Origin of the sequence: Streptococcus infantis ATCC 700779 (assembly GCF_000187465.1) — a bacterium.
In the GTDB taxonomy this organism is placed as follows: Bacteria; Bacillota; Bacilli; order Lactobacillales; family Streptococcaceae; genus Streptococcus; species Streptococcus infantis.
Genome location: NZ_GL732439.1, coordinates 1,192,861 through 1,308,203 on the forward strand (window position 1 = coordinate 1,192,861; position 115,343 = coordinate 1,308,203).

111 protein-coding genes, 1 pseudogene and 2 other annotated features (2 of these 114 only partly in view) are annotated in these 115,343 nt (G+C 40.9%); of the genes and pseudogenes, 19 read left to right on the forward strand and 93 right to left on the reverse strand.

Annotated features, from left to right (window positions below; genetic code table 11):
• A protein-coding gene (locus HMPREF9423_RS08305; RefSeq protein WP_006148877.1) for a sensor histidine kinase crosses the window boundary here: on the forward strand, positions 1–778 show its 3' portion. 206 nt of this gene lie to the left of the window's left edge; the window shows 778 of its 984 coding nt (coding positions 207–984); its start codon lies off the left edge, out of view; it ends in the stop codon at positions 776–778.
• 256 nt (positions 779–1,034) lie between these two features.
• Positions 1,035–1,244 carry a hypothetical protein gene (locus tag HMPREF9423_RS08310; protein WP_006148878.1) on the forward strand — a complete coding sequence of 70 codons (210 nt, stop codon included), beginning with the start codon at positions 1,035–1,037 and terminating at the stop codon, positions 1,242–1,244.
• 136 nt (positions 1,245–1,380) lie between these two features.
• Here HMPREF9423_RS08310 and HMPREF9423_RS08315 read toward each other — a convergent pair whose 3' ends face one another.
• The 7 genes from HMPREF9423_RS08315 to rpsO all read right to left on the reverse strand — a co-directional run bounded on the left by HMPREF9423_RS08315 (position 1,381) and on the right by rpsO (position 8,905).
• Positions 1,381–2,760, reverse strand: coding sequence for a VWA domain-containing protein (locus HMPREF9423_RS08315; RefSeq protein WP_006148879.1), 1,380 nt, complete (start codon positions 2,758–2,760; stop codon positions 1,381–1,383).
• A gap of 242 nt (positions 2,761–3,002) precedes the next feature.
• Positions 3,003–4,346, reverse strand: a complete 1,344-nt coding sequence (locus tag HMPREF9423_RS08320; RefSeq protein ID WP_006148880.1) for a DEAD/DEAH box helicase — start codon at positions 4,344–4,346, stop codon at positions 3,003–3,005.
• Between the two features lie 152 nt (positions 4,347–4,498).
• Complete coding sequence (locus HMPREF9423_RS08325) at positions 4,499–5,194, reverse strand: alpha/beta hydrolase-fold protein (protein ID WP_006148881.1); 696 nt, start codon at positions 5,192–5,194, stop codon at positions 4,499–4,501.
• Entirely contained in the window at positions 5,175–6,185 is a 1,011-nt protein-coding gene (locus HMPREF9423_RS08330) for an ABC transporter substrate-binding protein (RefSeq protein ID WP_006148882.1), read from the reverse strand. Before HMPREF9423_RS08330 ends, HMPREF9423_RS08325 begins: the two co-directional genes overlap by 20 nt.
• A 23-nt stretch (positions 6,186–6,208) precedes the next feature.
• Positions 6,209–6,964 (reverse strand): ABC transporter ATP-binding protein, encoded by a 756-nt coding sequence (locus HMPREF9423_RS08335; protein ID WP_006148883.1) that lies wholly within the window; start codon positions 6,962–6,964, stop codon positions 6,209–6,211.
• A gap of 1 nt (position 6,965) precedes the next feature.
• Positions 6,966–8,012 carry a FecCD family ABC transporter permease gene (locus HMPREF9423_RS08340; RefSeq protein ID WP_006148884.1) on the reverse strand — a complete coding sequence of 349 codons (1,047 nt, stop codon included), beginning with the start codon at positions 8,010–8,012 and terminating at the stop codon, positions 6,966–6,968.
• A gap of 623 nt (positions 8,013–8,635) precedes the next feature.
• Positions 8,636–8,905: a 30S ribosomal protein S15 gene (gene rpsO, locus HMPREF9423_RS08345; protein ID WP_001018251.1), complete on the reverse strand. Its 270-nt coding sequence runs from the start codon at positions 8,903–8,905 to the stop codon at positions 8,636–8,638.
• 205 nt (positions 8,906–9,110) lie between these two features.
• Here rpsO and HMPREF9423_RS08350 point away from each other — a divergent pair, with 205 nt between their 5' ends.
• The 3 genes from HMPREF9423_RS08350 to thrS all read left to right on the forward strand — a co-directional run bounded on the left by HMPREF9423_RS08350 (position 9,111) and on the right by thrS (position 12,060).
• Entirely contained in the window at positions 9,111–9,485 is a 375-nt protein-coding gene (locus HMPREF9423_RS08350; protein ID WP_006148885.1) for a hypothetical protein, read from the forward strand.
• A 257-nt stretch (positions 9,486–9,742) separates the two neighbouring features.
• Positions 9,743–10,066: a MazG-like protein gene (locus tag HMPREF9423_RS08355; protein ID WP_004251229.1), complete on the forward strand. Its 324-nt coding sequence runs from the start codon at positions 9,743–9,745 to the stop codon at positions 10,064–10,066.
• Positions 10,067–10,116: 50 nt separating this feature from the next.
• Positions 10,117–12,060 (forward strand): threonine--tRNA ligase, encoded by a 1,944-nt coding sequence (gene thrS, locus HMPREF9423_RS08360; protein WP_006148886.1) that lies wholly within the window; start codon positions 10,117–10,119, stop codon positions 12,058–12,060.
• A 211-nt stretch (positions 12,061–12,271) separates the two neighbouring features.
• Here thrS and HMPREF9423_RS08365 read toward each other — a convergent pair whose 3' ends face one another.
• The 5 genes from HMPREF9423_RS08365 to HMPREF9423_RS08385 form a co-directional block, all read right to left on the reverse strand.
• Positions 12,272–13,321 (reverse strand): TIGR00341 family protein, encoded by a 1,050-nt coding sequence (locus HMPREF9423_RS08365; protein WP_006148887.1) that lies wholly within the window; start codon positions 13,319–13,321, stop codon positions 12,272–12,274.
• 685 nt (positions 13,322–14,006) lie between these two features.
• Positions 14,007–15,998 (reverse strand): ABC transporter permease, encoded by a 1,992-nt coding sequence (locus tag HMPREF9423_RS08370; RefSeq protein ID WP_004251233.1) that lies wholly within the window; start codon positions 15,996–15,998, stop codon positions 14,007–14,009.
• A 1-nt stretch (position 15,999) separates the two neighbouring features.
• Positions 16,000–16,758 carry an ABC transporter ATP-binding protein gene (locus HMPREF9423_RS08375; RefSeq protein WP_000173366.1) on the reverse strand — a complete coding sequence of 253 codons (759 nt, stop codon included), beginning with the start codon at positions 16,756–16,758 and terminating at the stop codon, positions 16,000–16,002.
• Between the two features lie 326 nt (positions 16,759–17,084).
• Positions 17,085–18,059, reverse strand: coding sequence for a sensor histidine kinase (locus tag HMPREF9423_RS08380; protein ID WP_006148888.1), 975 nt, complete (start codon positions 18,057–18,059; stop codon positions 17,085–17,087).
• The gene (locus HMPREF9423_RS08385) at positions 18,052–18,729 is read right to left on the reverse strand and encodes a response regulator transcription factor (RefSeq protein ID WP_000548968.1); all 678 of its coding nucleotides are present in this window, start codon (positions 18,727–18,729) and stop codon (positions 18,052–18,054) included. The genes HMPREF9423_RS08380 and HMPREF9423_RS08385 overlap by 8 nt, the downstream gene beginning before the upstream one ends.
• A 95-nt stretch (positions 18,730–18,824) precedes the next feature.
• Here HMPREF9423_RS08385 and HMPREF9423_RS08390 point away from each other — a divergent pair, with 95 nt between their 5' ends.
• Positions 18,825–19,901: a DUF2974 domain-containing protein gene (locus tag HMPREF9423_RS08390; protein ID WP_006155856.1), complete on the forward strand. Its 1,077-nt coding sequence runs from the start codon at positions 18,825–18,827 to the stop codon at positions 19,899–19,901.
• A 105-nt stretch (positions 19,902–20,006) separates the two neighbouring features.
• Positions 20,007–20,636, forward strand: coding sequence for an MBL fold metallo-hydrolase (locus HMPREF9423_RS08395; RefSeq protein WP_006148890.1), 630 nt, complete (start codon positions 20,007–20,009; stop codon positions 20,634–20,636).
• Positions 20,637–20,674: 38 nt separating this feature from the next.
• Here the strand turns inward: HMPREF9423_RS08395 and HMPREF9423_RS08400 are convergent, their stop codons facing one another.
• A complete protein-coding gene (locus HMPREF9423_RS08400) occupies positions 20,675–22,567 on the reverse strand; it encodes a M13 family metallopeptidase (protein ID WP_006148891.1) in 1,893 nt (630 codons plus the stop codon).
• 180 nt (positions 22,568–22,747) lie between these two features.
• On the opposite strand from HMPREF9423_RS08400, the gene HMPREF9423_RS08405 reads away from it, so the two are divergent.
• The 5 genes from HMPREF9423_RS08405 to HMPREF9423_RS08425 all read left to right on the forward strand — a co-directional run bounded on the left by HMPREF9423_RS08405 (position 22,748) and on the right by HMPREF9423_RS08425 (position 26,632).
• Complete coding sequence (locus HMPREF9423_RS08405) at positions 22,748–23,470, forward strand: metal ABC transporter ATP-binding protein (RefSeq protein WP_006148892.1); 723 nt, start codon at positions 22,748–22,750, stop codon at positions 23,468–23,470.
• Complete coding sequence (locus tag HMPREF9423_RS08410) at positions 23,467–24,315, forward strand: metal ABC transporter permease (protein ID WP_006148893.1); 849 nt, start codon at positions 23,467–23,469, stop codon at positions 24,313–24,315. Before HMPREF9423_RS08405 ends, HMPREF9423_RS08410 begins: the two co-directional genes overlap by 4 nt.
• A 31-nt stretch (positions 24,316–24,346) precedes the next feature.
• Positions 24,347–25,276 carry a metal ABC transporter substrate-binding protein gene (locus HMPREF9423_RS08415; RefSeq protein ID WP_006148894.1) on the forward strand — a complete coding sequence of 310 codons (930 nt, stop codon included), beginning with the start codon at positions 24,347–24,349 and terminating at the stop codon, positions 25,274–25,276.
• A gap of 121 nt (positions 25,277–25,397) precedes the next feature.
• Positions 25,398–25,892 (forward strand): thiol peroxidase, encoded by a 495-nt coding sequence (gene tpx, locus HMPREF9423_RS08420; protein ID WP_006148895.1) that lies wholly within the window; start codon positions 25,398–25,400, stop codon positions 25,890–25,892.
• An 89-nt stretch (positions 25,893–25,981) separates the two neighbouring features.
• Positions 25,982–26,632: a metal-dependent transcriptional regulator gene (locus tag HMPREF9423_RS08425; protein ID WP_025170199.1), complete on the forward strand. Its 651-nt coding sequence runs from the start codon at positions 25,982–25,984 to the stop codon at positions 26,630–26,632.
• 43 nt (positions 26,633–26,675) lie between these two features.
• Here HMPREF9423_RS08425 and dtd read toward each other — a convergent pair whose 3' ends face one another.
• From dtd to HMPREF9423_RS08530, 21 genes and pseudogenes are all read right to left on the reverse strand, one after another.
• A complete protein-coding gene (gene dtd / locus HMPREF9423_RS08430; protein ID WP_006148897.1) occupies positions 26,676–27,119 on the reverse strand; it encodes a D-aminoacyl-tRNA deacylase in 444 nt (147 codons plus the stop codon).
• Positions 27,120–27,149: 30 nt separating this feature from the next.
• Positions 27,150–29,366, reverse strand: coding sequence for a RelA/SpoT family protein (locus HMPREF9423_RS08435; protein ID WP_006148898.1), 2,217 nt, complete (start codon positions 29,364–29,366; stop codon positions 27,150–27,152).
• Between the two features lie 145 nt (positions 29,367–29,511).
• The gene (locus tag HMPREF9423_RS08440) at positions 29,512–30,642 is read right to left on the reverse strand and encodes an ABC transporter ATP-binding protein (RefSeq protein WP_004251267.1); all 1,131 of its coding nucleotides are present in this window, start codon (positions 30,640–30,642) and stop codon (positions 29,512–29,514) included.
• Positions 30,643–30,754: 112 nt separating this feature from the next.
• Positions 30,755–31,624: a helix-turn-helix domain-containing protein gene (locus HMPREF9423_RS08445; RefSeq protein ID WP_006148899.1), complete on the reverse strand. Its 870-nt coding sequence runs from the start codon at positions 31,622–31,624 to the stop codon at positions 30,755–30,757.
• Between the two features lie 2 nt (positions 31,625–31,626).
• Positions 31,627–32,013, reverse strand: a complete 387-nt coding sequence (locus tag HMPREF9423_RS08450) for a Mini-ribonuclease 3 (RefSeq protein WP_006148900.1) — start codon at positions 32,011–32,013, stop codon at positions 31,627–31,629.
• On the reverse strand, positions 32,006–33,349 hold the full coding sequence (cysS, locus tag HMPREF9423_RS08455; protein ID WP_006148901.1) for a cysteine--tRNA ligase: 1,344 nt from the start codon (positions 33,347–33,349) through the stop codon (positions 32,006–32,008). Before cysS ends, HMPREF9423_RS08450 begins: the two co-directional genes overlap by 8 nt.
• 43 nt (positions 33,350–33,392) lie before the next feature.
• A complete protein-coding gene (locus HMPREF9423_RS08460) occupies positions 33,393–34,154 on the reverse strand; it encodes a nucleoside phosphorylase (RefSeq protein WP_006148902.1) in 762 nt (253 codons plus the stop codon).
• Between the two features lie 34 nt (positions 34,155–34,188).
• Positions 34,189–34,806: a serine O-acetyltransferase gene (cysE, locus tag HMPREF9423_RS08465; RefSeq protein WP_004251281.1), complete on the reverse strand. Its 618-nt coding sequence runs from the start codon at positions 34,804–34,806 to the stop codon at positions 34,189–34,191.
• 14 nt (positions 34,807–34,820) lie between these two features.
• Entirely contained in the window at positions 34,821–37,043 is a 2,223-nt protein-coding gene (gene pnp / locus HMPREF9423_RS08470) for a polyribonucleotide nucleotidyltransferase (protein WP_006155897.1), read from the reverse strand.
• A gap of 334 nt (positions 37,044–37,377) precedes the next feature.
• Positions 37,378–38,244, reverse strand: coding sequence for a methylenetetrahydrofolate reductase [NAD(P)H] (gene metF / locus HMPREF9423_RS08475; RefSeq protein ID WP_006148904.1), 867 nt, complete (start codon positions 38,242–38,244; stop codon positions 37,378–37,380).
• Positions 38,245–38,306: 62 nt separating this feature from the next.
• Entirely contained in the window at positions 38,307–40,556 is a 2,250-nt protein-coding gene (gene metE / locus HMPREF9423_RS08480) for a 5-methyltetrahydropteroyltriglutamate--homocysteine S-methyltransferase (protein WP_006155898.1), read from the reverse strand.
• A gap of 243 nt (positions 40,557–40,799) precedes the next feature.
• The gene (locus HMPREF9423_RS08485) at positions 40,800–41,162 is read right to left on the reverse strand and encodes a TIGR02328 family protein (protein ID WP_006148906.1); all 363 of its coding nucleotides are present in this window, start codon (positions 41,160–41,162) and stop codon (positions 40,800–40,802) included.
• Positions 41,146–41,550, reverse strand: a complete 405-nt coding sequence (locus HMPREF9423_RS08490; protein WP_006148907.1) for a YbgA family protein — start codon at positions 41,548–41,550, stop codon at positions 41,146–41,148. The genes HMPREF9423_RS08485 and HMPREF9423_RS08490 overlap by 17 nt, the downstream gene beginning before the upstream one ends.
• 81 nt (positions 41,551–41,631) lie before the next feature.
• Positions 41,632–43,233 carry a type I restriction-modification system subunit M gene (locus tag HMPREF9423_RS08495; protein ID WP_006148908.1) on the reverse strand — a complete coding sequence of 534 codons (1,602 nt, stop codon included), beginning with the start codon at positions 43,231–43,233 and terminating at the stop codon, positions 41,632–41,634.
• Positions 43,234–43,276: 43 nt separating this feature from the next.
• Complete coding sequence (locus HMPREF9423_RS08500; protein ID WP_006148909.1) at positions 43,277–44,032, reverse strand: hypothetical protein; 756 nt, start codon at positions 44,030–44,032, stop codon at positions 43,277–43,279.
• Between the two features lie 115 nt (positions 44,033–44,147).
• Positions 44,148–45,023 (reverse strand): annotated as a pseudogene (locus HMPREF9423_RS08505) (HAD family hydrolase); the annotation flags it as partial.
• A gap of 16 nt (positions 45,024–45,039) precedes the next feature.
• Complete coding sequence (locus HMPREF9423_RS08510; protein ID WP_006148911.1) at positions 45,040–46,284, reverse strand: restriction endonuclease subunit S; 1,245 nt, start codon at positions 46,282–46,284, stop codon at positions 45,040–45,042.
• Entirely contained in the window at positions 46,281–47,072 is a 792-nt protein-coding gene (locus tag HMPREF9423_RS08515) for a DUF4393 domain-containing protein (protein WP_006148912.1), read from the reverse strand. Before HMPREF9423_RS08515 ends, HMPREF9423_RS08510 begins: the two co-directional genes overlap by 4 nt.
• Positions 47,073–47,107: 35 nt before the next feature.
• The gene (locus tag HMPREF9423_RS08520; protein WP_006148913.1) at positions 47,108–48,106 is read right to left on the reverse strand and encodes a type II TA system antitoxin MqsA family protein; all 999 of its coding nucleotides are present in this window, start codon (positions 48,104–48,106) and stop codon (positions 47,108–47,110) included.
• A gap of 47 nt (positions 48,107–48,153) precedes the next feature.
• Positions 48,154–48,552: a hypothetical protein gene (locus HMPREF9423_RS08525; protein WP_006148914.1), complete on the reverse strand. Its 399-nt coding sequence runs from the start codon at positions 48,550–48,552 to the stop codon at positions 48,154–48,156.
• Between the two features lie 120 nt (positions 48,553–48,672).
• A complete protein-coding gene (locus HMPREF9423_RS08530) occupies positions 48,673–51,663 on the reverse strand; it encodes a type I restriction endonuclease subunit R (protein ID WP_006148915.1) in 2,991 nt (996 codons plus the stop codon).
• A 155-nt stretch (positions 51,664–51,818) separates the two neighbouring features.
• On the opposite strand from HMPREF9423_RS08530, the gene HMPREF9423_RS08535 reads away from it, so the two are divergent.
• Positions 51,819–52,439 carry a TVP38/TMEM64 family protein gene (locus tag HMPREF9423_RS08535; RefSeq protein WP_006148916.1) on the forward strand — a complete coding sequence of 207 codons (621 nt, stop codon included), beginning with the start codon at positions 51,819–51,821 and terminating at the stop codon, positions 52,437–52,439.
• Positions 52,440–52,480: 41 nt separating this feature from the next.
• On the opposite strand, the gene HMPREF9423_RS08540 is transcribed toward HMPREF9423_RS08535, so the two are convergent.
• The 12 genes from HMPREF9423_RS08540 to HMPREF9423_RS08595 all read right to left on the reverse strand — a co-directional run bounded on the left by HMPREF9423_RS08540 (position 52,481) and on the right by HMPREF9423_RS08595 (position 65,945).
• Positions 52,481–53,635, reverse strand: a complete 1,155-nt coding sequence (locus HMPREF9423_RS08540) for an MFS transporter (protein WP_025170200.1) — start codon at positions 53,633–53,635, stop codon at positions 52,481–52,483.
• 179 nt (positions 53,636–53,814) lie between these two features.
• The gene (gene ftsX, locus HMPREF9423_RS08545; protein ID WP_004251331.1) at positions 53,815–54,741 is read right to left on the reverse strand and encodes a permease-like cell division protein FtsX; all 927 of its coding nucleotides are present in this window, start codon (positions 54,739–54,741) and stop codon (positions 53,815–53,817) included.
• A complete protein-coding gene (gene ftsE, locus HMPREF9423_RS08550; RefSeq protein ID WP_004251332.1) occupies positions 54,734–55,426 on the reverse strand; it encodes a cell division ATP-binding protein FtsE in 693 nt (230 codons plus the stop codon). Before ftsE ends, ftsX begins: the two co-directional genes overlap by 8 nt.
• Positions 55,427–55,441: 15 nt before the next feature.
• A protein-coding gene (gene prfB, locus HMPREF9423_RS08555) for a peptide chain release factor 2 (protein WP_115253954.1) occupies positions 55,442–56,537 on the reverse strand; the annotation gives its coding sequence in 2 pieces (ribosomal slippage) (positions 55,442–56,464 and positions 56,466–56,537; 1,095 coding nt in all).
• Between the two features lie 178 nt (positions 56,538–56,715).
• Positions 56,716–57,975, reverse strand: coding sequence for a TRZ/ATZ family protein (locus HMPREF9423_RS08560; protein WP_006148920.1), 1,260 nt, complete (start codon positions 57,973–57,975; stop codon positions 56,716–56,718).
• Between the two features lie 177 nt (positions 57,976–58,152).
• On the reverse strand, positions 58,153–59,091 hold the full coding sequence (gene msrB, locus HMPREF9423_RS08565) for a peptide-methionine (R)-S-oxide reductase MsrB (RefSeq protein ID WP_006148921.1): 939 nt from the start codon (positions 59,089–59,091) through the stop codon (positions 58,153–58,155).
• A gap of 124 nt (positions 59,092–59,215) precedes the next feature.
• On the reverse strand, positions 59,216–60,085 hold the full coding sequence (thrB, locus tag HMPREF9423_RS08570; RefSeq protein ID WP_006148922.1) for a homoserine kinase: 870 nt from the start codon (positions 60,083–60,085) through the stop codon (positions 59,216–59,218).
• A 1-nt stretch (position 60,086) separates the two neighbouring features.
• Entirely contained in the window at positions 60,087–61,373 is a 1,287-nt protein-coding gene (locus HMPREF9423_RS08575; protein ID WP_006148923.1) for a homoserine dehydrogenase, read from the reverse strand.
• 287 nt (positions 61,374–61,660) lie between these two features.
• Entirely contained in the window at positions 61,661–62,383 is a 723-nt protein-coding gene (yaaA, locus tag HMPREF9423_RS08580) for a peroxide stress protein YaaA (RefSeq protein ID WP_006148924.1), read from the reverse strand.
• Between the two features lie 79 nt (positions 62,384–62,462).
• Positions 62,463–62,627 carry a hypothetical protein gene (locus HMPREF9423_RS12060; protein WP_006155852.1) on the reverse strand — a complete coding sequence of 55 codons (165 nt, stop codon included), beginning with the start codon at positions 62,625–62,627 and terminating at the stop codon, positions 62,463–62,465.
• Positions 62,628–62,746: 119 nt separating this feature from the next.
• On the reverse strand, positions 62,747–63,157 hold the full coding sequence (locus HMPREF9423_RS08590; protein ID WP_006148926.1) for a peptide deformylase: 411 nt from the start codon (positions 63,155–63,157) through the stop codon (positions 62,747–62,749).
• Positions 63,158–63,260: 103 nt separating this feature from the next.
• Positions 63,261–65,945, reverse strand: a complete 2,685-nt coding sequence (locus HMPREF9423_RS08595) for a cation-translocating P-type ATPase (RefSeq protein ID WP_006148927.1) — start codon at positions 65,943–65,945, stop codon at positions 63,261–63,263.
• A gap of 270 nt (positions 65,946–66,215) precedes the next feature.
• On the opposite strand from HMPREF9423_RS08595, the gene HMPREF9423_RS08600 reads away from it, so the two are divergent.
• On the forward strand, positions 66,216–67,406 hold the full coding sequence (locus tag HMPREF9423_RS08600; RefSeq protein WP_006148928.1) for a cation diffusion facilitator family transporter: 1,191 nt from the start codon (positions 66,216–66,218) through the stop codon (positions 67,404–67,406).
• A gap of 42 nt (positions 67,407–67,448) precedes the next feature.
• On the opposite strand, the gene scrK is transcribed toward HMPREF9423_RS08600, so the two are convergent.
• Positions 67,449–68,336, reverse strand: a complete 888-nt coding sequence (scrK, locus tag HMPREF9423_RS08605) for a fructokinase ScrK (RefSeq protein ID WP_006148929.1) — start codon at positions 68,334–68,336, stop codon at positions 67,449–67,451.
• Between the two features lie 139 nt (positions 68,337–68,475).
• On the reverse strand, positions 68,476–70,368 hold the full coding sequence (locus HMPREF9423_RS08610) for a sucrose-specific PTS transporter subunit IIBC (RefSeq protein WP_006148930.1): 1,893 nt from the start codon (positions 70,366–70,368) through the stop codon (positions 68,476–68,478).
• A gap of 364 nt (positions 70,369–70,732) precedes the next feature.
• On the opposite strand from HMPREF9423_RS08610, the gene HMPREF9423_RS08615 reads away from it, so the two are divergent.
• Both HMPREF9423_RS08615 and HMPREF9423_RS08620 read left to right on the forward strand, forming a co-directional pair.
• A complete protein-coding gene (locus HMPREF9423_RS08615; RefSeq protein WP_006148932.1) occupies positions 70,733–72,187 on the forward strand; it encodes a sucrose-6-phosphate hydrolase in 1,455 nt (484 codons plus the stop codon).
• Positions 72,168–73,133, forward strand: coding sequence for a LacI family DNA-binding transcriptional regulator (locus HMPREF9423_RS08620; protein WP_006148933.1), 966 nt, complete (start codon positions 72,168–72,170; stop codon positions 73,131–73,133). The genes HMPREF9423_RS08615 and HMPREF9423_RS08620 overlap by 20 nt, the downstream gene beginning before the upstream one ends.
• 40 nt (positions 73,134–73,173) lie before the next feature.
• Here HMPREF9423_RS08620 and HMPREF9423_RS08625 read toward each other — a convergent pair whose 3' ends face one another.
• The 24 genes from HMPREF9423_RS08625 to HMPREF9423_RS08740 all read right to left on the reverse strand — a co-directional run bounded on the left by HMPREF9423_RS08625 (position 73,174) and on the right by HMPREF9423_RS08740 (position 95,489).
• Positions 73,174–74,448, reverse strand: a complete 1,275-nt coding sequence (locus HMPREF9423_RS08625; RefSeq protein ID WP_006148934.1) for a hydroxymethylglutaryl-CoA reductase, degradative — start codon at positions 74,446–74,448, stop codon at positions 73,174–73,176.
• Positions 74,448–75,620, reverse strand: coding sequence for a hydroxymethylglutaryl-CoA synthase (locus HMPREF9423_RS08630; RefSeq protein WP_006155513.1), 1,173 nt, complete (start codon positions 75,618–75,620; stop codon positions 74,448–74,450). The genes HMPREF9423_RS08625 and HMPREF9423_RS08630 overlap by 1 nt, the downstream gene beginning before the upstream one ends.
• Positions 75,621–75,782: 162 nt before the next feature.
• Positions 75,783–76,232 (reverse strand): threonine/serine exporter family protein, encoded by a 450-nt coding sequence (locus tag HMPREF9423_RS08635; RefSeq protein ID WP_006148936.1) that lies wholly within the window; start codon positions 76,230–76,232, stop codon positions 75,783–75,785.
• Between the two features lies 1 nt (position 76,233).
• Positions 76,234–76,992 (reverse strand): threonine/serine exporter family protein, encoded by a 759-nt coding sequence (locus HMPREF9423_RS08640; RefSeq protein ID WP_006148937.1) that lies wholly within the window; start codon positions 76,990–76,992, stop codon positions 76,234–76,236.
• Positions 76,993–77,078: 86 nt separating this feature from the next.
• Positions 77,079–78,965, reverse strand: coding sequence for a Stk1 family PASTA domain-containing Ser/Thr kinase (gene pknB / locus HMPREF9423_RS08645; protein ID WP_006148938.1), 1,887 nt, complete (start codon positions 78,963–78,965; stop codon positions 77,079–77,081).
• Positions 78,962–79,699, reverse strand: coding sequence for a Stp1/IreP family PP2C-type Ser/Thr phosphatase (locus tag HMPREF9423_RS08650; protein WP_006148939.1), 738 nt, complete (start codon positions 79,697–79,699; stop codon positions 78,962–78,964). Before HMPREF9423_RS08650 ends, pknB begins: the two co-directional genes overlap by 4 nt.
• A 15-nt stretch (positions 79,700–79,714) precedes the next feature.
• Positions 79,715–81,028 (reverse strand): 16S rRNA (cytosine(967)-C(5))-methyltransferase RsmB, encoded by a 1,314-nt coding sequence (gene rsmB / locus HMPREF9423_RS08655; protein WP_006148940.1) that lies wholly within the window; start codon positions 81,026–81,028, stop codon positions 79,715–79,717.
• A complete protein-coding gene (gene fmt, locus HMPREF9423_RS08660; RefSeq protein ID WP_006148941.1) occupies positions 81,021–81,956 on the reverse strand; it encodes a methionyl-tRNA formyltransferase in 936 nt (311 codons plus the stop codon). Before fmt ends, rsmB begins: the two co-directional genes overlap by 8 nt.
• A gap of 11 nt (positions 81,957–81,967) precedes the next feature.
• A complete protein-coding gene (locus tag HMPREF9423_RS08665; RefSeq protein WP_006148942.1) occupies positions 81,968–84,358 on the reverse strand; it encodes a primosomal protein N' in 2,391 nt (796 codons plus the stop codon).
• Positions 84,359–84,442: 84 nt separating this feature from the next.
• A complete protein-coding gene (rpoZ, locus tag HMPREF9423_RS08670; protein ID WP_006148943.1) occupies positions 84,443–84,757 on the reverse strand; it encodes a DNA-directed RNA polymerase subunit omega in 315 nt (104 codons plus the stop codon).
• Between the two features lie 24 nt (positions 84,758–84,781).
• Entirely contained in the window at positions 84,782–85,408 is a 627-nt protein-coding gene (gene gmk / locus HMPREF9423_RS08675) for a guanylate kinase (RefSeq protein WP_000775049.1), read from the reverse strand.
• 136 nt (positions 85,409–85,544) lie between these two features.
• Complete coding sequence (locus tag HMPREF9423_RS08680) at positions 85,545–87,158, reverse strand: ribonuclease Y (RefSeq protein ID WP_006148944.1); 1,614 nt, start codon at positions 87,156–87,158, stop codon at positions 85,545–85,547.
• Positions 87,159–87,374: 216 nt separating this feature from the next.
• A complete protein-coding gene (locus HMPREF9423_RS08685; protein WP_006148945.1) occupies positions 87,375–88,472 on the reverse strand; it encodes a nucleotidyltransferase in 1,098 nt (365 codons plus the stop codon).
• A gap of 14 nt (positions 88,473–88,486) precedes the next feature.
• On the reverse strand, positions 88,487–88,879 hold the full coding sequence (locus HMPREF9423_RS08690; protein ID WP_006153606.1) for a hypothetical protein: 393 nt from the start codon (positions 88,877–88,879) through the stop codon (positions 88,487–88,489).
• Between the two features lie 9 nt (positions 88,880–88,888).
• Positions 88,889–89,629, reverse strand: coding sequence for a class I SAM-dependent DNA methyltransferase (locus HMPREF9423_RS08695; RefSeq protein ID WP_006148947.1), 741 nt, complete (start codon positions 89,627–89,629; stop codon positions 88,889–88,891).
• A 6-nt stretch (positions 89,630–89,635) separates the two neighbouring features.
• Positions 89,636–90,070, reverse strand: a complete 435-nt coding sequence (locus HMPREF9423_RS08700; protein WP_006148948.1) for a hypothetical protein — start codon at positions 90,068–90,070, stop codon at positions 89,636–89,638.
• A 95-nt stretch (positions 90,071–90,165) separates the two neighbouring features.
• Entirely contained in the window at positions 90,166–90,519 is a 354-nt protein-coding gene (gene rsfS, locus HMPREF9423_RS08705) for a ribosome silencing factor (protein WP_006148949.1), read from the reverse strand.
• On the reverse strand, positions 90,520–91,113 hold the full coding sequence (gene yqeK, locus HMPREF9423_RS08710) for a bis(5'-nucleosyl)-tetraphosphatase (symmetrical) YqeK (protein ID WP_006148950.1): 594 nt from the start codon (positions 91,111–91,113) through the stop codon (positions 90,520–90,522). It abuts the gene before it with no gap.
• Positions 91,113–91,742, reverse strand: coding sequence for a nicotinate-nucleotide adenylyltransferase (locus tag HMPREF9423_RS08715; protein WP_004251404.1), 630 nt, complete (start codon positions 91,740–91,742; stop codon positions 91,113–91,115). The genes yqeK and HMPREF9423_RS08715 overlap by 1 nt, the downstream gene beginning before the upstream one ends.
• Before the next feature lie 49 nt (positions 91,743–91,791).
• Positions 91,792–92,103: a ribosome assembly RNA-binding protein YhbY gene (gene yhbY, locus HMPREF9423_RS08720; RefSeq protein ID WP_000060171.1), complete on the reverse strand. Its 312-nt coding sequence runs from the start codon at positions 92,101–92,103 to the stop codon at positions 91,792–91,794.
• Between the two features lie 209 nt (positions 92,104–92,312).
• Positions 92,313–93,419 (reverse strand): ribosome biogenesis GTPase YqeH, encoded by a 1,107-nt coding sequence (gene yqeH / locus HMPREF9423_RS08725; protein ID WP_006148951.1) that lies wholly within the window; start codon positions 93,417–93,419, stop codon positions 92,313–92,315.
• Between the two features lie 2 nt (positions 93,420–93,421).
• Positions 93,422–93,949 carry a YqeG family HAD IIIA-type phosphatase gene (locus tag HMPREF9423_RS08730; protein WP_006148952.1) on the reverse strand — a complete coding sequence of 176 codons (528 nt, stop codon included), beginning with the start codon at positions 93,947–93,949 and terminating at the stop codon, positions 93,422–93,424.
• A 16-nt stretch (positions 93,950–93,965) separates the two neighbouring features.
• Complete coding sequence (locus tag HMPREF9423_RS08735) at positions 93,966–94,871, reverse strand: magnesium transporter CorA family protein (protein WP_006148953.1); 906 nt, start codon at positions 94,869–94,871, stop codon at positions 93,966–93,968.
• Between the two features lie 51 nt (positions 94,872–94,922).
• The gene (locus tag HMPREF9423_RS08740) at positions 94,923–95,489 is read right to left on the reverse strand and encodes a mechanosensitive ion channel family protein (RefSeq protein WP_006155512.1); all 567 of its coding nucleotides are present in this window, start codon (positions 95,487–95,489) and stop codon (positions 94,923–94,925) included.
• A gap of 230 nt (positions 95,490–95,719) precedes the next feature.
• Here HMPREF9423_RS08740 and HMPREF9423_RS08745 point away from each other — a divergent pair, with 230 nt between their 5' ends.
• On the forward strand, positions 95,720–96,688 hold the full coding sequence (locus tag HMPREF9423_RS08745) for an aromatic acid exporter family protein (protein WP_006148955.1): 969 nt from the start codon (positions 95,720–95,722) through the stop codon (positions 96,686–96,688).
• Between the two features lie 54 nt (positions 96,689–96,742).
• Here HMPREF9423_RS08745 and HMPREF9423_RS08750 read toward each other — a convergent pair whose 3' ends face one another.
• Positions 96,743–96,997: a DUF3165 family protein gene (locus HMPREF9423_RS08750; protein ID WP_006148956.1), complete on the reverse strand. Its 255-nt coding sequence runs from the start codon at positions 96,995–96,997 to the stop codon at positions 96,743–96,745.
• Positions 96,998–97,016: 19 nt separating this feature from the next.
• Positions 97,017–98,858, reverse strand: coding sequence for a translational GTPase TypA (gene typA, locus HMPREF9423_RS08755; protein ID WP_006148957.1), 1,842 nt, complete (start codon positions 98,856–98,858; stop codon positions 97,017–97,019).
• A gap of 161 nt (positions 98,859–99,019) precedes the next feature.
• On the opposite strand from typA, the gene HMPREF9423_RS08760 reads away from it, so the two are divergent.
• Positions 99,020–99,745 (forward strand): pseudouridine synthase, encoded by a 726-nt coding sequence (locus tag HMPREF9423_RS08760; protein WP_006148958.1) that lies wholly within the window; start codon positions 99,020–99,022, stop codon positions 99,743–99,745.
• Positions 99,746–99,784: 39 nt separating this feature from the next.
• Here HMPREF9423_RS08760 and HMPREF9423_RS08765 read toward each other — a convergent pair whose 3' ends face one another.
• From HMPREF9423_RS08765 to HMPREF9423_RS08800, 8 genes are all read right to left on the reverse strand, one after another.
• Positions 99,785–100,012: a hypothetical protein gene (locus HMPREF9423_RS08765; RefSeq protein WP_004251438.1), complete on the reverse strand. Its 228-nt coding sequence runs from the start codon at positions 100,010–100,012 to the stop codon at positions 99,785–99,787.
• A 201-nt stretch (positions 100,013–100,213) separates the two neighbouring features.
• Positions 100,214–100,441, reverse strand: a complete 228-nt coding sequence (locus HMPREF9423_RS08770) for a hypothetical protein (protein ID WP_004251438.1) — start codon at positions 100,439–100,441, stop codon at positions 100,214–100,216.
• An 85-nt stretch (positions 100,442–100,526) separates the two neighbouring features.
• Positions 100,527–100,907 (reverse strand): rhodanese-like domain-containing protein, encoded by a 381-nt coding sequence (locus HMPREF9423_RS08775; protein ID WP_006148959.1) that lies wholly within the window; start codon positions 100,905–100,907, stop codon positions 100,527–100,529.
• A gap of 5 nt (positions 100,908–100,912) precedes the next feature.
• Complete coding sequence (locus HMPREF9423_RS08780; protein WP_006148960.1) at positions 100,913–101,137, reverse strand: YqgQ family protein; 225 nt, start codon at positions 101,135–101,137, stop codon at positions 100,913–100,915.
• 58 nt (positions 101,138–101,195) lie between these two features.
• Complete coding sequence (locus HMPREF9423_RS08785; protein WP_006148961.1) at positions 101,196–101,657, reverse strand: ECF transporter S component; 462 nt, start codon at positions 101,655–101,657, stop codon at positions 101,196–101,198.
• On the reverse strand, positions 101,635–102,408 hold the full coding sequence (locus HMPREF9423_RS08790) for a bifunctional hydroxymethylpyrimidine kinase/phosphomethylpyrimidine kinase (RefSeq protein ID WP_006148962.1): 774 nt from the start codon (positions 102,406–102,408) through the stop codon (positions 101,635–101,637). The genes HMPREF9423_RS08785 and HMPREF9423_RS08790 overlap by 23 nt, the downstream gene beginning before the upstream one ends.
• Positions 102,398–103,147, reverse strand: coding sequence for a tRNA pseudouridine(38-40) synthase TruA (gene truA / locus HMPREF9423_RS08795; protein ID WP_006148963.1), 750 nt, complete (start codon positions 103,145–103,147; stop codon positions 102,398–102,400). The genes HMPREF9423_RS08790 and truA overlap by 11 nt, the downstream gene beginning before the upstream one ends.
• Before the next feature lie 85 nt (positions 103,148–103,232).
• Positions 103,233–103,688, reverse strand: a complete 456-nt coding sequence (locus tag HMPREF9423_RS08800; RefSeq protein ID WP_025170201.1) for a GNAT family N-acetyltransferase — start codon at positions 103,686–103,688, stop codon at positions 103,233–103,235.
• A gap of 70 nt (positions 103,689–103,758) precedes the next feature.
• On the opposite strand from HMPREF9423_RS08800, the gene HMPREF9423_RS08805 reads away from it, so the two are divergent.
• On the forward strand, positions 103,759–104,421 hold the full coding sequence (locus HMPREF9423_RS08805) for a prepilin peptidase (RefSeq protein ID WP_006148965.1): 663 nt from the start codon (positions 103,759–103,761) through the stop codon (positions 104,419–104,421).
• On the opposite strand, the gene trpA is transcribed toward HMPREF9423_RS08805, so the two are convergent.
• The 11 genes from trpA to HMPREF9423_RS08860 all read right to left on the reverse strand — a co-directional run.
• Positions 104,390–105,172, reverse strand: a complete 783-nt coding sequence (gene trpA / locus HMPREF9423_RS08810; RefSeq protein WP_006148966.1) for a tryptophan synthase subunit alpha — start codon at positions 105,170–105,172, stop codon at positions 104,390–104,392. The two genes, HMPREF9423_RS08805 and trpA, sit on opposite strands and share 32 nt — an antisense overlap.
• Positions 105,165–106,388, reverse strand: coding sequence for a tryptophan synthase subunit beta (trpB, locus tag HMPREF9423_RS08815; RefSeq protein WP_006148967.1), 1,224 nt, complete (start codon positions 106,386–106,388; stop codon positions 105,165–105,167). Before trpB (HMPREF9423_RS08815) ends, trpA begins: the two co-directional genes overlap by 8 nt.
• Entirely contained in the window at positions 106,366–106,965 is a 600-nt protein-coding gene (locus HMPREF9423_RS08820) for a phosphoribosylanthranilate isomerase (RefSeq protein ID WP_006148968.1), read from the reverse strand. The genes trpB (HMPREF9423_RS08815) and HMPREF9423_RS08820 overlap by 23 nt, the downstream gene beginning before the upstream one ends.
• The gene (trpC, locus tag HMPREF9423_RS08825; RefSeq protein ID WP_006148969.1) at positions 106,952–107,719 is read right to left on the reverse strand and encodes an indole-3-glycerol phosphate synthase TrpC; all 768 of its coding nucleotides are present in this window, start codon (positions 107,717–107,719) and stop codon (positions 106,952–106,954) included. The genes HMPREF9423_RS08820 and trpC overlap by 14 nt, the downstream gene beginning before the upstream one ends.
• Positions 107,716–108,720 (reverse strand): anthranilate phosphoribosyltransferase, encoded by a 1,005-nt coding sequence (trpD, locus tag HMPREF9423_RS08830; protein WP_006148970.1) that lies wholly within the window; start codon positions 108,718–108,720, stop codon positions 107,716–107,718. The genes trpC and trpD overlap by 4 nt, the downstream gene beginning before the upstream one ends.
• Before the next feature lie 10 nt (positions 108,721–108,730).
• Positions 108,731–109,297, reverse strand: coding sequence for an aminodeoxychorismate/anthranilate synthase component II (locus HMPREF9423_RS08835; RefSeq protein WP_006148971.1), 567 nt, complete (start codon positions 109,295–109,297; stop codon positions 108,731–108,733).
• A complete protein-coding gene (gene trpE, locus HMPREF9423_RS08840) occupies positions 109,294–110,655 on the reverse strand; it encodes an anthranilate synthase component I (RefSeq protein WP_006148972.1) in 1,362 nt (453 codons plus the stop codon). Before trpE ends, HMPREF9423_RS08835 begins: the two co-directional genes overlap by 4 nt.
• 393 nt (positions 110,656–111,048) lie before the next feature.
• Positions 111,049–111,274: a binding site (T-box leader), on the reverse strand.
• Positions 111,271–112,449, reverse strand: a complete 1,179-nt coding sequence (trpB, locus tag HMPREF9423_RS08845) for a tryptophan synthase subunit beta (RefSeq protein ID WP_025170202.1) — start codon at positions 112,447–112,449, stop codon at positions 111,271–111,273. (Overlaps the previous feature by 4 nt.)
• Positions 112,450–112,609: 160 nt before the next feature.
• Positions 112,610–112,841, reverse strand: a binding site (T-box leader).
• Positions 112,842–112,901: 60 nt separating this feature from the next.
• Positions 112,902–114,128, reverse strand: a complete 1,227-nt coding sequence (locus HMPREF9423_RS08850; protein ID WP_006148974.1) for a DegT/DnrJ/EryC1/StrS family aminotransferase — start codon at positions 114,126–114,128, stop codon at positions 112,902–112,904.
• A gap of 39 nt (positions 114,129–114,167) precedes the next feature.
• Entirely contained in the window at positions 114,168–114,860 is a 693-nt protein-coding gene (locus tag HMPREF9423_RS08855) for a sugar transferase (protein WP_006155519.1), read from the reverse strand.
• Positions 114,861–114,966: 106 nt separating this feature from the next.
• Positions 114,967–115,343: the 3' end of an ABC transporter ATP-binding protein gene (locus tag HMPREF9423_RS08860; protein WP_006148977.1), read on the reverse strand. It continues 1,366 nt past the right edge of the window; 377 of the gene's 1,743 nt are visible here — the last part of the coding sequence; its start codon lies beyond the right edge, outside the window; the stop codon is at positions 114,967–114,969.

The following is a 115,343-nucleotide window of genomic DNA, read 5'->3' on the forward strand; positions in this document are numbered from 1 at the left end:
CTATAAATCCTTCATAGCCAATCCTAAGATCGATACTGAGCTTGAATTATTGAATCTATCAAGTGCCTCAGAGAAAGAAAGCATTGAAAAAATAGCAGATACACTTTATCAAAAGCAGGCTCAAATAGGAAAACTCAACTCATTACTAGCCGAGTACGAGGACTATGTTGAAAAATGGGCGCATGAGATTAAACTTCCTTTATCGCTTCTTTCCCTCCTTTTAGACAATCAAAGTGACCAACTACCTGAGGATACTGCTTTTAAATTGGACTATGTGAAAAATCAAATCCAAGGAAATGTATCACAGATCTTATTCTACTACAGGGTGAAAAGTGAGAAAAATGATTTTCTATTTGAAGACCTTGACCTAGAAGAGTGTATCCAAGATCTTTTGGAGAACTTTGATCCCTTGCTCAAAGAAAAGAATTTTACGATTAAGTTAGAAAACATACAAGGAATCTGCTATACCGATCAACGCAGTTTTGGATTTATCCTGTCTCAAATACTAGCCAACGCCCTTAAATATAGCTCTGACAAACCAGAACTCAAGATTTCTATGTCAAGTGACAAGGGGCGCAAAACCCTGATTATTAGGGATAATGGGTGTGGAGTTAAAGCTTGCGACCTCCCTCATATCTTTGAAAAAGGATTTACAGGTGATTCAGGAGAGACAAGGAAAAAATCAACAGGCATGGGTCTCTATCTTGTCAAACAATTAGCAGATGCTTTAAAAATCGACATCGTCGTAAAATCCGAATGGATGCATGCATGGATTTGAAATCTCTCTTTCTATTTCGTGATTTTTCGATTAAGACAATTGCCTAGTCATAGAAAGCACATATTTTATACCAAAAATGAAATCAGCGTTTTTGTTTTCTTGTTAGCATCAAAATTCTTAATTTATGAATCAAAAAACACCTGATAAAAGCCTATACAGCTCTAATTCAGGTGTTTTGTTTTTATTGATTTATCTTTTGTTCTTTTCTTTTATTTATAGTATACTGATATTAAAAGTATATTGTAGGAGAATTTAAATGAAAGATTTTTTTGCAGGATTTGGTGAATTAAACCTTGTTACTTATCTGATATACGTGTGCATTGGCCTCGCTCCTCTCTTTCATATCTTTATTATCGGATCAGAAGTGAGTCCTGGAAAATTTGTTTTAACCATCTTGGGTATCGTTTACGTTATCGTTTTAACGATTGCTAAAATTTATAGGAAATTTTTCTGGAAATCATCGTAAAGAAACATAAAAATCCCATCAGAATATTTGAACCACACCTACTTTAGTCTAATTCTAATAGCTCTCATATTATAATAAAAAAACACTTGAGCGGAAAGCATATAGCCCACATCAAGTGTTTTTTTATTACTTTATACTACTGTTCTTTTGATTTTCTGTTTCCTAGGGCTAATCCAAGTCCAGCGAACAATAGACCAAGTCCCATGAGGCTTTGATTTCTTGTATCATTGCTTCCAGTTTCAGGAAGTTTAGCTGGTTCTGGTTTGTAAGCAGTAGGTTCTGGTTTAGGAGTTGCTTTCTGCTCCAAAACTGGCACAGTTGTACGACGTTCCAAGTAGAATTGGTAGCTGTCTTTTGTTACCTTGTACTGACGTCCCTCACTGACTGTTTCCACAATCCATGAAGCTGCATCCTTAGTTAAAGAATCAGCCAAGTTACGATCAATATCCATTAAACGTCCCTCAGACACAAAATCTTTATAGTTTCGTTGATTATAAAAGGTTGTCGCTACGATTCTATCAATACCAGCTTTTTTCAGAGTTGTTAAAGTCTCATCGATAGATGGAATTGACGGATCTTCTTTCATCCTAGCATCTGTTAACAACACCACAAACTTTTTATTTTTTGGTGACTTAGACCAGTCGTAAGTAGAAACAATCTTTGTGAGAGCAGGAGTTGCTGTTTCAGGAGAATCTCCCCCATGTGCAATCTTAATTTTTTCTAAAGCTTTTTCAAGTTCAACTGGATCTGTTGTAAAATAAGTCTCACCAAATTTCGTTAGAATTGTATCTTCGTCAGTTTTTCCTAATCGACGTCCGTATACTTCATCACTATATGTAGCTAATCCAAAACGTGCCGCTACTCCATCTTTGGCAAGATTTCTTGCAAACTCATTGACATTTTTACGAACAGTATTAATGGTTCCACCCATAGAGCCTGAACGGTCAACCACGAAAACAATATCAGCTGCTCCTGCTTTTTTAACAGTTGGTGGTGTTTTAGTTATTTCCACAGTTGTTGTCTTGTCTACTCGTTCGTACTGAGTAAATGTATTTCCTTTTTCATCCTTGCCAGTTACTGTACCTTCAGTAGTCGTCGTTGCTGGTGCCGGAATTGTCTCATCTTTAGATGCAATCACTTCTGTTTTTGAAACTTCTGCAGTCGCTGTTTCTACATAGACTTTTTGATTACCTTCTTGACTTTCTTTGACATCAATAGGTGATAGTTTGGTAGAAACATCAATTAAATCGCCTGGTTTTGCTTCTGATTCTTTTACAACAGCTTTTTCACTTTCTGCTGCAATTTCTTTAGTTGCAACTTCAATAGGTGATTTGACTTCTTCAACTACTTTTGGTGCCTCAGTTACCTTAGTAATTTCACTTGACGAAACTTTACTAGTTTCATCAGCCGAAACTTGTCCAAGTTGTGCAAAAGCAAAGAGGATAGCCACAGATGCCAATCCAACTTTCATTTTACGAAACGAAAAACGTTCTTGCTTAAACATTCCTTTTGCCATAATGACCTCTTTTCTTTAACAGATTTAATATTTTTTTAAAATCTGTTTTTTTTAGAATAACATAATTTAAGAATGTTTTCAAATATTTTCTGGAATCAAAGTATTGATTAAAAATCCTATAGCATCAGTCTCTATGACGATTTCTTGTTTGCTGTCCAAATTAATTAACGTTTTTTTCTTATACTATCTTCGACTTTAAGAGTCAAAAAACAGTAAAACCACTTGGTTCTACTGTTTTATTTTTAAAATGTTTGGCGTTTAGCTTTACGTTCTGCACGTCCACGGGCACGACTTTCTGCGCGTTTGGTTTTACGGCGTTTTTCATCAACTGCCCACTGAATTTTCTTCTTATAGCCTGGTTTGACTTTTTTCTTTTTCTTTTTAACCAAGCCAATCATTTCGATATCCAGTTTTTCCTGTTTCTTCTCACGATTGGCACGACGGTCACGGTCATAAGTGTCTTGGAACTCTCCATCTTTAACAACCTTAGGTACAAACTTAATTCCTAATTTCTCTAACTCACGAATATCAGAGTCATCGCTTGGCTGATAAAGGGTAATGGCTGTACCAGGTAGACCATTACGTCCAGTTCGTCCAACACGGTGGACAAAGAAGGACAAGTCTTGTGGAATAGCATCGTTGATAACGTGGCTGACACCCTCAATATCAATCCCACGCGCAGCCAAGTCAGTTGCTACGATATACTCAAAATCAAGATTTTTCACCTGATTCATGATCCGTTTGCGTTCACGAGGTGCAATATCCCCATGAATCTTAGCCACCTTTAATCCTTGAGCTGTTAGGTAGCTGTGCAATTCATCCGCACGAGTTTTTGTATTGACAAAAATCATGGCGAGATACGGCTGCATGACTTGAGTCAACTCATAAATCTGAGCGTTCTTGTCACGACCCTTTGTCGAAATCAACCAGTTGTCAATGGTATCAGAGATAACTGTCTTGGTCTTGATCTTTTCCATGACAGGATTTGACAAGTACTTTTTCAAGAATGGTTGTAATTTTTGTGGGATAGTCGCTGAAAAGACCATAAACTGCAAGTCTTTCGGAAGACTTCCTGCAATCTTATCAACTGTTTCCAAGAATCCCATATCCAAGGTCATGTCAGCTTCATCGACTACAAAGGTCTTAGCCTTGTGAATAGCAAGGTCACCAGACTTGACCAAATCATAGATACGACCTGGTGTTCCGATTACGATATGTGGTTGATTACTTGCTAGTTTGTCAATCTGACGGGCCTTGTCTGTACCACCAACATAGTTCACAACACGAATCTCAACATCTGAATGTGATGCGATCTGACGAGCCGCTTGGTAAATCTGAGTCGCTAATTCACGACTTGGAGCTGTGATAACTGCCTGCACGCTATCGCTCTCTTCATCCAACTGTTGGAAAATCGGTAACAAGAAAGTATGAGTCTTCCCTGAACCTGTTTTTGATTCACCAACCAAGTCACGACCTGCCAGGACAATAGGAATCAACTTTTCCTGCACCTCGGTAGGAGTCGTAAATTTCAACTCCTCCAAGGCTTCTTCTATATATTTTTTAAATTTAAATTGTGTAAATGACATAATTTCCTCGATTCTATCTATCTACTCATTATACCATAATTTAGTCTATTACAGGGGTTGGATTTCCGTCAAGAATAATACCATGAACATTTTAACAACCAAGTATACATAAGAAACACTCCTAGTTACGATGAACAAGGAGTGTTATAGGGTTACTTAAGTTTCCATTCGTCTCTCAGCCAATCACAAAAATGATGATAACGTTCCTTAAGAGCTTCATGATGCCCATAAGCATCAAATGTGCAATAAGTCGAAGGCACTTTCTCTGAAATCAGATCATGAATGTCTCTGGCATAAATAGGAGCCTTAGACAGACGATTGGAATGATTGGCACCTTCTGTCTGACCATTTTGCAGATAAATCAGACTTTGGCTCTGTATAAAATCATGTTCCCTGCAAAATTCTGTAAAATCAGGATACCAGAAGGAACCACAGATAGAAAAGATACAGGTCACAGGTAGATGACTACTATAGAGACTATAGACAGCAGCAAGACCACCCAGTGAATAGCCACCATAAGCAATTCTACTTTCATCAAGCAAATAGTCTTTTTTTAGACTTGCTATAATTCCTTGAAATAGCTTCTGATGGTATCGGTCTACCTTTCCACCAAAATCTGGTGCCCCTTCTTTCAAAGCATCAGCCTTCCAAGGTGTAAAGTCATCCAGACGATTTTCTGGAATCAAACCCACCAAAATCACTGATTGAGATAGGTCTGACAAATAGTCCAATTGTCCATCATTTAAAAGCACAAGTGGATAGGCTTGTTGAGGATCATAGTTTGAAGGAAGACTGATCCTAACTCGAATCCCTTCCCAGTTAAACTCCTTATTTCTTGATAAAGTCATTGATTTTTTCAAGGGAATCAATCACTGCAGGACCGTAATCCATCAACTCATCGTAAGAGATGGTCATGATTTTTTGATTCTTGATTGCTGGTACATTTTCCAAAACAGCATTTGCCTTCATCAAATCCACTGCTTTTTCATCTAATTTTTGATTGCGGTCACTAGTTACATAGATAATCAACTCAGGATCCATTGATACTAGATTTTCCAAGGTCAAGCCAGAAGTTCCTGTTGCAACATTGGTATAACCAAGTTGGTTAAGCAAGCTTTCCTGAAGGGCTGACTTGTAGGCACCAAAGGTTTCGTCATTGTAGGCCACCATAATCAAAGCCTTTTTCTTTTCACCCTGTGTTTCTGGATTTGCTTTCTTAACCGCATCGATTTTAGCTTGTAATTGCTCTGCGTATTGATTCGCCTTGTCTTGGACATTGAAAATGGTACCAAGATTCTTCACATCTTCTACGATATTTCCCAAATCCTGTTGGATAGTTGAAAGTGAAGCTTTTTGCGTATAAACAGGGATTTTGTTTTCATTCCAAGCACTAATGGTTCCCATTGACTTTTCAGAAAACATCATGTTGCGTCCCATCAAGGCATCTGGTTCATAAGAAAGAACTGTTTCTTGTGAGACAGATTTTTTATCACCAATGTGAGGGATGGCTTCAATAGCATCCTTGTATTTACCAGTTACCGCATTATCAGGATTGAGCATGCCAGCAATTTTATCTTGCAAACCGAGTTCAAGTAGGATTTCAGTTGTTGAGAGGTTGTTGGTGATGACCTTTTCAGGTGCCTTTTCAAAGACTTGTTCGACTTCATTTCCTTTAGCATCATAAGTTTTGATAGTCACAGGATAGCTGGTTTCTGTATTAGCTTTTTGACTAGCTTCTGTTATAGCTGGTGCCGTTGCTGTTTCTTTAGATGCGTTACCACAAGCTGCCAAAGATAAGGTAGCTACTGTTACGAGCAAAATACTGAGTGTTTTTTTCATGTTTTTATTTTCCTTTTTAATTTTTATAAATAGTGAATCATGGCTTGCTGATCTTCTGTCCAAGTTACCTTACTTTGAACGCCATAGACAGCCTGCAATGACTCGGGTGTGATGGTCTCTTTTGGAGTACCTTGGTAAACAATCTCCCCTTCTTTCATTAGGTAGAGATAGTCTGAATAGCGACAAGCTAGCTGAATATCATGCAAGACAGCTAGCACATTGATCTGAAGATTTTTGACAATGGTCAATAAGTCTAGCTGATACTTGATATCCAAATGATTGGTCGGTTCATCTAAGAGCAAGAGGGTCGGCTCTTGTGCCAAGGCGCGTGCTAACAGAACCCGCTGCTTCTCTCCTCCTGACAAAGAAGAGTAGAGTCGATTTCTCTTTTCGAGCAGATCTACCTTGATCAAAGCATCCTCAACCAAAGCAAAATCTCTGTCTTTTTCCTTTTGCAAGAAAGAGAGATGGGGCGTTCTACCCAGCATGACAATCTCCTCAACCGTACAATCAAACTGAAGTTGATTAAACTGCGTGATAACTGCCATCTGCTTTGCCGTTTCTTTGACGCTCATTTGGTCTAGAGGCTTCCCATCTAAAGAAATCAAGCCCTGATTCGGCTTTTCCTGTCGATAAAAGAGTTTCAGCAAGCTGGTCTTTCCACTTCCATTTGGTCCCAAAATAGTATGAAATTGGTTTCCCTCAAGTTTAAGTGAGACTCCTTTGAGAATCTTTTTTTCTCCGATTCCAAAGTGAATATCCTGGCACATTAAGTCCATATCAGACTCTCACCTCCCTTCGTCTACTTGCAACCATGTAGATAAAGAAAGGTGCACCTACTAGGGCCGTGAAAATACCAATCGGAAGTTCAGCATTTTGAATCAGAACGCGAGCAAAGACATCTGCCCAGACGACAAAGAGGGCGCCTAGTAAGGTTGCTATCGGAAAAAGCCTTTTGTAATTTGTCCCTACCAAACTTCGGGCCAGATGAGGTGTTATCAGACCTACAAAACCGATGATCCCACAAGTCGAAACTAAGATTGCCGTCATCACAGCTACAATCGTCACATAAAGATACCAGTAAAAACGCAAGGGAATTCCCAAAGTCAAAGCCGCCTCATCTCCCATCATCATGGCATTGAAAACACGGTATTGGGAAGAGAAAAATAAAAAGGCGATTCCCACGATTATAGTTGGCAAGGTTAAGTGAGCCCAGGATGTCCCTGCTAAAGAACCCATGGTCCAAAACTTGATGGTCATAACGCTATCAGCATTGGCCCCAATAGAGATAATAAAGTTTGAAAAAGCCAAAAATAGGGCATTCACAACTGTCCCTGATAAAATGAGGCTAGAAGTTGTCATTCTACCTTGCATGGATGCGATGAGTAGAACCGCAACTGTTGCTAAAATCGCTCCGAGGAAAGAACCTAGACCAATCATAACTTTAAATCCAAGAATAATACTCAAAGTTGCTCCAAAGGTTGCCCCGGCTGAAATTCCTAATACATAGGGCTCTGCGATTGGATTATTGACCGTTGACTGCATAACGCTACCACACATAGAAAGGCCAGCACCAACTATCAAAGCAAGAAAAACCCGTGGTAACCTCATATTCCAAACAATAGCAAGCGTAGACTTTGAAATGTCTCCTATCTCAAAAGGAGCCCCTAACTGACTCAAAATTATCCGATAGGTATCACTTAAGCTAATTTGAACAGACCCCATAGAAACTGCCAGAAACAGAGAAATCCCCAAAGCTCCTAACAAGATAGCTAGTAAAAAACAATATCTCAGGTTTTGATGGCTTCCAGAAAATTTGGAAAGCATGAAACCCTCCTTTAACAAAGATTAAAAATTTAGACAATTTTCATAATTAGTATACCACATTTCTAAATCAGGGACAAGACTAGAAAAAAGCACACAAAAAAGCCCTCTGAAGTCAGAGAGCTAATTTGAGCTCGGGCTAAAATCCTAGTGAAAAAGATGAAACTCCTTGTGTTCATCGAACACTGTGTCCTTTCCCTATTTTCATACGGATTTTTAACGCCCTTAGCTTCATGATTCTTGCTTGATAAAACGTTTATAGACTAGGCGACAAGCCGAAGATTGTACAAAAATGTTAGTGAAACAAAAAATCTCCCCGAAGGGAGATCATTCTGGTTTATTTTACCTTACAGTGCTAGGAACCGTAACCGAAGATTATACTTGAGTATATCGAGGTAAGGTGACAAAAATAAAAAAAAAGCTACTCAACTAGAGTGGCCTTATTTTCAAGTTATGTTCAATTGAACACGGTCTAAGCACTTGGCAAAAAGTAAAAAGCTCTCTGAAGTCAGAGAGCTTGATTCTTGCTGGATAAAACGTTTGTAGACTAGGCGGCAAGCCGAAGATTGTACTGATGGTACATCGAGGCGAAGCCAACGAAGTATAGAAACGTTTTAGACGCAAGATTAGCGACGAAGTCCAAGAGAGTTGATCAACTCACGGTAACGGTTAACGTCGTTTTTACGCAAGTATGCAAGCAAGTTACGACGGCGACCGATTTTCTTCATCAATCCACGGTAAGTAGCGTGGTCTTTTTTGTGTTGTTTGATGTGTTCGTTAAGGTGGTTGATTTCCCAAGTAAGGACAGCAACTTGAACCTCTACTGAACCTGTATCACCTTCGTGACGTGCATATTGTGCAATGATTTCATTTTTTTTCTCTTTTGAGATTGCCATGATGTTTCTCCTTTTTATTTGGCTTCATCCGAGTGACAGGTTGGCATGCCTGTAACCAAGAAGAAGTTATTTGTCTTTACGACATTTCTTATTTTACCAAGAACTAAGTTCTTTGTCAACTGATTTACTATTCTTACCGCAAAAGTGCTATAATAGTTATAGGAAGGATATCTAAGTTGACATCTTGAAAAGAGAGGTGATTACCATGCGTAAATTCTCGCAATATCTCCCCTACTATCTGGTCATATTTTTCTTTTATTGGCCACTTTATGAGCTGTTATTATGGACTATTACTAAAAACTATATCTTGAAGGAGCTCACCATCGGCAACGTTATTATCTTCTCTCCACTGGTGACTTTCATAGTATCACTATTCTACTCTTATCGTTTCAAGTTCTCAGTTTGGTGGTTAATTGGAGTTGGCTTGCTCTTTTGCTTTACTATCATTACTTTCGGAGAATTTATCCTTCTCTACTTCCTAGCCTATGAAATCTTTACCCTCGCGGGTATGGCTGTCGGTGTAGCTATTAAGAATCTAGTGCAAAAACTGAAAAGGAAAAAACTTTCACAAAATCCTTGAAAAATCTCACAATCATGCTATAATAATGCATAGAGACAAGTCACTTAGCCCCTTTCTACCAGAGAGTGCGTGGTTGCTGAGAACGCATAGGAAGCCTAAACTGATACTACTCTACTGACTTTTATGCAAACATAAAACGGTGGCCACGTTAGAGCCAATCAGAGGTGTCCCTCTTTTTTGAGGAACATAAATGAAGGTGGAACCACGTTGCGACGTCCTTTTTAGGATGTCGCAATTTTTTTATGAGGAGACTAACCATGGAGTTGCAAGAATTAGTGGAACGCAGTTGGGCAATCCGACAAGCTTATCATGATCTGGAAGTTAAGCATCATGATTCCAAGTGGACGGTAGAAGAAGACCTCTTGGCTTTATCGAATGATATTGGAAATTTCCAACGATTAGTGATGACCAAGCAAGGACGCTACTATGATGAAACACCCTACACACTGGAACATAAACTTTCAGAAAATATCTGGTGGCTAGTAGAACTTTCTCAACGTTTGGATATAGACATCCTGACGGAAATGGAAAACTTCCTCTCTGATAAAGAAAAGCAGTTGAACATTAAAACTAGGAAGTAGGCTGCTAATAAAAAGTCAATGCATAGAAACTATGGAAAAAGGAGAATACCATGATCAAAATTACATTCCCAGATGGCGCTGTTCGTGAATTCGAATCTGGCGTTACAACTTTTGAAATTGCTCAATCAATTAGCAATTCTCTAGCTAAAAAAGCTCTTGCTGGTAAATTCAACGGCAAACTCATCGACACTACTCGTGCGATTACTGAAGACGGAAGCATCGAAATCGTGACACCAGATCACGAAGATGCATTGGATATCTTGCGTCACTCAGCAGCCCACTTGTTCGCTCAAGCAGCTCGTCGCCTCTTCCCAGACATTCACTTGGGTGTCGGTCCAGCTATCGAAGATGGTTTCTACTACGATACAGATAACCAAGCTGGTCAAATCTCTAACGAAGATCTTCCTCGTATCGAAGAAGAAATGCAAAAAATCGTTAAAGAAAACTTCCCATCTATTCGCGAAGAAGTAACTAAAGATGAAGCCCGTGAAATCTTCAAGAACGACCCATATAAATTGGAATTGATCGAAGAGCACTCAGAAGACGAGGGTGGCTTGACCATCTACCGTCAAGGTGAGTATGTAGACCTTTGCCGTGGTCCTCATGTCCCATCAACAGGCCGTATCCAAATCTTCCACCTTCTCCATGTAGCTGGTGCTTACTGGCGCGGAAATAGCGACAACGCTATGATGCAACGGATCTATGGTACAGCTTGGTTCGACAAGAAAGACTTGAAAAACTACCTTCAAATGCGTGAAGAGGCCAAAGAACGTGACCACCGTAAACTTGGTAAAGAGCTTGATTTATTCATGATTTCTCAAGAAGTTGGTCAAGGTCTTCCATTCTGGTTGCCAAATGGGGCGACTATCCGTCGTGAGTTAGAACGCTACATCGTCGACAAGGAGTTAGCTTCTGGCTATCAACACGTTTACACTCCACCACTTGCTTCTGTAGAGCTTTACAAGACTTCTGGTCACTGGGATCACTACCAAGAGGACATGTTCCCAACTATGGATATGGGAGATGGGGAAGAATTTGTCCTTCGCCCAATGAACTGTCCACACCACATCCAAGTCTTTAAACACCATGTTCACTCATACCGTGAATTGCCAATCCGTATCGCTGAAATCGGGATGATGCACCGCTATGAAAAATCTGGTGCCCTCACTGGTCTTCAACGTGTGCGTGAAATGTCTCTCAACGACGGTCACCTCTTTGTGACTCCAGAACAAATCCAAGAAGAATTCCAACGTGCCCTTCAGTTGATTATCGATGTTTATGAAGATTTCAACTTGAATGAATACCGTTTCCGCCTCTCTCTTCGTGACCCTCAAGATACTCACAAGTACTTTGATAACGATGAAATGTGGGAAAATGCCCAAACCATGCTTCGTGCTGCCCTTGATGAAATGGGTGTTGACTACTTTGAAGCTGAAGGGGAAGCAGCCTTCTACGGACCAAAATTGGATATCCAGGTTAAGACTGCCCTTGGAAAAGAAGAAACCCTTTCTACGATCCAGCTTGACTTCTTGCTCCCAGAACGTTTCGACCTTAAATACATCGGAGCTGATGGTGAAGAACACCGTCCAGTTATGATTCACCGTGGTGTTATCTCAACGATGGAGCGCTTCACAGCTATCTTGATTGAAAACTACAAGGGTGCCTTCCCAACATGGCTTGCACCTCACCAAGTAACCCTTATCCCAGTTTCTAACGAAAAACACGTAGACTATGCTTGGGAAGTGGCTAAGAAACTTCGTGACCGTGGTGTCCGTGCTGATGTGGATGAACGCAATGAAAAAATGCAGTTCAAGATTCGTGCTTCTCAAACTCAAAAAATTCCTTACCAATTGATCGTTGGTGACAAGGAAATGGAAGATGGAACTGTCAACGTTCGTCGCTATGGACAAAAAGAAACAAACACTGTATCAGTAGATGAATTTGTAGCAACTATCCTAGCTGATATCGCTAACAAATCTCGTGTTGAGAAATAAAACGATCACAGTCTGAGAAACATTTTTCAGTAAGAAAAAGCAACAACTATTTCAGTTGTTGCTTTTTATATTTTATTTAACCTGAGCTAGTAGTGATTGGTCAAACCACCACAAATGATATTCTCATCAACAATCCTTTCTATCCATTAACTTTTGGATATAGGATATCCTCCCAAGATTTGCTTCCATGAGTTAGATAAGTTGACTATCCTTAGTCCTTGTCTGCCTCAATTTCTTTTACGATGTCATCTTGTGAATCTTTTTCAGAGAGTTTTTGATCGATATACTTGTCAATGTTTTCGTAAAATTCCTTAATCGTCTCACTATCTAATTTTGCCGAATTATGGAATTGCTTGACTTTCAATTGAACAGATTGAATACCGTAAGAGGCTTGTTTTTGGCGAATGGTTTCTAATTCTTCTTCTGAAATCGGATCTCCAACAACCGTCAAGACCAATTCATTATTACTTGACTTGTAGACTTGATTAATGACCGTATGATTGGCGAACACATTTTCTACAAACTGTTTGATCCCTTCTTTTCGCGCTTGATCCATCGTCAGAGTGACTGCTGAATAGCTGGCTGGAAGGATCAATAATACAATCAAGGATATCAACCCAATTTTCATTTTAATGCTTAGCTCATTAAATGAACTTAAGGGAGATTTTCTCATAAAAATTCTTGTTCCAACAATGTTGATTAGCATGATAAAGACACAGTTGATCAAGAAAAGATAAAGGGCCCCGAATAAAAATCGTACATTTCCATTAGCTAAACCATAGCCTGCAGTGCAGATAGGTGGCATCAGAGCTGTTGCGATGGCTACTCCTGGTACGATATTGTTTGCTTCTTTTTTCCTTGAACCAATGAAACCTGCTATCCCACCAGCAATAGCAATGAGAACATCCCAAATGGTTGGAGAGGTTCGTGCAATCAACTCGCTACTTGCATAAGATAAGGGAGACATCCAGAAATACAAAGTCGAGACAAGCAAACTGACCAATACTTGAGTAAGTAAAACCTGTAGAGATTGCTTGATTAAACGTGTATCAAAAATAGCTAAACCGAATCCCAGTCCAACAATCGGTGTCATAAGAGGGGAAATCAGCATGGCTCCAATAACAACTGCTGTTGAATTCATATTTAGACCTATAGAGGCAATAAAAATCGAACACATCAAAATCACTGTATCTCTTAATCGAACATGAAGGTCATCATATAGTTTCTCGCGGAATTCACGTGTTGAATAGTTTCCAGTCATTGATTACTCCTTTTATTTCATATAATCTTGTTTCTGCATGGATGATGGTAGAGAGACTTCTGTCCAATCTTACATATTTTTAATTCTCACCTGTCATTCTTTTGAAAATTATCCTTTATACTCAATGAAAATCAAAGAGCAAACTAGGAAGCTAGCCGCAGGCTGTACTTCAGTACGGTAAGGCGACGCTGACGTGGTTTGAATTTGATTTTCGAAGAGTATTAAATATCCATCAGTCCATCCTTGATATTATATCAAAAATTTTACAGTCTTTCTCTGAAGAAATCAATTAATTTAAAAGATAAAGAAAGGAAGAAATTTTTGTATCCTTATCCGTTGAAGAAGAAAAACGATATCTCCTCTGAAAGTAGATACCGTTTTAATGTTTAAACATGATGAGTTTGTAGCAGCAATCCTAGCTGATATCGCCAACAAATCACGTGTTGTGAAATAAGAGATAAAACCTTGTACAAAATCCCAGCTCTAGAAAAGAGGCTGGGACAAAAGTCCTAGCCTCTCAATTGTCTTTGGATTGTCGAGCAAGACGCAGTGGTTGAGTGGGCTCTACTACGCTGATTTCATCAGCTTTTACAGCCCTACTCAACTGTGCGGAGGTGGGACGACGAAATCGAATTCTAACGAATTAACGATTTCTGTCCCACTCTCTTTTTTGATGTTTCTGTTTTTACATTTGAACAATTTTGCGATAGCTTCTTGAAGTAATCATAAAGATTAGGACATAGACTAAAGCAAAGATACCACAAATGGAAAGAGTTACGCTTAACATCATGGCTGAATCAACAACACCAACGACCTTGAGAATCAGGCTCAACATGTGATAAGCAAAAGCCAGATGAAGGAAGGCAAAGGCCAGAGGTAGGAAGAAAACAGTCAAGACCTGCTTGTTAATGGTTTGCTTGATTTGTTTTTGATCCAAACCAACCTTTTGCAGAATGACAAAGCGTTCACGGTCTTCATAACCTTCTGAAATTTGTTTATAGTAGATAACGAGTACAGTACCTACCATAAAGATGATAGAGAGAAAAATACCGATAAAGAGGACTCCACCAAAGAGAGCGTTCATTTCGACAGTTGACTCACTCGCAATGTTTGCACCGTAAACCATACCATTCTCGTTCTTGAGATTGTGACTGAAATTATTCACATACGCATCGAAATCATCAGATAGCTTTAACTGTTCCTCTTTACTTGCTGTCACATCCATTCCACCATATAGCTGAGTGTATATAGCAGAATCCTGGTATTTATCTAAAAAGTCCTGCAAATTTGAGACAACAAGGTAGTTATAATCTGAGATCAAAAGTACATACTGGTTAGCAACATGGTCTCTGAGGAAATCTTGCTGGATTGCTTCCTTGATAGTATAGTTCTGATTGTTAAGACTGAATGCTTTTTGACCTTTAAGGCCATCGTTCTTAGCGAATAGTCCCACCTCATTATTCGTAAGGTTCAGCTTTTGTCCAGTCATTTTTTCATAATCTTTTTGATCAAAAACCAGGAAGACTGTCTTAGGCATGACATTGTTTTGCCCTTTTTCAAAGGCGGTTAATTTTGTCCCGTCTTGACTAGAAAGGCCGAAACTTGCATAGCTAAGAACATCCTTAGTGCTGATTGTTAGGTTCTTTTCCTTGGCATACTGAGTTAAAAGTTGGTCTAAATCCTCAACTTCTACATTTTGTCCTGAAATTGACATATCGTGAGGATACAGGAGTTTTTTAATATTTTCAGAACCATTGTAGATACTGGTTGCTGCCGACATGGTGACCAAAACCATGGTGGAAAGGATGGCGATAGTCGCTAAACCAACCGCATTTTTCTTCATACGGAAAATGAGGTTAGAAACAGAGATGAGATTGTTAGGTTTGTAGTAATATTTCTTGTTTTTCTTGAGCATTTTCAAGAAAACTGTAATCCCAGCATTGAACAAGAGATAGGTTCCTAAAATGACCAGTATTACAGCTAAAAAGAAGGTAGAAATAGCTAATAGAGCATTTGTTACGCTTTGAGCTAGATAATAGCCACTACCTAAAGAGAGTAGTCCCAAGATTGTCTGAAACACTAGGAAACGGCCCTTCTTCTCACCTTTTGCTTTCTCACGAGATAGTTGGAGAGCATCCATACGGATAATGCGGATAGCATTTAGGAAGACAATGACTAAAAAGATAAAACCAAATACCAGAAGGATGGAAAGGACTACGGACCATTGGAAGGTTGCGACTAGCTCCACCTTCATCTTTGAAAGTTTAAGTAGTAAAGCGAAAATCAGATTATCAAAGAGGGCACCAATTCCAATACCAGCAGTGACTGTTACTAACCCAAATATCAAGAGTTCCTTAAAGGTCATACTAATCAGATGACGCTTCTCCAAGCCCAACATACCATATATACCCAGTTCTTTGGAACGATTTTTCATGACAAAACTGTTGGCATAAAGGACGATAATGGCAGATGCAAGTGTTACTACGATGAGACCTAGTTGTAGGGTAAATTGAATAGAAGATCCACCCCGCATTTCTACCATTTTAGGATTAAAAGTTAATGAATAAAATAGGTAGCTGATAGTAACTGCAAGGAGAACTGCTAGTGCAAAAGGATAATAGAGTTTGCGGTTTTTGATTAAGTTGGAAATGGCCAACTTATTGGTTAATCGAAACATACTAGTTCACCTCACTTGCCATAACAGTCAAGGTGTCAGAGATTTCTTGGAACATCTGACGATCCGTCTTTTCACCACGGTAGATTTGATTATAGAGAATACCGTCCTTGATGAAAAGAACACGTTTTGCACGGCTAGCCGCAGCTGTCGAGTGGGTTACCATGAGAATGGTTTGTCCTTGTTCATTGATTTGATCAAAGATATCAAGGAGGGCTGCAGACGATTTAGAATCTAGAGCACCTGTTGGCTCGTCCGCAAGAAGAATTTCTGGTTCTGTGATGATAGCCCGTGCAACTGCTACCCTTTGTTTTTGCCCTCCAGAGATTTCATAAGGGTACTTCTCCTGCAATTGATTGATGCCAAGATTTTCAGCCGTTACGACCAATTTTTTCATCATTTCTGTAATAGGCTTTCTAGACAATACCAAAGGGAGTAAGATATTGTCTTTAACAGAAAGCGTATCTAACAAATTGAAGTCTTGGAAGACAAAGCCTAACTTTTCACGACGGAAGCTTGATGCTTCAGAATTTTTAATGGTAGCTGTGTCAGTTCCATTTAGGTAGACCTGCCCACGCGTTGGCTTGTCAAGCATAGCAAGAATATTCAGTAGAGTCGATTTACCAGATCCAGACTCACCCATGATAGCAACGTAGTCGCCTTTTTCAACGGTAAAGTGAATATCTTTCAGGGCCTCTACTTGGTTGCCTTGAAAGCGAGTTTTATAAATCTTTTGAACGTGTTTTACATCTAATAGTGTCATTTTAACTTCTCCTTTTTAATATCCCATTAATTGAAACTGAGCTTGCATCATTTCGATGCCGATTTGAACTCGCTCGATATCCTTTGGACTCGGCTTACTTGTATGTTTCTTTTGTAAAATTGTTTTCATGGTTCCTCTCCTTTTTCTTTATGCTCTAAGTTTACTCCAAAAAAAGAGGACTTGCCATAACATAACCTTACAAAAGAGGCCTTTAATCTTACATTTTTGTAAGATTACATTTTTTATCTAATTGAAGCCTTTTTCTCACTATATCAAGGTCTAAAGAAGAGCTTGAAAGGTTTCTTCCAAGCTCTTCACAATTCTTTTCATTCAATCAGTAAATTCACTTCAGAGAACTTAATCCTCACAGTTGTTCCTTGCCCAAGTTCGGATTCTATTTGAATCTGATGTCCTAATTCTTGGCTGATTTTCTGGGTTAGATAGAGTCCAAGTCCAGATGACTGCTGGGTCATTCGACCATTATATCCTGAAAATCCACGTTCAAAGACTCGCAACCGATCACTGTTTTTGATACCAATACCAGTATCTTTGATGCAAAGGTCTGAACCTTCCATGTAGATTTCAACCCCACCTTCATTTGTGTACTTGAGGCTATTTGACAGGATTTGTTCAATGACTACCAACAGCCATTTTTTATCCGTCACAATCCTTCTATCCAAGTCATGCAGATCGACACTTAGACCTTTCTGGATAAAGAAAATGGCATATTTGCGAATGACTTCCTTGACCAGATCTTCTATATTTTCTTTCTTCAAAACCAAATCATCATGGAAGCTTTCTAAGCGTAGATATTGGAGTACGAGATTGGTATAGGAATCAATCTTAAAAATTTCCTGCTCCAACTGTTGTTTCAGTTGGCGATCCGCCACCTCACTTACAAGGAGTTTACTGGCTGCGATTGGTGTTTTTATCTGATGAACCCAGAGTGTATAGTAGTCCACCAAATCATTATAGCGGTTTTCAGCATCTGATTTCTTTTGATAGAGTTCAGATTCGCTTTTCTCTAATTTTTCAGTTAGAAGGACTTCCATTGGTGACTTAGCTTTTCTTTCGCCATAGAGCAATTCCTTACGATAACGTTGCAATTCTATCAAGAAATCAAATACCAAAAACAAAAATGTCAAAAATGTAGATAGAAAGAAGAAATAGTTAAAGTAGGGCCCTTGCTTATCAAACAAGATTTCAAAGAGAAAAAGCAAACCTGTAAGCGATAGAATAAAAGCAAAAAAACGGCTACGCGAACGGATATAAGCTAGAAAAAAACTTTTAAGTTCAAGCATGTTTCAATCCATACCCTATCCCTTTCTTCGTTTCAATAAAACCAATCAAACCTTCTTCCTCCAGTTTCTTGCGCAAGCGAGCGACATTAACAGATAAGGTATTGTCATCGATAAAAAAGTCACTGTTCCAGAGTTCCCGCATCAAATCATCACGCGCTACGATATTTCCTGCATGCTCAAATAAAACTCGTAAAATCTGAAATTCATTCTTGGTTAGGCTGATAGCTTTTCCATTGACATGCACATCCATAGACTTGGTATTGAGGATAACTCCTGCATATTCTAAAAGACTCTCATCCCTTCCAAATTCATAAGAGCGGCGCAACAAACCCTGTACCTTAGCTAAAAGGACCTGCTGGTCAAAAGGCTTGGTCACAAAATCGTCTGCTCCCATATTAATAGCCATCACGATGTCCATAGCTTGGTCTCTTGAAGACAAAAACATAATAGGAACTTTGGAAATCTTGCGAATTTCCTGACACCAATGATAACCATTAAAGAGAGGCAATCCAATATCCATGAGAACAAGATGAGGCTCAGACTGAACAAATAGCGTCAGAACTTCCATAAAGTCTTCTACCATGACTACTTCAAAACCCCATTCGGAGAGCATTTTCCCAACTTGCTGACGGATTACTGGATCATCTTCTACTAGTAAAATCTTATGCATCTGCTCCTCCTTTTTTTATATTATAGCAAAATTCTTCTGACTACTAGCGAAATTGATGCAAATCTGATATGATAAAAGTTAAGAAAGGAATTCCCATGGCCAATATTTTTGACTATCTAACTGATGTTCAATACGATTCTTTTTATGATCTTCCCTTAAATGAACTGGATGTACTTGCTTTGACAGAGCTGACTTATCTTCCTTTTGATAACCTATTGGACCAGCCTGTCAATCGTTTAAGCGATGTCGCAACAGGTGTTCCGCGAGAAAGCACCATGTTGACCAATAAAGAACGTCTGCAACTTTTGGACCAGCTTGCCCAACACAAACGTTTTAGAAATTGCAAGCTATCAAACTTTATTAACGAGATTGACACTGAGCAACAGAAACAGTTCGCTGCTATGACCTATCGTCTGAACCTAGATACCTATCTCATTGTCTTTCGTGGCACAGACGACAGTATTATTGGCTGGAAGGAAGATTTCCATCTGACCTATATGAAGGAAATCCCTGCCCAAAAGCATGCTCTTGAATACTTGGAAGATTTCTTTAAACAACATCCAAAACAAAAAGTGATTATAGCTGGGCATTCTAAAGGTGGGAATCTAGCCGTCTTTGCTGCTAGTCAAATCCAGCCTGAATTGCAGGAAAAGATATCAGCAGTTTATACCTACGATGCTCCTGGTTTGCAGGCTCATCTGACAGAAACGACTGGTTATCAAGATGTTATCCCTAAATTTCACCGTTATGTCCCACAAGGTTCTGTCATCGGCATGATGCTAGAAGTTCCTGATACTCCTACCGTCGTCAAATCTACGGCTCTCGGTGGAATCGCTCAACACAATACTTTCAGCTGGCTAACTGAAGGACACCACTTTGTCCAACTAGAGGAAATTAGTAGCGAAAGTCTCCAAATCAAAGACGCTCTTAAAGAATGGGTGGACAGTGTGCCCGATGAAGAACTCGAACTCTATTTTGATCTCTTCTTTGGAACCATCCTAGAATCTGGAATCACTTCCATCAACGATTTATCTTCTAGAAATGCTATTGAACACATTCAACAACTTGTTTCTCAAGCCCAGACACTGGAGCCCGAGCAAGTTGAAATCTTAAAAAATCTGACACAACTCCTACTGGATGCACGCTTCCAAGCCTGGAAAAATCATTTTTAATGTCTAAAAAAGTCCCTTCCTTTATAGAGGGACTTTCTTGTTGATTCCTTATTTTATTCTTCTGTGTTATACTAGAAACTGTAAATCTTTGAAAGAGGAAATCCTATGAAAATCCATAAAACTGTGAATCCTATCGCCTATGAAAATACTTATTATCTCGAAGGGGAGCAACACCTGATTGTAGTTGATCCTGGTAGCCATTGGGAAGCCATTCGCAAGACTATCGAAACCATCAATAAACCGGTCTGTGCCATTCTTCTGACCCACACTCACTACGACCATATTATGAGTATTGACCTAGTTAGAGATACTTTTGGAAATCCTCCAGTCTATGTAGCAGAAAGTGAAGCTTCTTGGCTCTATACTCCTGTTGACAACCTTTCAGGACTCCCTCGACACGATGATATGGCGGATGTCATCTGCAAACCAGCTGAACACACTTATGTCTTTCATGAAGAATACCAGATTGAAGAATTCCGCTTTACAGTCTTACCAACGCCAGGCCACTCTATCGGTGGAGTTTCATTGGTTTTCCCAGATGGACACTTGGTCTTAACGGGAGATGCCCTTTTCCGAGAAACCATTGGTCGGACAGATTTGCCAACTGGTAGTATGGAACAACTCCTTCATAGTGTCCAAACCCAGCTCTTCACCCTTCCAAACTACGATGTCTATCCAGGACATGGTCCGGCTACGACTATCGCGCACGAAAAAACCTTCAATCCATTTTTCTAAAATATAAAAACCAAGGACAATCATCCTTGGTTTTTTGATTACCAAATAATCACACGGTCTTCTGGTGAACGCCACATGCCGTCGCCTTCTTTGACATCATAGGTCGTAAAGAAGTCATCGAAGTTTGGCACTTGGACGTTAACACGGAGTTTAGCTGGGGCGTGCACATCAACGCTGGCCATGAGTTTCATCAACTCTGGGCGACCTTTCATACGCCAGATACGAGCAAAGTTATGGAAGAACTCTTCAGCTGAGAAGTCTGGTTCTCTCTTAGCAGCTTCAAGGGCAGCAGCGATTCCTCCAAGGTCGGCAACGTTTTCGGATACAGTTAGTTTCCCATTGATTTTTGCACCGTAAGATTCTTGACCATCAAACTGGTCGATAACCTTCTGCGTTTTCTCTTTAAAGGCAGCATAGTCGCTCTCAGTCCACCAATCCTTGAGACTTCCATTTTCATCAAAGGAAGCTCCATTAGTATCAAAGGCGTGAGAAATTTCATGGGCAATAACCGCACCGATACCACCATAGTTGGCAGAAGATGACTGATGCAAATCATAGAATGGAGCCTGTAGGATAGCGGCAGGGAAGACAATCAAGTTCTTTTGTGGATTGTAGTAGGCATTGACCATATGAGCAGGCATTCCCCACTCCTTGTAGTCAACCGGCTGATTCCACTTGCTCCAACTGTGCTTGATTTCTACACGCGCAAAGGCTAGGGCATTCTCAAAGAGGCTAGCAGATTCATCCACTACCTTGTCCTTATAGCGAGCTGGCAGTTCTTCTGGATAGCCGATATAAGGCTTGATGACATTGAGTTTGACGATGGCTTTTTCTCGAGTTTCAGGAGTCAGCCAGTCATTTTTAGCCAAACGTTCCTTATAAACGTCAATCATGGTCGCCACTTTTTTCTCTACGTCCGCCTTAGCTTCTGGAGAGAATTTTTCGTGGGCATACCAAAGACCGAGGGCTTGTTTAAATGGTCCTTGAGCTAAATGGTAAGCTGCCTTGCGTTTGTCTTGAGCCTCTGGAACTCCTGAAAGAGCTCGTCCGTAGGCACCTGACAAGATACGAATCTCATCTGTCAGATAACTAGTCGAAAGATTAACCACACTCAAGATCAAGCTTGCCTTAAGTAAAGGCCAAGCTTCTTCACTATAGAATTGCTCTGCTGCTTGCCAGAAACGTTCTTCATCTACAATGACCTTATCAGGAACTTGACCAAGAATCGCTTGGAAAAAGTCATCCAATGGAAGGGCAGGCGCAAACTTTTTGAAATCTTCATAAGAATACGGATGGTAAAGTTTGGCGTATTCTGAACTCTCTTCGTTTGAAAGGACGACAGCTGCGATGCGACGATCCAATTCCAATCGTTTCTCTAGCAGATCTTCGATTTCTTCATCTGAGAAGTTATAGGCTTTGAGGAGATTAGAAGTACTTTCTTTCCAAAGGTTCAATAATTCCTCACGCTGAGGATGGTCTTCCGCATAGTAGGTTGTATCAGGCAAGATAGTTCCTGGAGCACTAGCCCAGAGAACATTGGTTCTAGCATCCATAAAGTCTGGTGATACTCCAAATGGAAGGAAGTTTGGTTTACCAGCTAATTCAAATGCTGCTAGTTTACTTGCGAAATCTGCAAAACTTTCTAAATTCTGGTATTCCTTCAATAAAGGAAGAACTGGCTCAATTCCATCAGCTTCTCGCTTATCGAAATCTCTGACCATACTATGGTACTTGACAAAATTTGCTAAGATGGCATCTTCTGGCACATCTTCTCCTGCCAACCACTTGTCTGTCGTCGTTAGCATCAACTCTTCAATTTCTTCGTCAAGGTCGATAAAACCACCTGTTCTCGATTTATCTGCTGGAATAACAGCAGTCTTTTCCCACTCACCATTTATGGCATCATAAAAATCATCTTGATAACGTGTCATCTTGTTCTCGCTTTCCTATTTTCACTTATTCTTAGCTTAGCAAAAATCCCTGGGGAATGCAATTAAAAATGCCGTCTCCTCCTATTTGATTTCATCATTAATATTTTAAATTTTTACCAAAATTAACTTGACTTAAAAATAAAATTAAGGTATATTAAAAATTAGGAGGAATACAACTGTATGATACGTATTGAAAACCTCAGTGTCTCCTACAAAGAAACGTTGGCACTAAAGGATATTTCACTAGTGCTCCAAGGACCAACGATTACCGGAATCATCGGTCCAAACGGCGCTGGGAAATCAACATTATTAAAAGGTATGCTGGGAATTATCCCACATCAAGGTCAGGCATTTCTCGATGACAAGGAAGTTAAAAAATCCTTACATCGAGTTGCCTATGTCGAGCAAAAAATTCATATTGACTACAACTTTCCCATCAAGGTCAAGGAATGCGTCTCGTTAGGACTATTTCCCTCTATTCCTCTCTTTCGAAGTTTAAATGCTAAACATTGGAAGAAAGTGCAAGAGGCCCTTGAAATCGTCGACCTAGCTGACTACGCTGAACGTCAAATCAGTCAACTGTCTGGAGGTCAGTTCCAGCGGGTCTTGATTGCCAGATGTTTGGTGCAGGAAGCCGACTATATCCTCTTAGATGAACCCTTTGTTGGGATTGACTCAGTCAGTGAGGAAATCATCATGAATACGCTGAGAGATCTGAAAAAAGCTGGGAAGACGGTTCTCATCGTCCACCACGACCTCAGCAAGGTTCCCAACTACTTCGATCAAGTCTTGCTTGTCAATCGAGAAGTGATTGCTTTTGGTCCGACCAAAGAAACCTTTACCCAAGCCAATCTCAAAGAAGCTTACGGTAATCGACTCTTTTTCAATGGAGGTGACCTATGATTGCAGAATTTATCGATGGATTGCAAAAATTCCATTTCTTACAAAATGCCTTGATAACAGCTATTGTTATCGGGGTCGTAGCTGGAGCTGTAGGATGTTTCATCATTCTACGTGGGATGTCACTCATGGGAGATGCCATTTCACATGCTGTCTTACCAGGTGTAGCCCTCTCCTTCATCTTGGGCATTGACTTCTTTATCGGAGCCATTGTCTTTGGACTGCTAGCTGCTATCATCATTACCTACATCAAGGGAAACTCGATTGTCAAAAGCGATACCGCCATCGGCATTACCTTTTCTTCTTTCTTAGCCCTCGGTATCATCTTGATTAGTGTCGCTAAAAGTTCAACTGACCTTTTCCATATCCTTTTTGGTAATATTCTTGCTGTTCAAGATACAGATATGTTTATTACTATGGGTGTAGGGGCAGCCATTCTCTTGTTAATCTGGATTTTCTTCAAGCAACTCTTGATAACGTCCTTTGATGAACTCTTGGCTAAAGCCATGGGAATGCCTGTCAATTTCTATCACTACTTACTCATGGTACTCCTAACTCTCGTGTCTGTGACAGCCATGCAAAGTGTCGGAACTATCCTGATTGTAGCCATGCTGATTACCCCAGCTGCAACTGCTTATCTGTATGCTAATAGCCTGAAAAGTATGATTTTCCTTTCCTCAACCTTTGGAGCTACAGCTTCAGTTTTGGGACTCTTTATCGGCTATAGCTTTAACGTTGCGGCAGGTTCTAGTATCGTGCTTACAGCTGCTAGTTTCTTTCTCATTAGCTTCTTTATCGCTCCAAAACAACGATATTTGAAACTGAAAAATAAACATTTGTTAAAATAAGGGGCAAAGCCCCAATAAATTGGAGGATCTAATGAAAAAATTAGGTACATTACTCGTTCTCTTTCTTTCCGTCATTGCTCTTGTAGCATGTGCTAGTGGAAAAAAAGATGCAGCTTCTGGTCAAAAACTAAAAGTTGTTGCCACAAACTCAATCATCGCTGATATTACTAAAAATATTGCTGGTGACAAGATTGATCTTCACAGTATCGTTCCTGTTGGTCAAGACCCACACGAATACGAACCACTACCTGAAGACGTCAAGAAAACTTCTCAAGCTGATTTGATTTTCTATAACGGTATCAACCTTGAAACAGGTGGAAATGCTTGGTTTACAAAATTGGTAGAAAATGCCAAGAAAACTGAAAACAAAGACTACTTTGCAGTCAGCGAAGGCGTTGATGTTATCTACCTTGAAGGTCAAAACGAAAAAGGCAAAGAAGACCCACACGCTTGGCTCAACCTTGAAAATGGGATCATCTTTGCTAAAAACATCGCAAAACAATTGAGCGCTAAAGACCCTAGCAACAAAGAATTTTACGAAAAAAATCTCAAAGAATATACTGATAAGCTAGACAAACTTGACAAGGAAGCTAAAGCTAAATTCGACAATATTCCTGCTGAGAAAAAACTCATCGTAACCAGTGAAGGATGCTTCAAATACTTCTCTAAAGCCTACGGTGTCCCAAGTGCCTATATTTGGGAAATCAATACTGAAGAAGAAGGAACTCCTGACCAAATCAAGACCTTGGTTGAAAAACTTCGCCAAATGAAAGTCCCATCACTATTTGTTGAGTCCAGTGTCGATGATCGTCCAATGAAGACTGTTTCAAAAGACACAAACATCCCAATCTATGCTCAAATCTTTACGGACTCAATCGCTGAAGAAGGTAAAGAAGGCGATAGCTACTACAACATGATGAAATACAATCTTGACAAGATTTCTGAAGGTTTAGCTAAATAATCATTTTAAAAACGTCAGTCACCATGAATTGGCGTTTTTAAAATGATTCAAAATCCGGTCAAATTATTGGAAAACTCTGAACATTTAATGTAGAATGAAAGAAAAAAGATTGGAGTAGCTTATGACTACATTCCTTGGAAACCCTGTTACGTTTACAGGAAAACAACTACAAGTAGGAGACAAGGCACTTGATTTCTCTCTCACAACGACTGACCTCTCTAAAAAAACACTGTCTGATTTTGAATGCAAGAAAAAGATTTTGAGTGTCATTCCTTCTATCGACACTGGTATCTGCTCACTTCAGACTCGTCGCTTTAACCAAGAATTGGCTAGCTTAGACAACACTGTTGTCTTAACGGTGTCTATGGACCTCCCCTTCGCTCAAAAGCGCTGGTGTGGTGCTGAAGGAATTGAGAATGCCATCATGCTCTCAGACTACTTCGACCACTCCTTTGGACGCGATTATGCCCTCTTAATCAATGAATGGCATCTGCTTGCTCGAGCCGTATTTGTTCTCGATGCTGACAATATTATCCGTTATGTTGAGTATGTGGACAATATCAACAGCGAACCAAACTTTGAAGCAGCCATTGAAGCAGCAAAGTCGCTTGACTAAAAGAAAGCCCACTTGTAACAAGACAGAAAGCTAGAGAAATCTAGCTTTTTTTGGTATACTAGATGGAGATAATAAACAAGGAAATGCAAATGACACCAAATAAAGAAGATTACTTAAAATGTATTTATGAGATTGGCATGGATGTTCCTAAGATTACCAATAAGGAAATTGCTGCTCGAATGCAGGTATCTCCTCCAGCTGTAACTGAAATGATTAAGCGCATGCAGTCTGAAAATCTCATCTTAAAAGATAAGAAAAAAGGATACTTGCTAACCAATATTGGGCTAACACTTGTATCAGAACTTTATCGTAAACATCGTCTGATTGAGGTTTTTCTGGTCCACCATCTAGACTATACCAGTGACCAAATTCATGAGGAAGCTGAAGTATTAGAACATACCGTTTCAGACTTTTTTGTAGAGAGATTAGAAAGTATGCTAGGTTTCCCAAAAACTTGCCCTCACGGAGGAACCATTCCTGCTAAGGGTGAGCTTCTAGTTGAGGTTAATAACCTGCCACTTTCTGATATCAAAGAAGTAGGAAACTACCTTCTGACAAGAGTTCATGACAGCTTTGAAATCCTCCAATATTTGGATAAACATGCCATCCATATTGGAGACCAACTCCAAGTCAAGCAGTTCGATGGCTTCTCTAATACCTTTACCCTGATTCACAACAATGAAGAACTTCAAGTCAGCCTCGAAATTGCCAAACAACTCTATGTTGAAAAAATGAACTAAAGTCTTTATCAGCAAAAAACCAAGCCCGCTAGCTTGGTTTTTCTTATCTATTTTTGGTGTCAAGAATGATTGTTACCGGTCCATCATTGACCAGTTCCACCTGCATATCTGCTCCGAAAATACCTATTTTCACAGGAACTTCCTTGGCTAGTTCTCGGTTAAAATCTTGATAGAAAGCCTCTGCAACATCAGGCTTAGCAGCACCTGTAAAAGCTGGGCGATTCCCTTTTTTAGTATCTGCAAAAAGAGTGAATTGAGAGATGGAGAGTATTTCTCCTTGGATATCCTTAACAGATAGGTTCATCTTGCCTTCATCATCCGAAAAGATCCGCATATTGACCAGTTTTCTGACTGCATACTCCAAATCCTCTTGCTGATCCTCAGGTCCAATACCCACTAAGAGCAAGAGTCCTTGTTTGATTTGACCATGAATTTGTCCCTCAATAGAAACCTGAGCTTGCTTGACTCGCTGAGCGATGATTTTCATAGAAATCCTTTCTGACTGTATCGAGCATACTTAACCATTGGTCCGTTTGACTGAGTAGACTTCTGGTACACTCTTAATCTTATCAACTACCGTTGTCAACATTGAAAGGTTAGAAATTCCAAAGGATACATGGATATTGGCAAATTTCATATCCTTGGTCGGTTGGGCATTAACTGACGAGATATTCTTAGTTGTGTTTGATAGGACTTGCAAGATATCATTCAAAAGACCAGAACGGTTGAGTCCATAGATATCGATATGAGCCATATATTCCTTGCTTGAGAATTGGTCTTCCCACTCAACATCAAGAAGACGTTGCTCGTAGTTTTCCTGTGAACGAAGGTTCATACAGTCCACGCGATGGATAGCAACACCACGACCTTTGGTAATATAACCAACGATATCATCACCTGGAACAGGATTACAACATTTGGCAATCCGGATCAAGAGACCAGAAGCTCCCTGAATGACAACACCACCCTCATGCTTAACCTTAAGTGTGTCCTTGTTCTCTACCTTGACTTCGCCACCCTTAACCAACTCTTCTGCTTCTGCCTTGGCTTTGGCACGTTCTTCTTCACGACGTTCCTTCTCCGTCAAACGGTTAAAGACAGTGATAGCTCCAATTTCTCCAAAACCAATCGCAGCAAAGAGAGCTTCTTCAGTCTTGTAGCTAGTTTTTTGAAGTACTTCATCCATGTGACGCTTGTCCATAAATTTATTGGCCACATAGCCGTTTTCTTGAAGCTGACTAATCAGCAATTCACGACCTTTATTGATGGACAATTCTTTATCTTGGTTTTTAAAGAACTGACGAATTTTGTTACGGGCCTTGCTGGTTTTAACCATGTTGAGCCAGTCACGGCTTGGTCCAAATGAATTTGGATTGGTGATGATTTCAACCTGGTCACCCGTTTTCAGCTTGGTAGTCAGAGGAACCATACGGCCATTGACCTTGGCACCAGTCGCTTTTTCCCCAATCTTGGTATGAATCTCATAGGCAAAGTCAATCGGCCCCGAATCTTTTGGAAGAGAACGAACCGCTCCGTCTGGAGTAAAGACATAAATCTCTTCTGCCAGATAGTTTTCTTTGACAGTATCTACAAATTCCTTGGCATCATCCGCCTGGTCTTGGAGTTCCATCATCTCCTTGATCCAGTTCATCCCAATGGCGGATTCTTTACTATTAACTTGGCCTTTCATTCCTTTTTTGTAGGCCCAGTGAGCCGCAACCCCGTACTCAGCAACCTCGTGCATTTCCTTGGTACGGATCTGGAACTCAATCGGTCCTTTTGGTCCATAAACAGTCGTATGGATAGACTGGTAACCATTGGCCTTACGATTGGCAATATAATCTTTAAAACGTCCCGGCATTGGTTTCCAAAGCTCATGAACGTAGCCCAACATCGCATAGACATCACTCTGAGTGTCTAGGATACAACGAATGGCAATCAGGTCATAGATCTCCTCAAAGCGTTTTTTCTTGTCCTGCATCTTGCGATAGATAGAGTAGATATGCTTTGGACGACCATAGATTTTTCCTGTAAGATTACGCTCAGATGAATACTCCTCGAGTTTCGTCACAACTTCATCGACCAAGGCTTCACGTTCTTGACGTTTCTCCTTCATCATATGAGTTATCTTGTAAAACTCTGTCGGATTGAGGTAACGGAAGGAAAGATCCTCTAGTTCCCACTTAACACTTGAAATCCCCAAACGGTGAGCAAGTGGTGCATAGATTTCCATGGTTTCTCTGGAAATACGCTCTTGCTTATCCTTACGAAGATGCGTGAGGGTACGCATATTGTGCAGGCGGTCAGAGAGTTTGACCAAGATAACGCGGATATCCTCTGACATGGCCATAAGCATCTTGCGGTGATTCTCAGCTAACTGCTCTTCTATAGACTTGTATTCGACCTTACCAAGCTTGGTAACACCGTCTACAATCACTCGAACATCATGACCAAACTCGCGCTCTAAGTCATCCAAAGTAGCATCTGTGTCTTCTACCACGTCATGCAAAAAACCACAGGCAACAGTGACGGCGTCCAACTTGAGCTTAGCCAAGATACCTGCTACCTGGATAGGGTGGATAATGTAGGGCTCGCCTGATTTACGATATTGGCCACTGTGGCACTCTACAGCATAAACCAAGGCCTTATGGACAAAAGCCACATCTTCTTTCGATAAATATTTTTGCGTTAAAGCGACGACTTCATCGCCAGAATAAATTACTTCTTTTGGCATGCATACTCTCCAGTTCTTCCTACCATTTTAACACTTTTTAGTCAATAAGAAAACTAGTAAAGTCTCCTTCTATCCGAGTTTCTAAACTTTATAAAAAAACACTACTAGAAAAACTCTAGTAGTGTTATTTTAATTCAAATCTATCTTAGTAAACTGTCTTTTCAGTTTCTACATCGAAGAAGTGAGCTTTATTCAAGTCAAATCCAAGTTCCACAGTTGCACCAGCTTGCAAGTAGTCACGTGCGTCAACCTTAGCAACGAATTCATCTTTACCAACTTGGCAGTATAGGTGAGATTCTGAACCAAGCAATTCTGATACAGAGATAGTTGCTTTCACAACTGATTCTGGGAATGTTTCAAGGAAAGCAGGTTCTGCGTTCACGTCTTCTGGACGGATACCGAAGATCAATTCTTTACCTTCGTAACCTTTATCGCGAAGAACTTTCAAAGCACCTTCTGGAACTTTCAAGTTAAAGGCATCACCAACGATGTGGTCACCGATCAATTTTACGTTGATGAAGTTCATAGCTGGGCTTCCGATGAATCCTGCTACAAATTTGTTAACTGGGTTTTTGTAAACTTCTTGAGGAGTACCGATTTGTTCAACACGTCCGATAGTACCAGTACCAGCAGGGTTTTTAGTAGCTGACATGATAACGATACGGTCTGCAAGTGTCATCGCTTCTGTTTGGTCGTGAGTTACGTAGATAGTTGTAGCTCCGATACGACGGTGGATTTTAGCGATTTCAGCACGCATAGATACACGAAGTTTTGCATCCAAGTTTGACAAAGGTTCGTCCATCAAGAATACCTTAGCGTCACGGACGATCGCACGACCCATGGCAACACGTTGACGTTGACCACCTGAAAGGTCAGCTGGTTTACGATCCAAGAATTCTTTCAAACCAAGAATTTCAGCTGCTTCTTGTACACGTTTGTCGATGTCTTCTTTGCTGTATTTACGCAATTTCAAACCGAAAGCCATGTTATCGTATACAGTCATGTGTGGGTAAAGAGCGTAGTTTTGGAATACCATGGCGATGTCACGGTCTTTTGGAGCTACGTCATTGACAACCACGCCGTCGATAGATGCAGTACCTTCTGTGATGTCTTCAAGACCTGCAATCATACGGAGAGTAGTTGATTTACCACATCCTGAAGGTCCTACGAAAACGATAAATTCTTTGTCTTTGATATCCAAGTTGAAGTCTTCAACTGAGTAGTGTTCGCTATTTGGATATTTTTTGTAAATATTTTTAAGATTTAATTCTACCATTGTGGAGAACTCCTTTAATTTTTGATAGTTTTATTATAAATGAAAACGCTTTACATTTCTATGGCAAGGTGACCAAAAAAATAAAAAAGTTCTGTGCAACTTGCACAAAACTTTAAATAATATCTGGTAAAATCAATTGATAACACAAGGTCAAATCAGTCAATTCTTTCAACTGAAGCCCTGTCAATTCTTCCCATTTATCAATCTTGTATTGGAGAGAATTGCGGTGTAGATAGAGCTGTTGTGCTGTTTTAGTTAGGACTGCACTATTTTCCCATAAGGAGAGGATGATTTCCTGAATTTGATCCTGATCCAAAATCATCTGGTGGAGATATTCTTTGATAAGACCCAATTCCACCATTTTTTCACCCATACTCCAAAGGTAAAGTTGAGAAAAAGTATGGAATCCTTGATGACCTTGACGCCACCAGTTTTTAAACAAGTCACGTTCTGCTTTGATGAGATCTGTCAAACTCTGATTTCCTGTTTGCGACCAGACCTGACCAAGCATGATGGACAAACGCACCCCAAAGTCGTATTCTACGGCTTCCAAGGTATCCATCAAGATTGAGCGAATCGAGGTATACTTGTCCTGCTGGAGAACAAAAAGGTAATCCTGAGCGCCAACCTGAAGCACTGTCTCGCAATTAGGAAAGAGGGTTTTCATCATATCCAACCAAGAAATTAAGTTTTCCTGTTGGTAGTAAGAAAGGTGACAATAAACAATCTGTAGCTTTTTAAAGCTCTGCGGGGCTTGTCCCTTGCCCTCAATCAAATAGCTATACCATGGATTGAGAGAGATGGTTTGTTCCTGCTGGGTTAAGAGAGCCACCAACTGTTTTTCACGTTCACTAAGTCCAGCTTCCTCTAGTAAAACCCACTGTTGAGAAGACAAAGGAAGCGTCAACCAACCTTCCTTATCGACTGGCTGGTCTACGATTTGAGCTTGTGGAAACCAATCTAGTAATTCTTTTGCAATCATACCTAGCCCTCCACTTTTTGGATACACCAAGAAATCAAGGTTTCTAGGCGCTCCACATTTTCGGTCATATGAAGGTAGCCCATGACCGCTTCAAATCCCGTAGACATGCGATAGGTCACCACATCCGCATTCTTAGCCTTAGTGTGACTATTGGTATTGCGACCCCGTTTGTAGATTTCTTCCTCTTTTTCCGTTAGGACTTCTTCTTCCAACATGAGGGAAATCAAGCGAGCCTGAGCCCTGGCCGATACATACTTGGTTGCCTCTTGGTGGAGTTTATTGGGCTTGGTCATGCCTTTTAGGATGAGGTGACGGCGAATATACATAGAATACACCGCATCTCCTTCAAAAGCTAGAGCAATCCCGTTAATGAGATTGACATCAATCACGTGTCCACCTCACTCCATCCTTGGTATCCAGTAGCTTAATCCCTTGAGCAGCTAATTGGTCACGAATTTGGTCAGCTGTCGCAAAATCACGATTGGCACGCGCTTCTTGACGTTTTTGAATCAAAACTTCGATTTCTTCATCCAAAACTTCCTCGACAAAAACAATACCAAAGACCTCTAACATAGCCGTAAGAGCTTCCTTAACCGTTGCATCATAGTTGCCTGAATTGATCCACTTGGCCATTTCAAAGACAACTGTGATTCCATTAGCCGTATTGAAATCCTCATCCATAGCAGCTACAAACTTATCTTTAAAAGCCTGTAACTCCCCCGAATCTACAGTTCCAGTAAATGGTTGCTCATAGGTATTTTTCAAATACTTGAGATTAGTCTCCGCATCACGCACAGCCTTTTCCGTAAAGTTGATAGGTTTGCGGTAATGCTGAGTCGCAAAGAAGAAACGCAATACTTGACCGTCGATCGTTTCGAGGGCATCGTGTACCGTAATAAAGTTACCCAATGACTTGGACATCTTGACATTGTCGATATTGACAAATCCATTGTGCATCCAGTAGTTAGCAAAGGTCTTACCTGTCTTGGCTTCTGACTGGGCAATTTCGTTGGTGTGGTGTGGAAACTCAAGGTCAGCTCCACCACCGTGAATATCGATAGTATCACCCAAAATCTCCGTTGACATGACTGAACACTCGATATGCCAGCCTGGACGACCAGGACCCCAAGGGCTGTCCCAAGAAATCTCACCTGGTTTGGCTGCTTTCCATAGGGCAAAGTCCACAGGATTTTCCTTACGAGCCGTCTCTTCATCTGTTCGACCTGAAGCACCTAGTTCCAAGTCTTCCAAGGTTTTATTAGCCAATTTAGCATAGTTGTGGGATTTTTCCACACGGAAGTAAACATCCCCTTGACTCTCGTAGGCATAGCCTTTTTCAATCAGGTCAGAGACAAAGCGGATGATATCAGCCATAAACTCGACTACACGAGGATGACGAGTCGCAGGCTTCACACCCAAGGCTGTCACATCCTCACGAAAGGCAGCGATATACTTGTTCGCTACTTCCTGAGGTGTGATACCTTCTTCCTTGGCACGGTTAATAATCTTATCATCCACATCTGTGAAGTTAGAAATGTAGGCAACTTCATAGCCACGGTATTCAAAGTAGCGACGAATGGTATCGAAGGCTACTGTCGAACGGGCATTCCCTACGTGAATGTAGTTGTATACAGTTGGCCCACAGACATACATCTTAACCTTGCCGTCCTCGATTGGGACAAAATCTCGCAAATCACGAGACATGGTGTCATAGATTTTAATCACTCACTGACTCCTTTCTGTGTCTTGTTTATCGTAAAGAGTCGTTTCAATCCAACTCTCTAGCAATTACTAATGCTATCTCAAAGAAAGTCATAGCATCTGCTTTTCTTTCTTCGTATCTTGCATCCCACTCATGATTATGATGGTCAACATAATCAGCTGTATAAAAAAATTGATAAACTTTTGCTTGTCGAAATTGTGCCCAAGCCATGATTGCTGAGGCTTCCATATCTACAACAGTCGCACCTGCTGCTAGTCTACGTTTGACCTTATCAGCTGTTTCACGATAGAAAGCATCTGTGGTCCAAGCCTTTGTTCGAATGTGCTCAATATCAGATTTTTTTAAAGCTTCTTCTATGGTTAAGAGTAGAGTTTCATCATAAGCTATTTCATCACTTGCAGGAGCGTAATGGTAACTTGTACCTTCATCACGTAGAGCTGAACTTGGTAGGATAATCTTATCTGCCTGAATAGACTTATCTAGAACTCCGCAAGAACCCAAAACAATAAAGTTCTTAAATCCTCTTGCTTTGAGTTCTTCTAAGAGTCCAACAACCATCGGGGCTCCAATCGTAGCTATAGCAACTGCTACCTTAGTCCCATCTTTTTCATAGATATACCATGGAAATCTACCATTTAGATTAGTTAGATAGCCACCTTCGTAAACATCTTCAAACTGCTTTACTCGTTCAACGATTTCTCCATTAAAAGATAAAATAATCGTATCACAGATTTCTCCACCACTAAGGAGGCTTCGATCAGTTGGCTCGATAACAGCAGGTACATTTTCAAATTCTTCTAATAGCATCGGCCTAACCTCCTAATTAAAGAGTCACTTCTCATTACAAACCAGACGACCTGTGACTGGCTTCTCTAGCATGCTCAAGTTTATTGACGTAGTATTCACGTTTTTCTTCGACTTCGTGAATGGTTGGTTCATCCTTTTGCCCGTGAACTCGAACAATCTTAGCAGGAATGCCGACAACCGTCACATCACTAGGAACATCTGCCACAACGACAGCAGCGGCACCGACTTTGGCATTTTCACCGATTTCTACAGGGCCGATGACTTGGGCATGAGCAGAGATAAGAGCTCCTTTGCGAACAGTCGGATGGCGTTTACCACTATCCTTACCTGTCCCACCAAGAGTAACCCCATGGTAGAGAAGAACACCTTTTTCAACGATAGCTGTCTCCCCAATCACAAGTCCTGCCCCATGGTCAATAAAGACACCCGATTCGATCTGAGCACCAGGGTGAATCTCTATCTGCGTCCAAAAACGCCAAAACTGGCTGTGCATACGAGCTAAAAGCTTAAAGCCATGTTTCCAGAGAAAATGAGAGAGACGGTGAGCAGCCAAGGCCTTGACACCCGGATAAGTCAGCAAGACTTCCAAGGTAGTGCGAGCCGCTGGATCATTTTCTTTTACGATATCAATGGTTTCACGCCACCATCCCATACATTTCTCCTTTCTTATTCTGAGTCTTTTGGTGTTTCTGTAGTTTCTTTCTTAGGTTTGTGGTCCTTGTGGTGGTGACGAGGACGATCGCCATGACGATGACCTTTTTCCCCTTTTTCTTCTGAACGTTCAGGTTTTGGCGGACGTGGCAAGAGTGCCTTCATAGAAGCATCTACACGACCTTTTTCATCAATCTTAATAACCTTCACATCTACAAAATCACCAATTTGAACTAAATCTTCTACATTGTTAGTACGAGTCCAAGCCATTTCAGAGATGTGTACGAGGGCATCTGTCTTGTCAAAGAGGTTGACAAAGGCACCAAATTTCTCGATACGAACAACTTTGGCATGGTAGACTTCGTCCACTTTAGCTTCACGAACCAAACCAGCAATGATCTCTTTAGCACGGTTGATGGCATCTTGGTCGCTAGAGTAGATAGATACGTTACCTTCTTCGTCGATATCAATCTTAACGCCTGTTTCAGCGATGATCTTATCGATGGTTTCTCCACCCTTACCGATGACAATCTTGATCTTGTCCACATCAATCTTGATGGTATCAATTTTCGGAGCTGTTGGAGCCAATTCTGGACGAACTTCTGGAATAGTAGCTTCAATCACATCAAGGATTTCAAAACGAGCTTTCTTGGCTTGAGCAAGAGCTTCCGTCAAGATTTCTGCAGTAATCCCTTGGATCTTGATATCCATCTGAAGGGCTGTAATCCCGTCGCGAGTACCTGCAACCTTGAAGTCCATATCTCCAAAGTGGTCTTCCAAACCTTGGATATCTGTCAATACTGTATAGTTGTTACCATCTGAGATGAGACCCATAGCAATACCTGCTACTGGTGCCTTGATTGGCACACCACCAGCCATAAGGGCAAGAGTTCCGGCACAGATAGAGGCTTGAGATGAAGAACCGTTTGATTCCAAGACTTCTGCTACTAGGCGGATAGCGTATGGGAATTCTTCCAAGCTTGGCAATACTTGAGCAAGAGCACGCTCCCCAAGAGCACCGTGACCAATTTCACGACGACCTGGTGCACCGTAACGTCCAGTTTCCCCTACAGAGTATTGTGGGAAGTTATAGTGGTGCATAAAGCGTTTCTTGTACTCTGGATCCAAACCATCGATGATTTGCGTTTCACCCATTGGCGCCAAAGTCAAGATAGAAAGAGCCTGAGTTTGTCCACGAGTAAAGAGACCTGAACCGTGCACACGGGGAACAAAGTCAACAACCGCATCCAAAGGACGGATTTCATCGACCTTACGACCATCAGGACGAACCTTGTCTTCTGTAATCAAACGGCGCACTTCTGCGTGTTCCATTTGTTCCAAAATTTCAGCCACATCACGCATGATACGGTCAAATTCTTCGTGGTTCGCATATTTTTCTTGGTAAACCGCAGTTACTTGGTCTTTGACTGCTTGAGTTGCAGCTTCACGAGCTAATTTTTCTTCTACTTGGACCGCTTTTTGAAGGTCGCTATTGTAGACCGCAATGATTTCGGCTTGCAATTCCTCATCTACATGAAGCAATTCAACTACTGCTTTTTCTTTACCTACCGCCGCAACGATCTCTTCTTGGAAGGCAATCAATTCTTTGACAGCTTCGTGTCCTTTAAGAAGAGCTTGTAGCATGATTTCTTCTGACAATTCTTTGGCCCCAGACTCTACCATGTTGATAGCGTGTTTGGTACCAGCTACTGTCAATTCAAGAAGCGAGCTCTCTGCTTGTTCTTGAGTTGGGTTGATGATGATTTCACCATCGACATAACCTACTTGTACCCCAGCGATTGGTCCGTCAAATGGAATATCTGAGATAGACAAGGCCAATGATGAACCAAACATAGCTGCCATTGGTGCAGATGCATTTTCATCGTAAGAAAGAACTGTATTGATCACTTGTACTTCATTACGGAAACCTTCCGCAAACATGGGACGGATTGGACGGTCAATCAAACGCGCTGTCAAAGTCGCATCAGTTGAAGGACGTCCTTCACGCTTCATAAAGCCACCAGGAAACTTCCCAGCTGCGTACATTTTTTCTTCGTAGTTAACTTGGAGTGGGAAGAAATCCCCAGTTGCCATTTTCTTAGACATAACGGCTGCAGTCAAGACAGTTGACTCACCGTAACGAACGACAACAGCGCCATTTGCTTGCTTAGCAACCTGACCAGTCTCTACGATCAACTCACGACCCGCAAAAGTCGTTTGAAACACATGTTTTGTCATTTTAATCCCCTTTGGATTGATAAAATTATACGCCTTGCCTACAAAAATCAAGATACTAAGCCGTTAAGCAACTCAAAGGAAAATAGGAAATCGAACGACGGAGCGAATGCTCCTAGGTAGATTTATCTTTTTCCACAGAGTTGTAGGCGTGTTCAATTACTCATGAAATTTTGAACATTTAGAGTTGAGTTTTTGCAACCTTAATAACTTAAATACCCTCATCTTTGTATCAAGTACGTACAGAGTCTATTTTATCATATTTTTCTTAAAAAGTGCGGTCTTTTCTATCAAAAAAGAACCATTCTTCTCACCAGAAAAGAATGGTCTGCTTGTTTTATTTTACAGGCTGATGGTTAAACAAGGCATGGGTTGCTTGATGAATATATTGGGCAGTTTCTGCATTGTTCATAGTGTAGAGATGCACACCTGCAACGTCTTGCGTTACCAAGTCCACGATTTGGTCTACGGCATAGGCAAGTCCTGCTGCTCTGAGTGACTCAGGGTCATTCTCATACTTGTCCAAGATAGCCTTAAACTTACGTGGGAGATGGATATTCTCACAAGTCTTCAAGAGACGAAGAGCTTGGTTACGGTTAAGGATTGGCATGATCCCTGCATGAATGGGAACATCAATCCCTGCCAAGGTACACTTGTCTTGGAAATCGTAGAAACGCTCATTGTCAAAGAAAAGTTGCGTTACTAGACTAGAGCATCCTGCATCCACTTTTTTCTTGAGATTTTGAATATCTGAGATTTGATTTGGCGAATCTGGATGTCCTTCAGGATAACAAGCACCAATGATATCAAAGTGTGGGGCCTGCTCCTTGATGAACTCAATCAAGTCTGTCGCATAACGGAAATCCTTCTGTGGTTCAACACCTGGAATGATATCTCCACGAAGAGCCAAGATTTTCTGAACACCAACTTTATCCAAATCTGCAATAGTCTCAGCCACCTTATCCTTAGTTAGATAAATAGCTGGCAAGTGAGCAATGGTCGGAATCTCCAAGTCATTTTGGATATAGTCTGCCAAACGAACCGTCGTCTCTTTGATATTAAATTTATTATTGCTGGCAGTCACACTGATGAAGTGTGGTGCCAAGCCCTGCATGTCTTTCAGGGCTGCAATAATTTTGTCATTGCCTACTGCTGGGTTTGGAGGGAAAACTTCAAATGAGAGTGATGGTGTTTGACGTGACATATGTATGAACCTTTTCTAGTTGATTTCTTACTGATCAACCGTGTAGAGAGAACTGTCTTTTCTTACAATTTCTCACGCGCAGCTTTGGCAGCTTCTACAAGGCGGATCAAGCTTTCTTTCGTTTCTGGAATACCACGTGTTTTCAAACCACAGTCAGGGTTGATCCAAACTTTCTTGCTTGGTACTTTCGCAAGGATAGCTTCGATTGTGTGGTCGATTTCGCCTTCATTAGGCACACGAGGTGAGTGGATATCGTAAACCCCAGGTCCAACTTCTGTTTGGAAGTTTTTCGCTTTGAGTTCGTCCAAGATTTCAAGGTTTGAACGGCTCGCTTCAAATGAGATAACGTCTGCATCCATGTTGTCGATAGCTGGGATGATATCTGTAAATTCTGAGTAACACATGTGAGTGTGAATTTGTGTGTCTGGCGCTACTGTTGAGTGTACCAAGCGGAAGGCTGGAATAGCCCAGTCAAGGTAATCTTCGTACCAGTCGCTACGACGGAGTGGCAATTTCTCACGAAGAGCAGCCTCGTCGATTTGGATGATTTTCACGCCTGCAGCTTCAAGGTCAAGAACTTCATCCTTGATAGCAAGAGCAATTTGAAGAGTAGAATCCTTGATAGAGATGTCTTCACGTGGGAATGACCAGTTAAGAATTGTAACAGGTCCAGTCAACATACCTTTAACAGGTTTGTCCGTACGGCTTTGTGCGTAGCTAGACCATTTAACAGTGATTGGGTTGAGACGAGTTACATCACCCCAGATGATTGGTGGTTTAACCCCACGCATACCGTATGATTGTACCCAACCGTTCTTAGAGAAGAGGTAACCAGACAAGTTTTGACCGAAGTACTCAACCATGTCATTACGCTCGAATTCACCGTGTACAAGCACGTCAAATCCAACTTCTTCTTGCCATTTGATCCATTCGTCGATGGTTTCAGCAAGGAAGGCATCGTATTCTTCTTGTGACAATTCACCCTTACGGAAGGCCAAACGTTTCGCACGAACTTCCTTAGTTTGAGGGAATGAACCGATGGTAGTTGTTGGAAGAGCTGGAAGTTTGAAAGCTTCTTCTTGGATAGCTTCACGTTCTGCGAAGGCTGGCAAACGAGTGTAGTCTGCGTCTGTCAATCCAGCGATACGCGCACGAAGTTCAGCATTTTCACCAACACGTTCAGTCGCAAAGAGTTCTTTGTTTGCTGCAAGAGCTTCTGCACCTTGACCGTTGCGGATAGCATCCAAGTCACGGATTTCATCCAATTTTTCAACTGCAAATGCAAAGTGGTTCAAGATAGCTGGTTCAAATTCTTCGTTAGCAGTTGTAAATGGCACATGAAGAAGTGAGCATGAGCTAGTCAAAACGATGTTTTCAGCTGGGATTTGCTCAAGAACAGCCAAGCTCTTTTCGTAGTTGTTACGCCAGATGTTCTTACCATTGACAATACCTGCATAGAGAGTCTTGTCAGCTGGGAAGCCACCTTTAACGAGTTCAAGAGTTTTCTTACCTTCAACGAAGTCAAGACCGATCGCATCTACTGGCAATTTGACAAGGTCAGCGTAAACGTCACGAACGTCACCGAAGTATGTTTGAAGCAAAACTTCAAGACCTTTCTTGTCAGCCAAAAGCTTGTTGTAGATGTTCAAGAAGAGAGCTTTTTCTTCTTCTGTCAAGTCTTTGACAAGAGCAGCTTCATCGAGTTGGATACGAGTTGCACCAAGTTCAGCCAATTTAGCAAAAACATCTTGGTAAGCAGCTACTAAGCTATCTACGAAGTCTTCTGCTTTCACGCCTTCTTCATAGTCTGACAATTGAAGGAAAGTGAATGGACCTACAAGGACAGGACGAGTGTTAAGACCAAGTTCTTTAGCTTCTTGGAACTCATCGAAGATCTTGTGACCAGCCAATTTTACTTGAGTGTCTTTTTCAAATTTAGGAACGATGTAGTGGTAGTTAGTGTTGAACCATTTCTTCATCGGAAGGGCACGAACATCCCCTTTTTCTCCTTGGTAACCGCGTCCCAAAGCAAAGTAACGTTCAAGATCAGACAATTCCAAGTTTTGAACAGATGCAGGAACTACGTTGAAAAGGAAAGCAGCATCTAGGAAGTTGTCATAGTGAGAAAAGTCATTTGATGGGATTTCAGTGATGCCTTTTTCTTTGACGATGTTCCAGTGTTTAGCACGCAATTCTTTAGCAGCAGCCAAAAGTTCTTCTTCTGAGATTTCTTTTCTAAAGTATTTTTCAGTTGTAAATTTTAATTCGCGGAATTCACCTAAACGAGGGAAACCGATAATTGTAGTTGACATGTTTTGTCCTCCAAAAATTGTTGTTGAAACTATCTTAACAGAAAAGAAACTGTCTGTATAATTGTAAAAAATTAGGCTTTGATATAGTTTGAAACTATATCTCGATTTAAAAGACAAAAAAAGATTTAGAGAAGATTCCCTAAATTCTTTGGTAAATATAGATTGATAGCCTTTCAAGGTTGCTATGCTCTTCATAAAACGACAGTAAATTGACAACTACCTATGGCTTGCTATTAGAAAAGACTATAGGTTGATCCCCTTGTCACGGAGATTAGCCAGACACTCCTCATAGTAGGCATGGTCATGTTCACTATAGATAGGACTTTTCAGCTTTTCCTCTGGTAAGTTTTCATAAGGAGGGCAGGTCTTGCCACGGTAGTTCTTATCCAGCCACTCTGGACTGACATTGTAGCCACGGTCAGCCATCTCCTCCATGATCAAGCGATGATAGGCATAGAGACGATAGGGCGAGTGGGTAAAGACATAGTCAACCGTCGCATGCTTTTTGCCCCAACCATTGCCACGAAGGGCACAGCATTCTCGATGTTGTCCCAAGAGCTGAGGACGGGGAAGTCGTGAAATCAAAGCCTCATGCCAAAGTCTCATGGGAGTCTCCTTTCAGCAAGGTAGAATGTTGCAGATAAGCATTTGGGTATCGTTCAAGCAAATCTCTCGTCTTAGCAATCAAGTCCTCCTTGGAAGCTTGAGCAAAGCGATAGCGATCCAGCAGGAGCATATAATCCTTGCGTTCAGCATCAGTCGCTTTCTTTTTAAAATAGCCCCAAATATGCTGAAAAGCGTTGCAAACTTGACCCCTGTGTTCTGGAATCTGGCAGGCACGGTCAATCATCTCTTGAACCTGACTCAGCTCCACTACTTCTTGCTTGAGATACTGGCGAATGTCCTTGTAAATATTGCTAGAATGGCTCAAAACAAGGTATTTATTTTCCGCCCAGAGTTGCTGACAAAGGGCACGTTGGTTGTTGTTTTCCATATTTCTCCTAACTTTCTACTAGTTCCCAGGAAATACGGAAACAAAGTTATATCTATAAAATGAGCGGATTGATTAGCTCCATCACCCTTTAAACTCTTGCAAAAACTCTTTAAGTTCTGCATCGGCTTCTGGCGTGGTTCCGTGGAGTTGACCGAGCATTTCAAGCAATGAAGCTGTTTGGCTTTCGATTGCTTGATTTGTCTGGTTAATCTTGCTGACGATGTCTGTCAGCGGCTCGACTTCTTCTTCCTCAAAGGTATCTACATAGCGAGGGATATTGAGGTTGTAGTCATTTTCAACGATTTCTTCATAGCTTGCTAGGTGGGCAAACTTATCCATCTCCTCATGTGACTTGTAGGCTTCCAGAATCTTCTCGATATGGGCATCCGTCATGATATTTTGGTTTTTGCCTTTATCAAACTCCTTAGAAGCATCGATAAAGTAAACATCACGATTGGTACGGTTCTTTTTAAGAATGATAACCGTAGTCGGAATGCTGGTATTAAAGAAGATATTGGCTGGTAGACCGATAACCGTATCAATGGCTCCTTCTTCTAACAAGGCCTTGCGAATGGTTCCCTCCGCATTTCCACGGAAGAGAACACCATGGGGAAGAACGATAGCCATGACCCCATTATCCTGCTTGAGGTGGTAATATCCATGCAAGAGGAAGGCAAAGTCAGCCTTGGACTGGGGCGCCAGTTTCCCAAAAGGAGAGAAACGAGGGTCATTCAGGAATCCAGAGCTTGCTGACCACTTGGCAGAGTATGGAGGATTCATGAGAACACCGTCAAAGTTAGTCGGCTCTTGAGTCGGCCAGTCTTCATCTAAAGTATCGGCATTGTGGAGAAATTGATTTTCAACAGGAACGCCGTGTAGGATCATGTTCATCCGAGCTAGGTTATAGGTCGAGGTATTGAGCTCCTGACCAAAGTAGACGACTGTCTGCGGTTTATGAGAATATTTCTTGGCATTGAGCAAGAGAGAGCCCGACCCCATAGTCGCATCATAGATGGTAAAACCTTCCTGGTCTTCACGACCCAAAAAGGCAATCTGAGTCATGAGCTTGGCAACAGGCTGAGGCGTATAGAACTCACCGGCTTTCTTACCCGAGTCAGTCGCAAACTGACCGATCAGATACTCATAGGCATCCCCCAGCATATCGCCAGCATGACCAGCCACATCTAGCACAGCCAACTCCTTCATGACTGCTGCTACCGTTTGGTTTTGCTTTTGCGGAGTTGCCCCTAACTTTTTAGAGTAGAGGTCGATATCTTCAAAGAGATTTTCATAGAGGTCGTCACTCTGCTCAATATCACGAAAACCTTGCGCCAGATCTTCCAGCTGGAAAGTCCCCTCATTGACACGTGCTACCAGAGCCGTAAAGGTCAAGTCTGGTTTGATGATATAGTTGAGCTCATCGTTCATGACAGAGACCAGATCCTCATGAGTATCTGCATCCTCGTAGTAATTGCGATAGACCTCAAGAGCATCCTCAAGACTATCTGTCCCCTCTTCCATAGTCTCAGCCACGAAAAAGAGCATCTTGTCTGACAGATACTTATAAAAGACCATGCCCAAGAGATAGGACTTGTAGTCATTAGCATCCATCTTAGAGCGGAGAACATCCGCTGAGTTCCACAGCGCTTGGTAGAGCGACTGGGAAGTTTGTGTTGTTTCCATAATGTTTCTTTCTAAGTTTTGCAATTTATTTTTAAATAAGTAATCATTTATAACAAATCACTTCATTTTCAATCGTTTGAATCAAGTCCAAAGGAATATCAGAGACTGGGAGTTGATAAACGATATTTTTTCGAGGGTTATAAAATCCAAGATTTTCGATAGACAGGAAGTCGGGGTCATAGGAATGTAGACCCATGATATAGTATACAAGGACTTGTAGTGTATGGTCTTTATTGGGGGCTGTTTTAGTCACCTTGAAATCCCATAATGTATCCTTGGTAAGAAAATCTCCATCCCCCTTATCAATCGTATCTGTATAACCTCCAAGAAAATGAAAGCCATCCTTTACCAAAGGACCATAGAGATCGAAGAAGCAAAGGCTTCGCTCCACCATGATACGAATATTCTCTATCGTTTCTGTATCCACTATAATTTCCTCAAAAGGTTTATAATACTTAATCCCCGCACGATAAACCACATCAAAAGAAGCCAAACGACAAGCACTTTCTATCGATAAGTCATCCAATCCTGTCACCAAATCGAGCAGTGCTTCTGCTAGGTCTCCCATGCCAACCTTATGAGCTCCCATGAGAGAAATTCTGAAAGCATCACTGGCTTCTGCCCCTTTCATAAGACGTGTCAAGTAGTCCACACAAATCCCTACCAAACTAGGAGATACAGACTCTACAGGATGCAGAACTCTGTGATCTTCGAACTGCTCTACTGAAAATAACTTGATGGGCAGATAACCACCTCGAGGTTGCTGAATGTCTTTTATACGCTGTGTTACAGATACCATGAGTTCTCCCTTAATTTATATAAAATACGTAATACTCCGTAATGTTTAGGTCATACTTATCCAAATTTGAAAATGATTCAATTCATTTTTTCTTTGCTCTCAGTTTTCTTGTGCCTGCTTCAACCTTATCAGCATTTTTCTTAGTTTCTAATTTTTCATTAAATACTGTTTTATCAATAATTGTTTTGATTAAATTATCAAGTTCTGTTCCTTCTGAATAATCTGCTGGTACAAAATAATCAATACGACTATCACGAATCATTTTGTGAACTTTAGTTCTGTCATTAGTTTTTGGATTGTATACACCGATAGAATAGCCACCTCTTGTTTTGACTAGCTTCATACAAGGTATATCAGTATCACTATCACCCAAATAAATCATATTTCTAAAAGGAACTCGTAAATTACTCTCTGGAAAAAATTTATTGACTGCGGAGTCATTTACATCTAAAACACCTTTGGTGATTCGAAATAAAAATTGCGTCTTATTGGTGTAATTCACTACTTGAGCTGGCCAGACTGCAACCCCATTTTCATCACAATAAAAAGAAGTCGCATAAATTTTCTTAAAGGCTCCCTTTTTAGCAATAGAAGTCCCCTCTATCATTTCTTTCAAACCCGATGAAATAATATAGTGCTCAACAGTTACACCTCGTTCTTCCCCATACTTTCTGATTCGTTCAAACCAGCCTTCAACCCCATCGAATAATGCTACTTCTGAACCAAATCTAGCTAACTCTGTTTTTGTGAATAAAACTTTTCCTGCAGATTCTGTTTTCATAGTATACATATAGGCTAGATTTTGATCCATATCATTTTTATAAGCAAAACCATTTGACTTATTCCAAAAATCTCCAATTTCATAACCTAGCTTCTGGATAAAACCTTGGGCTTGCATATCATCAGGAGACAGCGTTTTATCGAAATCATAACAAATAGCTACAACTGGTTTATCATCTTTAGTGAGACGATTAGATTTTATTTTTGACATAAGGCTATTCTCCTTTTTATATAAACATATCTTGTAAGAGTTTCTTTTTGAGTGTTTCAAGTTGAAAAATTTTATCTTGGTGAGCAACTATGAGGTTATCTAGATTTGAGAAATATATACCGATAGCTTGTTGTTCAGCAAAAGTTGGGATAATAATAGCAATATTCATAAAATCATCAAAACTAATATTTAACAATCCATCCATTCTCGCCCCTGATGAAACAAGTTTTCCTAATTCTCGATCTGGGATTTTTGTTGAAAACATTATTTCAATAAATTTTGCATCTGCAAGTTGATTAACTCTAAAACTATGATAAACCTTTGGAACAAGCGCTTCTTCATATTCCTTTAGCTCAAAAACAACTCCATATTTTGCTAATTTTGAATTACCGTGGTTATATGACAGTTCCCCTTTTTTTAACAGGGTATAGTTCTTTTGTTCTTTTCCAGCAATATTAGCAGAAAATCTATCAATTTGATTCATCCAACCGCCAGATGCAGAAATTGTTAAAGTTGGCAAATCCATTCTTCCATCATTACCCTGTACACGATGAGCGACATCTTTTAATTTAGCCTTTTTCCACTCATCTTCAAATCCATCCAAACGTATCTCAGGAACTGTCTGTCTAACTTTAGGAAACATCTTGGAGAGCATGGTCACCTTGAGAGATTGGTAATTGACAAGATTGTTCTTGTAGCTAGCAAGAAGATCGTCGAGGGTGCGAAAGAGGGAACCGATAGCGGATTGTTCGGGATAGGATGTCATGCCAATCTTCCAATCTCCATATTCTTTCCCATTAACCCCTGGTTGACCTGAACGTTGTGAGGTGATCTCAATAAACTGCTTATACTTATCAGTAAGCGTCTGTTGAAAAATAAAATTCCCATCATATGAATCATGTAATCTTGCTCTGATTAAGAATCCAGCATAATAAACTTCACCATCTGATTCTCTGTAAAGATAGGTTTTCCCAACACTTGCACCAGTACGTGCGAATAGGAGATCATTAATCCGCAATTTATAATTTTCATATTCCTCTTCAGTAAAATTGACATCTGGAGAACTAAGTTTATCAGTTAAAAACAATCTAGAAGAATCATCTATATCTGTGATTCTAAGATATTTATGAATACCATCAAAATCCTTAGCAGAAGCATTTAAACCATATTCAATAGAATTTGAGACTTTACTCAAACAATCTTTAAACCAATTATGTTCGAATTTCTTAAATCTTATATTAGGAGTTTTTTCTTTTTTCATAATTTACAGACACATATTTTATAAAAAGTTTCCGACAGAGCATTTAACTTTATATATTTCTTTCTTTCTTTGACCTCATGGTTGATCATATTGGATGTTTTTATTTCACAATTTAACTTTTCGTATGTCTTAGCATACGTTGAGGATAAACGTACTAAATCATAATTCGAATCATTATTATAGTTATAACCATCAGGAATTTCAATCAAGCCTAATCTTGCCAAATTTGCTAATGCAACCAAAACAACATCATAATCTCTATTTAGCCATGTAATATTTTCAATTGTAGAAACTTCAGAAACTTCATCACTATTAGAAACATATAAATCAATAATAGGTCTTATTGGCATCTCCATTATATCTTTAAACACAATCGCATCTATCGGACTAAGCTGTTTTATTATCTCAATAAAAGATGGATGAACTTTGTCTTTCTTTCCTAATACCATTGCTTTTGATAATAAATTTGCATACAAGTCTCTAAGTTCCTCACTATCCATCGAATACGAGAGCGCAATAATTGCAGGTATAGCGACATGTGGCTCTGGGCTAACCAAATCATCTTCCTTAACATGCTTTAATCGTTCTGCCAAAAGTAATTTAGTTTTTTCAATATTATATTCTTTATTCAGTAACCACATATCTAAAGGCTGAAAAAGAGCATTAATCAGTTTAAGAGGCCTCGCGATAAATTGACCTACCTCCCTTATAGCTGGTTTCCCTCCGTCATCATAAATATTCGGAATTACTTCCTTACCGATTTTAATAAGATCCTCTTCCTCAAACATTAAATACCTCTACAATAAAATCTAACTAATAAAATTTACAAAGAACTTATTGCTCTATACTTTTCAAAACTATACATATAAATTTCGTCAACTCTCAGCATCTGATATTTTTCTTTAACTTTTACAAAGTAAGAGCCAATTAGTTCCTTTGGAATTACCTCATTAGATGGTTCTTCTGCTTTCGAATCACCACGCATAGTCAACCATGGTTCTTCTTCATGAGTAAATTCTTCTAATACTTTTCCATTAAATATAGCAAAATTCTTCAATATACTATCGATCAAACTACGTTCAAAAAATGTAAGTCCATCTCCAGGATTACTATTTAAATTCAATTGGATTGGATTATATCCAAAACTGCTATATTTAAAATAAACATCTCTATATACAGGACCATGTACCCACGCCTCACAGTCACTAAGAAAAATATAATCTTTCTTAAAAGCAAAATAAAATCCTTGTACATAATATAAAAGTTTTTGTAAAGCTAACGGTGTAATCTCATTATTTTTTGATAATAAATAGTGAATAACTTGAGTAAGTTTATCATCATTTTCATTATTTAAAATTTCGTCAACCTTTTCTACACTCTTATTAAATGCTACATCTGAAATATTATCTTTATTTGTGACCAAAATTTCTTTAAAAGTATCGGGTTTTTCTAATATTTCTTTCAATTTATCAGAATAAGCAGGTTTTGGAATATCACCAGTTAAATATCTTTGAATAGTATTAACTCCCCATCCCAAAAGTTGAGCTAATGGTTTAGCTCCAATACTATATTTTTTCGTAATATTTATTATATCTTCATTGGAGATAATACCATTCTCGCTCCTAAAAGCTTCATAGATAGCTTGTTTATTATATTCGTTAATTTCTTCAACATAAACAGGCTTATTACAATTAACACAATAAGCAGTCTTACCTGAAAAAGTATATTTTTTTCCTTTTAATGACCGTGTTAATTCTTCATCCACTACTTTATAATTTACAGACTCTAAGCAATTTTCGCATAATATTTTTTTATTATTCATTATTAGTCTCCTTTCAAGAGAGAGGTCTTCTCTTAAAGAGGGAAAATTTATTTAAATTGATAATTCAACGCTTTTGATTCATCCGGCCTATGAAAAGATACAACAACTAAAAAAGGTTGGTTTGCCTTATCATTTTTAATTATTATTTTAACGTAAACAATAACTTGCAACTCGTCACCAAATAAATCTGTTAAAGTAAATTCAGGCGCAAACAGATAATAATCTTCATGATTCCGTAAAACATCATACGGATGTAAACACTCACAAAAATCGCTATACTCGATTTGCATTAATAACTTACAAATTTCTTCATCCTTCAAATTAAATTCACTCATGAATTCTTCGTTCTTTTCACGATTTTCTCCAGTTGAAATCATGTAGCTTTTACTCTGAATTAGGCTTTTAATTTCTTCTAATAAATCTTCGATTTCTAATTTACTATACATTAAAAAGTATTAACCTTTCTGTTTAATTGCCATTTAGTTCCCTCCTTAATTACACATTAATAGTAACATTTTTTTTAAAAAAAGTCAAAAAAAGCACTATTTTTTTAAAAATAGTGCTTTTTATCTCCCAACCCTGAGTGGCTCAATCACTTCTTCAATCAGTTGGGTATAGGCTTCTTTGATTTGTTTTTTATAGAGGAGTGGGTTGAGGGCATCTGTCACCTCAACTTTATAGTCCTTGTAGCGCTGGCTCTTGGTCAGTTGACTTTCTCCTAGTTGTTTTTTTGCTCCCTTGCGGTAGTGATTGACATAGTAGCGGAGTTCATCTTCACCGACATACCAGTTCTTACTAAAGTCTTGGATATGCTGCTGGATGACTGCCTCAATCATCTGGTCCAAGATATTGGCGATGGATTGACCTCTGTAGCGGTCAGGATTTGCCTGTACTTCTTGCCAAAGTTCTGAGATGATCTGGGCAAGGTTTGGATTGGTCTTCTCCAGACTTTGGATATAGGTATCCACCGCTTCTCTGTCCTGTGCGCTGAGACTCTTTTCCTGACTTTGCTCTTGCTCAATCAGGCTTTGGATCAGGGTCAGTATATAGGCATAGTTGATCTCATCGACTTGGATAGACTCCAGTTCGTAGTGGATATCCAGTGGCTCCCCATCCTCATCACCATCTTCTGAACGACTTTTAAGTTCGGCAAGGATATTTTGATAGAAGCCTAGATAGTTCTCCAATTCTTCTGCAGTTAGTCCAGTCTCTGCATAGATTTCTTCCTCGTCATACTCTTTATAAACTCGGATAGAAGCCAAGTATTTATCAAAGGATTGATAAGCCTTGGCTAGTTTTCTCAATTCAGGTGTAGAGATTTGCTCGATTTGGAGTCCTTCTTCGGGGTCATCGGTGATTAGATTTCGGAAATCACTACAACTTCGCAGAAAGTTTCTCTTTTCTTCTTCCCAGCTAGGTGCTAGGACATCATTTTCTCCACCATTTGAGTAGAGTTTGAGGGCATTATCCACTGCTTCTTTAAAGGCTATAGGCTTTTGGAAAGTGATGATATGCCCATAGGTCTTACTAGAATCAAAGATACGGTTGGTACGACTAAAGGCCTGAATCAAATCCTGCGGTTGCATGGGCTTTCTGTCGATAAAGAGGGTCGATAGACAAGGTGCATCAAATCCTGTTAAGAGACGATTGACCACGATAACCATGTCCAACTGCTCATTGCGATAGAGATACTTGTCTTGTTTACGGGCAAGGCGGTTATTGACATCAGTATTAAAGCCACGAAGATCCGCCATAGTAAAGTGAGTATCAAACTCTTGGTTATAGTCCTCTAAGACCTGTTTCATGTGGTCTTGGTTGGCTCTTGAGTCTTCTTCATTTTCAGTGACAGAGTAGGTAATGGTCGCCTTTGGAAAGTCTGGAAGAACCATCTTGACTCTCTCTGATACCTTGACTCGTGTCTGACCAGCCTTGACTCTTTTTAGAAGGTCATAGTAGGCTTGGGCTTGAGGGATAGACTTGACTGTCAGGATGGCATTGTAGGTATTGCCGACTCCTTTTTGGAAGCCTAGTTGTTGGCGGGATTTATTGATAATAGCATCCAAGACTTCCAGCATGTGCTCCTCATTCTCGTAGACCGTATCTGGTATGCCGTTTTCAGCCTGGTCTGTGATGAGGGTATTGCGATAATCCACCTTAAAGCCTAAGACAGCTCCGTCGTGGATGGCTTCCTTGACTGTATACTCATGGAGACGGTCTCCATACTGTTGCTGGGTGGTTTGAGCTAGGTCGCCGACTTGCTGGCGTTTATTTTCCTTAAAGATGGGGGTACCTGTAAAACCATACCAGAGGGACTGAGGGAAAAAGGCTTTAATGTCTTTTTGTGTTTGTGGAGTAACGGCACGGTGGCATTCATCTACAACAAAGGCCACTCGGAGTCCCTTGATTTTGTCCGCATCTCGTTGGTAAAGACCTTGGTCAAACTTGCGCATCATGGTGGTGATTTTCTGGATGGTAGTCACCACGACACGTTTATCATTACTTCCTAGTCGCTTGACCAAATCAAGGGTATTGTCCGTCTCATCGATATCAATGACATCATTGGTCGCATAAGAGAGGAAGGATGATGTGGTCTGTTGGTCCAAGTCCCTGCGGTCAACGACAAAAATAGTCTTTTGGATCGATGGAATTTGAAGGAGGTTCCTTGCCACCTTATAAGAAGTCAGGGTCTTTCCTGAACCAGTTGTATGCCAAACATAGCCTGATGCTTGCTGGCGAGAAGCCTCCTGCACCGCTTCGATAGCATGGATCTGGTAGGGGCGCAAGAGGATGAGAGATTTCTTGCTATCATCAATGACAGAATACTGCATGACCATCTGATGGGCACGAGGGATCGAAAGGACTTCGTGGGCAAAGCTAGTCAGGTTTGTCACAGGATGATTATCCTTATCCACCCACTTGGTTAGAAATTGCTTGTTAAGTTTATTTTCACGAGCTGCAGCGATATAGCGAGTATCTACTTTGTTCGTCACGACAAACATCTGCAAGCTAGAGTAGATACCACGGAATTTCCCTTCACGGTCATATTTTTTAATCTGATGAAAAGCATCGATAAATGCTGCTTGGGTGCTCTTGAGCTCGATTTGAATCATAGGCAAGCCATTGATGAGAAGAGTAACATCCAGTCTACGGTCTTGGTCCAGAGGATTTACTTTTTCCCGTTGGACTTGATTGACAACTTCGTAGCTAGACTTTCCTGCTGCAATATTGTCACGCCAAATGACTGACAAACGGATGGTGCCTAGGCTCGCATCTTCTCTTTGAACCTCGACTTTGGCAATGCCATTTTCTCCGACCAACCACTTGGCAGCATCATAGTAGCTGACAAAGTTGAGTTGGTTCTGAATCTGGCGTTTTTCCTGATCAGTCAAGGGATGGTCTGCTAGCAGAGCAACGTTGTTTTGGGCTAGTTTCTCGAAGAAATTGTCCCATAGTTGTTCTTCTGTTTTTAGGTCTTCTCTATAAGTCCATTGGCTTTCACCAGTTACCAGCTGGTTTATCAGTTGTTTTTCTATTTCCAGTTCTGGTTTTACCTGCATCTATATTTCTCCTTTTGGAAACCGCATTCTTCCTATTATTATATCATATTCCAGACAGAAAACGCCTTCTAGATCCTACTTCCTTCCCAAAAACCATGTAGTCTTTCTCCCTAAAATATGGTATAGTAGAATCATACTACACAAGAGGAGTTTACATGTCACACGAGAAAGAAATGAAAGCTGTTTCTCCCCTTCTACAGCAAGCCATTCATATTTCCTCCATCGTCGGTGGAGTTGCTACTGTAATATTCTGCATCTGGGCCTATCAGGCTGGTATCTTGCACTCCAAGGAAACCCTCTCTGCCTTTATCCAACAGGCGGGTATCTGGGGGCCACCGCTCTTTATCTTTTTACAGATTTTGCAGACGGTTGTTCCTATCATTCCAGGTGCTCTTACCTCCGTTGCAGGTGTCTTTATCTATGGTCACATCATCGGGACCATCTACAACTATATCGGTATTGTCATTGGTTGTGCTATTATCTTTTACTTGGTGCGTCTCTACGGAGCACCCTTTGTCCAGTCCATGGTCAGCAAGCGTACCTATGACAAGTATATCGGGTGGTTAGATGAAGGCAATCGCTTTGACCGATTCTTTATCTTTATGATGATTTGGCCAGTTAGTCCAGCTGATTTTCTCTGCATGTTGGCTGCTTTGACCAAGATGAGCTTCAAGCGGTATATGACCATTATCATCCTGACCAAACCCTTTACCCTGGTTGTTTACACTTATGGCTTGACTTATATCATCGATTACTTTTGGCAGATGTTTGGCTAATACACAAAAAACTCAAGGATTCATCCTTGAGTTTTTCTTTGTTAGGCTTCTTTTTTCAATAAAAGGGAAACAAGCACTGATGTAGCAATCATCCATGCTCCTAGAATGATAAAGGTCATTCGACCATCTGTAGTTACCAAGCTAATCCCTGAAAGAACGAAGGGTGTTAATGATGCTCCAAAAGAACATCCCAAAACAGCATAGGAAGTTGCTTTGTTGAGGAGTTTTGCAGGAATTCGCTCAGATATCAACTGAAAGACTGTCGTCAGAGCGATACTGTAGGCAAATCCTCCCAGGATAGAACCTGCAACCACCACCCAGAGTGATGGGGAAAGAGCAATGATGATTTGCCCGATACCAAAAGTGACACCAGCGACCAATAGAAGTCTTTCCTTGAAGGCTGAAATTAGGAAAGAAAAGCTGATTCCAGCTAGAATACCGATTAACTGCATGGCACTAAGTACAAGACTCGACAACTGAGCATCTCCAAACCCAGCCTCAATCATGAGACTAGGGATACGGAAGGTGATAGCCGTATTGGTACATACAATCACTGCAGCTACAATAGCAAGGAAGAAAATAAGCTGTTTCATAGAAGCAGTCAATCTTACTGCTTCTTCTGTCTGATGCTTGGACTCATGAACTTCTGCTTTTCCATAAGGAACAAAGAGAAGGAAGAGTGCGAGAACCACTAAACCTGCTGCATAAACTAAGAAGGTTGCGGTCCAGCCAAATGCTAAGAGTTGACCGACTGCCAAAGTCAAGATAGAAGCTCCTACTACCTCAGCTGACCCACGAAAACCAAGCATTTGGATACGGGTTTTGCCGTGGTAACGTTCACTGATGATCGAGATAGCCTTGGCATTGAGCATCCCAACTCCAAGTCCAAATAGCAAGCGTGTCGCAAAGACAAAGTAATAGCCCTGATACCAGAAAGGTGCTGTTCCACTGATTGACAAGATCAAAAGTCCCAAGGTCAACTGGAGGCGTTCAGGAAAAATACGCTCTAAAACTCCGTTCAATAAAAGCATGGCCATAATCCCAAAGGATGGGAGGCTGACCAAGAGTTCGACCTGACCAGTCGAATAGCCCTGATAATAGTCAAACATGGCTGGCAGGGCGCTCGAAATAGAAAACGATGTGATCAATACTAACGATAGGGATAGTATGCTCACTTTTTCCAAAAATTGTTTCATCTTTTCCTCATTCATTGTTCATTTTTCATATTAGTAAAAAGGTCCTTTCCTATCATACACTCTTTACCCAAAATTGGCAAGCGACTGAGCACCAAGACCAACAGAAAAAGCGGGGCATCAAGAGCTGTGAAGTCTTGATGACATCCCACTTTTTTATGTGTTTTATCCAGTTATGTGACTTAGATTTTCAAGAATCGACGCATTGAGATTCCTGAACCTAGTGAACCGATACAGATTCCGATGAGGAACAAGAGACCGATCATCAATGGAATAAAGGTATTCGGTGTAATCAAAGATAGGTTTTGACCAACCAAGGATGGGTTGACAGATTGGAACACTCGGTTATAGATAAAGTAAACCAATGCTGATGGAAGAGCTGCTCCCAACAATCCGATAAAGGCACCTTCTAGCAAGAATGGGCCACGGATATAACCGTTCTTGGCACCAACCAAACGCATGATTTGGATTTCACGGCTACGTGAAATGATAGTAATACGGATGGTATTTGAAATCAAGAAGACTGCGATGAAGATCAAGAGTCCTGCGATGACCAATCCCCATACACGGATGAAGGAAGCCAACTTGAAGAGACGTTCGGTATTGGCACCACCGTCTTGAACTTCAGAGACACCTTCAATCTTTTTAGCTTCTTCAGCTACAGGTTTTACATCACTTGGTGAATTGGTATCTACGATGTAGGCATCATGAAGAGGGTTTGCATCTCCTTCAAACACCTTCCACTCATCACCCATAGTTTCAGTCAGCTTTTGGTACTGCTCTTCTTTACTTGAGAAGGTTACATTTTTAACAGCTGGCAGAGCTTTAAGGGCGTTATAGACCTTGTGGTAGTCATTGTTCGTGACTGTTTGGCCTTCTTTTACAATGGTTTCACTGTTGTCTTCAACGTCTTTACGAACATAAACCATGACGCGGACGTTGTTCTCAATATCAGTTGCTAATTTCGCAGTATTGAAGATAACTGAAGCAAAGATAGCAACCAAGGTCAAGGTAATCATTACTGAACTGACAGCAGCAATGGTCATCCATCCATTACGCTTTAAGCTTTTTAAAGCTTCGAACAGATGGCGGAAAAATCTACTAATCATCGTATCCGTACTCTCCTTTCGCTTCATCACGTACCACGCGACCATTCTCGATGGCAATAACGCGGTGGCGCAAGGTATTTACGATTTGGCTGTTGTGGGTCGCCATCAAAACAGTTGTCCCTTGAAGATTGATACGTTCCAAGAGGTTCATGATTTCCCATGAGTTATCTGGGTCCAAGTTTCCTGTTGGTTCGTCGGCAATCAAAACCTTAGGATTGTTTACGATAGCACGCGCAATGGCGATACGTTGTTGCTCACCACCTGAAAGTTCATTTGGGAATGAACGAACCTTGTGCTTCAAACCGACAAGGTCCAAGACTTCCATAACACGTTTTTTGATGTTACGACGACTTTCACCAACAACCTCCATGGCGTAAGCAATGTTCTCATAAACGGTTTTCTTTGGCAAAAGTTTGTAATCCTGAAAGACTACTCCAACGTTTCTACGCAAGAACGGAATGTCTTTCTTTTTAATTTTAACGAGGTTATAACCTGCAACTTGCAAGCTTCCTTTGTCGATTTTGACCTCACGATACAAGGCACGGATAAAAGTTGATTTACCAGCACCTGAAGGTCCTACGATGTAGGCAAATTCTCCTGCATCGATATTTACAGTGATGCCACGTAGGGCTGTTGTCCCGTTGTCGTATTTTTTGACAACATCTCTCATTTCAATGATTGACATGTGACTTCCTTTCTTTTAACTGATACGCCATTTCAGATAAGCATCGATGAAACCATCTAGGTCTCCATCCATAACCTTATCGACTTGCGCTACTTCAAAGTTGGTACGATGGTCTTTTACCATTGTATAAGGCGTAAATACATAGGAGCGGATTTGACTTCCCCATGTAATTTCCTTTTTCTCACCCTTGAGCGAGTCTACCTCAGCAGCTTTCTTTTCCTGCTCCATCTGATAGAGTTTTGCCTGAAGCATCTTCATAGCACGGTCACGGTTTCCGTACTGAGTACGGTCGACGGTTGATGCTACGACGATCCCTGTCGGAATGTGAGTCAAGCGGACACCTGTTGAAACCTTGTTGACGTTTTGTCCACCTGCTCCACCTGAACGGAAGGTATCCATCTTGATATCATCCTCACGGATGTCAACTTCGATGGTATCATCCAACTCTGGCATAACTTCTACAGAAGTAAATGAGGTGTGGCGACGTTTAGCAGAGTCAAATGGAGAGATACGGACCAAACGGTGAACTCCCATCTCTGACTTGAGAAGACCATAAGCATTTGGTCCTTCAAAAGACAAGGTTACTGACTTGATTCCTGCTTCATCACCTGCTTGGTAGTCTAAGACCTCAACCTTGAAGCCTTTGGCATTTCCATAGCGAGTATACATACGAAGGAGCATATCGCCCCAGTCTTGAGCCTCTGTCCCCCCTGAACCAGGATGAATTTCAAGGATGGCATTGTTGTGATCGTAGGGCTCTGACAAGAGAAGGGTCATTTCGTAGCTAGTCATCATCTGATCTAACTCAGAGAGTTTTTCAACCAGCTCATCCTTAACGGATTCATCCTCTGCCAAAAAGTCCAGTAAAATCTCAACTTCATCCTGCAACTCATCCATCTTGTGGAAGGTGTTGTAGGTATTTTTGAGTTCGTTTAATTCTTGCGACGTTTTTTGGGCCGCAATATTATCGTTCCAAAAATCAGGTTCTGTCATTTTGTTTTCCAAAATGGCAATTTCTTCCTCTAAACCTTCGAGGTCAAAGAGACCCCCTGAAAGAAGCTAATTTTTCACGATTTGCGTCAATTTTTTGACGAATTTCTGAAATGTCCATACATACTCCTTTTTTTGCATCTTATTATTATACCACAATTTTTTTTTTTATCTAATAGGTGTTTTGCTAATTTAGTATCAATATATTTCTGCAAGACATCTACTCGCCTGATTTCTAGCAAAATTTTAAAAACCTCACAAGAAATTTCTTATGAGATTTCGTAAATTTATACTACTTTTTACAAGTTAACAGTCAGCACTTGACCGTCTTTTACGACTTGTTCACCAGCGATATAGACATCATTAACATCACTGGATTTGACGGCATAAACGAGATGAGAAAGCATGTTTTCTTGAGGTTGAAGATGGATTTTTCCTTGGGGTTGGATGACGAGAAAATCAGCCTGTTTGCCGACTTCTAGACTACCAATCTCATCTTCCATTCCTAACACCTTAGCACCCTCGATTGTCAAGGCCTTGAGGGCAGTTTCGATTGGAAATTGGCTGGCATCGCCACTCTTCATCTTCTGTAAGAGTGCTGCAGTCCGCCCTTCCTCAAACATATCCAGGTTATTGTTAGAAGCAACTGAGTCAGTCGCAATCCCGACTGGCACTCCTGCCTTTTTAAGTTGGACGATTGGTGCAATTCCTGAGGCTAGTTTGAGGTTGCTGATAGGATTGTGAGCGATAGCGACTTGCGAATCTGCCAAGCGGGTAATTTCTGCTTCATTTAACTCCACACCATGGGCAAAGACAGCTTTATGGTCTAAATAGCCGAGCTCATCCAGAAAGGCTAATGGGCGTTTGCCATAACGTTTCAGGATAATGCCTGACTCTTCCTGAGTTTCTGCCACGTGGATATGAAGAGGAATGTTTTCTTCTTTTGCTAGCTCAAGACTTGCCTCCAGCAAATATCGACTACAACTGTAGGGCGAATGAGGGGCCACCATAACCTTGAAATTTGGGTCTTGGTAGCCTTTGATTGTCTCGATAACAGCTCGAGTTCTGGCTATAGTTTCAGCCGTCGTCTCCACATCTGAAGAAAAGAGGGTTGGAGAAAAATAGCAACGCATCTTGGATGCCTTGACTGCCTCATAAATCTCAGCTATATCTACTCCATTAGGATTGTACATATCATTGAAAGTTGTCGTTCCTGACTGGAGCATCTCTGTTAGCGCCTCTTTGACGGCCTTTGTAGTCATCTCTGGTGTGAATTCTGCTTCTGCTGGCCAGATATAGTCATTGAGCCATTCATGGAGATTACTGTCATCACGAATTCCCCTTAAACCGGTCATAGCAGAATGGGTATGGCAGTTGACCAAGCCAGGCATGATCCAGGCACCCTGATAGTCTATGATTTGATCTGCTTGTTTAAGAATCTCTTGGTTTTCGTGACCGACATAGACGATTTGGGATTCTTTGACAGCTAAAATCCCATCTAGATAGACATGGAAATCTTGGTCACAAGACACGATATTTACATGCTGAAAGACTTTCATCACTAGGCTCCTTTTCTATATAAGTATTCATACTGGATAATTTTTCTAGCTATTGTAACAAAAAAGTCACCCGAAGGCAACTTTTCTTATTGTTTATAGGGTTTAAAGTAAGAAAGTAAGTACTTCATGTGTCCCTTCTATTTCCAAAATGAAGAAGGTGGAAAAACCACCATCTTTTTACTTATTCAAATATGGAAGCAGGTAGCCATAACCAGCCTCTTCCATTTCATCCTTAGCAATGAATCGTAAGGAGGCAGAATTGATACAATAGCGGAAACCACCTAGTTCCTGAGGTCCATCTGTGAAGACGTGACCCAAGTGGGCATTTCCTGAACGAGAACGAACTTCGATTCGCTCCATGCCATGGCTCAAGTCTTGATAGTAATGGATAACCTCTTTAGAAATTGGTCGGCTAAAACTTGGCCAACCACATCCTGAGGCAAATTTATCCTTGGCAAAGAAGAGGGGCTCACCAGTCGTGATATCGACATAAATTCCTTCCTCAAAAGTTTGGTCATAAGCATTGCTAAAAGGAGCTTCCGTTGCTGCCTCTTGCGTGACTCTATAGGACTCTTCAGACAGTTGTTCTCGTAAAACTGCCTGACTCGGTTTTTCATAGTTGGCGGCATCTATCAGTGGTTTCTCAGCATCCCTCACATCAATATGGCAATAACCTCCAGGATTTTTCTTGAGGTAGTCTTGGTGATAGTCTTCAGCTAAGATATAGTGGCGAAGCTTCTCCACTTCCACTGCAATTTTACGACCAATGAGGAGTTCTTGTTCACGAACTACTGTATTGATAGTCGGTAAATCCTCTTCATCTTTGTAATAAATCCCTGTGCGGTATTGACGACCACGGTCATTCCCTTGTTGGTTGACAGAAAGGGGATCGATAACTCGGAAATAATAGAGTAAAATCTCACGGAGCGATACCACCTTTTCGTCGTAGACGACTTGCACAGTCTCGGCATGATCTGTTTCTTTAATCAATTGATAATTGGTGGTTTCTACTTGACCATTGGCATAACCAACACTTGTTTCAAGCACTCCAGAAATACGGGAAAAGTATTCTTCCAAGCCCCAAAAACAACCACCTGCTAAATATATTTCTGCCATTTCAAATCCTCCTTGACCGTCTGTCGGTCGCTAAACACGGGAAACAATTTATATCCCGTATTTCATTTTCAAAAAAAGGACAGGAAGCCCTCTAATAGAGAGTTTCCCCATCCTATTGTTCTGTTTATTTTTCTTCGACGCGAACGCCTTGTGTATCTACTTGCAAATCATGAAGCTTGCCTTTGAAAGGTTGCTTTTCAAGCTCTGCCTTAATCTTAGGCATATTGTCAGGATCAGCCAAGACCATAACAGTCGGACCAGCACCAGACAAGTAGGTTGCATAAGCACCATTTCTCTTAGCAACTTTCTTGATCGTCGCAAATTCTCTCACCAGTTCTTGACGGTAACGCTCATGGAAAAGGTCACTCTCAATAGCCTGGCCTGCTTTGACCATATCTCCAGTCAGTAGGGCTGCAATAGCCACATTAGCGATAGAACTTGCCGCAACGGCTTCCTTATAAGATAGTTTCTTAGGCAAGACACCACGACTATCTCTAGTGCGCAATTCATAGTTTGGAATGTAGGCTAGAAAGGCACACTCTGGAAAAGGCGCCACAACAGCAGAAACCTGACCTTCTACCGAACTGGCAATGACGAGGTTTCCATAGATAGCAGGTGCAACATTATCAGGATGCCCTTCAATCTTAGTCGCCAATTGTAATTTTTCATGTTTGCTTAATTTCAAGTTTCCGAGTTGATTTGCCAGTTCAATCCCAGCAACGATGACCGAGCTCGATGAACCTAGTCCACGCGCAAGCGGAATATCACTGACCATCTTCAGACGTCTAGGTTGGAGGTCTGGAACAATTTGTAGAGCAATCTTCAGCAAAAGATTACGTTCATCACGTGGAATCCATTTGCCTAATTGGTGCTCAATCATCCATTCTTCACGTTCCTCACAAACCTGAATTTCTAGGTACTTAGTTACAGCTACTCCAACCGAGTCAAAACCAGGACCCACATTGGCACTTGTAGCAGGTACAATAATCTTCATCTTAGTCTCCTAAAACCTTGAAGGTGTTGAGAAGTTCAAACTCGGCTACCGCCTTCAAAGCTGCTGTAATATTTTCAAGCTGGGCCTTGTTGATTTTATGAGTGATGATGACAACACGAGCCTTGCCTTCTTGCTTACCATCTTGAAGGATTTGCTTGAAGGAAATATCTTCTGCGTTAAAGAGCTCAGCCAATTTCAAGACTTGCCCTTTTGAGTCTGGAGCCAAGATTGAGAAATAATAGTTAGCTTTGACATCTTCTGGCTTAGCCAAGACTACTGGACGGCTGTATTCATTAAAGGCTTTTCCAATTGTTCCATCATTCAGACGACGAACGATACGGGCAATATCAGCCACAACACTTGTTGCAGTTGGTTTTTGACCTGCACCTGGTCCATAGTACATAGATTCCCCGATACCGATAGATTCCACAAAGACCGCATTCATAACACCGTTAACACTTGCAAGTGGGTGTTCTTTAGGAAGGAAGGTTGGCGTAACCTCAGCAGCAATACCAGATGCCGTTTCTTCAACAGAACCAACCAATTTGACTACGTAACCAAGTTCTTGAGCTACTGCTACATCTTCTGGAGTAATGTTGCGAATTCCTTGGTGGCTTACATCTTCAAACTTAACATTCATTCCAAATGCAAACTGGCTGAGGATGACCATCTTGTATGCCGCATCAATCCCATCAACGTCATTGGTAGGGTCGCTTTCAGCAAAGCCAAGTCGTTGTGCTTCTGCCAAAGCATCTTCATAAGACCAACCTTCTGTTACCATTTTGGTCATCATGAAGTTAGATGTTCCGTTGACAACACCAAGAACGCGTGTGATTTTGTCTGATGCTAATGAGTTAACCAAAGTACGAAGAATTGGGATTCCTCCTGCAACAGCTGCTTCATAGTATAGAGCAACATTGTGAGCTTTGGCTACCTCAAGCAATTCTGCACCATGGACTGCCAAAAGATCCTTGTTAGCTGTCACAACGTGTTTCCCTGCTTCTAAAGCACGAGTGATAAAGGTTTTAGCAGGTTCGATACGCCCCATCAACTCAACAACAATAGTAATGTCTTTGTCTGACAAAATTTCATCGATATTTGTTACAAAATTAAAATCATTTCCTGCTTCAAGCAAGCGGGCTTTCTCTTGATCGTCTTTGACCAAAACTTTAGCTACTTCAATTTCTGACTGGGCTGCTTGAACAATTTTTTCTTTATTTTCCTTTAGCAAGAATGGCACACCACTGGCTACTGTACCAAATCCAAGTAAAGCAATCTTAACTGACATGTTTGTCTCCTCGAAATTTTCTAATAGTCCTATTATACCAAAATTGTGTAAAAATTCCTACCATTCTAAACTAAAAATAGGAGCACCAAATCACAAAAAGAGGCTGGGACAAAAGTCCTAGCCTCTCAATTGCCTTTGGATTGTCGAGCAAGACGCAGTGGTTGAGTGGGCTCTAACTACGCTGATTTCATCAGCTTTTACAGCCCTACTCAACTGTGCGGAGGTGGGACGACGAAATCGAATTCTAACGAATTACCGATTTCTGTCCCACTCTCTCTATTTTCTATCTATTTCACAAAAGCCAATTCCTTGTCACTAGACAAGCCTTCTCGATAATTGAAACCCGCAAAGCTTAGCCTTTTAATCTCTTCAACCGAAGTTACCTGACCTTCCATCAAAGCTGTCAAAAAGGCTCCTCGGGCTTTTTTAGAAATGGTTGAGTGGATTTTTAGTTTTCCATCTCGCTCTTCCATAAACTTGAAGGTCACCATTTTCTCACGGATTTCTTTAGGGAAGACAGTTTCAAACTCCGAAGACAAGAGAGAAAAGATTAGTTCTTCACCCTTCATCGACTCTTCATAGGCCACCTGCCAATGACTTTTCAAGCTTTTTCCAGCGACTTTTAGTTTCATCAAAAAGTCCAGTCTGTGAGGCGCAATCGGTTCAAAGGCTGGAATCACACCATAGAGAGCTGACGTTATCATGAGGTGTTTCTCCAGAAAGGTTTGCTCCTCCTTGGTGAGATCGTTTCGTTTGATGTTGCGATACATGAGTCCATCAAAGAGGTGCAAGGCTGGATAGTTTGTCGCAGTTTCATTTTTCAAGGCCTGGATATGGTCATACTCCTCTTGCGCTTTTCCGGCAGATATTTTGTAAAAACTCTCCAGCTCTTGGGCAGAGTATGTCGCCAATTCATCCAGCACTGCCTGACTTTCAGGACACAAGGGTTTAGCCTCTAAACTAGGGATTTCGGTGTTCATTTCTTTTGCGGTTGGGATTAGAATTTTCATAGTGTTAGTGTAGCATATTTTTTTAGGACTACCAAGGATTTGAGCCTAAAAACCTCGGTGAATACCGAGGCTTCTTTCCTTATTTTGGCAATCCTAACCAGATTGCAAAGAGAACTAGTGCTGTCCCAAGGCAGCTTGCCAAGATAGATGACAGATTAAACTTTTTCTCCTTTAGATGAGAAAATCCTATCTTCAAAGCGAAAAGACCAAGCAACATCGAACCAATCATCAGATAAAACCCCATTTGACTGTCCTCCATTTATTATTCTTTCATTTATTATCACAAATTTCAAACAAGAGTGCAAGAAAAACGAGGTTGTTTCCTTAAGCTTAAAGGATGTACCCTGATCTGGGATACAAGGCCTATATGATAATCCCTTCCAAATGATCCAATTCGTGTTGACAAATCTGAGCCGGAAAACCTGTCAGGGTAATGGTCTGCTCTTGCCAATGGATATCTCTGTAGCTTACTGTAATCTTCTCATACCTAGTTGTCGGTCTTACACCCGTCAAAGACAAACAACCTTCCTCTGTCTCGTATGATCCTTCAAAAGATTGGAGAACTGGATTAAACATAACCATGGGAATCATTCCGATATTAAAAATAATGACGCGTTTTTGTACCCCAATCATATTGGCCGCTAGTCCAACACAGCTTTCTCGGTTAGCCAATAGGGTATCCTGCAAATCCTTTGCTAGGGGTAAATCTTCCTGACTAGCAGGCTGAGATACCTGCGACAAAAACAAGATATCTTTTACAATTTTCTTTTCCAACTACTATTCCTCCATCTTTTTCTCAACTTGATTATAGCATAAAATCTATCTCTGTTTACCATATATAAAAGCAAAAAGCCATCCGAAGATGACTTTTCAATGCTTAAATAGCGTTTTTATCTTTTCCAAGTGCTCGTTGAACTGCTTTGACAATCTCAACAAGGACCACGATCATAAGTGCTCCTACAGCGACCACCATCCATTGAGTCAAACTCAAATGTGACACGTGGAAGAGATTATTAAATCCAGGAACCAAAATTGTCACCACAAAGAGGACAAAGGCAACAGGGATAGACCAGTTAAAGGTCTTGTTTGTAAAGAGTCCCACTTTAAAGATTGATTGGTAAACCGACTTAACGTTAAAGGCATGGAGCAATTGGATCAAACCGAGAGTTGCAAAAGCCATGGTAAGGGCATCCGCATGGATCTCAGTATGACTTTGGTGCTCTGGGAAGAGAAGAGCCCAACCATAAACACCTAAAACGAGCATGGTTTGGAAGATCCCTTGATAAATGATTGCTCCGAAGACACCACCATCAAAGAAGTTAGACTTACGTCCACGAGGTTTGTGAGTCATAACGCCTGGCTCAGCTGGTTCCACCCCAAGAGCGATGGCTGGTAGCGTATCTGTTACCAGGTTAATCCATAGCAAATGCACTGGTTGAAGCACATCCCAACCTAACAAGGTTGCAAAGAAGATGGTGAAAACTTCAGCCATATTGGCAGACAAGAGGTATTGGATTGATTTTTGGATATTTGAGAAGACCTTACGTCCTTCTTCTACCGCTACGATAATGGTTGCAAAGTTATCATCAGCAAGGACCATATCCGAAGCTCCCTTAGAAACTTCTGTACCTGTAATCCCCATACCGATACCGATATCCGCTGTCTTAAGTGAAGGCGCATCGTTGACCCCGTCACCAGTCATGGCAACAACCTTGCCTTCATTTTGCCAAGCTTTAACGATACGAACCTTGTGCTCAGGTGATACACGCGCGTAAACAGAGTATTGCTTGAAGACTTTTTGGAATTCTTCATCAGTGAGTTCATTCAACTCAGCACCCGTGAAGACATGGTCTTCTGTATCATTTGGATCGATGATACCGAGACGTTTAGCGATAGCTTCCGCTGTATCTTGGTGGTCACCAGTGATCATAATCGGACGGATACCCGCTTCCTTAGCGACACGAACAGCTTCTGCAGCTTCTGGACGTTCAGGGTCAATCATGCCGACCAAACCAGAGAAAATAAGGTCAGATTCAACAATTTCAGATTCCAAGGTTGGAATTTCGTTACTTGTCTTGTAAGCCATCATCAAGACACGAAGGGCTTGTTTAGCCAAGTCTTTATTGGTTGCAAGGATAGCATTCTTGTCTTCTTCTGTGATTGGACGAACTTCCCCATTAACTTCAATACGAGTCACACGCTTGAGCAATTGGTCAGGAGCACCCTTAACAGCGATAAAGTATGAACCGTCAGCTTCTTTATGAATGGTAGACATGAGTTTACGGTCTGAGTCAAATGGCAATTCAGCCACACGTGGCTCATCCTTCAAGACTTCACGAACATCAAAGTTGTGGTCCAAACCAAACTGTACAAGAGCTGTCTCCGTTGGATCCCCAATCAGCTTGCCAGATGGGTCCACCTTGGTGTCATTGGCAAAGTTCATGATACGTAGCGTATTGTTGTTAGCAGCAATTTCAGATGCCGAGCTTTGCAATTGACCGTTGGTATAAACTTTTTCAACCGTCATTTGGTTCATGGTCAAAGTACCTGTTTTATCAGATGCGATGATTTCTGTTGAACCAAGAGTTTCAACCGCTGGTAATTTACGAACAATCGAATTACGTTTGGCAAGGGTTGTTGTTCCCAAAGATAGAACGATGGTTACAATGGCAGGAAGTCCTTCTGGAATAGCCGCAACCGCAAGGGCAACCGCAACCATCAAGCCTTCTAAAGGATGTTCACCACGAACGAATACACCAACCAAGAAAGTAATCACTGCAATCACAACAATCAAGTAAGTCAAGGCCTTAGATAATTGTTCCAAGCTTTGCTTCAATGGTGTCTCTGTCTCGTCAGCATTAGCCAACATATCTGCAATCTTACCAACTTCTGTATACATACCAGTATTGGTTACGACACCGATACCACGACCGTATGTTACGTTTGAGTTTTGGTAACCCATATTGACACGATCCCCGATACCAGCATCTGCTTCTACCATTTGAGTAATATCCTTTTCAACCGGTACAGACTCCCCTGTAAGTGCTGCTTCTTCTATTTTAAGAGAAGCTGCTTCAAACAAACGCATATCTGCAGGCACGACATCTCCAGCTTCTAGCAAGACGATGTCCCCAGGCACCAATTCTTTTGAGTCAATCTCAATAACATGACCATCACGACGAACACGAGCCATCGGGCTAGACATATTTTTCAGAGCTTCAATGGCTGCTTCTGCTTGCCCTTCTTGGTAAACCCCAAAGGCAGCATTCAAGACTACAACAGCCAAGATGATAATGGCATCCGTTAGACCGTCCATTCCTTCTGTAATCACAGAAAGTGCCGCTGCCGCAAGCAAGATGATAATCATCAAATCCTTAAATTGATCAAGGAATTTAGCTAGTAGGCTACGTTTCTCGCCCTCTTCCAACTCATTACGACCATAAGTCGCTAAGCGTTCTTGAGCTTGAGCCGTTGACAAACCTTCGATCGATGAGTCCAAGTTCTTTAGGACTTCTTCTGAGGTTTGTGTGTAAAACAAGTCTTTATTTTGTTCTTTTGACAAAACAGTCTCCTCCTTTTTGGCCTCTTTTTACAAAAAAAGAGACCTGTTTTTTAAAAAAACAAGTCTCGCTGTTTAATATAGTGCCGGAAATAATTCGTAATGACGACACTATCGCGGTTAACCGCCAGCTACTCCCTTGAGTAGTTCTATTATATCAGAATTTCAAAAGTTTTCAAGTTTTGAGGTGTGTTTAACTTACTTCCCACATTTGAATTTTCCTTGGAAAACCAGTATAATGAAAGAATACTAAAATGCTAGAAGGGGAGTTAGATGAATCAATCGGTTTCAAACTTAAAATTAGCTGAGCGTGGTGCCATTATCAGCATCTTGACCTATCTATTCTTGTCTGCAGCTAAGCTAGCGACCGGACACCTCCTCCATTCATCCAGTTTGGTGGCAGATGGTTTTAACAACGTTTCAGATATTGTTGGAAACGTGGCCCTCCTAATCGGGATTCGTTTGGCTCGCCAACCGGCAGATAGAGATCATCGCTTCGGCCACTGGAAAATAGAGGATTTGGCAAGTCTCATCACTTCCATCATCATGTTTTACGTTGGCTTTGATGTTCTACGGGACACCATTCAAAAGATACTCAGCCGAGAACAAACGGTCATTGACCCACTTGGTGCGACTCTGGGAGTCATCTCTTCCATTATCATGTTTGTCGTTTATCTCTACAATACCCATCTGAGTAAGCAAGCTAAATCAAAGGCCCTCAAGGCTGCCGCTAAGGACAATCTGTCAGATGCCGTGACATCTCTTGGAACTTCTATTGCTATCCTGGCAAGTAGCTTCAACTATCCAATCGTGGATAAGTTGGTCGCGATTATCATTACCTTCTTTATTCTTAAAACTGCTTATGATATCTTTATCGAGTCATCCTTCAGCCTTTCTGATGGTTTTGATGAACACTTGCTAGAAGATTATCAAAAAGCTATCATGGAAATTCCTAAGATTAGCAAGGTCAAATCACAACGCGGTCGTACCTACGGAAGCAATATTTATCTGGACATCACTCTGGAAATGAACCCAGATCTGTCTGTTTTTGAAAGTCACGAAATTGCGGACCAGGTTGAATCCATGTTATCAGAACGATTTGGTGTCTTTGATACAGACATTCATATCGAACCAGCACCAATCCCTGAGGATGAAATCCTAGATAATGTCTATAAAAAATTGCTCATGAGAGAGCAACTGATTGACCAAGGAAATCAACTGGAAGAGTTACTTGCAGAAGATTTCATTTATATCCGCCAGGACGGACAAGAACTGGACAAGGGAGCCTATAAGGCTGAAAAAGAACTAACCTCTGCCATTAAAGAGCTTCATTTAACCTCTATCAGTCAAAAGACTAAACTCATCCGTTACCAAGTCGGTGATACCATTCATACCAGCATCTGGCGTCGCCACGAAACTTGGCAAAATATTTTCCATCAGGAAACCAAAATAGAAAAAGACTAAAGCAAAACTCCCAACTTTCTCAGTTGGGAGTTTTTTATATTCTTATTTTGCAACGCTCTTAGCAAGAACGAAGTTTCCTAGTGTAGCTGAACCATTGCCAGCAACAGCTGGAGTCACGATATAGTCACGTACATCTGGAACTGGGAGGTAGCCATTGAGTAGGGCTGTGAATTTCTCACGTACACGGTCAAGCATATGTTGTTGAGCCATAACCCCACCACCAAAGACGATGACATCTGGACGGAAAGTTACAGTCGCATTCACTGCGGCTTGAGCAATGTAGTAGGCTTGAACATCCCAGACAGAGTTGTTGAGTTCAATGTTTTCCCCACGAACACCTGTACGAGCTTCCAAACTTGGACCAGCTGCATAACCTTCCAAACATCCATTATGGAAAGGACAAACACCTTTAAATTCTTTTTCAATATCCATTGGGTGTCTAGCCACATAATAATGACCCATCTCAGGGTGACCAACACCGCCAATAAACTCGCCACGTTGGATAACACCTGCACCGATACCTGTACCGATTGTGTAGTAAACCAAGTTTTCGATACGACCGCCGGCATTATTACGAGCAACAACTTCACCGTAGGCAGAACTATTTACGTCTGTTGTGAAGTACATTGGCACGTTTAGAGCGCGACGAAGAGCACCAAGCAAGTCTACATTTGCCCAGTTAGGTTTTGGAGTTGTTGTGATAAATCCGTAAGTTTTTGAGTTTTTATCGATATCGATTGGACCAAATGAACCAATGGCAAGTCCTGCAAGATTGTCGAATTTCGAGAAGAACTCAATGGTTTTATCGATTGTTTCAATAGGTGTTGTTGTAGGAAATTGTACCTTTTCTACAACATTATAGTTTTCATCTCCGACAGCACAGACAAATTTTGTACCGCCTGCTTCCAAACTTCCGTATAGTTTTGTCATGATAAACCTCTTGTATTTATTTTCTCTATTATAGCATATTTCCAGACTGAAAATTGCTCAATATTTTAGATTTTCCTCTGTAAATTTTACCATTCAATCAAAAACGAACAAACATGACATTTGTTCGTTTTTTGATTTATTAAGCTTTAACTTCAATGACTGCGTCACCCTTAGCAACTGATCCAGAAGCAACTGGATTTACTGAAGCAAAGTCTGCAGTGTTTGTTACGATAACCATAGTAGTGTTATCCAGACCTGCAGCAGCAATCTTAGCTGAGTCAAATGTTCCAAGAACATCTCCAGCTTTAACCTTGTCACCTTGGGCAACTTTATGGTTGAAGCCTTCACCGTTCATTGAAACAGTGTCGATACCAACGTGGATCAAGATTTCAGCACCGTTAGCAGTTCTTAGGCCATATGCATGTCCTGTTGGGAAGACAATTGTCACTTCAGCATCAGCTGGTGCGTAAACAACATCTTCACTTGGTTTTACAGCGATACCTTGTCCCATAGCTCCACTTGAGAATACTGGATCATTCACATTTGAAAGAGCAACAACGTCACCAACGATTGGTGTTTGGATTGTACCTTCGCTAGGTGAAGCAATAGTACCAGTTACTGCTTCTTCTGTTAAACGGTCAGTTTCAGCTTCAGAAATTGCTCCTGCAACCTCTTCTACTTCATCTTCGTAACCAAACATGTAAGTAAGAGCAAAACCAAGTGCAAATGATACAGCTACCATAAGAAGATATTGTAGAAGTTGTCCATTACCAACATAAAGAGAAGTTCCAGGAATGATAGTAATACCCATACCAGTACCAGCAAGTCCAAGGATAGATGCCAATCCACCACCAATAGCACCAGCAATCAATGAAAGGAAGAATGGTTTACGGTAACGCAAGTTTACCCCGAAGATAGCAGGCTCAGTAATACCAAGGAAGGCAGAAAGAGCAGCAGGGAAAGCCAAAGCTTTCAATTTAGGATTTTTAGTTTTCACACCAACGGCTACAGTTGCAGCACCTTGAGCAGTCATAGCAGCTGTAATAATAGCATTAAACGGATTAGCTCCTGCAGCTACTAGTTTAGCTTCTAAGAAGTTGAAGATATGGTGAACACCAGATACAACGATTACTTGGTGAACTCCACCAATCAAGAATCCTCCAAGTCCAAATGGCAAATGTAGGATGGCTTGAGTACCTGCTAAAATGTACTCCTCAACTACGTGGAAGATTGGTCCAATAAGGAAGAGTCCGAGAATTGACATTACTAAAAGTGTTACGAATGGTGTTACCAAAAGATCCAAAACTTCTGGAACCACTTTACGAACAGCTTTTTCAAATTTAGCTCCGACAACCCCGATGATGAAGGCTGGAAGAACGGACCCTTGCAAACCAACAACTGGAATAAAGCCAAAGAAAATAGTTGGAGTTACGTCCCCACCAGAAGCTACAACCCAGGCATTTGGTAATTGACCTGCAATTAGCATCATACCAAGAACAATACCGATTGTTTGATTACCACCAAATACACGGAAGGTAGACCAAACAACCAGAGCTGGCAATACAATAAAAGCTGTATCCGTTAAAATCTGTGAGTAAACATTTAAATCATTAGGAAGTGTGTATCCAAGCGAAGCCAAAAAACCACGAAGTCCCATAAAAAGACCAGTTGCTACGATTGCTGGAATGATTGGAACGAAGACGTCACCGAAAGTACGGATGGCACGTTGGAACCAATTCCCTTGTTTAGCAGCTTCTGCTTTCATATCTTCTTTAGAAGATGTTGGCAAACCAAGAGCTACGACTTCATCGTACATCTTGTTTACTGTACCAGTACCAAAGATGATTTGGTATTGACCTGAGTTAAAGAAAGCACCTTGAACTTTTTCCAAGTTCTCGATAGCATCCTTATTAATTTTCGCTTCATCTTTTACCATCACACGGAGGCGAGTCGCACAGTGAGCTACACTGTTGACGTTCTCACGTCCACCCAAGGCTTCGATGACTTTTTTTGCAATTTCTGTATTGGTCATTTGCAAAAATCTCCTTATAAAAAAATTTGTTCTTGTTTGAAAGCGATTTATTCGCCCTACGAGTATTATTTTATCATCTTTCAAAAATATGTCAAGCGTTTTGCAGAAAAAGTTTTTTGATTGTTAAAATTTTTGATAGTTTTTGCTACTTTTTTGATAAAATTCTCTCAAAAACGCCTGTCCCTACGTGTTTTTATGTGTATTTTTTTAAAAACTTTCACATTTTCATTGATTTTCATAAAAATAGGCTCCTAAATATCTGTCAATCGTTTGACATTTTTTTCTTAATTTTATGATAAAAGACTTGCTTTTTTATAAGGAAACGTTTACTATAAAGATAGTAGAATTTATGGAGGGAATATAAATGGAATGGACTACCGAGCGTCGTTATAGACGCTATGAAGATTGGACACAAGAAGAAAGAAAAGAAATCCAAGAAAAGATGGCACAATCCCCATGGCACGTCAGCTATCACATTGAGCCAAAAGAAGGACTCCTTAATGATCCAAATGGTTTTTCTTACTTCGATGGCAAATGGATTGTTTTTTACCAAAATTTCCCCTTTGGTGCAGCTCACGGTTTGAAATCTTGGGTTCAGCTTGAAAGCGACGACTTGGTTCACTTTACTGAAACAGGTGTAAAAATATTACCTGATACTCCTCTGGATAGCCACGGTGCTTACTCTGGATCTGCCATGCAGTTTGGCGATAACTTGTTCCTATTTTATACAGGTAATGTTCGTGATGAAAATTGGATTCGCCATCCTTACCAGATTGGTGCCTTAGTGGACAAGGATGGAAAGATTGAAAAGATTGATAAAATCTTGATTGACCAACCTACTGACGCTACTGACCATTTCCGCGATCCGCAAATTTTTAACTTTAAAGGACAATACTACGCCATCGTTGGTGGACAGGACTTGGAGAAAAAAGGATTTATCCGTCTCTACAAGGCTGTAGACAACGACTACACAAACTGGCAAGAAGTTGGTAATTTGGACTTCAACAATGACCGCACTGCCTATATGATGGAGTGCCCAAATCTAGTCTTTGTCGGAGAACAGCCTGTCCTTCTTTACTGCCCACAAGGTTTGGATAAAAAGGTTCTTGACTATGACAACATTTATCCAAATATGTATAAAATCGGCGCTTCCTTTGACCCAGAAAATGCGCGCATGGTAGATGTGTCTGAACTACACAATCTTGATTATGGATTTGAAGCCTATGCTACTCAAGCCTTTAACGCTCCTGATGGACGTGCCCTAGCAGTCAGCTGGCTTGGGTTACCAGATGTTTCTTATCCATCTGACCGTTTCGATCATCAAGGAACCTTCTCATTAGTCAAGGAACTTACAATCAAAGATGGAAAACTCTATCAGTATCCTGTAGCTGCTATCAAAGAACTCCGTGCTTCAAAAGAGGAATTTTCAAATCGTTCTGAAACTAAGAACACCTACGAACTTGAACTAAACTTAGAGGCTAATAGCCAAAGTGAAATCGTCCTTCTTGCTGATAAAGACGGCAAGGCGCTATCTATCAATTTTGACCTTGTCAATGGCCAAGTTACTGTTGACCGCAGTCAAGCAGGTGAGCAATATGCTCAAGAATTTGGAACTACTCGCTCTTGCTCAGTTACTAATCAAGCAACTACTGTCAATATCTTCATCGACAACTCAGTCTTTGAAATTTTTATCAATAAAGGAGAAAAGGTATTTTCTGGTCGTGTCTTCCCTCATGCGGATCAAAATGGAATCTTCATTAAATCTGGAAACCCAACTGGAACATACTACGAATTAGAATATGGTCGCAAAACTAACTGATGTCGCAAAATTAGCTGGCGTCAGCCCTACTACTGTTTCACGTGTTATCAACAAAAAGGGGTATCTGTCAGAAAAAACCATTCAAAAGGTTAATGATGCTATGCGTGAGCTGGGCTATAAACCCAACAACCTAGCTCGCAGTCTTCAAGGTAAATCTGCCAAGTTAATCGGTTTGATTTTCCCTAAAATCAGCCATGTTTTCTATGCTGAATTGATTGACAAATTGGAACACGAACTCTTCAAAAAAGGTTACAAGACTATCATATGTAATAGTGAGCATGATTCAGAAAAAGAACGTGAATACATCGAAATGTTAGAAGCCAACCAGGTGGACGGCATCATTTCGGGAAGTCATAACCTTGGGATTGAGGATTACAATCGCGTAACCGCTCCGATCATTTCATTTGACCGTAACCTATCACCAGACATACCTGTCGTTTCTTCTGACAACTATGCTGGTGGTGTCCTAGCCGCTCAGACTCTGGCTAAAACTGGAGCCAAATCTATTATCATGATTACAGGAAATGACAATTCCAATTCACCAACTGGACTTCGTCATGCTGGTTTTGCTTCAATCTTACCAAAGGCTCCTATTATCAATGTTTCCAGTGACTTTTCACCCCTTCGAAAAGAAATGGAAATTAAAAATATCTTGACCAAACAAAAACCAGATGCTATTTTCGCCTCTGATGATTTGACTGCTATTTTGGTTATTAAGATTGCCCAGGAACTTGGTATCTCTGTGCCTGAACAACTCAAGGTGATCGGATATGACGGGACTTATTTCATTGAGAATTTCTATCCTCACCTCACTACCATTAAACAACCTATGGAAGAAATTGCTCGCCTGACAGTTGATTTGCTACTGCAAAAAATTGAAGGCAAAGAGGTTGCTACTACTGGTTATTTCTTGCCAGTTAGTCTCTTACCAGGTAAAAGTATTTAAGCACAAGAAAACTCAGACTGAATTCGTCTGAGTTTTTTTCTTATGATCTAAATTTTTTCAAGAGTGTTTGGGCTTTTTCTAAATTAAAGGTTTTTTCAGCAATCAAGCTTTCTACCAACTTAGGCACTTCAGCCTCTGTGGCTCCTGCAAGGAGGGCCAGTGACTTCGCTTGAAGTTTCATGTGTCCATGCTGAATTCCTGTGCTGACAAGAGCTTTAAGAGCGGCAAAGTTTTGTGCAAGACCAATTGACACGATAATTTGAGCCAATTCCTTAGCTGATGGATGACCTAGCAACTCATTGCTGAGAACTACACGAGGATTAAGACCAATTGATCCACCCTTGGTAGCAACTGGCATCGGCATAGTCATCTCTCCTATTAGCTCTTCTGTTTCCAAATCCATCGTCCAACGACTGAGACCTCGATAAACACCATCATGACTGGCATAGGCATGCGCTCCTGCTTCGATGGCACGCCAATCATTTCCTGTCGCAATCAAGAGAGCATCGATCCCATTAAATATTCCCTTATTGTGAGTAGCTGCTCGATAAGGATCTGCTTGAGCAAACTGGCTGGCTAAAACCATTTTTTCAGCTAGTTCACGCGCTTCATCCTTCTGGCGACTCAAATAACGAAAGGCAATCCGACAAGTTGCAGTTACTAGAGAATCTGTTGCGTAGTTGGATAGAATTCCCATTAAACTTTGCCCTTGACTTAAAGCCTCTAGACTTGGTTTTAAAGCTTCAAGCATGGTATTGAGCATATTAGCTCCCATGGCTTCCTGAGTATCCACATGGAGATAAACCACTAAAAAGTCAGCGTCACCAGAAATTTTCTCAACTGTTAGCCCTCTGGCTCCACCACCACGTTTGACAATAGATGGATAGGCTTGGTTTGCTTGTTCGAGTAGCTCTGCTTTCTGACTCAAAATAGCCTGGCATGCTTTATCCCTATCTGGAACCTGATAAAGAGCTACCTGACCAATCATTTGACGTTGATGAACCTGAGCAGTAAAACCACCCGCACGTTTGATAATCTTACTAGCAAAACTAGCTGCAGCAACGACAGATGGCTCTTCGGTCACATAAGGAACTGTGTACTCTTGACCATTTACCAACACTTCTGGCACTACTGAGTAGGGTAGTGAGAAAGTCCCCACTACATTTTCACTCAGTTGGTCCGCAACTGCTATACTAAGATTTTCATTTTGCTCAAGACTTTCTTGGGCTTCCATAGAAGTAAGCGCCTGAGACTTAACGAACTCAAGGCGCTCTTGAATTGATTTTTTAGCAAATCCATTCCAATTTTTTTTCATTATTTTTCAACCTTGCTGTAGCGACGTTGGTGTTCTACAATCTCAACCAGAGCATAGTCCTGTCCTTCATAGCCTGACATGGTTGCAGAACCGGACTCATCCAAGTTTGCTTCCTCAAAGAAGATTCGTTCATAATCAGCTACGCTCAATGCTTGACGCTGGTCTAGCAATTCTAAGCGATTTTTCTGCAATTGCTGTTCATAGCCTTCAACCAATTCTACACTAAAGAACTCAGATACAGCACCACTTCCGTAGCTATAGAGAGCTAGCTTGTCCCCTGCTTTGAGACTATCAGAATTTTCGAGAAGAGATAAGAGTCCTAAAAAGAGTGAACCTGTATAGATATTTCCAACCTTTTGGCTGTAAATAATGGACTCATCAAAGTGTTTTTGAAGTAAATCTTTTTTCTCTTGGGGTAGAGATTTATCAAGAATTTTTTTCAATCCCTTGAGAGCTAGCTTTGGATATGGCAAATGGAAACAAATAGCTTCAAAATCATTCAAGTCGCAATCATAACGCTTTTGGTACTCTTCCCAAGTCGTTTTTAAGCTATCCAAATACTGCTGTGTTGAGTAGACTCCATTTACAAATGGTGTCGTTGAATAATTTGGACGCCAAAAGTCCATGATATCACGAGTCTGCGCAACGTTATCGTTGTTGAAGACCATAACACGTGGATTTTGACTAATCAACATAGCAACACAACCTGCTCCTTGAGTTGGTTCCCCAGGAGTTTCGACACCATATTTTGCAATATCACTAGCTAGTACCAAGACTTTTGATTTAGGAGAATTTTCTACGTGTAACTTAGCATAGTGAAGGGCCGCAGTTGCACCATAGCAAGCTTCTTTGATTTCAAAACTACGAGCAAAAGGTTGAATTCCAAGTAGACCGTGTACAAAAACCGCAGCCGCCTTACTTTGATCGACTCCAGATTCTGTCGCTACGATAACCATATCAATCTCTTGCTTCTCTTCTTCAGTCAGAATAGAATCTCCTGCACTGGCAGCCAAGGTCACAATATCCTCTGTTAAAGGAGCAATACTCAATTCTTTTAAAAGGAGTCCTTTACTCAATTTTTCAGGATCAGTTCCTCGAGCTTCTGCTAAATCTTGTAATTTCAAAACGTATTGACTGGTCGCAAAACCAATCTTATCAATACCGATTTTCATATTTACCTCTATTTTTATCATTCATTGTAAAAATTCGTTCACCTCTATTTTATCATAATTGAGGTCAAATGAGCGAAAAAAGACTTGATTCCCCAAATCAAGTTCATTTCTATCGTCGTACTCATGTTCTTTCAACCACTCTACCCACGAAAAAATCGAGACTTAGCTAGCTCGATTCTTTTTGAGATAGTGATACAACTTCAGTACAACTGTCCCACTTGCCATTCCTATTGAAATAACAAGGGCCAACATCATCACCAACATTGCACTGGCAATGGCGTTTCTATAGTCGCCTGTCACAAAAAATGAAGTCGTTCGATAAGAGAGATACCCTGGTACCAGCGGAGCTAAAATCGCTAAAGCAAACACAACGGCTGGAGTTTTGTAGAGGATACTCATAATCTGGCTGATACAAGAACCAATTACAGCGGCAATAAAGGTCGCCAAAATAACATTGGTTGGCTCCTTGAGTATTAGATAGAGCAGCCAGATTGACATTCCCAAAACTCCACCAGGAATGAGCATAGAACGTTGGACGTTTAAAACGATTAAAAAAGTGATAATAGCTAGCAGACTAGCTAGAGCCTGCAATAAAAATGTTGTTAGAGTCATATTAATTCATGAGTAAGAGGGCGACAGAGGTGCCTGCCCCTAAGGCAAGGGTAACCAGCAAGGATTCAAACATCTTGCTCATACCAGAGTTAATGTGATTGGTCATAATATCTCTAACAGCATTAGTCAGAGCAATTCCCGGTACAAAAGGCATGACCGCACCTGCAATGACCAAATCAGCTGTAGACGGTAAACCAGAATAGCGCGCCCAAAATTGTGCAATCAAACCAAAGACAAGGGCACCAGCAAAAGCTGTCATAAAGGGAATACGGATAAATTTTTCTACATAAAGAGAACAGGTGAAAGCAAATATGGTTGCCACTCCTGCACCAATGGCATCGTAGACATTCCCCCCGAACATGATCGAGAAGAAGGGAGCACTAAGGGTCGCTGCAGCAGTTAGCTGAATATTGGTGTAGGGAGATGCCTTAGCATTTAATTGCTTAAGTTGAATAAAGGCTGTCTCCAAATCAAGCTGCCCTGATACAAGCTGCCGTGAAATCTGATTGACATCACACACCTTCTCAATATTATAAGCAGAGGAGGTTACTCGTTTCATTCGAGAGATATTTGTATTTTCAATGGAGAAAAAAATAGCTGCAGGCATGGCCAAAACATTACAATCCATGATGCCTTGTGAATGAGCAATTCGAATCATGGTGTCTTCGACACGATAGATTTCAGATCCATTGCGAAGCAGAATTGTTCCTGCTAACATAATGACATCAATGACTGCATTCAGTTTTTTTGATTCGTCCATGTTCCCCTCCTTTTTAAACTTCTTTTATTTTATCATAAATTTTAAGGAAAAAAAATCTTTGTCACAAAAACTGTGACAAAGATTGATTAGTTCTCACCATTATGGTTCTCCGACTGATTATTCGATGACGGAGATGACGGTGCTGTCGTAGTTTGAGGTTCTCTAATCTGTGGTGATGTCTCTCCACGATATGGATTTCCTTGTGAAGGATTTGTTGTCGTTGTTGTTGTTTTCGGTTTGTAGATAGAAATTTTGATACGAGTTGTATTCAAATCTACACCTTCACCTGGTTTTGGACTTTGACTAACTACAGTATCCTCAACAGTCCCTTCTGGTGCTGTAGAAACCTCTACCACTTCAATATTCGCCTCTTTAACACCGACTATCTGAATCAAGTTATTCTTGGTAAATTCAAGGCTTGATCCAATATAACTTGGCATAGGAACGCTAGTTACCTTCTTGGCTACTGTCAAGGTAATCTCTGTCGCCTTACTAAGATCATAAGTGGTTCCTTCTGGCAGACTCTGTCTCATAACAAGTCCTGCCTCTGTTTCACTTGATTCTTCTTCTACAACCTTGATGAGATTTTCAGGAACTTTTTTCCCTTTCAACTCTGCAATGACGTCTGTAGAATTGCGTCCAATATAATTTCCAATCTTAAATGATTGCTGACCTGAAGAGATAATAAGATTAACTTTAATACCTTCTTTACGAGACGAACCAGCATCTGGATCCGTTCGAATCACTCGGCCTTCTTCTACCGTATCACTAGCTTCAGACTTTTCCTCACCAATTTCAAAATTAGCTTTTTTAAGTTTTTCCTTAGCTTCTGCTACAGTTTGTCCTGCAACATTTGGAATTTCAACAGTTGCTGGTGTTTTGGATACTATCCAAAAGAGAGAAGCCAAAACAAGTATAAAGCTAGCTAAAAGCACCAAATACCTCGCTTTAAAACGACGTTTCTTGACTGGTTTTGCAACAGTTTCTTTACTAGTTGCCTTTTGAGTCGGCTTTTGGCTCTGAGGACTTTCTTCCTTTGGTTGCACTTTAGGAATCGCTGTTAAAGTAGACTGTGAAATTTTCGGTAAGGTTTTTGTGTCAACTTTACTTGTATCTTCAAATACCAGTTTTGATTCATTTCGACGGTTATAAGAAAGACTGCTCAATAAGTCAACATACATCTCTGAGACAGTTTGATAACGATCTGTTAACTTTTTAGCTGTCGCTTTTATAACCACGTTTTCCAAGGATTGTGGTACTGATGGATTTTCTGCAATGACAGAAGGAAGTGGTTTTTGGAAATGCTGAAGTGCAATGGTCACAGCACTATCTCCATCATAAGGAATATGACCTGTCAACATTTCGAAAAAGATAATTCCCATTGCATAAATATCACTCTGTATGGTCGCCTTAGAACCACGCGCCTGCTCAGGTGATAGATAGTGAACAGAACCCAACATGGAGTTGGTCTGTGTCAAACTGGTTTCTGCAAAGGCCACTGCAATCCCAAAGTCAGTAACTTTTGCGGTTCCATCAGGAGTCAAGAGTATATTTTGAGGTTTTAAATCACGGTGAATAATCCCCTTTGCATGCGCCAAACGCATAGCCAAGAGAATTTGCCCCATGATACGAACAGCTTCCTCGTTTGATAGAGGGTGGTGTTCTTTAATATAACGTTTGAGGTCAAGCCCAGCTACATATTCCATAGCTAGATATTGTTGACCGTCTTCTTCACCGATATCCGTAATTCGAACGATATGAGGATGATCTAGGTCCGCCATCGCACGTGCTTCACGCTGAAAACGTGCAACAGCGATTGGATCCGTTTGGTAGTTGGTCCTCAGGACCTTCACCGCTACCTCTTCCCCATCCAGAATCAAATCTTTGGCCAGGTAGACATCTGCCATCCCACCACGACCAATTTGTTTGATAATCCGATATCGTCCGGCAAATATCTTGCCGATCTGGATCATTTCGATTCCTCCTCAATCGCAATCAAGGCAACAGTAATGTTATCAAGCCCTCCGGCATTGTTTGCAAAACGTACTAAGGTTGCCGCCTTGTCTTCAAGTGAAATATCACTTGTCACGATGTCATAGATTTCACTTCCTGAAATCATATTCGTGAGACCATCACTGTTCATAACGATATAGTCACCAGGTTCCAAACTTACAATTCCTAAATCAGGTTGAATCTCATCTTTTTGTCCAATAGACTGGGTAATGATATTTTTTTGTGGATGCGCTTCAGCTTCTTCAGGTGTTAATTGACCTGCCTTGAGCAACTCATTGACTAATGAATGATCACTCGTTAATTGTTGGTACTCTTCTCCACGAACCAAGCCGATACGAGAATCACCAATATGAGCATAGATGGCTTGGTTATCAATGATTGCAAGTGCTTCTAGAGTTGTACCCATTCCTTTATATGCTTCATCACGTCCCAATTGATAAATCTTTTGATTTTCAATTTCTAGGTGTTCTGCAAACCATTCACGAACTTCATTAACGGTATCAATATGAGTATCTACCCAGGCAACACCTAAGTCCGTAACTGCCATCTCACTGGCAATATTACCCGCTCGATGTCCTCCCATCCCATCAGCCAAGATAATCATCTTGCGACCGGCACGATTGACAAAAAGATTGACATAGTCTTGATTATTTGTACGTTTCTGACCCACATCTGTTAATAATGAAATCTCCATTGTGTCAGTTCCTTCCTAATTGGATATCTTACGAAATTGGCTAATAAAGAATCCATCACTTCCGTACAATTCTGGAGTAATGAGGATGCAGCCATCTTTTAGGATATCCTTGCATTCGTGTTCTAGTTTAACCTGCTCGAACTCTGGATGACTTTCTAAAAATGCTTGAACCACTTGAAAGTTCTCCTCAGAGACAATAGTGCAGGTACTATAAGTTATTATACCACCTTTACGTAGCGTTTGACAAACACTACCTAATATTTCCAACTGAATTTCCTGTAATGACGCGAAATCAGCAGTGTCTTTGTTATATTTGATATCTGGTTTCCGACGCAATAGACCAATTCCTGAGCATGGGGCATCAACAAGAATCTTATCAAATTGATCCTTACCAAAAAACTCGTGAACCTTTCGGGCATCCAATTTTTGTGTTTGAACACGGTCTGCTACGCCTAGACGCTCTGCATTCTCTTGAATCAAAGTGAGTTTATGGTCGTAGAGATCCAGAGCTGTTACCTGACCTGTCGTGAGATAAGAGGCCATATGGGCTGTTTTCCCACCTGGAGCTGCACAGGCATCCAAAACCTGTTCCTCTCCTTGTAAATCAAGAGTTGGAGTAACCAGTTGACTAGACTCGTCCTGGATAGTAATAAGTCCTTCCGAAAATAAGTCATGACCCGCAAAATGCCCCTGCTCCTTGACCAGACCAGAAGCTGATAAAGCAGAATCACTTGCATCAAGCATTTTTTTGATTTCCTCTTTTCGACTCAAATCTGTCACCCGGATACTGGCTTTGTTACGCTGGAGTAGACTTTCAAAAATTGCTTGCGCTCGCTCTTCTCCATACTCTTCCTTGAGCTTAGAAACTAACCACACTGGCAAAGAGTAGGCGATAGAATCACGCTTGTTCTTACGCTTGATACTGGCAATATCTGGCAAACCTTCTCGCAATATACGGCGAAGGACTGCATTAACCAGTTTTTCGCTACCTTTTTTACGAAGTTTTGCAATTTCTACCGATTCATTGACCACTGCATGATCAGGAAGCTTATCCAAATACTCGAGTTGATAGACGCTCATGAGAAGCAAAATATAGAGCCAGCTGTCTAGCTTGTCCCTATCCTCAATAAAGTGAGACAAATACCATTCTAAAGTTAGTTTACGAGCTACGGTTCCATAAACAAGCTCAGTCACCAAACCTTTGTCAGTTGCTGACAGTTGACTTCCCTTGAGGTGTTTATTTAAGGCGATATTGGAGTAGGCTTGATTGACAAAGACATCCTCTAGCACCTTTAAGGCTAAGTTTCTAGCTGTTTCTACTTTAGTCACCAAATCGTTCTCCTACAGCCAAACTTCGTCCAACACCGTTGAGGAAGGAAGCAATGTCCATTTTAGGTTTTCCTGCTGGTTGAACCTGTTTGAGAGATAGAGCCCCTTCTGCTGTTGCGACAATCAATTCTTTCTTACCGATGGAGAGTATCTCACCTGGAGTTCCTTGACCTTCTACAGGCAGAGCTTCATAGATTTTGAAGCGTTCTCCCTTGAGGAAGGTATGAGCAACTGGCCATGGATTCATCCCACGGATTTGGTTGAAAAGTTGACGGTTGGTCTTGTTCCAGTCCAATTTTTCTTCCTCTGGTTTAATATTTGGTGAGAAAGTTACTTGGCTTGGATCTTGCGATTGAGGCTGAATTTCACCAGCTATATAAGCAGGTAGAGTATCCAAAAGCAAATCACGCCCAACAATGGCCAATTTTTCAAACAAAGTTCCAACATTGTCCTCATCAGTAATGGGAATACTGCGACGAGAAATCATGTCCCCTGCATCCATTTCCTTGACCATTTCCATAATGGTTACTCCTGCTTCTTTATCACCTTGAATCAAGGCATAATGGATAGGAGCTCCACCACGGTGCTTTGGAAGAAGCGAAGCATGAACATTGACTGCAAAATCCATGCTATCAAGGAGTTTACTTGGGAGAAATTGTCCAAAAGCTGCAGTCACAATCCCGTCAGCTCCCAAATTAATGATAGCTTCCATTTCTGGACTACCTGATAATTTTTCAGGTTGGTAGATAGGTAGGCCTGCCTCTTTGGCAGCTTGTTTCACTGGGGTTCCCTGGATAACTTTTTTACGTCCAACCGCACGATCTGGCTGCGTTACAACCGCTACAATCTCGTAGCGGTCATCTGACAAAAGCCCCTTTAAAACAGTTGCTGAAAAATTGGGAGTTCCCATAAAGATTAGTTTTGTCATCTTTTCTCCTTCTATAAAAATTGTTGCGGTTCGTTGTCAATACTGAGACGAAGTTCGCTATTTTCACGTTCTTGAGTTAGGGCTAAGACCTGATTAAGGGTAGAAGCCAACTCATCTTCTAAACGGTATTTAATCAAAATTTGGTAGTGGTAGAGGTTATGAGTACGAGCGATAGGTTTTGGCGTCGGACCTAGAATTACACTAGCATCCGATAAACCTGACCGCAAAATCTCCATGACTTGATAAGCACGTCTAAGAACCTCTTCTTCTTTTTTATGAGATAAGGTGATTCCAATAGTAAAATAATAAGGTGGATAACCCAACTGACGTCTAATGCCCATTTCATAGGCATAGAAACCTTCGTAGTCCTGATCCTTGGCGAACCGAATGGCATAATGCTGAGGATTATAGGACTGAATCAAAACCTGACCTGCCTTTTCAGCACGACCGGCGCGACCTGCCACCTGGGTCAAGAGTTGGAAGGTTCTCTCAGAAGAACGGAAATCAGGCAGGTTCAAGGCTGTGTCCGCATTGAGAACACCAACCAAGGTCACATTTGGAAAATCCAAGCCCTTGGCAATCATCTGGGTTCCTAGCAATATGTCCGCTTCACCATTGCCAAATTGTTCAAGTAAAGCTTGGTGACTGCCCTTTTTACGAGTTGTATCCACATCCATGCGTAGAATGCGTGCCTCTGGAAAGAGTTCCGCTAGCTCATCATAAGCCTTCTGTGTCCCCGTTCCATAATAGCGAATGCTACGACTCTGACAGTTTGGACAGACATGTGGAATTTCCTTCGTAAAACCACAATAATGACAGTTCATAGTCTTAGTATCCATATGCAGCGTCAAGGAAATATCGCAGTTTGGACAGGTATCCACGGTCCCACATTCCCGGCACATGACAAAGCTAGAATAACCACGACGATTGAGCATGAGAACAACCTGCTCTTTTTTATCCAGTCGATCTTGAATTGCCTCAATCAGTGGTGGTGTAAAATTTGATGTTTCATTCTGCCCGATGTAATCACGGAAATCAATCAGTTGAACCTCAGGAATACTTGCTAAAGGATTGGCCCGTTGAGTCAGACGTAGATGTTGATAAACACCCTTACCAGCACGCGCACGACTTTCTAGACTCGGTGTTGCAGAACCAAGGACTAGGGCAGCTTGATTGTACTGAGCTCGTAAAAGAGCCACATCTCTAGCATGGTAACGAGGATTGCTGTCTTGCTTATAGCTTGCCTCGTGCTCTTCATCGATAATGATAACACCTAGATTTTTCAAAGGTGCAAAAATAGCAGACCTGGCCCCAACAACTACCTGAGCATCTCCACGCTCCACCTTGCGCCACTCATCATACTTTTCACCGTTGGACAAGCCTGAGTGGAGGATGGCAACTTGCTCACCAAAACGAGCAATAAAGCGCTCTGTCATTTGAGGTGTCAGAGAGATCTCCGGAACTAGAACAATCGCTGTTTTCCCCATATCCAAGGCCCCTTGGATAATCTGCAGATAAACCTCAGTTTTCCCACTTCCAGTGATTCCTTGTAGCAGAAAGGGAGGATGTTTCTTACCAATCGCACCAACAACCGCCTCACAGGCTTGTTTTTGCTCTGGGTTTAACTCTAAGGCTTGATTTGACTCGATTCCTTCAAAGTAGGTAGCTGAACGTTGAACTTCCTTTTGAAGAATCGTCAAAGCACCCTGCTCCACAAAGAAGTTGACTTGTTCCCGTGAGTAATGTTCTAACAAAGCAGCCAAAGGAGTACTTTCTGGATGTGCTAATAAATAATCTCGCAGTTCCAATTTCTTCTTGGCACGGTTTGAGATTTCTAGCTTTTCTAATTTGTCAAGATTCACTTGAATCCAAGACTGTGTTTTAACCTTCTTCTGGTCTATAGCCTGATACTCTAACTTCAAAAGTCCTTTGCGAGTCAATCGCATCATCTCGGCCTGCTTTTCTAAGTCTAGAGATGAAAATGCTAAGGACTCTTGCGAACCGAATAAACGCTCCTTGTCCTCCTGACTCAAGCCTTCCAGAGGATAGAGGATTTTATCATAGCTAGAATTCAAAAATCCTGGAAGCATGGCTTTTAGAATTGAAATCTTGTATGAAAAAACTGACTTACGTAGTTCTTCGGCCAACCAGAGTTGTTCCTCCGTTAAGACAGGAGAAAAGTCCAGCACCTCAGCAATTTCTTTCAAGTCCTCATCTGCCATTTCCGATTTTTGTTCCATTCCAAGAACAATCCCTTGAATCAAGCGATCGGCCTTCCCAAAAGGCACATGAACCCGCATACCAACTTCCAGCATCCCTTCAAATTCCTCTGGAATCTTGTAGCTATAGGGCTGGTCTGTCTGCATTAAGGGAACATCCACAATGATTTTTGCAATAGCCATATCCTCACCTCCTTCTTTACTTAAATCGTTTCAATTGATTGAGTATTCTTGCAATAGAAAAAATAAGATTGAGTCCCCCCAACCTTAAATTTTTTCACCTTCTTCTTTTTCTTTCGCGATTTGCTCTTTGATTTTCTTTTCTTCTTCTTCTCTCAATCGTCTTTCTTCTTCGATACGACGACGAACAGATTCGCGTTTCCCTTCTGGATCTGGGTGGATGGTTACATTCCCTGATTCAATTTCTTCCAAGGCACGAAGTGTAGATTTTTCAGATTTGAATTCTTGTGTTGGAGTTGCTCCAGCTTCTAATTCGTGAGCACGTTTTGCTTCCAAGATGACGAGTGAATATTTTGATGGTACCTTGTCAAGCAAGGTATCAATAGAGGGTTTAAGCATCATTTGTTTGTACCTGTTTTCTATAGTTTATCGAATAGTTGGAGACTTTGGTAGCATATCCTGGTAGTGACCGATGACACGATCGACGCGGAAATGTTCTGCTTCAATCACACGTTTGACACGTTCTGCGGCAAGAGGAACATGATCATTGACAATAGCATAGTCATACTCACGCATCAAAGCAATTTCTTCTTTGGCTTTTTCAATACGCTGTGCAATCACTTCTGCGCTATCTGTACCACGACCAACGAGACGATCTTGCAATTCTTCCAAATCTGGTGGTGTCAAAAAGATAAAGACTGCATCTGGAACTTTTTTCTTGACCTGAAGAGCTCCCTGCACTTCAATTTCAAGGAAGACGTCAATCCCCTTATCAAGGGTTTCATTGACATAGGTCAGAGGAGTTCCGTAGTAGTTGCCTACATACTCTGCATACTCTAACATTTGCCCTTGACGAATCAATTCTTCAAATTCTTCACGCGTGCGGAAGAAATAGTCAACTCCGTCTACTTCACCTGGACGTTGCGCCCGCGTTGTCATAGATACAGAATATTGGAATTGGTTTTCAGAACTCTCAAAAATTTCTCGTCTAACCGTTCCTTTTCCAACTCCTGAAGGACCTGAAAAAACGATTAGTAAGCCACGGTCTGCCATGATGTCTCCTTTGGATAGTTTGTGAAATGCCTTAGAAATTCATTCAGAATTCTCTTTGTGAAGGCATTTCTGCTTACTACAATCTTTCTATCTAGTGTAACAAAAAAGCAGTAATTTTTCAACTGCTCTTTCTTATTTATTTTGCATAATCAACTGCACGAAGTTCACGAATAACGGTTACTTTGATATTTCCTGGGTAATCGAGATTGTTTTCGATTTTCTCACGAACTTTGTGAGCCAAGATTGTGACTTTGTCGTCCTTGATTTGACCTGGATTTACCATGATACGGATTTCACGTCCAGCTTGAAGGGCAAAGCTATTTTGTACTCCTTCAAAGCTATTTGCAATCTCCTCTAAGTCATGGAGACGTTTGATATAGCTCTCAAGAGACTCGCTACGAGCTCCTGGACGAGCAGCACTTAGAGCATCCGCTGCAGCAACAAGAACTGCAATAACACTTTCAGGCTCTACATCTCCGTGGTGGCTAGCAATAGTATTGATAACAACTGGGTGTTCTTTGTACTTACGAGCCAATTCAGTACCAATCTCAACGTGGCTACCTTCCACCTCACGGTCAATAGCTTTACCGATATCGTGAAGGAATCCCGCACGACGGGCAAGGGCTGCATTTTCACCAAGTTCGCTAGCCATGATACCAGCCAACTTAGCCACTTCGATTGAGTGACGCAAGACATTTTGACCGTATGAAGTACGGAACTGCAAACGACCCATGATTTTCATTAAGTCTGGGTGAAGGTTTGGTGCTCCGATTTCATAAGCTGCAGCCTCACCATATTCACGGATTTTATTGTCAATCTCTAGACGATTTTTCTCAACTAACTCTTCGATACGAGCTGGGTGAATACGTCCATCCTTAAGCAAGGTTTCCATCGTCATACGGGCAATCTCACGGCGGATAGGATCAAAACCTGACAAGGTTACCACTTCTGGCGTATCATCAATGATGACATCAACCCCTGTCAAACTTTCAAAGGTACGAATGTTACGACCTTCACGTCCAATGATACGACCTTTCATGGTATCATCAGGCAGATGAACCGTAGAGTTTGTAGATTCAGCTACATACTCACCAGCAATTCTCTGCATAGCTTGAGCCAAGATATCCTTGGCTAACTTATCTGAACGTTCCTTAACTTCTTGCTCAGCCTCACGAATGCGACTAGCAATTTCCTTAGTCAAGTCTTCTTCTGTTTGGGCTAAGATAATATCTTTCGCCTCTGACTGTGTCAGACTTCCGACACGCTCTAGTTCATCTTGCTTTTGCTTTTCAATTTCCTCTAGTTGCTCTTCACGTGCATCAAGGTTTTTTGCTCTATCAGAAATACTTTGTTCTTTTTGTTCAAGTGTTTTTTCTTTGTTCGTCAAATTATCGTCTTTACGGTCAAGGCTCGTAGCTCTCTCCGTCAAACGACTTTCGATTTGCTTGAGTTCTTGACGCTCTGACTTAAATTCAGCGTCCACTTCTTCGCGGTATTTTCTGGCTTCTTCTTTAGCCTCCAATAGTGCTTCTTTTTTAAGGGATTTGCTTTCGCTTTTAGCTTCATTGATTAATAAATCCGCTTCACGCTCAGCTTGTCCTCGTAAATTAGTTGCTTCTTGTTCAGCATTTAAAAGCATCAACTCTGCAGCCTCTTGTGATGATTTCATCTTGACTGAGATGCTGACATATCCAATGACTAAACCAATGATGACGGCAAAAACAACTATAACAATCGCCATAATTTCCATGTTTTTACCTCAATTTATTTGTTTATCCGAATGACATGCATTCTTATACATTTTACCACAAAAAAATATTTTTAACAAACCTTAAATGGAAGTTGTTTTAGTTATTTTTAGGAGCATTATCTTCATTTTCCTTAGTAAAATAAGCTTCTTAAACCTAACTATTTTTTAAAAGAATTTTTTTGCAAAAAACTAAAAAAAGCCTACCTTTCAGTAGACTTAGTTTGTTTCGATTCTGATTGGCACTCTGCCAAAATTTTGTTCTGCGATACTAGGGTGTCCCAGTTGATAAATTTGGTCTGCCTTTTGAGTCATAGCATCCCAAGGTTCTTTGCCGATACGGCTGACGAGATTGACCTGCTCCTTGAGAACTTTAAGGTGTTGTCTGCCTTTTTCGGTAAAACCAAGGACATGAATGGCTTCTGGCAAGTCACTTTCTCTAGCCTGCACCAAGATATAGGTCAAGAGGCGTCGCACACGCGCCTTGGTGTAGCGTTTGGTAGCCACTAACTCAACCAATTCCTCAATAGATTTTGCTATTTTGATGGCTTCCTTGATCCGCACTGCCATTTCTTGATTGACCTGATAAATAGTACTTAAATCTGGATTTGACAAGATTTGATAGCGTAAAAGTGGAAAATAATCTTCCCAGCTCACCTTACTAGCATTTTCAAAGAGATTAACAGAAGGCATAAAGCGTTCTAAGAAATCTTGGTCTGTTTGGTGCTGACGGATGGCTGTCGCCGAAGCAAAGTCCACATCCTTGTCCACCGAATGATAGCCTGCCCCCTGACGCTTGATTGGATGAAGTTTGATATCTCTCCCAGCAACTGCCTTGGCGTAGGCAAGAGCTAAGACATGATTGGGCGTATCACCCGAAAAATCAAGACCTGCAAATTCCTTCCACATAGCTTGCGTTTTCTGAGGGTAGGAGAGGGAATCAGGTAGATTGTCCACAAAATTCTCCATCTCTTGACCACGTTCTGCATATAAATCAGCAATTTTCTGGTAATCTAGAACTTCCTCTGTCCCAAAAGCTAGGCTGTCAATTCCTAACTGCGCCAAGATATCTACTGCTCCTTGTCCAAAGAAATCCGCTGCTTGTACACTGACTAAAAAGGGCAATTCTACTACCAGGTCTGCGCCATTCTCCAGTGCCATCTGGGCCCGAGTCCACTTGTCCACGATAGCAGGCTCGCCTCTCTGCATGAAATTCCCAGACATAGCCACAATTTTCACCCCATCCGCCTGTTCTAGCAGGTATTTGTGGCCATTATGAAAAGGATTGAACTCTGCGATAATACCTGTAATGGTCATGGTAATCTCCCTTTCTAATGACGAAATCTACGATACCGCTCAGGCAATCTTCCTCTCCAGTTAAGCCATTGTTTTTCTCCTACTGGAAGGATTTCTGCCAGTTGTTCGTTGCTATAATTTTTTTGTAACTCAGGATAAGCTATCAACATAGTTGGTCTATGGCATCCAGCAACCGTCATTGGCCATGTTCCATACATCAGCATATGTCGGATATCATCCTCTGATTTTATTCCATTTACTAACATATCAAAAAGCTTCTTAGACATATCGTAAACGACTAACTCTGAAAACACGGTTCCTTCTTCCTGAACATAGAAGTATTGCCCATCTTTTTCCCAAAGCGTTCCATTTTGACGGATACGATTAAACTGCGAAACTTCTTCCCAAGAATATTTTGATCGAACCATATCCATCCCCTACTTCTGCGCGACGAAAAACCAACGGGTGCTAGTTTCTGTTGGATCCTTATCTTCAAAGTCAGCATAAAGCTTGAAGGACTTAAAACCAGCCTGTTCCAACAAGATATCATAGGTCAAGACCTCGTAAGTGCGCTCCTCATGCACTTCATCATGACGGCTAAAGGAACCGTCTGCTTCCTTGACAAAGAAAGTCAACTCATGGACGATAGAATGTGGTGCTGCATCCTCGTAGGTATCCCAGAGCATGGCAAAGTCTTCGGCATTTTCATGATAGGAATAGCCAGGAAAGACCTCATCTGTCTGGTAGGTCGAATGCACATCAAAGATGAAGACCCCGTCCTCATTGAGAGCATTATAGACTTCTTTAAAGACATCCCCTACTTCCACCTCGTCCTGCATATAGCAGATTGAATCCGAATAACAAGTCACAAAGTCGTATTTACCAGCCTTGGATAAATCCAGCATATTGCCTTCAATAAAATCAATCTTTTGCTTGGCTGAAGCCGCTCTCTTTTCAGCAATCTTCAACATATCCGCACTCAAGTCAAGTCCAGTCACATCAAAACCAGCTTGGGAAAAGCGTACAGACTGAATTCCTGTCCCACAAGCCAATTCCAAGAGTCTCTTTCTTTCCTTAGTCTTAGGCAGATGACGGAGGGAAAAGTCCGTCCATTTGTCGTATAAACTATCATCCATAACTGCATCATAGACCGCTGCAAACGTTTCATAAGTCGCCATAATTTTTTACTCACTTTTAAAATATTTCTTTAATAGTTGTTCATTCACTTCTAATATATTAGGAATCATATTCTTACATAAAAAAACATCTTTTCCTATTTTTAAATCAATTGTTTCAGTATCATTATTTATATTTATTAAAGTTAGCATATTGCTTAATTCAGTATATTTAACCTTATAATACTTGCGAGGCGGTTCTTTTCTAACTTGTCCAATATTTGACTCTCTGAATTGATTAGTTTTAGCCGTGATAATAGTATGTTTATTCTTGCTGATGAGCAATAAATTTCCTATACTGTCCACCTCTTGTTTTGAAACTAAACCCTTTTCTGCTTCATTCCATTCAATAATATGGTGAATTTCATTTTCGATTGTATTATACTTCTCATCTATATTGTGCTTCTTAAAATATTGTACTCTTAATTTATTTTTTCTATTCATTTATAAATTCCAATTCATTCTCCCGAAAATAGCCCAGTCAATAAGTTGACTGAGCCAAATCTAAAAAAAGTCGATACTAAGATATAGTTCATCTACTATGCTAAGGCTTCTGAAATATCTACTGAATCCGCCTCATGCCATAGTTTTTCTAGGTTATAGTGGGCACGCATTTCTTCTGAGAAGATATGCACAACGACTCCACCAAGGTCTAGCAAGACCCAGCCTCCAGCTGCATCACCTTCAACGTGACTACCTTTAAAGCCAGCTTGAGCTACTTTTTCACGGATATTTTCAGCGATAGCGTCCAATTGACGGCTATTCATAGAGCTCGTGATAACAAAATAGTCTGTTACACTGGTCAATTCTTGTACATCAAGTGCGAGGATATCCTCCGCACGTTTTTCATCAGCCGCTTTCACGACTAGTTCTAGTAATTCTTTTTCGTTCATTTAGTCCTCTTTCAAATAGTGCACATAGGCGTTATAGGTTTCAAGGGTTTGGGGATAGATAGGCAATCCCTGGCGAGCCAAATGTTCCACAGTGCGAGCTGTTTCATAGGCTACCGCCTTATTGAGTGACATACTTGCAATCTCACGCGCCTGGTCCACCCCTGGAAAGGCACGATTATGCTCGATGTAGTCTGCGACGTAGATAACCTTATCAAGGTCCGTCATCTGACCAGCTCCGACTGTATGGATTTCAATAGCTCGTAGGATTTCAGAATCTTTCAAATCCAAATCTTCCTGAATCTTGCAGATCCCGACCATGCCATGCCAGACATTATTGCCCCAGTTTTTAAGGTCTGGATCTAGTTGATAACGATCTATCAAGTCTAAAAACTCTTGATCTGACAGCTTCTTGGCATAGTCATGAAGGAGGCCTGCTAGACCTGCTTTCTCACTATCCACACCAAAGCGCTGAGCCAATTCTATGGCTGCACGCTCTACACCCAGACAATGGGTTAGACGTTTTTCAGGTAGGAGCTCTGCCATTTTTTCCAACAATTCTTCACGCGAACAGTTGATATAGTCTTGGTATGCCATCAGTAAAGCCCCTCTTTCTCAATATAGTCTAGCACTGGTTTTGGCAAGAGAAAGTTAGGGGTGCGACCTTGGGCGATGAAATCACGCACCATACTGGATGAAATATCCATGAGAGGCACATCCACCCAGATGACTGGATAAGAAGTCCCTGCCTTGTAACGCGGACGCTGAACCCCTACAAACTGAACGAGATCAACCAGTTCATCAATTCTATACCACTTAGGCAGATAGTCTACCATGTCAGCACCGATGATAAAGTAATAATCTGTATCTGGATTCTTCTCTGTCAAAATCTTCATGGTGTCGTAGGTGTAGGAAATTCCCTTGCGCTCTAGCTCAATGGTCTCAATAGCTAAACCTTCGATTCCATCGATAGCCAATTCAAGCATCTTGAGGCGGTGGTGTTCAGAAATGGTTTCCTTTTTGTCTACGTGAGGTGGTTGGTATTCAGGCATGAGCAGAACTTGATCCAATCCCAACTGTTGGCGCACTTGGTCTGCCACGATCAGGTGGGCGTTGTGAACAGGGTTAAAATTTCCCCCTAAGATTCCAACTTGCTTACGTTTTTTATCCTTGATTTCTGGCTCTAACTCCACTTTTGTAAAGGGAGTTAATAATTCGATTGCCATAGGCTAATCTCCTTTAATCTTCTGTAAAATACAGTTTGGGAGTATATTTTTAGATTTCTTTAACTTTTTTAGAGATCTTGCGATTTTCTTTCTTGCTTGATTGCTTATACAAAATCAAGATACGACCGATTTTTTGGACTGTATCCACACCGATTTCTTCTTCCAAGATTTCAGCTACTTCGTGGATGTTTTCATCTGTGTTTTGTAAGAGAGTAACCTTGATCAATTCGCGGGCGTCAAGTGCCTGACGAACGCTGGTTTTGATTTGGTCGTTGAGTCCATTTTTCCCGATTTGGATGATGGGTTTGAGGGTGTGTGCCTGGCTGTTGAGGAAGGCACGTTGTTTCGATGTTAATGACATATTTTCTTCCTTTTTTGATAGTTATTTTAGGTGGTGGGGGACGGTCGGAACTAATTTCCCAAAGATTTCATCTTTGAAAAATGGATTTCCAGACCTCACAATTGAGCCTAGGTCTCAATTGTGCCCCTTGCCAATCTATAGATTGGCAATCACACCACGGCAATAACTATCTCTACATGAGCTCACTTTGTTCGCTCAGTGATTTTATTTTAAATAATTGCTTTTCGTGTGACGACTGCGACGCCTTCTGGTGCCCAGACGGCTACTTTGGCACTTCCTGTTACACGAATCCAGCCTAGTCCTGAGATAACGAGGTCTGTCTTATCCTTGATAGTAAAGACATGTTGGACCAGTTTTGGAAAATCTTCTTTTTCCTTGCTATTTGGTGGTGTAAGAAGGGTTCCAAGGTGCTTGTCGTAGAAAGCACTAGCTCCTTCAAGCTTGGTACGATGAAGTTTGAGTTCATTATCAAAGAAAGCTGTGAAACCTTGCTTTTCTCCTGCAATGAAATCAAATCGTCCCAAACCTCCTAAAAAGAGGGTTTGCTCAGGATTGAGCTGGTAGGTTTTAGGTTTGATTTCCTTTTTAGGACTGACATACTTGAGGTTTTTGGCCGTCAAGTAGTGGGCCATCTGATGACGATGAATAATTCCCGGTGTATCATAGATATAAGAACCATCATCAAGTGGAATCTCAATCTTGTCCAAGGTTGTCCCTGGGAAACGTGATGTTGTGATGACGTTCTGGTCACCCGTAATTTCCTGGATAATAGCATTGATAAGAGTTGATTTCCCAACATTGGTAACCCCAACTACATAGACGTCACGACCCTTACGATAGTGCTCAATTTTATCAATGACTTCCTTGATAGCATGCTTGTTTTGGGCTGAAGTCAAGACGACATCAACAAGACGTAGACCTTCTTCGTGGGCACGTTCCATGAGCCATTGACTAATCTTACCAGGCTTAACAGACTTAGGAAGGATGTCTTTTTTATTTCCAACCAAGAGAACATCATTTCCTGATACAAAACGAGGCAAGCCTGGGATAACAGAGCCATTAAAGTCAAAGATATCAATAACATTGACCACCAAGGCATCACTGTCTCCCACCTCGTGCAAGAGTTTGAGGAAATCATCATCCGTCAGTTGCACATCTGTGATTTCATTGTAATGACGAAGACGGAAACAACGTTGACAATAAACTTCACCAGTTTCCAAACCTTTTTCGAGTGCTGACTGAGGCGTAAAGCCTAGACCGGTCTTATCTGTCGTCTGAATGGTTGCTCCACAGCCAATACAGAGAATTTCTTCCATAGTTAGATTCCTTTTTTATATGTGATAGGCCCGTACTTTTCAGTGATTTGTTTTATGACACGACGCTCACGAGCGCGGTTAATCTGTGTTTTGATAGAGTCATGCTGAACTAAGGGCTTGACCAAAATCGAACGAATCCCAGCACGGTGAGCCGCTCGAATATCCGTCATGAGCTGATCTCCAACCATGACCACTTCGTTTTTCTCATAGTGGAATTCCTTCATGGCGCGGTCAATCCCGAAAGTAAAGGGCTTCAAAGCCCAATAAACATAGTCAATCCCAAATTTTTCAACCGCACGTTGAACTCTTTTTTTAGAGTTGTTAGATACTACGATAATGCGAATACCTGCATCACGAAGGTCATGTAACCATTGCTTCATCTCTGGAGTCCCATCAGGATTATTCCAAGCAATCAGAGTGTTGTCCAAATCCACCAAAACAGCTTTGATCCCTTGGTTTTTCAGGCTTTGGACTGTCAAATCATAAACTGCTTCTACAGCAAAGTCTGGCATGTAATTTTCAATCGCCATTCTGGCTCCTTCTCTTTTATTTTCTAGTAATTTTCTTCAGCCATTGAGATAAGGCTGCCCATAAAATCAAGCTAGCCATTAAGATATAAATCCAAGCATTTGGCTCTTCTGTAAATGGTAGAGGAACATTCATTCCGAAGAAACCTGTAATAACCGCAAGTACTGCTAGTAAAACGGAGATAATAGTCAAAATTGTCAAACTATCATTCAGGTTATTGTTTAGGATGTTGTTGTAAGAAGAAGAGAGTTGTTGCAAGACTTGAGAAATCAAGTCTGTCATAGACACCAACTGATGGGCTTCAATCATGGCATCATCAAACTGCTCTCGTTCGACATCATTAAATCTCCGATAAAGAGCATGGCTCTGGATATGTTCCAAGAGGAGTCGATTTTGTTTTGCCGCTGCCGTTAAGTAAACCATACCAGTCTCCAAGTCGGAAAGAGCAAAGAGATTTTTCTTGGTTGTTCTCTGACGAAGTAAGCTGTTGACTTCATCTTTACTCTTATCCATCTTTTCAATGATTGGATAATAGGCGTTACTAATGATTTCTAGACTAGCAAAAAGAAATTTGTAAATAGAAATCGACTCATGGCTATCCAGATAAGCTAACATCTGATCAATGACATAAGCATTCTTATGGTTGCTGATGGTAATCATTCGTTTGTTTTCAACGATAAAGGTCATGGGAATCGCTTCATAGTAATCCTTGTCTTTTTCTAAGTCCAGAACATTGTAGATAAAGGTCACAGTCCCATTCTCACGGTTGTAATCCATATGGGCACGTTCATTTTTATCCAGCGCATATTCGATGGTTTCCTTATCCAATCCGTAGATTTCAGATAAATCTTCAAGATTTTTAATTTTTTCTACATCTAGATTGATCCAGACACAACCATTTCCTAATTGCTCATCTAAAAACATCGTTTCTCCTTTACCAAACTCTTTCTATTGTACCATAAAAGAGGTAAAATTTCAGTTCTCTTCTTTCCTTGAAAAATTGCTGACAACCGTGATACTTCTATTGGGAACAAAGTGAAGGACTTCATCCTCACTGCGCAGTTGAGTCGTACGAATACCGACACTCACAACCTTACCAGAGATTGTAATCGGTCCATTCGTAAACTCAACTTGATCTCCAACATCTAACTGGCGTTCAAAGAGGATGAAAAAGCCATTAACCACATCCGATAAAAAGCCTTGAGCCCCCATCCCTATTGCCACCCCAGCAATCCCAGCACCTGCCAGTAGACTTGATACAGGTAAGCCTAGAGTAGATAAAACAAAGTAGAGTAAAAAGAAATAGAGAGTGTAGTTCAAAATATTTTCAATCAATCTAGAAATTGTCTTTTGGCGCGCCTCATCTTTCTGGGAAAATTTTAAGGATGGTTTAACGACTCTTTTCACAACTTGATGGAGAATTATTTTAACGATATAAAAGACAATAAAAAGAAGGACTAGAGAGACTGATTTTGAAAACAACTCTTCTAGAATACTGCTGATATTTAACTTATCGATATAATTTTGAATAAATGTTGGCATAGTAAGCTCCTTTCCTAACATTATACCATAAAACGATATCTGAACCAGCTTGGTAAATATTCATTCTGCCTATACTATTATTAGATTCACTTGATTTCAAAACATATTTATACTATAATCAAACCACTACATGGAGAACAAATTATTTTCTCAATAACTCTCTTGGAATAGACCTTTCTACCTCATCTACTACCAAAACTTTAAAGCATTTATCTCAAGGAAAGTATTCTATGTCTATCACACAACGCACTCTTAAACTAGTCCTAGCAACTTGTTTTGCTTGTTTACTAGCTTACTTTTTTGATTTGTCATCAGCTGTTTCAGCTGGTATCATTGCCATCTTGAGTCTTTCTGATACTCGAAGAAGCACGATCAAGCTAGCCCGCAATCGTCTTTTTTCAACTCTTCTAGCTCTCTTAGTTGGTGTTATAGCTTTCCAACTGACTGGCTATCATATCTGGAGCTTTGGACTTTACTTAGCAGTCTATGTTCCCCTTGCCTATAAACTGGGTTGGGAAATCGGAATCACTCCTAGTAGCGTCCTTGTTAGTCACCTTTTAGTCCAGCAATCAACTTCTCCCGAGCTGTTATTTAACGAAATGCTCCTTTTCCTCATCGGTACCAGTTTTGCTCTTCTAGTCAATCTCTATATGCCTTCACGTCAAAAAGAGATTCAGCTTTATCATAGTCTTGTTGAAGAAAAACTCAGGGATGTTCTTCTACGGCTTTCTTACTATCTGAAAAGAGGAGATGGCCGTAATCAGGCTCAACTAGTCAACGAACTTGATCAACTACTTGAGGATGCTCTTAAGTTAGTTTACCTCGATCACTCTGACCATCTCTTTCACCAGACAGATTATCATATTCACTACTTTGAGATGCGACAAAGACAAACGCGTATCTTAAGAAATATGGCTCAACAGATCAACACATGCCAACTAGCCGCTAGTGAGAGTTTGATTGTCGCTCAGCTCTTTTCAAAAACAGCTAGTCAATTGAGTCAAACCAATCCAGCCTATAACTTATTGAATGATATTGAGAGCTACCTAGAGGTGTTTCGCAATCGTTCTCTCCCTAAAACTAGAGAAGAGTTTGAGACACGGGCTACGCTTCTACAACTCTTTCGTGAATTAGAGCATTTTATCCAGATAAAAGTAGATTTCTACAACCGTTATTCTGACAAAAACAGTAACAAATAAAAACTTCTATCGGCAACTCAGTTGCTGATAGAAGTTTTTTTGTTATGAATAGATTTAATTTTCGCGCTTCTTTCGAATCGATATGAGACTGATATCTCTCAAACTAAAGTAAGTAAGAGCCAGCATTCCCAATGTAATAAAGATTTCTGCTGGAAGTTGGAAAATCTGTAGGGCAGACAAGAGCAACAAGATTACGAGGGCAACAAGTCCAAAGACTAATATTACAACATTGACCGTCCCCTTGATACTTTGAGGTGTCGCAAATACATAGAGTAGTAATAAGAGTATCCCTATGATTAAATAGACCATCTTTATCTCTTTCTAGCTCTTATTCAGCTGATTTTTTCTTTTTGTTTGCTTTCTCACGCTCTGCCTTGTTAAGGATTTGTTTACGCAAACGAATCGATTCAGGCGTTACTTCCATGTACTCATCGTCGTTCAAGAACTCAAGTGATTCTTCAAGAGTCAAGATACGAGGAGTTTTGATAACCGCTGTTTGGTCCTTAGTAGCAGAACGAACGTTAGTCATTTGTTTTGCTTTCGTGATATTAACAGTCAAGTCATTTTCACGAGAGTTTTCACCGATGATCATTCCTTCGTAAACCTCAGTACCTGGGTTAACAAAGATAGTACCACGTTCTTCGATAGACATGATAGAGTAAGTTGTAGCCTTACCAGCATCGATCGAAACAAGGGCACCACGGTGACGTCCACCAATTTCCCCTGGAATCAATGGCAAGTATTGATCGAAGGTATGGTTCATGATCCCGTAACCACGAGTCATTGACAAGAACTCAGTTGAGTATCCAATCAAACCACGCGCAGGAACTAGGAAGACCAAACGAGTTTGACCGTTACCTGTTGCAATCATATCCAACATTTCACCCTTACGTTCAGAAAGGCTTTGGATAACAGATCCTTGGTATTCTTCTGGTGTGTCGATTTGCACGCGCTCAAATGGCTCACACTTCACACCATCGATTTCTTTGACGATAACTTCTGGACGAGATACTTGAAGCTCATAACCTTCACGACGCATAGTCTCGATGAGGATTGACAAGTGCAATTCCCCACGTCCTGAAACTGTCCATTTATCTGGTGAGTCTGTTGGATCTACACGAAGAGATACGTCTGTTTGTAATTCTGCTTGCAAACGTTCTTCAACCTTACGAGAAGTCACCCATTTACCTTCGCGACCAGCAAATGGTGAGTTGTTAACCAAGAAGGTCATTTGAAGAGTAGGTTCGTCGATGTGAAGAACTGGAAGAGCTTCAACTGCATCTGTTGGAGTGATTGTTTCCCCAACGAAGATGTCTTCCATACCTGATACGGCAATCAAGTCACCAGCCTTAGCTTCTTGGATTTCACGACGTTCCAAACCAAAGAAACCAAAGAGTTTTGTAACACGGAAGTTCTTAGTTGTACCATCCAATTTAGAAAGAGTAACTTGGTCCCCAACCTTAACTGTACCACGGAAGACACGTCCGATACCGATACGACCAACGAAATCATTGTAGTCCAAGAGTGACACTTGGAATTGAAGTGGCTCATCTGAGTTATCGATTGGAGCTGGAATGTGATCAATAATGGTATCAAAGATTGGCGCCATAGTCTTTTCTTGGTCGGCTGGATCATCTGACAATGAAGATGTTCCGTTGATTGCTGAAGCATAGACTACTGGGAAGTCAAGCTGATCATCATCTGCACCAAGCTCGATGAAGAGTTCCAAAACTTCATCCACTACTTCTGCTGGACGAGCTGATGGTTTGTCAATTTTATTGATAACAACGATTGGGACAAGGTCTTGTTCCAAAGCTTTTTTCAATACGAAACGAGTTTGAGGCATAGTACCTTCGTAAGAATCCACTACTAAGACTACACCATCAACCATTTTCATGATACGTTCAACTTCTCCACCGAAGTCCGCGTGTCCTGGTGTGTCCATGATATTGATACGAGTTCCGTTGTAGGCAACTGCTGTATTCTTCGCAAGGATGGTAATTCCACGCTCTTTTTCAATATCGTTTGAGTCCATTGCACGTTCAGCTAATTCTGTACGCGCATCAAGAGTTTCAGATTGTTTTAATAATTCGTCAACGAGGGTTGTTTTCCCGTGGTCGACGTGGGCGATAATCGCGATATTACGGATATCTTCTCTTAATTTTGTCATGATTTCCTCTGTTATATTCAAAAATTTATTTTCTAACTGAGCAATTATACCACAATTTTAAGCAAATGACTTAACTCAAGTAAGTGTAAATGTTTTCAAAAGAAAATTCATGACTTATCTTTTCTTTTCAAAAATCCCGACTTGTGATAAGATAGGCTGGTATGCGTTTAGATAATTTATTAGCCCAGGAAAAAATCAGTCGAAAAGCTATGAAACAGGCTCTCCTAAAAAAAGAAATCTTAGTAGATGGACAAGTTGCAATTTCCCTTGCACAGAATATTGATACGGGATTGCAAGAGTTGATTTTTCAGGGTAGAAAAATCCAAGGATATGAGCACACCTATCTCATGCTTCACAAACCAAATGGTGTCGTGACAGCAAGTAAGGACAAGAAGCTCCCAACGGTTATGGACTTACTACCTCAACACCTCCAATCAGACCAAGTCTATGCTATCGGTCGGCTAGATCGAGATACGACAGGGCTCCTTCTCTTAACAAACAATGGCCCTCTAGGTTTTCAACTTCTCCACCCTCAATATCATGTCGATAAAACTTATCAAGTTGAGGTGAACGGCTTGCTCACACCAGATCACATCCAGCAGTTCAAAAACGGAATTGTCTTTCTTGATGGAACTATTTGTAAACCTGCTCAGCTTGAGATTCTATCTTCAAGTCCTAGTATCAGCCGAGCCACCATCACCATCTCTGAAGGGAAATTTCATCAGGTCAAGAAAATGTTCCTCTCAGTTGGTGTCAAGGTCACTGCCCTCAAACGAGTTCAGTTCGGAGATTTTCTATTAGATCCTGACCTAGCAGAAGGTCAATACCGACTCTTGAATCAAGAGGAATTGAAAATTATTAAAAACTACTTAGAGAAAAGTGAATAAAATAAAAAAGCTTTAAAAATAAAGCTTTTTTGTTTTTGATTAGCCAAAAATCATTACGAGGGCTGCAATCCAGTTAAGTACAGAGATGACAATACCTACGATATTGAGAATTTTTTCTGTTTTATACACTAGTCCAGATTGTTTTTCGTGCGAATTAGCCAAAACAAGTCCAATGATACCCAAAATAAGACCTACGATTGGAGATAACAAACCAAGGACGATAGATAGAATACCTAAAACAAGTGATGCTTTTTTCTTTTCTTGCATGCTCTAAAATCTCCTTAAACTTATTACGCATTCATTATACCATACAAACCAGCTTTATCTATTAGGTAACAAGTTTTAGAACTATGAAACCCTGTCCCTGAGCCAAAAAGAATTAGAAAGAACTAGAAATGATTAAAAACCACTTAACGAAAAGTGCATAAAACAAAAAAAGCTTTAAACATAAAGCTTTTTTGTTTTTGATTAGCCAAAAATCATTACGAGGGCTGCAATCCAGTTAAGTACAGAAATGACAATACCTACGATATTGAGAATTTTTTCTGTTTTATACACTAGTCCAGATTGTTTTTCGTGCGAATTAGCCAAAACAAGTCCAATGATACCCAAAATAAGACCTACGATTGGAGATAACAAACCAAGGACGATAGATAGGATACCTAAAACAAGTGATGCTTTTTTCTTTTCTTGCATAATAAAAACTCCTTAAATTTAATACAAATTAATTATATCATAAAAAGCTAGATTTATCTACAATTCAATAACTTTTTACAGAATATTAGCTAGTCTTAACCTTGCCTGTCCAAGAATCCAATCCGTAAGAAAGGATATAAATTTCTGAGAAACCTTGTTTTTTCAAGAAAAGTGCTGCATTGGTTACACGTTGCGCACGTTGGTTTTCATATAGAAGGACAGGTTTATCCTTGCGAAGAGCTGCAAGACTTGTCTTCAATTGATTTGAAGGAATATTACGAGCTCCGAGGATATGTTTTCTGTGGAAGTCAGCTGGGTCACGCAAGTCAATTAGCTGACCTGTACGAATCAAAGATTCAAATTCTGCATTGTCTACAATTTTTGCTGCACGGCGAATACGAAGATAGTTGTATCCCATCCATGCCAACATCGCCACTACAAGTCCCCATAATACCCAAGTTACCATAATATCTAATCTCCATTTTTTTCTAAATAGTCTAATTCTAGTTTGTGCTCTCTACGCAAAATTGCTTCTGCTTCAAGATAATCCAGCTTATCCATCAAGCCAGCATCATAGATACGAGAAAGTTCAATCTTCATTAGTTCAATATCATAGAGGCGTTTGCCCATATAGACAAGAATGCCGAACTGTTTGAGAAATTGTTGCACATCATAGAGTGTTTTCATAGCTTTCATTTTAGCAAAAAATCAGAATTTTTTCAATAGTTCCCTTGGAGGATTGCTCTTTTTACTATTATCTAGCTTTCTTCACACTATGACAAAGAAGAAAGCCTACTGTCATACCAACGATATTTTGCACAAGATTTGGGACGATTTCTGGTATGGCTGCTCCCCAACCATTCATCCAAGCCGATGCAAAAGCGTAACCTGCCACCATGATGATGGTTGCCAAGACTAATCCTAGCCACTGCCATTTCCCTTTAACACCTGCCAAATATCCCTGCGAACCATGGAAAATCAAGCTGAAGAACATCCACTGGGGGTAACCTGAAATCAGGTCAATTAGAAATCCCGCTAATCCTCCGACAACAGCTCCTTCGCGACTCCCAAAGTAAAAGGCCGTAAAGAATATTCCTGCATCCAAAAGTGTTAGAAATCCTGTTGGCGTTGGGATTTTTACGAAATAGCCCAAAACTACGGATAGAGCTACTAGGATGGATACTAGGGCGATTTTACTTGTTTTTGTTTGCTTCATATTGTCTTACTCCATACTGATCTGCTTGTACAATGGCACGGTAAACAAAGGATTTGGAACTTTCAATTGCTGGTAAGAGCTCCTCTCCCTTGACTAACTGGCTGGCAATGCTCGATGCAAAAGTACATCCTGCACCAGCATTTTGTCCTTGAATGACTGGATTTTCAAGAATAGTAAAATTCTCTCCATCATAAAAGACATCCACAGCCTTATCCTGACTGAGACGATTTCCACCCTTAATAATCACTGCTGGCGCACCCAAGTCATGTAATTTCTGCGCTGCATCCTTCATATCGTCCAAGGTTTCAATCTTTTGGCCTGCTAGCAATTCTGCCTCAGGAAGATTGGGTGTAATGACAGTCACATAAGGGAAAAAGCGAATCAACTCTTGACAAAGCTCGCTAACAGCAACATCATGCGTTTCCTTACAAACGAGAACTGGATCCAATACCACTGGAACTCCTGTACGTTCCTTGATAAAGTTAAGAGCTTTCTCAGCAACACCAACAGTCGGTAAGAGACCAATCTTAATCCCTCCAAAGTCTACGCTCTTGAGACTATCCAACTGTTGTTGGAAAATAGTCTCATCTGTCGGAAAGACCTCAAATCCATTTTCTGTCAAAGCAGTTAAGCAAGTCATAGCTACAAAACCATGCAAACCATTCAAGGTATAGGTCGCAAGGTCAGCAGCTAGTCCACCACCACTAAAAATATCATTTCCTGAAAGTGCCAAAATACGATTATTCTTCATAACGAATCTCCTTCAAATACAAACCATTGGGTGCTGCAGTTGGACCTGCCAACTGTCTGTCTTTTTTCTCCAAAATCAGGTCAATCTGCTCTATCGGCATTCTGTTATTACCAATTTTCAGCAAGGTCCCGACCATATTTCGAATCTGCTTATAGAGGAAGCCATTGCCAGAGAAAGTAAAGGTCAAAAATTGACCGGTCTCGTCAACCCTAAGACTGGCTTCCGTGATTGTTCTTACCTTGTCCTCCACACTTGTTCCGGCAGCAGTAAAACCGGTAAAATCATGGGTTCCTTCTAATTTCTTCACAGCCTTTTGCATGCGTTCCACATCTAGTGGATAGGGATAGTGGGTGGCATAATGACGTCTCATAGGATTTTTAGGACGCCCTCTATCCACGATAAACTCATAGGTCTTGCTATGCTTGGCATAACGGCAATGAAAATCATCAGCCACTACCTCAATCGAAATGACATCGATGTCTTCAGGACTTTGAGTATCGAGAGCAAAGCGAAGCTTCTCCTCATCCATCTGATAGGGAAGATCAAAGTGGATAACCTGCCCTAGCGCATGAACACCACTATCCGTTCGCCCTGCACCATGGATGGTAATGGCCTGCCCTTTATTTAATTTGGTTAAAGTTTTTTCAATTTCCTCTTGGACACTACGCGCGTGTGGTTGCCGTTGAAAGCCAGCGAAGGCGTAGCCATCATAGGAAATGATTGCTTTATATCTAGTCATATATCTATTTTATCAAGAAAATTTCTCTGCAACAAGTTTGAAAACCAAAAATTGTACGGGTGCAGTTTTAGATATCAACTAGTCCTTACCTCGATTTTCTCATTATATATTTTCGTACAGGTACTTCAACCATTTGAACGATTTCAAATCCTTCTTTTTGGTAAAGATTGTAAGCTGTTTGATTTGCCTCGTAGACATTTAGAGAAATAGTATCTATGTCTTCATTTTCAAAGGCCAAACTAACAAATTTCCTTAAAGCCTGGCTACCTAATCCCTGCCCCTGTTTCTGAGGATTGATAAAAAATCTCCCGATATGAAGATTCCTGTCTTCTAGCCTGATTTTCTGGATAAGCCCCACAAACTCTTGTCCATCAAATATTGAAAAAATTCCTTCCAGCTCTTGTAAGGATTGGACAATCAAGGGATAAGAAATTTTGGGTCCCATCCATTGCTTCTGAAAACTTTCTCCCAAAGCATTAGACCAGCGACAAATGAGTTGGGCTTTTTCTAACTGAAGACCTTTTTCAAAGTGAATTTTCATATTTGCTCCTAAAACTTCTCCTACATCCAACTATTATACTCTTTCTCTTATTTTTTCCGAATAAATAAGTATGATTCATCTTTACTTTTTTCTTGTTGGAGCTATTTTTGCTTCCTTTCTTGGATTGGTCATTGATCGTTTCCCTGAGCAATCCATTGTTTTCCCTGCTAGTCACTGTGATTCTTGTCAGACTCGCTTACGTCCCTTGGATTTGATTCCAATTGTCTCACAGGTATTCAATCGCTTTCGTTGTCGCTACTGTAATTCAAGCTATCCCTTTTGGTATGCTCTCTTTGAGTTTGGATTGGGGCTTCTCTTTCTAGCTGAGTCTGTGGGATTTTTAACTTTGGGGCAAGTCATCTTGATAACTGCCGGCTTGACTTTGGGCATCTACGACTTTCGTCATCAGGAATATCCCTTGATCGTCTGGCTAATTTTTCACTTAATCCTCATGGTTTGCTGTGGTTGGAATCTAGTTATGATTTTCTTTCTTATCTTGGGAATTTTGGCTCACTTTATCGATATCCGCATAGGTGCAGGGGATTTTCTCTTTCTGGCCTCTTGTGCACTTATTTTTAGCCTAACTGAGATGCTGATTTTGATTCAATTTGCTTCCACAACTGGCATTCTAGCCTTTCTCCTACTAAAGAAAAAGGAAAGACTACCTTTTGTGCCTTTCCTCTTGCTGGCTGCTTGTATGATTATTTTTGGTAAGCTATTGCTTCTCGGATAAAGTCAGCGATTTCTGCTACTTGTCCTTCATGTAGAGCCTTAACAATCTTGGAACCGACGATAACGCCATCTGATACTGCATTAAAGCGTTCAACATCAGCTTGTGTGGATACACCAAATCCGGTCAATACTGGAATGTCAGCCACTTGATGAAGTTGATTCAAGTGCTTGTCCAAGTCATCTCGGTAATTTCCTGATTTCCCTGTGACCCCATTGATAGCAACGGCATAGACAAAACCTTCAGCTCCTTCAATGAGTTCTTTTTGACGCTCAATTCCTGTCGTCAAGCTGACAAGTGGAATCAAAGAAATATCTGTACCTGCCAAAAAGGGCTCTACAAAGTTAGCGTGCTCATGAGGCAGGTCTGGAATAATCAATCCCTTAACCGCTGTATCAGCAAGATCTCTGACAAATTTCTCCACACCGTACTGAAAGAGGGGGTTAAAGTAGGTCATGATAACAAGTGGAACTTCTGTTTCAATAGTCTTCAAAGTTTCAACTAGAGCCTGTGTAGAAGTACCACTAGCTAGACTGCGCAAGCCTGCTTCTTCGATAACTGGACCATCTGCAACTGGGTCTGAGAAAGGAACTCCCACTTCAATAGCAGACACTCCCAAATCTTCTAAAAAGTGGATTGTTTCAGCAAGTCCATCCAAACCTTTTTCATGGTCTCCAGCCATGATATAGGGAACGAAAATTCCTTTTCCAGTCGCTTTTATAGCGTTCAATTTTTCTGTTAGTGCCTTAGACATGAGCTTCTCCCTTCTTTGCTGCGTCTGCTTCCAAGCGGTCTTTAACTTGAACTACATCCTTGTCCCCACGACCTGATAGGCAGACAATCATAGACTTGTCTGGGCCAAGTTCTTTGGCTAATTTCACCGCAAAGGCGATGGCATGGCTAGATTCTAAAGCTGGGATAATTCCTTCTACACGAGACAAGAGTTGGAATCCTTCCAAGGCTTCTTCGTCTGTCACTGGTACATAGGTCGCTCGTTTGATATCATGGTAATGAGAATGTTCTGGACCGATACCAGGATAGTCCAAACCTGCTGAGATTGAGAAAGCTTCTAGGATCTGACCATGAGCATCTTGGAGCACATCCATAAGCGAACCGTGAAGAACACCTGGACGACCCTTGGTCAAGGTAGCTGCGTGATGCTCTGTATCCAGTCCTAGTCCTGCTGCTTCAGCTCCATACATAGCCACTGACTTATCTTCCACAAATGGATGGAAGAGCCCGATGGCATTAGAGCCACCACCAACACAGGCTACTAGAGCATCTGGCAGATTTTCACCTGTCAAATCACGGTACTGTTGCTTGGCTTCTCGTCCGATAACACTTTGGAAATCACGAACAATTTCCGGGAAAGGATGGGGCCCCAAGGCAGAACCAAGGATATAGTGGGTATCATCGATATTTGCCACCCATGAACGAAGGGCTGCATTGACCGCATCCTTGAGCACGCGCGAACCATCTGTCACAGCCTCTACCTTAGCTCCTAAAAGCTCCATTCGGAAAACATTGAGGGCTTGGCGTTTGACATCTTCCTCGCCCATGTAGATGGTACATTCCATGTTAAAGAGTGCCGCAGCTGTTGCAGTTGCCACACCATGTTGACCAGCACCTGTTTCAGCAATAATTTTCTTTTTGCCCATACGTTTAGCGAGGAGAACTTGTCCTAAAGCATTGTTAATCTTGTGGGCGCCTGTATGGTTGAGGTCTTCACGTTTAAGGTAAATCTTGGCTCCGCCGATATGCTGGGTCAAGTTTTTTGCGTAGTAAAGAGGAGTTTCACGACCTACATACTGGCGCAATAGTTGGTTTAACTCCTCTTGGAAACTTGGATCTGCCTGACTTTCACGATAAGCCTCTTCCAATTCCAATACTGCTGTCATCAATGTTTCTGGGACAAAGCGTCCACCGAATTTCCCGTAAAATCCCTCTTTATTTGGTTCTTGATATACCATGCTTAACCCTCTCTATAAATCTTCTAATCTTTTCATGATCTTTTTGTCCGTCTGTTTCTACTCCGCTTGATACATCTACTGCAAAGGGAGAGAAATGCTGAATTGCTCTTGCTACATTGTCTTCATTTAGCCCACCTGCGATGAAGAAAGGCTGGGCTAGTTCTGTCGTATCCAGTTGACCCCAGTCAAAGGTTTGTCCACTTCCTGCCACAGGAGCATCAAAGAGTAGATAATCTGCCTGAGAATTGGGTACATGCCCCCCTTCATCGATCTGAACAGCCTGAATGCTGCCACAAGGCAAATTTTCAAATAGTTTATCTACTACCTTACCGTGAACTTGTACAAAGTCCAAACCAACTTTGTCTACCGCTTCTAACAGTTCTGCCTGACTGGGTGAAACAAATACACCAACTTTTTGAATATAACTAGGAATAAACTTAGCCAGCTCTGCTGCTTGTTCCAAGGTCACCTGTCTTTTGCTAGGAGCAAAGACAAAACCAATGTAGTCTGCTCCAGCTGAAACAGCTGTTTTTACGGCTTCTTTGGTCGATAGTCCACAAATCTTAACCTTTGTCAATCTGCAACTCCTTGATTCTCTGGGCTACATCTTCTGCTTGCATGAGGGCTGTTCCTACTAAAATTCCGTTAAAGTATGGTGCTACTCGTTTTGCATCCTCCTCTGTAAAAATAGCAGATTCGGAAATGTAGAAGCAATCATCCTTAAAGTGTTTGGCCAAGTCTACACTGGTCTGCAAGTCGACTTCAAAGGTTGTTAAATTGCGATTGTTAACACCAATAATTTGAGCTCCAAGTCTATGAGCCACTTCCAGTTCAGCAAGATTATGAGTTTCCACCAAAACTTCTAGACCAAGATCTGTCGCGTAGTCGTAAAGCTCCTTCAGTCGTTTTTCAGATAAGGCTGCGACGATGAGCAAGATGACGGTCGCACCTGCATTGCGAGCACGGATGATTTGCTTTTCATCGATAATAAAATCCTTATTCAGTGTCGGGATCTGTACCTGACTAGAAATCTCTCGCAGATAATCCAAATGACCTTTAAAGAAAACCTCATCTGTCAGAACAGAAATCATTACCGCGCCGTTAGCCTCGTAAATCTGGGCCTGTTGTACGATATCCACATCAAGATTGATATCACCTAGACTTGGGCTTGCCTTTTTGACCTCCGCAATGATTTGCAAACGGTCTTGGTGATTTTTTAAATATTCACTCAATCGATAAGTTTGACGTAGGGGCTGAAGCTCCTCTCGTTCCATCGTTTCAACTTCACGCGCCTTTTGCTCTAGGATACGTGATAAAAATTCCTGACTCATCTTTGATACTCCTGTAATAGTCTGAGTTTTTCAATGGCCTTACCACTGGCAATCACTTGACGTGCCAATTCAACTCCGTCCTTGATACTATCTGCTTTCCCATTTGCGTAGAATCCGAGACCCGCATTTAAGACTGTTGTTTCCAAGAATGGACTTGGTTCGTTATTAAGAACACTGACAAGGATGGCTGCATTCTCATGAGCATTTCCCCCACGAATGTCTTCAATAGGAATCCGTTCCATTCCCAAATCTTCTGGAGAAAAGGTTGATAAAGTAATTTCGCCATTTTCAAGAAGGGCAATGCTGGTAGTTCCATTCAAACCAGCTTCATCCAACCCTTCTGGACCAGCTACTACAATGGCACGTTTGCGACCCATGTTTTTCAAAACCTGAGCAGTACTTTCCAGAAGTTCAGGACGACTGATTCCTAGAAGCTGTGTTTCCAAAACCATTGGATGGATGAGTGGTCCTGTCAAATTCATGATAGTTGGAATTCCCAACTCCAAGCGAGCTGGCATAATGTATTTCATAGCTGGGTGCATGTTTTTGGCAAAGAGAAAGACGATTCCTGTTTGGTCAAATACCTTACCCAATTGTGATGGTTTGAGATCAATATTGATTCCCAAAGCTTGCAAGACATCTGCTGACCCAGATTTAGAGGAAATTGAACGATTACCATGTTTGGCCATGTGGATTCCTCCACCTGCTAAGACAAAGGCTGCAGTTGTAGAAATGTTGAAGCTAAATGACTTGTCTCCACCTGTACCGCAGTTATCCATAGCATCTTGAATGTTTGTTGGAATGTGTTGAGCATGTCCTCTCATAACTTGAGCGAGGGCTGTTCTTTCTTCAGGTGTTTCTCCCTTCATTTTAAGAGCTAAAAGTAGTGAAGCGATTTGTGCTTCTGTCACTCGCCCTGTCACGATGCGTTCGATCACATCTGTCATTTCAACACTTGATAAATCTTCAAAGTTGGCTAATTTTTCAATAATTTCTTTCATTTTGTGTTCCTCACTTTACAACTTTCTCGATAAAATTCTGAATAGAAGATAGGCCATCTGGCGTTCCAATACTTTCTGGATGATACTGCAAGCCATAAATCGGCAAGGTTTTGTGTTGAATCCCCATAATAGCTTGGTCATCTGTCGAACGAGCTGTCACTTCAAACTCTTCTGGCATCTCTTCGATTAAAATACTGTGGTAACGCATGACTGGACGATTGTCCTCAATTCCTTGATAGAGAGCTGATGGAGTCTCAAATCGAATCTGGCTTTGTTTCCCGTGCATAACTTTAGGAGCCAAGCCCAACTTACCACCAAAGACTTCTGCAATGGCTTGGTGCCCTAAACAAATCCCTAGAATAGGTTTCTTACCTGCAAAATCACGAATCATTTCTTCCATTTTCCCAGCATCAGCTGGCCAACCTGGACCAGGAGAAAAGACCAGTCCATCTGCCTTTGTAGCTTCTTCATAAAGATTTGGATCATCATTTCTCAAAACCTGAACTTCTGCGAAATTCCCGATATATTGAGCTAGGTTATAAGTAAATGAATCATAATTATCAATCAATAAAATCATGGTCTTAGTTCTCCCATTCTAGTCATAGATTTAGCTTTGTTAATCGTTTCTTGGTATTCGTTCTGAGCGATAGAATCATAAACAATTCCTGCACCAGCCTGTACGTGGGCTTTTTTATTTTTAAGAATCATGGTTCGGATAGCAATGGCGAAATCCATATCTCCAGTTGCTGATAGGTAACCGATAGCTCCTGCGTATACGCCTCGCTTCTCTGTTTCTAGTTCATAGATGCGTTTCATGGCCCGAATCTTTGGTGCCCCCGATACTGTTCCTGCCGGAAGAGTCGCCTTCAAGGCATCCATAGCAGTCAGTTCTGGTAACAAACGTCCTTTAACCACGCTGGTCAAATGCATGACATAGCGGAAAAGTTCGACTTCCATATACTTGGTTACTTGGACACTTGCTGTTTCAGCAATTCTACCGATATCATTTCGTCCCAAGTCCACCAACATTCGGTGTTCTGCCGTTTCCTTTTCATCAGAGAGGAGATCACTTGCAAGTGCCGCATCTTCCTCGTCATTGGCACCTCTAGGACGTGTACCTGCAATTGGATTGGTTGTCACTATACCATTCTTGACGGAAACCAAGCTCTCAGGACTGGCACCGATAATTTGATAATCTCCAAAATCATAAAAGTAGAGGTAATTTGATGGATTGGTCACTCGGAGATTTCTGTAGAAGTCAAAAGGATTTCCAGTTACCTCTGCGGAGAAGCGCTGGCTAAGCACACATTGGAACATATCTCCATTGCGAATCAAGTCGCGAGCTGTTTCTACCATTTCTTCAAATTTCTGAGGTGCAATATGTGGTCTAAACTGAAGTGGAGAAACATCCAAATCTTCAAATTCATTTGGAGCAGGGATTTTCAACTCTTCTAAAACCTGATCTAAAGCCACTTCTAGTTCTTCATTACTACGTTCACTGTAGAGAGCATCCTCGATGATATGAATTTTTTCTTTCTTATGGTCAAAAACTATATAACTCTCATAGACGAAGAAATGCATATCTGGCGTCCCAATTGTATCCTCAGGAAGCTGGCCAATCTCTTCATAGAGAGAAATCATGTCGTAACCAACAAAGCCGATAGCTCCACCTCCAAAGGGTAAATTTGAATGGTGTTGACTTTTATGAGTCACTTCATAAAGGAAATCCAAGGGATCACGATCAATCACTTGCCCATTTTGATAAAGAACTCCATTCTCGAACTTAATCTCAAAAACTGGGTTATAGGCTAAGATAGAAAATCGAGCATTTTCTTTTTCTCTTGGGATACTTTCAAGTATGACCTTGTGTTGTCCGTTCAAACGCATATAAGCCAAGATTGGTGATAAAACATCTCCATGAATGATTCGTTCCATTGTAATTTCCCTTTCAGTTCGTTTCTTTATAGAATTTTAGTCTTCATTTATTATCTTTTTTCTATTTCCCTTAAATAGTGCGGACGGGAGGTAAAATTATCCAGTGGATGATTTTAGAAAACCATGAAATGAAAGACCTAATTTTTGAGCTCCTCGCTCATTCATTTCTAGGCTCAGTCTAAAATAGTTTCCCGAACTATTTTACTCTCAAAAATTCCGTCCTATAGAAGCATATTTGCTTTTATAGGATACCACTATGGCGGAAAATATCTTTTAAAAGCTCACTTCGTTCGCAATTTTTTTGTAGTAGTCTATTTAATGATGAAAAATAATTTAAAACTGAATAACTATGCCTATAATACATATATAAAAATCCCCACGCAAAATAACTTGCGTGAGGACGAAATTCGCGGTGCCACCTCAATTATAGGATTTCTCCTATCTCTCATTCCTGTCTCAGATAGCTCCTGTAACAGGTTGTGCGATAAAGGGCACTCCCTTGAGAATTATGTTTTCTTCTCTCATTTCAGATGGACCCAACCTTACAGCTTTCTCTGCTTGTTTTCAGCAACCACAAGCTCTCTGTGAGAGAAATCTCTGTATCTATTCCATCTTTTATTTTTTAGCTTCAAGGTAGTCTGCAATGGCAGCTACGTCCTTGTCTCCACGACCAGAGACATTGATGATGATAATCTCATCTTTACTTAGTTTTGGTGCGCGTTTGACTGCTTCAGCGATAGCATGTGAGCTTTCAATTGCAGGGATAATTCCTTCTGTTTTGCTTAATAAAAGCAAGGCTTGGACAGCTTCTTCGTCAGTCGCTGCAACATACTCTACACGACCAGAGTCTTTAAAGAAGGCATGTTCTGGTCCAACCCCTGGATAGTCCAAACCTGCTGAGATAGAGTAAACTGGCGCGAGCTCTCCATCTTCCTTAAAGACTGCATAGGTCTTCATTCCATCAACAATTCCGACACTACCCTTGGTCATAGTTGCTGCGTGTTTGTCAGTATCTAAACCATGACCAGCAGCTTCTACCCCAACCAATTTTACTTCTTCATCAGCTACATACTGTGAAAAAGCTCCGATGGCATTGGAACCACCGCCTACACAAGCGATGACGTAGTCAGGTAAACGTCCTTCTTTTTCCAAGATTTGACGACGTGATTCTTCACTAATAACTTTTTGGAATTCATGAACAATAGTTGGATAAGGGTGTGGTCCAACAGCAGAACCTAAAACGTAGAAGGCTTCAAGGTCATTCATCCATGCTCCAAAGGCTGCGTCAACCGCATCTTTGAGGGTACGAGTACCAGTTTCAACTGCGTGAACAGTTGCTCCCATCATCTCCATGCGGAAGACATTGAGACGTTGACGCTCCACATCTTCTGCCCCCATGTAGACGTCACAAGCCATACCAAACTTGGCTGCAGCTGCAGCTGTCGCAACACCGTGCTGGCCAGCTCCTGTCTCAGCAATGACACGCTTTTTACCCATGCGTTTTGCTAGAAGGATTTGTCCTAAAACGTTGTTGAGCTTGTGAGAACCAAGGTGATTCAGATCTTCGCGCTTGAGATAAATCTTAGCTCCACCTAAATGATCTGTCAAGCTCTCTGCATAGTAAAGCGGTGTTTCACGACCCGAATAGTCCTTCAAGTAATGGCGAAACTCAGCTAAAAACTCTGGATCATCCTTGTATTTTTCAAAAGTCACTTCCAATTCATCTAGTAAAACCTGAATTGATTCTGGTACAAAACTACCACCAAATTGTCCAAAATATCCTTTAGTTGTCATAAATTTTTCCTCCTTCTGTATGAATCCGGCTTTTTGTTTGCTTTTAGTAGTAGGCAAGGAGCTGTAGATAGAACTCAAGTTCATCAAAGCGACTTAACGCCCTAATAAAAGATAAACAAAATGACGGATAGAAAAAGCCCACACACGGAATATACTTCCATGTGAGGGCGTTTGTAACGCGGTACCACCTCAATTGTAAAGAGAATATCCCCTTTACATCTCTGCCTTGTCTAACAACAAGTTGCACTGTAAGGTGTGCCTACCGAATTTTTATTGTTTCAAATTCATTTTTTCAAATCAGCCCAATTTCACTACTTTCAACCACCTATTCACAGTAACCACAGGCTCCCTAAAGATCAAAAATAACTACTTTTCTGATTTGTTGAGTTAATTATATGTCATTGTTTTTTCTTTGTCAACCGTTTTCATTCATTTTTTACTAATTTTTTTAATTAGTTTTTTGTAGAAGCAAGAACTTCTTCAGAAACTCTGACAAAAGTCTCAATGATATAGTCTACCTCTTCATCCGTTAATTTCGTGTGAAGCGGTAATGTAATTTCATTTTCAAAGAAGGCATAAGCCTTTGGATAATCTGCCATATCGAAACCAAGATTCTTATAGGCTGTCAAAAGCGGTAGCGGTTTGTAGTGAACATTACTTGCAATTCCTGCCTTGGCCAATTCTTGAATAATTTGATTGCGTTGTTCGAGATTTGCTCCTTCTACATGGGTGATGTAGAGGTGACGACAAGATTCAACTGCATCTGTCTCATGAGCCAATGGGTGAATCCGAGTTCCTGCAAATCCACGGTCATAGCGATCCACGATATCCTTACGACGTTGTAGTAAGCCAGGATAACGATCTAGCTGAACTAGACCAAGTGAAGCCATGATGTCTGTCATGTTGCACTTGTAGGCTGGTGTTACGATATCGTATTCCCATGAGCCTAGCTGCATCTTAGCAAGAGCATCTTTTGTTTGACCATGAAGAGATAGGATTTGGAATTCCTTGTACATTTCTTCGTCGTCAATCGCTGGATTGGCTTTCCAAGTGGCACTTCCTCCCTCAGCAGTTGTAAAATTCTTAACCGCGTGGAAAGAGAATGATGTGAAGTCTGCAATTGAACCGGCTGGTTGTCCCTTGTAGGTTGAACCCAAAGCGTGAGCACTATCAGAGACAATCACAATACGGTTAAAGGCCTTTTGCCACTTGCTAGCAGCTGTAAAGAGGTCGCGTTTCTTTTCTACAACTTGGAACAAACGGTCATAGTCACAGATAATCCCTGCTAGTTCTACCGGGATGATGACTTTAGTCTTCTCAGTAATAGCTTGCTCAAGCTTATCATAGTCCATTTCAAAGGTATCATCTTGGATATCAACCATCACTGGTGTCGCACCAACGTGAGTGATGACACTACATGAAGCTGTATAGGTCATAGCTGGAACGATGACTTCGTCACCAGGCCCTACTTCAAGCACGCGCAAGATTAATTCAAGAGCTGCTGTTGCAGAGTTGAGGCAGACTGTCTTAGGCGTATGAGTATAGACGGACAGACGACGCTCTAATTCTTTTGTCTTTGGACCTGTTGTGATCCAACCAGAACGAAGGGTATCGGCTACTTCAGCAATTTCAGCTTCGGTAATATCGGGTGGTGAAAATGGAATATTATACTTTGTCATTGATTTACTCCTTTTACTCTATTCACTCTTGTGACTACTTTATTTTAAAACTTCAACTACAGTCTGGAACATGATCTTGATATCTCCGAAGAAATTAAAATCACGTAGGTAGGCTAGGTTAAAGTGCATTTTCTCTGGAAGGACTCTTTCTACATAAGCCTGGTCAACAGTCATACCCTTTGCAGTCATTTGACTGATGATGGCATCCTCATCCTTATAGTTAATGCTAGCAAGCGATGTAATCCCTGCAGGTAAGAGCAAGGTAGCCATCATTTCAGGGCTATACTGCTCTGTGTAGCGTGGTACTTCTGGGCGTGTTCCTACAAAGGACATCTCTCCTTTGAGGACATTGACCAATTGCGGCAATTCATCCAAACGAACACGTCGAATGAAATTTCCAACTTTAGTGATACGACTGTCATTTGCAGAAGTTACTAAACTTCCTTTCTTGTCCGCATCGGTTACCATAGTCCGGAATTTCCAAATTTTGAAATGTCGGTTGTACTGGGTTACCCGCACTTGCTTGTATATAACTGGACCCTTGCTATCTAGCTTGATCCAGATGCTTAGAATCAGAAATAAGGGGGAGGTCAAGATTAACAAGACTACGGCTAGAAACAAATCTAGACAACGCTTGGAAATCAGTGAGCCTTTTCTTCTAGACACAAGCTGGTAGTATGGTTTTACCTCGCTCAATTGCATTTCTTGAGGTAGTTCATCCCATTTCAGCATGCACATTCTCCTCTGTTTTTTATATATAATCTTTATTAACATTCTACATTATACCACAAAATGAAAGAGGCAGTGCAAGAAATCTGTGTTTTAAAGGAATTCTTCCTTAGGAAAGAGCCCCTGCCTGCAAACTATACATCTTGTGATAGGTTCCACCCAATGCTAGGAGTTCTTCGTGGGTTCCACTTTCGATAATACGTCCCTTATCAAGAACATAGATACAGTTAGCATCTTGAATGGTAGAAAGGCGATGGGCGATGGCAATGGTTGTCCGACCTTGTCTCATCTTAGCTAGGGAATTTTGGACCAGAGCTTCTGTTTCAGAGTCGATATTGGCTGTCGCTTCATCCAAAATCAGGATTTTAGGTTGACTGGCAACAGTTCTAGCAAAAGCAAGAAGCTGACGTTGACCAGTTGAAAAACTCGAACCACGCTCAGATACGGGAGCATCATAACCTAAAGGAAGATCTTGAATGAAGGAAT

Excerpts from the sequence above, each read along its gene's own strand:
- HMPREF9423_RS08310 (WP_006148878.1), top strand. The coding sequence starts at position 1,035 with ATGAAAGATTTTTTTGCAGGATTTGGTGAATTAAACCTTGTTACTTAT.
- HMPREF9423_RS08315 (WP_006148879.1), bottom strand. The coding sequence starts at position 2,760 with ATGGCAAAAGGAATGTTTAAGCAAGAACGTTTTTCGTTTCGTAAAATG.
- HMPREF9423_RS08320 (WP_006148880.1), bottom strand. The coding sequence starts at position 4,346 with ATGTCATTTACACAATTTAAATTTAAAAAATATATAGAAGAAGCCTTG.
- HMPREF9423_RS08325 (WP_006148881.1), bottom strand. The coding sequence starts at position 5,194 with ATGACTTTATCAAGAAATAAGGAGTTTAACTGGGAAGGGATTCGAGTT.
- HMPREF9423_RS08330 (WP_006148882.1), bottom strand. The coding sequence starts at position 6,185 with ATGAAAAAAACACTCAGTATTTTGCTCGTAACAGTAGCTACCTTATCT.
- HMPREF9423_RS08335 (WP_006148883.1), bottom strand. The coding sequence starts at position 6,964 with ATGGACTTAATGTGCCAGGATATTCACTTTGGAATCGGAGAAAAAAAG.
- HMPREF9423_RS08340 (WP_006148884.1), bottom strand. The coding sequence starts at position 8,012 with ATGCTTTCCAAATTTTCTGGAAGCCATCAAAACCTGAGATATTGTTTT.
- rpsO (WP_001018251.1), bottom strand. The coding sequence starts at position 8,905 with ATGGCAATCTCAAAAGAGAAAAAAAATGAAATCATTGCACAATATGCA.
- HMPREF9423_RS08350 (WP_006148885.1), top strand. The coding sequence starts at position 9,111 with ATGCGTAAATTCTCGCAATATCTCCCCTACTATCTGGTCATATTTTTC.
- HMPREF9423_RS08355 (WP_004251229.1), top strand. The coding sequence starts at position 9,743 with ATGGAGTTGCAAGAATTAGTGGAACGCAGTTGGGCAATCCGACAAGCT.
- thrS (WP_006148886.1), top strand. The coding sequence starts at position 10,117 with ATGATCAAAATTACATTCCCAGATGGCGCTGTTCGTGAATTCGAATCT.
- HMPREF9423_RS08365 (WP_006148887.1), bottom strand. The coding sequence starts at position 13,321 with ATGACTGGAAACTATTCAACACGTGAATTCCGCGAGAAACTATATGAT.
- HMPREF9423_RS08370 (WP_004251233.1), bottom strand. The coding sequence starts at position 15,998 with ATGTTTCGATTAACCAATAAGTTGGCCATTTCCAACTTAATCAAAAAC.
- HMPREF9423_RS08375 (WP_000173366.1), bottom strand. The coding sequence starts at position 16,758 with ATGACACTATTAGATGTAAAACACGTTCAAAAGATTTATAAAACTCGC.
- HMPREF9423_RS08380 (WP_006148888.1), bottom strand. The coding sequence starts at position 18,059 with ATGCTTGAACTTAAAAGTTTTTTTCTAGCTTATATCCGTTCGCGTAGC.
- HMPREF9423_RS08385 (WP_000548968.1), bottom strand. The coding sequence starts at position 18,729 with ATGCATAAGATTTTACTAGTAGAAGATGATCCAGTAATCCGTCAGCAA.
- HMPREF9423_RS08390 (WP_006155856.1), top strand. The coding sequence starts at position 18,825 with ATGGCCAATATTTTTGACTATCTAACTGATGTTCAATACGATTCTTTT.
- HMPREF9423_RS08395 (WP_006148890.1), top strand. The coding sequence starts at position 20,007 with ATGAAAATCCATAAAACTGTGAATCCTATCGCCTATGAAAATACTTAT.
- HMPREF9423_RS08400 (WP_006148891.1), bottom strand. The coding sequence starts at position 22,567 with ATGACACGTTATCAAGATGATTTTTATGATGCCATAAATGGTGAGTGG.
- HMPREF9423_RS08405 (WP_006148892.1), top strand. The coding sequence starts at position 22,748 with ATGATACGTATTGAAAACCTCAGTGTCTCCTACAAAGAAACGTTGGCA.
- HMPREF9423_RS08410 (WP_006148893.1), top strand. The coding sequence starts at position 23,467 with ATGATTGCAGAATTTATCGATGGATTGCAAAAATTCCATTTCTTACAA.
- HMPREF9423_RS08415 (WP_006148894.1), top strand. The coding sequence starts at position 24,347 with ATGAAAAAATTAGGTACATTACTCGTTCTCTTTCTTTCCGTCATTGCT.
- tpx (WP_006148895.1), top strand. The coding sequence starts at position 25,398 with ATGACTACATTCCTTGGAAACCCTGTTACGTTTACAGGAAAACAACTA.
- HMPREF9423_RS08425 (WP_025170199.1), top strand. The coding sequence starts at position 25,982 with ATGACACCAAATAAAGAAGATTACTTAAAATGTATTTATGAGATTGGC.
- dtd (WP_006148897.1), bottom strand. The coding sequence starts at position 27,119 with ATGAAAATCATCGCTCAGCGAGTCAAGCAAGCTCAGGTTTCTATTGAG.
- HMPREF9423_RS08435 (WP_006148898.1), bottom strand. The coding sequence starts at position 29,366 with ATGCCAAAAGAAGTAATTTATTCTGGCGATGAAGTCGTCGCTTTAACG.
- HMPREF9423_RS08440 (WP_004251267.1), bottom strand. The coding sequence starts at position 30,642 with ATGGTAGAATTAAATCTTAAAAATATTTACAAAAAATATCCAAATAGC.
- HMPREF9423_RS08445 (WP_006148899.1), bottom strand. The coding sequence starts at position 31,624 with ATGATTGCAAAAGAATTACTAGATTGGTTTCCACAAGCTCAAATCGTA.
- HMPREF9423_RS08460 (WP_006148902.1), bottom strand. The coding sequence starts at position 34,154 with ATGCTATTAGAAGAATTTGAAAATGTACCTGCTGTTATCGAGCCAACT.
- cysE (WP_004251281.1), bottom strand. The coding sequence starts at position 34,806 with ATGGGATGGTGGCGTGAAACCATTGATATCGTAAAAGAAAATGATCCA.
- pnp (WP_006155897.1), bottom strand. The coding sequence starts at position 37,043 with ATGACAAAACATGTGTTTCAAACGACTTTTGCGGGTCGTGAGTTGATC.
- metF (WP_006148904.1), bottom strand. The coding sequence starts at position 38,244 with ATGTCACGTCAAACACCATCACTCTCATTTGAAGTTTTCCCTCCAAAC.
- metE (WP_006155898.1), bottom strand. The coding sequence starts at position 40,556 with ATGTCAACTACAATTATCGGTTTCCCTCGTTTAGGTGAATTCCGCGAA.
- HMPREF9423_RS08485 (WP_006148906.1), bottom strand. The coding sequence starts at position 41,162 with ATGAGACTTTGGCATGAGGCTTTGATTTCACGACTTCCCCGTCCTCAG.
- HMPREF9423_RS08490 (WP_006148907.1), bottom strand. The coding sequence starts at position 41,550 with ATGGAAAACAACAACCAACGTGCCCTTTGTCAGCAACTCTGGGCGGAA.
- HMPREF9423_RS08495 (WP_006148908.1), bottom strand. The coding sequence starts at position 43,233 with ATGGAAACAACACAAACTTCCCAGTCGCTCTACCAAGCGCTGTGGAAC.
- HMPREF9423_RS08500 (WP_006148909.1), bottom strand. The coding sequence starts at position 44,032 with ATGGTATCTGTAACACAGCGTATAAAAGACATTCAGCAACCTCGAGGT.
- HMPREF9423_RS08510 (WP_006148911.1), bottom strand. The coding sequence starts at position 46,284 with ATGAAAAAAGAAAAAACTCCTAATATAAGATTTAAGAAATTCGAACAT.
- HMPREF9423_RS08515 (WP_006148912.1), bottom strand. The coding sequence starts at position 47,072 with ATGTTTGAGGAAGAGGATCTTATTAAAATCGGTAAGGAAGTAATTCCG.
- HMPREF9423_RS08520 (WP_006148913.1), bottom strand. The coding sequence starts at position 48,106 with ATGAATAATAAAAAAATATTATGCGAAAATTGCTTAGAGTCTGTAAAT.
- HMPREF9423_RS08525 (WP_006148914.1), bottom strand. The coding sequence starts at position 48,552 with ATGTATAGTAAATTAGAAATCGAAGATTTATTAGAAGAAATTAAAAGC.
- HMPREF9423_RS08530 (WP_006148915.1), bottom strand. The coding sequence starts at position 51,663 with ATGCAGGTAAAACCAGAACTGGAAATAGAAAAACAACTGATAAACCAG.
- HMPREF9423_RS08535 (WP_006148916.1), top strand. The coding sequence starts at position 51,819 with ATGTCACACGAGAAAGAAATGAAAGCTGTTTCTCCCCTTCTACAGCAA.
- HMPREF9423_RS08540 (WP_025170200.1), bottom strand. The coding sequence starts at position 53,635 with ATGAAACAATTTTTGGAAAAAGTGAGCATACTATCCCTATCGTTAGTA.
- ftsX (WP_004251331.1), bottom strand. The coding sequence starts at position 54,741 with ATGATTAGTAGATTTTTCCGCCATCTGTTCGAAGCTTTAAAAAGCTTA.
- ftsE (WP_004251332.1), bottom strand. The coding sequence starts at position 55,426 with ATGTCAATCATTGAAATGAGAGATGTTGTCAAAAAATACGACAACGGG.
- HMPREF9423_RS08560 (WP_006148920.1), bottom strand. The coding sequence starts at position 57,975 with ATGAAAGTCTTTCAGCATGTAAATATCGTGTCTTGTGACCAAGATTTC.
- msrB (WP_006148921.1), bottom strand. The coding sequence starts at position 59,091 with ATGGCAGAAATATATTTAGCAGGTGGTTGTTTTTGGGGCTTGGAAGAA.
- thrB (WP_006148922.1), bottom strand. The coding sequence starts at position 60,085 with ATGAAGATTATTGTACCTGCTACAAGTGCCAATGTGGGTCCTGGTTTT.
- HMPREF9423_RS08575 (WP_006148923.1), bottom strand. The coding sequence starts at position 61,373 with ATGTCAGTTAAGATTGCTTTACTTGGATTTGGTACAGTAGCCAGTGGT.
- yaaA (WP_006148924.1), bottom strand. The coding sequence starts at position 62,383 with ATGAAAATTCTAATCCCAACCGCAAAAGAAATGAACACCGAAATCCCT.
- HMPREF9423_RS12060 (WP_006155852.1), bottom strand. The coding sequence starts at position 62,627 with ATGGGGTTTTATCTGATGATTGGTTCGATGTTGCTTGGTCTTTTCGCT.
- HMPREF9423_RS08600 (WP_006148928.1), top strand. The coding sequence starts at position 66,216 with ATGAATCAATCGGTTTCAAACTTAAAATTAGCTGAGCGTGGTGCCATT.
- scrK (WP_006148929.1), bottom strand. The coding sequence starts at position 68,336 with ATGACAAAACTATACGGAAGTTTGGAAGCAGGCGGTACAAAATTTGTC.
- HMPREF9423_RS08610 (WP_006148930.1), bottom strand. The coding sequence starts at position 70,368 with ATGACCAATACAGAAATTGCAAAAAAAGTCATCGAAGCCTTGGGTGGA.
- HMPREF9423_RS08615 (WP_006148932.1), top strand. The coding sequence starts at position 70,733 with ATGGAATGGACTACCGAGCGTCGTTATAGACGCTATGAAGATTGGACA.
- HMPREF9423_RS08620 (WP_006148933.1), top strand. The coding sequence starts at position 72,168 with ATGGTCGCAAAACTAACTGATGTCGCAAAATTAGCTGGCGTCAGCCCT.
- HMPREF9423_RS08625 (WP_006148934.1), bottom strand. The coding sequence starts at position 74,448 with ATGAAAAAAAATTGGAATGGATTTGCTAAAAAATCAATTCAAGAGCGC.
- HMPREF9423_RS08630 (WP_006155513.1), bottom strand. The coding sequence starts at position 75,620 with ATGAAAATCGGTATTGATAAGATTGGTTTTGCGACCAGTCAATACGTT.
- HMPREF9423_RS08635 (WP_006148936.1), bottom strand. The coding sequence starts at position 76,232 with ATGACTCTAACAACATTTTTATTGCAGGCTCTAGCTAGTCTGCTAGCT.
- HMPREF9423_RS08640 (WP_006148937.1), bottom strand. The coding sequence starts at position 76,992 with ATGGACGAATCAAAAAAACTGAATGCAGTCATTGATGTCATTATGTTA.
- pknB (WP_006148938.1), bottom strand. The coding sequence starts at position 78,965 with ATGATCCAGATCGGCAAGATATTTGCCGGACGATATCGGATTATCAAA.
- HMPREF9423_RS08650 (WP_006148939.1), bottom strand. The coding sequence starts at position 79,699 with ATGGAGATTTCATTATTAACAGATGTGGGTCAGAAACGTACAAATAAT.
- fmt (WP_006148941.1), bottom strand. The coding sequence starts at position 81,956 with ATGACAAAACTAATCTTTATGGGAACTCCCAATTTTTCAGCAACTGTT.
- HMPREF9423_RS08665 (WP_006148942.1), bottom strand. The coding sequence starts at position 84,358 with ATGGCTATTGCAAAAATCATTGTGGATGTTCCCTTAATGCAGACAGAC.
- rpoZ (WP_006148943.1), bottom strand. The coding sequence starts at position 84,757 with ATGATGCTTAAACCCTCTATTGATACCTTGCTTGACAAGGTACCATCA.
- gmk (WP_000775049.1), bottom strand. The coding sequence starts at position 85,408 with ATGGCAGACCGTGGCTTACTAATCGTTTTTTCAGGTCCTTCAGGAGTT.
- HMPREF9423_RS08680 (WP_006148944.1), bottom strand. The coding sequence starts at position 87,158 with ATGGAAATTATGGCGATTGTTATAGTTGTTTTTGCCGTCATCATTGGT.
- HMPREF9423_RS08685 (WP_006148945.1), bottom strand. The coding sequence starts at position 88,472 with ATGACCATTACAGGTATTATCGCAGAGTTCAATCCTTTTCATAATGGC.
- HMPREF9423_RS08690 (WP_006153606.1), bottom strand. The coding sequence starts at position 88,879 with ATGGTTCGATCAAAATATTCTTGGGAAGAAGTTTCGCAGTTTAATCGT.
- HMPREF9423_RS08695 (WP_006148947.1), bottom strand. The coding sequence starts at position 89,629 with ATGGCGACTTATGAAACGTTTGCAGCGGTCTATGATGCAGTTATGGAT.
- HMPREF9423_RS08700 (WP_006148948.1), bottom strand. The coding sequence starts at position 90,070 with ATGAATAGAAAAAATAAATTAAGAGTACAATATTTTAAGAAGCACAAT.
- rsfS (WP_006148949.1), bottom strand. The coding sequence starts at position 90,519 with ATGAACGAAAAAGAATTACTAGAACTAGTCGTGAAAGCGGCTGATGAA.
- yqeK (WP_006148950.1), bottom strand. The coding sequence starts at position 91,113 with ATGGCATACCAAGACTATATCAACTGTTCGCGTGAAGAATTGTTGGAA.
- HMPREF9423_RS08715 (WP_004251404.1), bottom strand. The coding sequence starts at position 91,742 with ATGGCAATCGAATTATTAACTCCCTTTACAAAAGTGGAGTTAGAGCCA.
- yhbY (WP_000060171.1), bottom strand. The coding sequence starts at position 92,103 with ATGTCATTAACATCGAAACAACGTGCCTTCCTCAACAGCCAGGCACAC.
- yqeH (WP_006148951.1), bottom strand. The coding sequence starts at position 93,419 with ATGGAAGAAATTCTCTGTATTGGCTGTGGAGCAACCATTCAGACGACA.
- HMPREF9423_RS08730 (WP_006148952.1), bottom strand. The coding sequence starts at position 93,949 with ATGGCGATTGAAAATTACATGCCAGACTTTGCTGTAGAAGCAGTTTAT.
- HMPREF9423_RS08735 (WP_006148953.1), bottom strand. The coding sequence starts at position 94,871 with ATGTTTTTAGATGAGCAATTAGGAAATGGTTGTGTCTGGATCAATCTA.
- HMPREF9423_RS08740 (WP_006155512.1), bottom strand. The coding sequence starts at position 95,489 with ATGCCAACATTTATTCAAAATTATATCGATAAGTTAAATATCAGCAGT.
- HMPREF9423_RS08745 (WP_006148955.1), top strand. The coding sequence starts at position 95,720 with ATGTCTATCACACAACGCACTCTTAAACTAGTCCTAGCAACTTGTTTT.
- HMPREF9423_RS08750 (WP_006148956.1), bottom strand. The coding sequence starts at position 96,997 with ATGGTCTATTTAATCATAGGGATACTCTTATTACTACTCTATGTATTT.
- typA (WP_006148957.1), bottom strand. The coding sequence starts at position 98,858 with ATGACAAAATTAAGAGAAGATATCCGTAATATCGCGATTATCGCCCAC.
- HMPREF9423_RS08760 (WP_006148958.1), top strand. The coding sequence starts at position 99,020 with ATGCGTTTAGATAATTTATTAGCCCAGGAAAAAATCAGTCGAAAAGCT.
- HMPREF9423_RS08765 (WP_004251438.1), bottom strand. The coding sequence starts at position 100,012 with ATGCAAGAAAAGAAAAAAGCATCACTTGTTTTAGGTATTCTATCTATC.
- HMPREF9423_RS08770 (WP_004251438.1), bottom strand. The coding sequence starts at position 100,441 with ATGCAAGAAAAGAAAAAAGCATCACTTGTTTTAGGTATCCTATCTATC.
- HMPREF9423_RS08775 (WP_006148959.1), bottom strand. The coding sequence starts at position 100,907 with ATGGTAACTTGGGTATTATGGGGACTTGTAGTGGCGATGTTGGCATGG.
- HMPREF9423_RS08780 (WP_006148960.1), bottom strand. The coding sequence starts at position 101,137 with ATGAAAGCTATGAAAACACTCTATGATGTGCAACAATTTCTCAAACAG.
- HMPREF9423_RS08785 (WP_006148961.1), bottom strand. The coding sequence starts at position 101,657 with ATGAAGCAAACAAAAACAAGTAAAATCGCCCTAGTATCCATCCTAGTA.
- HMPREF9423_RS08790 (WP_006148962.1), bottom strand. The coding sequence starts at position 102,408 with ATGAAGAATAATCGTATTTTGGCACTTTCAGGAAATGATATTTTTAGT.
- truA (WP_006148963.1), bottom strand. The coding sequence starts at position 103,147 with ATGACTAGATATAAAGCAATCATTTCCTATGATGGCTACGCCTTCGCT.
- HMPREF9423_RS08800 (WP_025170201.1), bottom strand. The coding sequence starts at position 103,688 with ATGAAAATTCACTTTGAAAAAGGTCTTCAGTTAGAAAAAGCCCAACTC.
- HMPREF9423_RS08805 (WP_006148965.1), top strand. The coding sequence starts at position 103,759 with ATGATTCATCTTTACTTTTTTCTTGTTGGAGCTATTTTTGCTTCCTTT.
- trpA (WP_006148966.1), bottom strand. The coding sequence starts at position 105,172 with ATGTCTAAGGCACTAACAGAAAAATTGAACGCTATAAAAGCGACTGGA.
- trpB (WP_006148967.1), bottom strand. The coding sequence starts at position 106,388 with ATGGTATATCAAGAACCAAATAAAGAGGGATTTTACGGGAAATTCGGT.
- trpC (WP_006148969.1), bottom strand. The coding sequence starts at position 107,719 with ATGAGTCAGGAATTTTTATCACGTATCCTAGAGCAAAAGGCGCGTGAA.
- trpD (WP_006148970.1), bottom strand. The coding sequence starts at position 108,720 with ATGAAAGAAATTATTGAAAAATTAGCCAACTTTGAAGATTTATCAAGT.
- HMPREF9423_RS08835 (WP_006148971.1), bottom strand. The coding sequence starts at position 109,297 with ATGATTTTATTGATTGATAATTATGATTCATTTACTTATAACCTAGCT.
- trpE (WP_006148972.1), bottom strand. The coding sequence starts at position 110,655 with ATGGAACGAATCATTCATGGAGATGTTTTATCACCAATCTTGGCTTAT.
- trpB (WP_025170202.1), bottom strand. The coding sequence starts at position 112,449 with ATGACAACTAAAGGATATTTTGGACAATTTGGTGGTAGTTTTGTACCA.
- HMPREF9423_RS08850 (WP_006148974.1), bottom strand. The coding sequence starts at position 114,128 with ATGACAAAGTATAATATTCCATTTTCACCACCCGATATTACCGAAGCT.
- HMPREF9423_RS08855 (WP_006155519.1), bottom strand. The coding sequence starts at position 114,860 with ATGCTGAAATGGGATGAACTACCTCAAGAAATGCAATTGAGCGAGGTA.